Source organism: Vibrio scophthalmi, assembly GCF_040869025.1.
GTDB classification, from domain to species: domain Bacteria; phylum Pseudomonadota; class Gammaproteobacteria; order Enterobacterales; family Vibrionaceae; genus Vibrio; species Vibrio scophthalmi.
In genome coordinates this window covers 57,672-173,014 of record NZ_CP134272.1, presented here as the reverse complement: position 1 = coordinate 173,014, position 115,343 = coordinate 57,672, and the positions used below count along the sequence as shown (strand labels likewise).

The 115,343-nt window shown below is 44.2% G+C and carries 109 protein-coding genes and 1 pseudogene (2 of these 110 cut by a window edge); 62 read left to right on the top strand and 48 right to left on the bottom strand.

The genetic code is table 11. The features are described from left to right. The 3 genes from RJD38_RS15685 to RJD38_RS15675 form a co-directional block, all read left to right on the top strand. On the top strand, window positions 1–459 hold the 3' portion of the coding sequence (locus RJD38_RS15685; RefSeq protein WP_005599891.1) for an MFS transporter. Its footprint begins 873 nt before the window's first position; the window shows 459 of its 1,332 coding nt (coding positions 874–1,332); its start codon lies beyond the left edge, outside the window; the stop codon is at window positions 457–459. A gap of 336 nt (window positions 460–795) precedes the next feature. Further along, window positions 796–1,152 (top strand): hypothetical protein, encoded by a 357-nt coding sequence (locus tag RJD38_RS15680; protein WP_065546527.1) that lies wholly within the window; start codon window positions 796–798, stop codon window positions 1,150–1,152. 114 nt (window positions 1,153–1,266) lie between these two features. Then, window positions 1,267–2,073: a Cof-type HAD-IIB family hydrolase gene (locus RJD38_RS15675; protein ID WP_065546830.1), complete on the top strand. Its 807-nt coding sequence runs from the start codon at window positions 1,267–1,269 to the stop codon at window positions 2,071–2,073. A 64-nt stretch (window positions 2,074–2,137) separates the two neighbouring features. Here RJD38_RS15675 and RJD38_RS15670 read toward each other — a convergent pair whose 3' ends face one another. Next, on the bottom strand, window positions 2,138–2,428 hold the full coding sequence (locus RJD38_RS15670) for a putative quinol monooxygenase (RefSeq protein WP_065546526.1): 291 nt from the start codon (window positions 2,426–2,428) through the stop codon (window positions 2,138–2,140). 199 nt (window positions 2,429–2,627) lie between these two features. Continuing rightward, a complete protein-coding gene (locus RJD38_RS15665) occupies window positions 2,628–3,566 on the bottom strand; it encodes a helix-turn-helix domain-containing protein (RefSeq protein ID WP_065546525.1) in 939 nt (312 codons plus the stop codon). 148 nt (window positions 3,567–3,714) lie between these two features. Between RJD38_RS15665 and RJD38_RS15660 the strand changes: the two genes are divergently transcribed. The 5 genes from RJD38_RS15660 to RJD38_RS15640 all read left to right on the top strand — a co-directional run bounded on the left by RJD38_RS15660 (window position 3,715) and on the right by RJD38_RS15640 (window position 7,124). After that, window positions 3,715–4,110 (top strand): rhodanese-like domain-containing protein, encoded by a 396-nt coding sequence (locus tag RJD38_RS15660; protein WP_065546524.1) that lies wholly within the window; start codon window positions 3,715–3,717, stop codon window positions 4,108–4,110. Between the two features lie 171 nt (window positions 4,111–4,281). Then, window positions 4,282–4,461 (top strand): hypothetical protein, encoded by a 180-nt coding sequence (locus RJD38_RS15655; RefSeq protein ID WP_005599902.1) that lies wholly within the window; start codon window positions 4,282–4,284, stop codon window positions 4,459–4,461. Between the two features lie 60 nt (window positions 4,462–4,521). Next, the gene (locus RJD38_RS15650; protein WP_005599903.1) at window positions 4,522–5,730 is read left to right on the top strand and encodes an MFS transporter; all 1,209 of its coding nucleotides are present in this window, start codon (window positions 4,522–4,524) and stop codon (window positions 5,728–5,730) included. Between the two features lie 80 nt (window positions 5,731–5,810). Next, on the top strand, window positions 5,811–6,545 hold the full coding sequence (locus RJD38_RS15645) for a sulfite exporter TauE/SafE family protein (protein WP_009385488.1): 735 nt from the start codon (window positions 5,811–5,813) through the stop codon (window positions 6,543–6,545). A gap of 147 nt (window positions 6,546–6,692) precedes the next feature. Next, window positions 6,693–7,124, top strand: a complete 432-nt coding sequence (locus RJD38_RS15640; RefSeq protein ID WP_005599907.1) for a YccF domain-containing protein — start codon at window positions 6,693–6,695, stop codon at window positions 7,122–7,124. An 84-nt stretch (window positions 7,125–7,208) separates the two neighbouring features. On the opposite strand, the gene RJD38_RS15635 is transcribed toward RJD38_RS15640, so the two are convergent. From RJD38_RS15635 to glgX, 3 genes are all read right to left on the bottom strand, one after another. Beyond that, the gene (locus RJD38_RS15635) at window positions 7,209–8,078 is read right to left on the bottom strand and encodes a glycerol kinase (protein ID WP_065546523.1); all 870 of its coding nucleotides are present in this window, start codon (window positions 8,076–8,078) and stop codon (window positions 7,209–7,211) included. 131 nt (window positions 8,079–8,209) lie between these two features. After that, window positions 8,210–9,907: a sensor domain-containing diguanylate cyclase gene (locus tag RJD38_RS15630; protein ID WP_065546829.1), complete on the bottom strand. Its 1,698-nt coding sequence runs from the start codon at window positions 9,905–9,907 to the stop codon at window positions 8,210–8,212. 258 nt (window positions 9,908–10,165) lie between these two features. Beyond that, complete coding sequence (glgX, locus tag RJD38_RS15625) at window positions 10,166–12,124, bottom strand: glycogen debranching protein GlgX (protein WP_005599913.1); 1,959 nt, start codon at window positions 12,122–12,124, stop codon at window positions 10,166–10,168. 469 nt (window positions 12,125–12,593) lie between these two features. Here glgX and RJD38_RS15620 point away from each other — a divergent pair, with 469 nt between their 5' ends. Both RJD38_RS15620 and RJD38_RS15615 read left to right on the top strand, forming a co-directional pair. Continuing rightward, the gene (locus RJD38_RS15620) at window positions 12,594–14,009 is read left to right on the top strand and encodes a serine hydrolase domain-containing protein (protein ID WP_065546522.1); all 1,416 of its coding nucleotides are present in this window, start codon (window positions 12,594–12,596) and stop codon (window positions 14,007–14,009) included. Between the two features lie 214 nt (window positions 14,010–14,223). Next, the gene (locus RJD38_RS15615; RefSeq protein ID WP_038219333.1) at window positions 14,224–14,418 is read left to right on the top strand and encodes a hypothetical protein; all 195 of its coding nucleotides are present in this window, start codon (window positions 14,224–14,226) and stop codon (window positions 14,416–14,418) included. 109 nt (window positions 14,419–14,527) lie between these two features. Here the strand turns inward: RJD38_RS15615 and RJD38_RS15610 are convergent, their stop codons facing one another. The 3 genes from RJD38_RS15610 to RJD38_RS15600 are packed head-to-tail and all read right to left on the bottom strand — an operon-like array spanning window position 14,528 to window position 17,905. Further along, on the bottom strand, window positions 14,528–15,760 hold the full coding sequence (locus RJD38_RS15610; RefSeq protein WP_065546521.1) for an ABC transporter substrate-binding protein: 1,233 nt from the start codon (window positions 15,758–15,760) through the stop codon (window positions 14,528–14,530). A 2-nt stretch (window positions 15,761–15,762) separates the two neighbouring features. Next, complete coding sequence (locus RJD38_RS15605) at window positions 15,763–17,208, bottom strand: ATP-binding protein (protein ID WP_065546520.1); 1,446 nt, start codon at window positions 17,206–17,208, stop codon at window positions 15,763–15,765. After that, on the bottom strand, window positions 17,198–17,905 hold the full coding sequence (locus RJD38_RS15600; protein ID WP_009385477.1) for a response regulator transcription factor: 708 nt from the start codon (window positions 17,903–17,905) through the stop codon (window positions 17,198–17,200). The genes RJD38_RS15605 and RJD38_RS15600 overlap by 11 nt, the downstream gene beginning before the upstream one ends. Window positions 17,906–18,186: 281 nt before the next feature. On the opposite strand from RJD38_RS15600, the gene soxR reads away from it, so the two are divergent. Beyond that, on the top strand, window positions 18,187–18,630 hold the full coding sequence (gene soxR / locus RJD38_RS15595) for a redox-sensitive transcriptional activator SoxR (protein WP_065546519.1): 444 nt from the start codon (window positions 18,187–18,189) through the stop codon (window positions 18,628–18,630). Window positions 18,631–18,703: 73 nt separating this feature from the next. Here the strand turns inward: soxR and RJD38_RS15590 are convergent, their stop codons facing one another. Then, window positions 18,704–19,579, bottom strand: a complete 876-nt coding sequence (locus RJD38_RS15590; protein ID WP_065546518.1) for an AEC family transporter — start codon at window positions 19,577–19,579, stop codon at window positions 18,704–18,706. Between the two features lie 177 nt (window positions 19,580–19,756). Between RJD38_RS15590 and RJD38_RS15585 the strand changes: the two genes are divergently transcribed. Continuing rightward, window positions 19,757–20,641 carry a patatin-like phospholipase family protein gene (locus RJD38_RS15585; protein WP_406853369.1) on the top strand — a complete coding sequence of 295 codons (885 nt, stop codon included), beginning with the start codon at window positions 19,757–19,759 and terminating at the stop codon, window positions 20,639–20,641. A 15-nt stretch (window positions 20,642–20,656) separates the two neighbouring features. On the opposite strand, the gene RJD38_RS15580 is transcribed toward RJD38_RS15585, so the two are convergent. Continuing rightward, window positions 20,657–21,184: an AAA family ATPase gene (locus RJD38_RS15580; RefSeq protein ID WP_065431437.1), complete on the bottom strand. Its 528-nt coding sequence runs from the start codon at window positions 21,182–21,184 to the stop codon at window positions 20,657–20,659. 314 nt (window positions 21,185–21,498) lie between these two features. On the opposite strand from RJD38_RS15580, the gene RJD38_RS15575 reads away from it, so the two are divergent. Further along, complete coding sequence (locus tag RJD38_RS15575; RefSeq protein WP_065546516.1) at window positions 21,499–23,109, top strand: ATP-binding cassette domain-containing protein; 1,611 nt, start codon at window positions 21,499–21,501, stop codon at window positions 23,107–23,109. A gap of 114 nt (window positions 23,110–23,223) precedes the next feature. Next, on the top strand, window positions 23,224–23,739 hold the full coding sequence (locus RJD38_RS15570) for a hypothetical protein (RefSeq protein WP_065546515.1): 516 nt from the start codon (window positions 23,224–23,226) through the stop codon (window positions 23,737–23,739). Window positions 23,740–23,869: 130 nt separating this feature from the next. Here RJD38_RS15570 and yqfB read toward each other — a convergent pair whose 3' ends face one another. Next, complete coding sequence (gene yqfB / locus RJD38_RS15565) at window positions 23,870–24,187, bottom strand: N(4)-acetylcytidine aminohydrolase (RefSeq protein WP_005599929.1); 318 nt, start codon at window positions 24,185–24,187, stop codon at window positions 23,870–23,872. An 855-nt stretch (window positions 24,188–25,042) separates the two neighbouring features. Between yqfB and RJD38_RS15560 the strand changes: the two genes are divergently transcribed. Continuing rightward, window positions 25,043–26,137: an NADH:flavin oxidoreductase gene (locus RJD38_RS15560; RefSeq protein WP_065546514.1), complete on the top strand. Its 1,095-nt coding sequence runs from the start codon at window positions 25,043–25,045 to the stop codon at window positions 26,135–26,137. Window positions 26,138–26,200: 63 nt separating this feature from the next. Further along, window positions 26,201–26,776 (top strand): sugar O-acetyltransferase, encoded by a 576-nt coding sequence (locus RJD38_RS15555; protein ID WP_065546513.1) that lies wholly within the window; start codon window positions 26,201–26,203, stop codon window positions 26,774–26,776. A 94-nt stretch (window positions 26,777–26,870) separates the two neighbouring features. Here the strand turns inward: RJD38_RS15555 and RJD38_RS15550 are convergent, their stop codons facing one another. The 4 genes from RJD38_RS15550 to RJD38_RS15535 all read right to left on the bottom strand — a co-directional run bounded on the left by RJD38_RS15550 (window position 26,871) and on the right by RJD38_RS15535 (window position 31,546). After that, window positions 26,871–28,589, bottom strand: coding sequence for an RluA family pseudouridine synthase (locus RJD38_RS15550; protein WP_367971657.1), 1,719 nt, complete (start codon window positions 28,587–28,589; stop codon window positions 26,871–26,873). Window positions 28,590–28,727: 138 nt separating this feature from the next. After that, the gene (locus tag RJD38_RS15545; protein ID WP_009385467.1) at window positions 28,728–29,129 is read right to left on the bottom strand and encodes a hypothetical protein; all 402 of its coding nucleotides are present in this window, start codon (window positions 29,127–29,129) and stop codon (window positions 28,728–28,730) included. A gap of 239 nt (window positions 29,130–29,368) precedes the next feature. Continuing rightward, window positions 29,369–30,208: an S-formylglutathione hydrolase gene (fghA, locus tag RJD38_RS15540; protein ID WP_065546512.1), complete on the bottom strand. Its 840-nt coding sequence runs from the start codon at window positions 30,206–30,208 to the stop codon at window positions 29,369–29,371. A gap of 189 nt (window positions 30,209–30,397) precedes the next feature. Next, window positions 30,398–31,546, bottom strand: a complete 1,149-nt coding sequence (locus tag RJD38_RS15535) for an S-(hydroxymethyl)glutathione dehydrogenase/class III alcohol dehydrogenase (protein WP_005599938.1) — start codon at window positions 31,544–31,546, stop codon at window positions 30,398–30,400. Window positions 31,547–31,729: 183 nt separating this feature from the next. Between RJD38_RS15535 and RJD38_RS15530 the strand changes: the two genes are divergently transcribed. Next, window positions 31,730–32,602: a LysR family transcriptional regulator gene (locus RJD38_RS15530; RefSeq protein WP_065546511.1), complete on the top strand. Its 873-nt coding sequence runs from the start codon at window positions 31,730–31,732 to the stop codon at window positions 32,600–32,602. 153 nt (window positions 32,603–32,755) lie between these two features. Here RJD38_RS15530 and RJD38_RS15525 read toward each other — a convergent pair whose 3' ends face one another. Both RJD38_RS15525 and RJD38_RS15520 read right to left on the bottom strand, forming a co-directional pair. Next, window positions 32,756–33,538: a siderophore-interacting protein gene (locus RJD38_RS15525; RefSeq protein ID WP_065546510.1), complete on the bottom strand. Its 783-nt coding sequence runs from the start codon at window positions 33,536–33,538 to the stop codon at window positions 32,756–32,758. A gap of 192 nt (window positions 33,539–33,730) precedes the next feature. Then, window positions 33,731–34,318, bottom strand: coding sequence for a LysE family translocator (locus RJD38_RS15520; RefSeq protein WP_065546509.1), 588 nt, complete (start codon window positions 34,316–34,318; stop codon window positions 33,731–33,733). A 141-nt stretch (window positions 34,319–34,459) separates the two neighbouring features. Here RJD38_RS15520 and RJD38_RS15515 point away from each other — a divergent pair, with 141 nt between their 5' ends. From RJD38_RS15515 to rplT, 7 genes are all read left to right on the top strand, one after another. Beyond that, complete coding sequence (locus RJD38_RS15515; RefSeq protein ID WP_038219306.1) at window positions 34,460–34,900, top strand: Lrp/AsnC family transcriptional regulator; 441 nt, start codon at window positions 34,460–34,462, stop codon at window positions 34,898–34,900. Between the two features lie 186 nt (window positions 34,901–35,086). After that, window positions 35,087–36,082 carry a porin gene (locus RJD38_RS15510; RefSeq protein WP_065546508.1) on the top strand — a complete coding sequence of 332 codons (996 nt, stop codon included), beginning with the start codon at window positions 35,087–35,089 and terminating at the stop codon, window positions 36,080–36,082. Between the two features lie 253 nt (window positions 36,083–36,335). After that, window positions 36,336–37,964, top strand: a complete 1,629-nt coding sequence (locus RJD38_RS15505; protein WP_005599943.1) for a methyl-accepting chemotaxis protein — start codon at window positions 36,336–36,338, stop codon at window positions 37,962–37,964. A 401-nt stretch (window positions 37,965–38,365) separates the two neighbouring features. Further along, window positions 38,366–40,294, top strand: coding sequence for a threonine--tRNA ligase (thrS, locus tag RJD38_RS15500; RefSeq protein ID WP_005599944.1), 1,929 nt, complete (start codon window positions 38,366–38,368; stop codon window positions 40,292–40,294). A gap of 66 nt (window positions 40,295–40,360) precedes the next feature. Beyond that, on the top strand, window positions 40,361–40,849 hold the full coding sequence (gene infC / locus RJD38_RS15495) for a translation initiation factor IF-3 (protein WP_335720525.1): 489 nt from the start codon (window positions 40,361–40,363) through the stop codon (window positions 40,847–40,849). 119 nt (window positions 40,850–40,968) lie between these two features. Continuing rightward, window positions 40,969–41,163, top strand: coding sequence for a 50S ribosomal protein L35 (gene rpmI / locus RJD38_RS15490; RefSeq protein WP_005599947.1), 195 nt, complete (start codon window positions 40,969–40,971; stop codon window positions 41,161–41,163). Window positions 41,164–41,204: 41 nt separating this feature from the next. Beyond that, on the top strand, window positions 41,205–41,558 hold the full coding sequence (gene rplT / locus RJD38_RS15485; RefSeq protein WP_004401084.1) for a 50S ribosomal protein L20: 354 nt from the start codon (window positions 41,205–41,207) through the stop codon (window positions 41,556–41,558). 126 nt (window positions 41,559–41,684) lie between these two features. On the opposite strand, the gene RJD38_RS15480 is transcribed toward rplT, so the two are convergent. Continuing rightward, window positions 41,685–42,647, bottom strand: coding sequence for an integron integrase (locus tag RJD38_RS15480; RefSeq protein WP_065546507.1), 963 nt, complete (start codon window positions 42,645–42,647; stop codon window positions 41,685–41,687). A gap of 291 nt (window positions 42,648–42,938) precedes the next feature. On the opposite strand from RJD38_RS15480, the gene RJD38_RS15475 reads away from it, so the two are divergent. Then, on the top strand, window positions 42,939–43,556 hold the full coding sequence (locus RJD38_RS15475) for a LysE family translocator (RefSeq protein WP_065546506.1): 618 nt from the start codon (window positions 42,939–42,941) through the stop codon (window positions 43,554–43,556). A 73-nt stretch (window positions 43,557–43,629) separates the two neighbouring features. Here the strand turns inward: RJD38_RS15475 and RJD38_RS15470 are convergent, their stop codons facing one another. The 4 genes from RJD38_RS15470 to RJD38_RS15455 form a co-directional block, all read right to left on the bottom strand. Then, a complete protein-coding gene (locus RJD38_RS15470) occupies window positions 43,630–44,469 on the bottom strand; it encodes a GGDEF domain-containing protein (protein WP_005599951.1) in 840 nt (279 codons plus the stop codon). Between the two features lie 230 nt (window positions 44,470–44,699). Continuing rightward, window positions 44,700–45,221, bottom strand: a complete 522-nt coding sequence (locus RJD38_RS15465) for a DUF2058 domain-containing protein (RefSeq protein WP_040758060.1) — start codon at window positions 45,219–45,221, stop codon at window positions 44,700–44,702. Window positions 45,222–45,389: 168 nt separating this feature from the next. Continuing rightward, window positions 45,390–45,998, bottom strand: coding sequence for a TetR/AcrR family transcriptional regulator (locus RJD38_RS15460; protein WP_065546505.1), 609 nt, complete (start codon window positions 45,996–45,998; stop codon window positions 45,390–45,392). An 815-nt stretch (window positions 45,999–46,813) separates the two neighbouring features. After that, window positions 46,814–47,689, bottom strand: coding sequence for a WYL domain-containing protein (locus RJD38_RS15455; protein ID WP_045495757.1), 876 nt, complete (start codon window positions 47,687–47,689; stop codon window positions 46,814–46,816). 274 nt (window positions 47,690–47,963) lie between these two features. Here RJD38_RS15455 and RJD38_RS15450 point away from each other — a divergent pair, with 274 nt between their 5' ends. Together RJD38_RS15450 and RJD38_RS15445 are read left to right on the top strand one after the other, a co-directional pair. Further along, entirely contained in the window at window positions 47,964–51,731 is a 3,768-nt protein-coding gene (locus RJD38_RS15450) for an ATP-binding protein (RefSeq protein WP_083163738.1), read from the top strand. Then, entirely contained in the window at window positions 51,728–52,264 is a 537-nt protein-coding gene (locus tag RJD38_RS15445; protein WP_406853357.1) for a condensin complex protein MksE, read from the top strand. The genes RJD38_RS15450 and RJD38_RS15445 overlap by 4 nt, the downstream gene beginning before the upstream one ends. On the opposite strand, the gene RJD38_RS15440 is transcribed toward RJD38_RS15445, so the two are convergent. Beyond that, window positions 52,233–53,441 (bottom strand): IS4 family transposase, encoded by a 1,209-nt coding sequence (locus RJD38_RS15440; protein ID WP_032073033.1) that lies wholly within the window; start codon window positions 53,439–53,441, stop codon window positions 52,233–52,235. The genes RJD38_RS15445 and RJD38_RS15440 overlap by 32 nt on opposite strands. A 266-nt stretch (window positions 53,442–53,707) precedes the next feature. Here RJD38_RS15440 and RJD38_RS15435 point away from each other — a divergent pair, with 266 nt between their 5' ends. Both RJD38_RS15435 and RJD38_RS15430 read left to right on the top strand, forming a co-directional pair. Beyond that, window positions 53,708–54,949 carry a hypothetical protein gene (locus RJD38_RS15435; protein WP_065546502.1) on the top strand — a complete coding sequence of 414 codons (1,242 nt, stop codon included), beginning with the start codon at window positions 53,708–53,710 and terminating at the stop codon, window positions 54,947–54,949. Continuing rightward, window positions 54,946–55,806, top strand: a complete 861-nt coding sequence (locus tag RJD38_RS15430) for a DUF7281 domain-containing protein (RefSeq protein ID WP_065546501.1) — start codon at window positions 54,946–54,948, stop codon at window positions 55,804–55,806. The genes RJD38_RS15435 and RJD38_RS15430 overlap by 4 nt, the downstream gene beginning before the upstream one ends. Before the next feature lie 176 nt (window positions 55,807–55,982). On the opposite strand, the gene gcvP is transcribed toward RJD38_RS15430, so the two are convergent. Together gcvP and gcvH are read right to left on the bottom strand one after the other, a co-directional pair. Then, on the bottom strand, window positions 55,983–58,850 hold the full coding sequence (gene gcvP, locus RJD38_RS15425; RefSeq protein WP_065546500.1) for an aminomethyl-transferring glycine dehydrogenase: 2,868 nt from the start codon (window positions 58,848–58,850) through the stop codon (window positions 55,983–55,985). Window positions 58,851–58,974: 124 nt separating this feature from the next. Further along, window positions 58,975–59,355 (bottom strand): glycine cleavage system protein GcvH, encoded by a 381-nt coding sequence (gcvH, locus tag RJD38_RS15420; RefSeq protein WP_005595311.1) that lies wholly within the window; start codon window positions 59,353–59,355, stop codon window positions 58,975–58,977. 623 nt (window positions 59,356–59,978) lie between these two features. Between gcvH and RJD38_RS15415 the strand changes: the two genes are divergently transcribed. From RJD38_RS15415 to RJD38_RS15400, 4 genes are all read left to right on the top strand, one after another. Then, window positions 59,979–60,602 (top strand): helix-turn-helix domain-containing protein, encoded by a 624-nt coding sequence (locus tag RJD38_RS15415; protein ID WP_065546499.1) that lies wholly within the window; start codon window positions 59,979–59,981, stop codon window positions 60,600–60,602. A gap of 277 nt (window positions 60,603–60,879) precedes the next feature. Further along, entirely contained in the window at window positions 60,880–61,998 is a 1,119-nt protein-coding gene (gcvT, locus tag RJD38_RS15410; protein ID WP_065546498.1) for a glycine cleavage system aminomethyltransferase GcvT, read from the top strand. A gap of 177 nt (window positions 61,999–62,175) precedes the next feature. Continuing rightward, window positions 62,176–63,222: a S1 family peptidase gene (locus RJD38_RS15405; protein ID WP_065546497.1), complete on the top strand. Its 1,047-nt coding sequence runs from the start codon at window positions 62,176–62,178 to the stop codon at window positions 63,220–63,222. 139 nt (window positions 63,223–63,361) lie between these two features. Beyond that, window positions 63,362–64,033 carry a LuxR C-terminal-related transcriptional regulator gene (locus RJD38_RS15400; protein WP_065546496.1) on the top strand — a complete coding sequence of 224 codons (672 nt, stop codon included), beginning with the start codon at window positions 63,362–63,364 and terminating at the stop codon, window positions 64,031–64,033. Window positions 64,034–64,130: 97 nt separating this feature from the next. Here the strand turns inward: RJD38_RS15400 and nadE are convergent, their stop codons facing one another. Beyond that, a complete protein-coding gene (nadE, locus tag RJD38_RS15395) occupies window positions 64,131–64,958 on the bottom strand; it encodes an ammonia-dependent NAD(+) synthetase (RefSeq protein WP_005598299.1) in 828 nt (275 codons plus the stop codon). Window positions 64,959–65,060: 102 nt separating this feature from the next. Here nadE and RJD38_RS15390 point away from each other — a divergent pair, with 102 nt between their 5' ends. Together RJD38_RS15390 and RJD38_RS15385 are read left to right on the top strand one after the other, a co-directional pair. Beyond that, on the top strand, window positions 65,061–65,573 hold the full coding sequence (locus RJD38_RS15390) for a nicotinate-nicotinamide nucleotide adenylyltransferase (RefSeq protein WP_005598297.1): 513 nt from the start codon (window positions 65,061–65,063) through the stop codon (window positions 65,571–65,573). A 60-nt stretch (window positions 65,574–65,633) separates the two neighbouring features. Further along, window positions 65,634–66,122, top strand: a complete 489-nt coding sequence (locus RJD38_RS15385) for a hypothetical protein (RefSeq protein WP_065546495.1) — start codon at window positions 65,634–65,636, stop codon at window positions 66,120–66,122. A 36-nt stretch (window positions 66,123–66,158) separates the two neighbouring features. Here the strand turns inward: RJD38_RS15385 and RJD38_RS15380 are convergent, their stop codons facing one another. Together RJD38_RS15380 and RJD38_RS15375 are read right to left on the bottom strand one after the other, a co-directional pair. Beyond that, window positions 66,159–68,000, bottom strand: a complete 1,842-nt coding sequence (locus tag RJD38_RS15380) for a putative bifunctional diguanylate cyclase/phosphodiesterase (protein ID WP_065546494.1) — start codon at window positions 67,998–68,000, stop codon at window positions 66,159–66,161. Between the two features lie 102 nt (window positions 68,001–68,102). After that, complete coding sequence (locus RJD38_RS15375) at window positions 68,103–68,975, bottom strand: LysR family transcriptional regulator (RefSeq protein WP_065546493.1); 873 nt, start codon at window positions 68,973–68,975, stop codon at window positions 68,103–68,105. Between the two features lie 65 nt (window positions 68,976–69,040). On the opposite strand from RJD38_RS15375, the gene RJD38_RS15370 reads away from it, so the two are divergent. Continuing rightward, a complete protein-coding gene (locus RJD38_RS15370) occupies window positions 69,041–70,267 on the top strand; it encodes a multidrug effflux MFS transporter (RefSeq protein ID WP_005598291.1) in 1,227 nt (408 codons plus the stop codon). A 114-nt stretch (window positions 70,268–70,381) separates the two neighbouring features. Beyond that, entirely contained in the window at window positions 70,382–70,732 is a 351-nt protein-coding gene (locus tag RJD38_RS15365; protein ID WP_009385438.1) for a hypothetical protein, read from the top strand. Window positions 70,733–70,818: 86 nt separating this feature from the next. Here the strand turns inward: RJD38_RS15365 and RJD38_RS15360 are convergent, their stop codons facing one another. The 9 genes from RJD38_RS15360 to norR form a co-directional block, all read right to left on the bottom strand. Continuing rightward, the gene (locus tag RJD38_RS15360) at window positions 70,819–71,433 is read right to left on the bottom strand and encodes a glutaredoxin domain-containing protein (RefSeq protein WP_065546492.1); all 615 of its coding nucleotides are present in this window, start codon (window positions 71,431–71,433) and stop codon (window positions 70,819–70,821) included. A gap of 130 nt (window positions 71,434–71,563) precedes the next feature. Next, the gene (locus RJD38_RS15355) at window positions 71,564–72,451 is read right to left on the bottom strand and encodes a DMT family transporter (RefSeq protein WP_065546491.1); all 888 of its coding nucleotides are present in this window, start codon (window positions 72,449–72,451) and stop codon (window positions 71,564–71,566) included. Window positions 72,452–72,509: 58 nt separating this feature from the next. Continuing rightward, complete coding sequence (locus RJD38_RS15350; protein WP_065546490.1) at window positions 72,510–73,478, bottom strand: DMT family transporter; 969 nt, start codon at window positions 73,476–73,478, stop codon at window positions 72,510–72,512. 260 nt (window positions 73,479–73,738) lie between these two features. Continuing rightward, window positions 73,739–75,058 (bottom strand): MATE family efflux transporter, encoded by a 1,320-nt coding sequence (locus tag RJD38_RS15345; RefSeq protein WP_065546489.1) that lies wholly within the window; start codon window positions 75,056–75,058, stop codon window positions 73,739–73,741. A gap of 123 nt (window positions 75,059–75,181) precedes the next feature. Further along, window positions 75,182–77,104 carry a monovalent cation:proton antiporter-2 (CPA2) family protein gene (locus RJD38_RS15340; RefSeq protein ID WP_065546488.1) on the bottom strand — a complete coding sequence of 641 codons (1,923 nt, stop codon included), beginning with the start codon at window positions 77,102–77,104 and terminating at the stop codon, window positions 75,182–75,184. After that, the gene (locus RJD38_RS15335; RefSeq protein WP_009385432.1) at window positions 77,101–77,721 is read right to left on the bottom strand and encodes an NAD(P)H-dependent oxidoreductase; all 621 of its coding nucleotides are present in this window, start codon (window positions 77,719–77,721) and stop codon (window positions 77,101–77,103) included. The genes RJD38_RS15340 and RJD38_RS15335 overlap by 4 nt, the downstream gene beginning before the upstream one ends. 89 nt (window positions 77,722–77,810) lie before the next feature. Further along, window positions 77,811–78,425 carry an HAD family hydrolase gene (locus tag RJD38_RS15330; protein WP_065546487.1) on the bottom strand — a complete coding sequence of 205 codons (615 nt, stop codon included), beginning with the start codon at window positions 78,423–78,425 and terminating at the stop codon, window positions 77,811–77,813. A gap of 51 nt (window positions 78,426–78,476) precedes the next feature. Next, window positions 78,477–78,836, bottom strand: a complete 360-nt coding sequence (locus RJD38_RS15325) for a glutaredoxin family protein (protein WP_009385430.1) — start codon at window positions 78,834–78,836, stop codon at window positions 78,477–78,479. Between the two features lie 62 nt (window positions 78,837–78,898). Continuing rightward, complete coding sequence (gene norR, locus RJD38_RS15320; protein ID WP_065546486.1) at window positions 78,899–80,482, bottom strand: nitric oxide reductase transcriptional regulator NorR; 1,584 nt, start codon at window positions 80,480–80,482, stop codon at window positions 78,899–78,901. Window positions 80,483–80,678: 196 nt separating this feature from the next. Between norR and hmpA the strand changes: the two genes are divergently transcribed. Continuing rightward, window positions 80,679–81,839 (top strand): NO-inducible flavohemoprotein, encoded by a 1,161-nt coding sequence (gene hmpA, locus RJD38_RS15315; protein ID WP_065546485.1) that lies wholly within the window; start codon window positions 80,679–80,681, stop codon window positions 81,837–81,839. Between the two features lie 47 nt (window positions 81,840–81,886). On the opposite strand, the gene RJD38_RS15310 is transcribed toward hmpA, so the two are convergent. The 3 genes from RJD38_RS15310 to RJD38_RS15300 form a co-directional block, all read right to left on the bottom strand. Further along, window positions 81,887–82,426: a hypothetical protein gene (locus tag RJD38_RS15310; RefSeq protein ID WP_065546484.1), complete on the bottom strand. Its 540-nt coding sequence runs from the start codon at window positions 82,424–82,426 to the stop codon at window positions 81,887–81,889. Then, on the bottom strand, window positions 82,419–82,955 hold the full coding sequence (locus tag RJD38_RS15305) for a YaeQ family protein (RefSeq protein ID WP_065546483.1): 537 nt from the start codon (window positions 82,953–82,955) through the stop codon (window positions 82,419–82,421). Before RJD38_RS15305 ends, RJD38_RS15310 begins: the two co-directional genes overlap by 8 nt. Before the next feature lie 65 nt (window positions 82,956–83,020). Further along, window positions 83,021–83,230 carry a cold-shock protein gene (locus RJD38_RS15300; protein ID WP_005598267.1) on the bottom strand — a complete coding sequence of 70 codons (210 nt, stop codon included), beginning with the start codon at window positions 83,228–83,230 and terminating at the stop codon, window positions 83,021–83,023. Between the two features lie 720 nt (window positions 83,231–83,950). Here RJD38_RS15300 and RJD38_RS15295 point away from each other — a divergent pair. The 5 genes from RJD38_RS15295 (at window position 83,951) to RJD38_RS15275 (ending at window position 87,357) form a co-directional block, all read left to right on the top strand. Then, the gene (locus RJD38_RS15295) at window positions 83,951–84,307 is read left to right on the top strand and encodes a hypothetical protein (protein ID WP_005598265.1); all 357 of its coding nucleotides are present in this window, start codon (window positions 83,951–83,953) and stop codon (window positions 84,305–84,307) included. Window positions 84,308–84,482: 175 nt separating this feature from the next. Next, window positions 84,483–85,649: a D-alanyl-D-alanine carboxypeptidase family protein gene (locus RJD38_RS15290; protein WP_065546482.1), complete on the top strand. Its 1,167-nt coding sequence runs from the start codon at window positions 84,483–84,485 to the stop codon at window positions 85,647–85,649. Between the two features lie 234 nt (window positions 85,650–85,883). After that, a complete protein-coding gene (locus tag RJD38_RS15285) occupies window positions 85,884–86,234 on the top strand; it encodes a helix-turn-helix domain-containing protein (protein WP_065546481.1) in 351 nt (116 codons plus the stop codon). Between the two features lie 97 nt (window positions 86,235–86,331). Further along, window positions 86,332–87,003 (top strand): DUF3313 domain-containing protein, encoded by a 672-nt coding sequence (locus RJD38_RS15280; protein WP_065546480.1) that lies wholly within the window; start codon window positions 86,332–86,334, stop codon window positions 87,001–87,003. A 123-nt stretch (window positions 87,004–87,126) separates the two neighbouring features. Further along, window positions 87,127–87,357, top strand: coding sequence for a DUF3820 family protein (locus RJD38_RS15275; protein ID WP_005598258.1), 231 nt, complete (start codon window positions 87,127–87,129; stop codon window positions 87,355–87,357). Window positions 87,358–87,724: 367 nt separating this feature from the next. Here the strand turns inward: RJD38_RS15275 and RJD38_RS15270 are convergent, their stop codons facing one another. After that, entirely contained in the window at window positions 87,725–88,603 is an 879-nt protein-coding gene (locus RJD38_RS15270) for a transposase (RefSeq protein WP_065546479.1), read from the bottom strand. Between the two features lie 514 nt (window positions 88,604–89,117). Between RJD38_RS15270 and RJD38_RS15265 the strand changes: the two genes are divergently transcribed. From RJD38_RS15265 to RJD38_RS15225, 9 genes are all read left to right on the top strand, one after another. Next, window positions 89,118–90,326, top strand: a complete 1,209-nt coding sequence (locus RJD38_RS15265; protein ID WP_032073033.1) for an IS4 family transposase — start codon at window positions 89,118–89,120, stop codon at window positions 90,324–90,326. An 84-nt stretch (window positions 90,327–90,410) separates the two neighbouring features. Further along, on the top strand, window positions 90,411–91,253 hold the full coding sequence (locus tag RJD38_RS15260; RefSeq protein WP_065546478.1) for a hypothetical protein: 843 nt from the start codon (window positions 90,411–90,413) through the stop codon (window positions 91,251–91,253). Between the two features lie 343 nt (window positions 91,254–91,596). Continuing rightward, complete coding sequence (locus RJD38_RS15255) at window positions 91,597–92,694, top strand: methyl-accepting chemotaxis protein (RefSeq protein ID WP_005598253.1); 1,098 nt, start codon at window positions 91,597–91,599, stop codon at window positions 92,692–92,694. 310 nt (window positions 92,695–93,004) lie between these two features. Next, complete coding sequence (locus tag RJD38_RS15250) at window positions 93,005–94,951, top strand: GGDEF domain-containing protein (RefSeq protein WP_065546477.1); 1,947 nt, start codon at window positions 93,005–93,007, stop codon at window positions 94,949–94,951. A gap of 665 nt (window positions 94,952–95,616) precedes the next feature. Continuing rightward, window positions 95,617–96,339, top strand: a complete 723-nt coding sequence (locus tag RJD38_RS15245; RefSeq protein ID WP_065546476.1) for a DUF969 domain-containing protein — start codon at window positions 95,617–95,619, stop codon at window positions 96,337–96,339. 3 nt (window positions 96,340–96,342) lie between these two features. Next, on the top strand, window positions 96,343–97,248 hold the full coding sequence (locus RJD38_RS15240; RefSeq protein ID WP_065546475.1) for a DUF979 domain-containing protein: 906 nt from the start codon (window positions 96,343–96,345) through the stop codon (window positions 97,246–97,248). Window positions 97,249–97,256: 8 nt separating this feature from the next. Further along, on the top strand, window positions 97,257–97,895 hold the full coding sequence (gene pcp, locus RJD38_RS15235; RefSeq protein WP_065546474.1) for a pyroglutamyl-peptidase I: 639 nt from the start codon (window positions 97,257–97,259) through the stop codon (window positions 97,893–97,895). Between the two features lie 176 nt (window positions 97,896–98,071). Beyond that, window positions 98,072–98,941 (top strand): patatin-like phospholipase family protein, encoded by an 870-nt coding sequence (locus tag RJD38_RS15230; protein ID WP_005598243.1) that lies wholly within the window; start codon window positions 98,072–98,074, stop codon window positions 98,939–98,941. Window positions 98,942–98,968: 27 nt separating this feature from the next. After that, a complete protein-coding gene (locus RJD38_RS15225; protein WP_065546473.1) occupies window positions 98,969–99,604 on the top strand; it encodes a DsbA family protein in 636 nt (211 codons plus the stop codon). Between the two features lie 64 nt (window positions 99,605–99,668). Here RJD38_RS15225 and RJD38_RS15220 read toward each other — a convergent pair whose 3' ends face one another. Continuing rightward, window positions 99,669–99,881 (bottom strand): cold-shock protein, encoded by a 213-nt coding sequence (locus tag RJD38_RS15220; RefSeq protein WP_005598240.1) that lies wholly within the window; start codon window positions 99,879–99,881, stop codon window positions 99,669–99,671. Window positions 99,882–100,139: 258 nt separating this feature from the next. Continuing rightward, a complete protein-coding gene (locus tag RJD38_RS15215) occupies window positions 100,140–101,582 on the bottom strand; it encodes a PLP-dependent aminotransferase family protein (protein WP_065546472.1) in 1,443 nt (480 codons plus the stop codon). 111 nt (window positions 101,583–101,693) lie between these two features. On the opposite strand from RJD38_RS15215, the gene RJD38_RS15210 reads away from it, so the two are divergent. The 3 genes from RJD38_RS15210 to RJD38_RS15200 all read left to right on the top strand — a co-directional run bounded on the left by RJD38_RS15210 (window position 101,694) and on the right by RJD38_RS15200 (window position 104,673). Continuing rightward, window positions 101,694–102,353, top strand: coding sequence for a pyridoxamine 5'-phosphate oxidase family protein (locus RJD38_RS15210; protein WP_065546471.1), 660 nt, complete (start codon window positions 101,694–101,696; stop codon window positions 102,351–102,353). 485 nt (window positions 102,354–102,838) lie between these two features. Beyond that, on the top strand, window positions 102,839–103,891 hold the full coding sequence (locus tag RJD38_RS15205; RefSeq protein WP_367971655.1) for a porin: 1,053 nt from the start codon (window positions 102,839–102,841) through the stop codon (window positions 103,889–103,891). 167 nt (window positions 103,892–104,058) lie between these two features. Then, window positions 104,059–104,673 carry a fumarylacetoacetate hydrolase family protein gene (locus RJD38_RS15200; RefSeq protein ID WP_065546470.1) on the top strand — a complete coding sequence of 205 codons (615 nt, stop codon included), beginning with the start codon at window positions 104,059–104,061 and terminating at the stop codon, window positions 104,671–104,673. 98 nt (window positions 104,674–104,771) lie between these two features. Here the strand turns inward: RJD38_RS15200 and RJD38_RS15195 are convergent, their stop codons facing one another. The 3 genes and pseudogenes from RJD38_RS15195 to RJD38_RS15185 form a co-directional block, all read right to left on the bottom strand. Continuing rightward, complete coding sequence (locus tag RJD38_RS15195; RefSeq protein WP_065546469.1) at window positions 104,772–105,086, bottom strand: AzlD domain-containing protein; 315 nt, start codon at window positions 105,084–105,086, stop codon at window positions 104,772–104,774. Beyond that, window positions 105,083–105,880: an AzlC family ABC transporter permease gene (locus tag RJD38_RS15190; RefSeq protein WP_083163733.1), complete on the bottom strand. Its 798-nt coding sequence runs from the start codon at window positions 105,878–105,880 to the stop codon at window positions 105,083–105,085. The genes RJD38_RS15195 and RJD38_RS15190 overlap by 4 nt, the downstream gene beginning before the upstream one ends. Window positions 105,881–105,954: 74 nt before the next feature. Beyond that, window positions 105,955–106,781 (bottom strand): annotated as a pseudogene (locus RJD38_RS15185) (AraC family transcriptional regulator). A 275-nt stretch (window positions 106,782–107,056) separates the two neighbouring features. Between RJD38_RS15185 and RJD38_RS15180 the strand changes: the two are divergent. Continuing rightward, window positions 107,057–107,692 carry a LysE family translocator gene (locus RJD38_RS15180; protein ID WP_005598226.1) on the top strand — a complete coding sequence of 212 codons (636 nt, stop codon included), beginning with the start codon at window positions 107,057–107,059 and terminating at the stop codon, window positions 107,690–107,692. A 109-nt stretch (window positions 107,693–107,801) separates the two neighbouring features. Then, window positions 107,802–108,221: a GNAT family N-acetyltransferase gene (locus RJD38_RS15175; RefSeq protein WP_005598224.1), complete on the top strand. Its 420-nt coding sequence runs from the start codon at window positions 107,802–107,804 to the stop codon at window positions 108,219–108,221. Between the two features lie 87 nt (window positions 108,222–108,308). Here RJD38_RS15175 and RJD38_RS15170 read toward each other — a convergent pair whose 3' ends face one another. Further along, entirely contained in the window at window positions 108,309–110,012 is a 1,704-nt protein-coding gene (locus RJD38_RS15170; protein WP_367971654.1) for a phospho-sugar mutase, read from the bottom strand. 337 nt (window positions 110,013–110,349) lie between these two features. Between RJD38_RS15170 and coxB the strand changes: the two genes are divergently transcribed. The 4 genes from coxB to RJD38_RS15150 all read left to right on the top strand — a co-directional run bounded on the left by coxB (window position 110,350) and on the right by RJD38_RS15150 (window position 114,752). Continuing rightward, a complete protein-coding gene (gene coxB, locus RJD38_RS15165) occupies window positions 110,350–111,513 on the top strand; it encodes a cytochrome c oxidase subunit II (protein WP_081467388.1) in 1,164 nt (387 codons plus the stop codon). After that, a complete protein-coding gene (gene ctaD, locus RJD38_RS15160; RefSeq protein ID WP_005598216.1) occupies window positions 111,510–113,150 on the top strand; it encodes a cytochrome c oxidase subunit I in 1,641 nt (546 codons plus the stop codon). Before coxB ends, ctaD begins: the two co-directional genes overlap by 4 nt. 10 nt (window positions 113,151–113,160) lie before the next feature. Then, complete coding sequence (locus tag RJD38_RS15155; RefSeq protein ID WP_009386632.1) at window positions 113,161–113,802, top strand: cytochrome c oxidase assembly protein; 642 nt, start codon at window positions 113,161–113,163, stop codon at window positions 113,800–113,802. A gap of 65 nt (window positions 113,803–113,867) precedes the next feature. Then, window positions 113,868–114,752 (top strand): cytochrome c oxidase subunit 3, encoded by an 885-nt coding sequence (locus RJD38_RS15150; RefSeq protein WP_009386631.1) that lies wholly within the window; start codon window positions 113,868–113,870, stop codon window positions 114,750–114,752. A gap of 82 nt (window positions 114,753–114,834) precedes the next feature. On the opposite strand, the gene RJD38_RS15145 is transcribed toward RJD38_RS15150, so the two are convergent. Continuing rightward, window positions 114,835–115,071 carry a DUF2909 domain-containing protein gene (locus RJD38_RS15145; protein WP_065546468.1) on the bottom strand — a complete coding sequence of 79 codons (237 nt, stop codon included), beginning with the start codon at window positions 115,069–115,071 and terminating at the stop codon, window positions 114,835–114,837. Here RJD38_RS15145 and RJD38_RS15140 point away from each other — a divergent pair. Then, window positions 115,061–115,343, top strand: the 5' portion of a protein-coding gene (locus RJD38_RS15140; protein ID WP_065546467.1) for an SURF1 family protein. 485 nt of this gene lie beyond the right edge of the window; 283 of the gene's 768 nt are visible here — the first part of the coding sequence; the start codon lies at window positions 115,061–115,063; its stop codon lies beyond the right edge, outside the window. The two genes, RJD38_RS15145 and RJD38_RS15140, sit on opposite strands and share 11 nt — an antisense overlap.

The window sequence follows — 115,343 nt, the reverse complement described above, 5'->3', positions numbered from 1 at the left end:
AAGCCGACCGCAATGGCCGCTATCATGGTGTATGGATTCATTCACCTGTTGTTTGTGGCTAACTTTTACACCATTAACTCGGTGGAAGTCTACTTCGTGATCATCGCGATCAAAGGTATTGTCAACGCTTACACTTGGGCGATGGGTTGGGCAATGCTGCCAGACACAATTGAATACGGCGAATACAAAACCGGTATTCGTGCCGAGGGTTTGGTTTACTCAAGTTTTAGCTTCTGTCAAAAATTGGGTATGGCATTGTCAGGCATTGTCACTGGTTTAGTGTTGGGCTGGTTTGGTTATGCGCCAGAAGTAGGGATCACTCAAGAGGCCGTGACTGGCGTTGTGGTGCTTTTTGGCTACATTCCACTGGCATTCTGTATTGCTGCAGGCCTAATTTTAAAATTCTATAACTTGTCTGAAACAGAGCACATGCAGATGCGTGAAACGTTAAGTTGCTAGTGATTTAAACATGAATTGATGGCTTTGCGATTGTCGTCAGGCTTCAATTATGTACTCAACGTTTGATCTATAAGGCTAGGTTTTGTTCCTAGCCTTATTTTTTATCAGGTGTTTGTGTGCCGAGTTTTCTGACGGCTCGCCGATTCAGTCAGAGCCCCTTGCTGACCATGGTCTAATTTCTCTCCCATCAGCTCTCTTTTGATGTTCACGTTAAGCGTAATTATGTTGATTAACCCGGGCTATTTCGCAGAAACAACCGACAAGTTAGAGTTGTATCAATAATTTCCTTAACATTACGACGTTTTGTTTATCGTATGGATTGAAGGAGAGGGAGCGATGAGTAAAAGTGTGTCTGTAGTAACGCTGCTACTGTTGATTATCGGTTATTTTAGTTATCAGCATTGGGTGGTTAAACCACAGTATATCGAGCAGCGCGCCAAAGGAATGGTGTTGCAGATTGCGTATGGTGAGAATTGGTTCAATCCACTTAGTCATAGTGAAGATAATCCGGTTTATCACACGACATTAACCGTCAACAGCGCATTTGATGGTGTCGCGTATGCAGATGCGAGAATTGAATATGTTGATGATCAGAAGACCGTGTGTAAGCAGATCCGCTTTCAATTTTCAGTCGAGTCATTGAACGATTACCATTTGTTGTCACAAACCGATTGTGCAATGGGCGCTAGCTAAAAAGCGGATAAATTCAGAGGGGAACTTTGCCGTGTTTAGGGGTTTACAATTCTAGGTAGATATCGCAATCTCAATGCTTCGCTTTTACAAGAGTTTGCATCAATGTCTCCAGAATTGTCTTCACATAACATCAAATTTATTGCCTCTGATATGGATGGCACACTGCTTGATGAATCGTCTCAGCTCGATCCTCAGTTTTTTGATCTTTATCGCCAACTCACCGAGCAAGGTATCATCTTTGCCGCCGCGTCCGGTCGCCAATACGCGAGTTTGAAACAAACATTTTTACCCATTCAAGATGAGATGATATTCATCGCGGAAAATGGCACTTTTGTAATGCATAATGGGGTAGAGCTGTATAGTTGCCCATTAGATACCCGTACTGCGCGTGAAGTCGTGCTCGCGGCGCGTGAGATAAAAGGCGCTTATACGGTGTTGTGTGGAAAAAATTCTGCCTATATTGAAACCCAAGATCCGGCTGCGTTAGCAGAGTTGAGCAAGTACTACCATGCTTGTCAGTATGTGGAAGACTTGTTGGACGTTGACGATGAGTTTATTAAAGTCGCGATTTGTCATTTTGATAGTACTGAACAGTTTGTCTTCCCAGCGATGAATGCAAAATTTGGCGCAACCAACCAAGTGGTGGTCAGTGGCCGAATTTGGCTTGATATTATGCATGCTGAGGCTTCGAAAGGCGCAGCAATAGAACATCTGCAAAAGACGCTTGGTTTTACTTATGAACAAACCATGAGTTTTGGTGACTACTTCAACGACGTAGAGATGTTGAAGGCGAGTTACCACTCTTATGCCGTCGAAAATGCCCACCCAGAAGTGAAAAAACTAGCTCGTTTCCGAGCGCCGAGCAACATTGAAGCGGGTGTGATGCAAGTGCTCAAAAACACGGTGCTGAATCAGGCGTAGCCACGCTTTGTGATGTTGAAATCAATCCCTGCTTATTGGCAGGGATTGTTGTATTCGCAATAATCTAACCGATGTGGGTCATCTTGTTTAGCGTAAAGCTAACAATCGCATCTTGCGTCGCTTGGACGTATTGAGCGATATGTTCTGTGGCTAGGTGCGTTTGTAAATGTGCTTCTGACGTCCAGTTTTCGTAAAAGACAAAATGCGCAGGGTCTTGATTGTCCTGATGTAAATCGTAATTGATGCAGCCTGCTTCTTTGCGTGTCGGCTCAATCAATTTCAGTAATTCATTTTTTACTAATTCAATTTTATCTGCATGTGCGACGATATTGGCCACGATGGTTAATTTGGTCATCGACTACTCCTCAATTTATCTTTCTGCTCAAACTGTCAAAGCGATAACGGCTGGCCGACGCTCTGTTTTCGGTACTAAGCATAATCTTTGATGGGCCAATAGAAAACGTGCCTTCGCTTAAACCAGTTTCAAATAAAATTTGATAATCAGCCGGTGTTCCACTTGATGGTTCTCCTTGGGCCTGAGTGTCGGTGATCGTTTATGCTGAGCGATTGAACTGGGCGCGATATTGCTTGGGAGAGATGCCCACCACGCGGCGAAAATGATGGCGCATGCTCTCGGCATTATTGAAGCCCGATTGCACGGCAAGTTGTTCAATACTGCCGTTATCACTCTCCAGTAGCCCTTTGGCTAACTCAGTGCGCTGTATGATTAGCCACTCTTGCGGCGTCAAATCCATACTGGCGCGAAATTTTCGATCAAAGGTCCTGCGTGACATATTGGCTTTTTCTGCCATCAAATCAATGCTGATGAACTGGTCCAGATTGGTTCTCGCCCACTGTAGTGACTCTGAAAACTGGTTGGGCACTTGTAGCATTGGCGTATCGACAAATTGCGCTTGGCCACCATTTCGATGAGCTGAGACCACTAAACGTTTTGCTACTTGGTTGGCAATGGTATAGCCAAAGTCTTGTCTAACCACCGCAAGACCGAGATCTAACCCTGCCGCGCTGCCCGCTGAGCAGCCATATTGACCATCAAACACATACAGTACATTACTGGCGTAGTTAACTCGTGGAAATCGTTCACGAAATCGCGCTTCAAACGCCCAGTGCGTGGTCGCTTGTTTACCATCAAGAAGACCCAGTTCACCGAGTAAAAATGCCCCAGAACAAAATGAAATGATGCGTTTATTTTGCTGCGCAAACCGCAGTACTTCGGTTTTTGTTTTTGGATCAATGTCAGCGGTGTGGGTTGGCCAACTGGGAATCACTAACATATCGTAATCAGTAAGATCAGTCACATGCTTGGTTTTCATCACGATATCACCTGTCGTCGTGATGGCTTGGTCAATGAGATTGATGACCTCTGCCTCATACCAATGTTCAAATTCAGGTCGAGATAGCGCAAACATCTCAACCGCGCAACCCAGTTCGAAGAAGGAGATGTCGGGGTGTGAAAGTATCGCCACGCGCATGATTGTCGTCCTTAACATGTCATTAACTTGGCTTGATATTAACGAACCTTGACTTGAAAGCCAATGGTGATGATGTGTTCAAAGAGGAATAATGGTGGCAGGTAATTAAGCTAAACGATAATCGATAGACGAGACACAAGGAGAAGTTATGTCGAGTGCCGTATCAAGGGTTCCTGCCGCACAGAGCGAGAGAGCATTGCGTCATTTTAGTGCTCAATTAGAGTTCGAAACCGATTGTTGGGATGTGCATCATGCGCTCACCAATCAAAGACAAGACTTTATTTTGGTCGATGTACGGGGTAATGAATTATTCGCTCAAGGGCATATTGCTGGCGCGGTGAATATTCCTCATAGCCGTTTAAATGAGAAAGCACTTATTGAGTACCCTCTAGATTGCCTGTTCGTAGTCTATTGTGCTGGGCCGCACTGCAACGGTACGGAGAAAGCCGCGATTCGCTTAGCTAAGCTTGGGCGTCCGGTGAAGAAAATGATTGGTGGTGTGACGGGATGGCTCGATGAAGGGTTCGACTTAATAGGCTCATAATAAAGCCATTCTGCTGATAACTTGCATTGGTTGGTGGTTTTATATGCACTCTAGGTTTTAATTTTTAATAGTCTATGCAAATCATGCATAGACTAGCTGACGAAATATCATTAGTAACTTAGTGCCTTGGCCACTAAACTCCGCGCTCATTTTTTACCTCATGGACTTTGTATGTTCTCACAATCGCTGAAAGCTCAGTTAACCAGAATGGTGCTGTTGCTGGGTTTGACGCTCGTTGCAGTTCATCATAGCGAGCCGTTACTTGAGTTGCTTGCTCAGCAAGCCGTAGACATGGGATGCCATCAACAAAGTGGCACTCCTGAGTCAGATGCCCATTCGCATCACCATTAATTTACTGGCCAAATCGCGTACTGATGGCCAGATCATTTCGATAAGTTATTAAGACATATTATGAGTATTTTCCGCTTTCCATTATTGGTTTGGCTAGGGATCGGCATTTTGATCACTAGCCTTGGTATTCGTCAGTCATTTGGCATTTTTATGATGCCCATTTCTGAACACTTTCAAACGGGGCGAGAGTTTTTTAGTTTTGCTATCGCTTTGCAAAACTTACTGTTTGGTGCTTTTCAGCCATTTATTGGTATGGCAGCAGACAAATTTGGTTCAAAACGCATTATCTTTTTAGGTGCACTTTCTTATGCGTTGGGTCTTTATTTAACTTCAATTACCTCTGAAGCGAGCATGTTATATGTTTCTTTGGGAGCGTTAGTTGGCCTTGGTCTAAGCTGCACCAGTTATGTGATTGTTTTGGGGGCGGTGGCTAAAGTGGTACCCGCTGAACATGCGGCAAAAGCGTTTGGTTTAACCACTGCGGCGGGTTCATTTGGTATGTTTGCGGTCATACCTGGTGCCCAATGGTTACTGATGGATTTTGGCTGGCAGCAAGCGATGCAGGTGTTCGCGGTGCTATGTACTGTGATCATGGCGTTGAGCTTATTTATGAAAACAGCACAAAGTAATAATGTGGCGAACAATCAAAATGGCCAGGATGATCTTACGCTGAGTCAGGCAATCAAAGAAGCATTTCATCACCGTGGTTACTGGTTGATTCATGCGGGTTTCTTTGTGTGTGGTTTTCACGTGATGTTTATCGCCACTCATTTACCAAGTTACTTAGCCGATAAACACTTGCCAGCATCAAGTGCGGCAATGGCTTTGGCTTACGTCGGTATTTTCAATATCTTTGGTTCGTACTTCTGGGGTGTGATGGGTGATCGCTTTAATAAGCGCTATGTGATGTCTGCGCTGTATTTGATGCGAACTGTGGTGATCGCGGGTTTTGTTACTTTGCCGATCACAGAAAACACGGCGGCTATTTTTGGTGCCGCGATTGGTTTTTGTTGGTTAGGCACAGTGCCGCTGACCTCAGGGCTGGTGCGTCAGATCTTCGGTGCTCGTTATCTATCAACCCTGTATGGTTTGGTGTTCTTTACTCACCAAGTCGGTAGCTTCCTTGGTGCATGGGCGGGTGGCCGTATTTATGATTACTACGGTAGCTATGAGCCAATTTGGTGGTCGACAGTCGTATTAGCCTTCATCGCGGCACTACTTCATATTCCCATTAATGACAAGCCAGTCACGCGATTAGCAACGGCATAATCATTAAGCGTAATATTACCGATATTTTAGAGAGCTGGGTTATACTCAGCTCTCTTTCTATCTATCGTTTGTGGTTACCCATGTTCTCAGAATGGCTTACCTCTGAGGCCCTGATTGCGGCATTTTTGATCTTTGTTGGCTCATTTGTGCAAACCTCGATTGGCTTTGGTTTGGCTATCGTCGCATCACCGCTGTTATTTTTGGTTTCTCCTGACTATGTACCAGCGCCGATCTGCTTGGTGGCATTGTTCATCTCATTGTTAAATGCCTTGAAATACCGCTCAAGTATTGAAATTGGTGGCCTAAAAATGGCGCTGATTGGTCGCGTTCCTGGATCGATTGCTGGTGGTGCTTTACTCGTGATGGTTTCTGGTAATGCGCTGGCCTTATGGTTGGGTATCTTGGTGCTGTTCGCTGTATTAGTCAGCCTATTGCCTGTGCGAATTGAACCGACCCCAACACGTATGGGGATTGCCGGTTTTTTCTCAGGCTTTTTTGGTACCAGTAGCGCGATTGGCGGTCCACCAATGGCACTGTTGCTGCAACATCAAGAAGCGAATCAGTTGCGTGGTAATCTATCGGCGTTCTTTGTTTTCAGCTCGATTATTTCATTGTGTGTGCAAATACCGGTTGGCTTTTTAAATACGCATCATCTTTGGATCACTATTCCGTTGTTGCCTGCGGCTTATTTGGGCTATCGCTTAGCGCGAGCGACAACGGGCTCGCTACCAAAGGAAAAAATTCGAATTGGCGCGTTGGTGCTATGCTCCCTCAGTGGGGCAACGGCGGTGTGGCAAGGGATAATGGCGTTATAATTCATATTAGGTTCATGTAATTTATGAATACTAGTAGTGTCTGTTTGGTTGATCATCTTGGCGATAGACCATAAGCTACTGGGCATTAGATGAATCCCGTTCACTCTCTATGTTTTGTATTATCATTTTTTAAAAGAGGGTAAAAATATGCGAACACTCGGTAACATCATTTGGTTTTTATTCGGTGGTGTCTTTATGGGTCTAATGTGGTGGATGTTCGGTCTGCTTGCGTTCATCAGCATTATCGGTATTCCATGGGGTAGAGCCTGCTTTGTGATGGGGAACTTTTCATTTTTCCCATTCGGCAAAGAGGCGATCTCTCGTGATGAGTTAACCAATGAAATGGATATTGGTACCAGCCCGTTGGGTGTTGTTGGTAACGTGATTTGGTTCCTATTGGCTGGCGTGTGGTTGGCGATTGGTCATATTCTCTCAGCCGTCGCATGTTTTGTGACCATTATCGGTATTCCATTTGCTTTACAGCATTTGAAACTGGCGGTGATTTCACTCGCGCCGATTGGTAAAACCGTGGTATCGAAAGAAGAAGCGGCTGCAGCTCGTTACTCAATTCGTCGCTGAGTCTATTGTGACATTATTGATAGACAAGATCCGTAACAAACAGAACGCCGCTGAATAGCGGCGTTTTTATAGCTAAAAGTCTGCTTAGTAAGCTCTAATACCAAACGCACGTAACTGGTTGGGTAACACCTCATCGAGTCTATCGATCTCATCGACACAAACTTCAATTAAAGCGAACTGGTGCTGTTGGTAGAGCGTTTTGATTGTCTGTTTACTCACCTCGTCAGTCGGCCCTTGATCATCGCCCCAATATTGCAGATACACCTTCCCTGTCGGGAGATAAAAATCACACAACTGTTCTTGTTCAATCGGTAATGGGCGATCATAAGCGTGAACAATGCCATTCATATAGAGCCAGTTATCAATGATTAACTCACCGCGAGAGCGAACATAATGGCCATCTAAGGTGCGATGTTTGGCGGCAAATTTTTGCTGGAAATTAGAAAATGACTTATCGGTCGCATTGGCTTGCGCATCTTGGCCTAAAAATTCTATTACCGTCTGTTTTAAGCGCTGATTGTGTACGATGGTATCGTGCCACAGGGCATAGTGTTGCTCGCTTTGGCTATCAACACGTTGCTGACCGCCGTGCGTTAAGCCGGATGCGGTGACATGCCACCCACTGTCTGTTTTATTGATCCAACCCAACTCACTGAGTAGTTGATTAATTTTTTTAGCATTGAGTTGAAAGCGTTCACCGATCTGCGTTGCGGTGAGCTGTTTTCCATCCGTCAGTGCATCGTCGATCAACAGGTTCTCGGGCCAAATAATGTATTGACCAAACTTGGGGTGTTGGAGGTATTCTCCGCCGAATCTACGGCCCAGTTCGGTCAGCACCCAATTCTCTTCACTGCGATTAATATAACCGGCGTGTTTTAGGTCATGGAACAGTTGTTTAACATCAATATTGCGCTGTTTGGCCAGCTGAGAAGTGGATATTTTAGGTTGGGTCACGCATGGCTCCTTTGCGCTACGAGTTAGGTCTATTTTGGCAGCAATAGCGGTGATAATCTATGTTTGTGTCGCACTCTTAGGCCAAACTCACGTGATAAAAAAGGAGGCGAAGCCTCCTTAGTCAGTTCACACTAGAATGTGTTTAATACCACCTGATTTCGACCAAGCCCTTTGGCTTGAGAAATCGCCTTGTCGGCATTACCGACGGTGATATGTTGGCTGTCACGAACCCGAGTGACACCCATACTGATGGTGTAATGGATGTTCTCACCGTTATAGCAATAGGCGTGCTTTTCGATCAACAGCCTAAATAAATCACATTGGTCATAGGCGTCATTTTCATCATTGGCATGGAACAAGACGCAGAATTCATCCCCCCCATAACGCGCATGACTAATTGCTTTCGGCTTGGCAAAGCAGGTTTGCATCAATTCTGCAGTGGCGAGGATGATTTTGTCGCCACATTTGTGCCCGTGATTGTCGTTGATCAACTTGAAGCGGTCGATATCAATCAAAGCAAAAAAGACATGCTGGTTATCGATGTTGTGGTCAATCGCTTCACGCATGATGTGCTTGTTATCCAACTGCGTCATGACATCTTTACTAAGCAATTTCTTGTGCAGTAATAAGTTCGCTAAAGCCACTTCTGAGTAATCACAGATCATACGTACGATAGTGCGATACGTTGGCATCATTGCTTGTATGTATACCACCGCGATCAATTCATCTTTGCTAAACAGAGGTAAGCGATAGTGACGGGCTTGAATCATCAGTTTTTTGGCTAACGGATCAGTATGCGCTTTGCTTTGGTAGTCGATGACGCCCGGAGAAAAGTGTTGTGCCAGTGGGTTATCACACATGACCACACGGCTGTTACCGTGAAAGTCGACAGTACTAAATTGGTTGCTATCGCGATCATATAGACAAAATTGCACGCCTTGATGAGAGACGAAACGATCAAGAATATGGCGGAATTGCTGCTTGAATTGGACTAAATCTGTTTGGCGGTTAAGTGTTGACAAAGACTGATTAAGCTGGCGAATCAAATAGGCAATCGAACCTGAGATTAACAGTAACGAAGCGATAAAGATGGCCGTCAAACCAAACTGGTAAGAAGAGGCAAGAATATCAGATCGATCTGTTCCGGAGATGAAGACCCAGTTAAAGGCATTGTCGGTATCGAATACGGTGATTTTAAATTGGTCACGATAATAGTATTCGTAATGGCCAAATTGTTGCCCGGAATCAATCAAGGCGCTAATGCCGCCATGATAGCTCACAGAAGGGGAGCCAATACGGCTTGGATCCGGGTGAAAGATTAAGCGTTCAGTATGACGATCAATCACAAACACATAGCCATCGTTGAGCGTTCGTAAACCTCTTAGACTTTGAGTGGTATGCATAAGATCGAACTCAAGCCAGATTTGATTGTCACTATCCGGAGTGTATTTAACTGCAAATACCCAATAGCCGGGCTTTTTCTCATAAAGAGAAGAAACCGCTAATTTGGCGGACAATTTGACCAATGGTGTCCAAATAATGTCTGTGTTGCGCTCAGCATCGGTCGATTGCAGTGACACCGAACGATATTGGCCAGTTTCTTGGTTTACATGGATCACATCGGCATACAAAGGAGAGTGCTTGAGAATGCGTTTTGCCGTGTTGTTGAATTGCGTCAGAGATGTCGTGTTATCTAACAGGAACAGCTTGCTGGAGGCGGCTTCGATTTGAGTAGCAACTAAGCTAGAGGCGGTATTAAGGTTAGCAAGTGACTGCATATCAGCATCTTGTTCGGATGTTTTGAACTGCTGATAAGCCAAGTAAATCATACCGAGTGATAATAGTATAACGTACGGCCTGAGCGTGTGGATAACTAACTTAGGTAAAGCCATAACTGATTTTTGCCAACATGTTTAAAATTATTGTGATTTGTGTCGTATAATAAACGGATTTTGTATGCACATCAATGCACTTTTGACAACAACTCGTCGCTTTTATTAAGTAGAATTCGGGGGCGCGTCACTTTGCGCCCCTGTTGATGTGAAGATAAACAGTGTGTACAGAACTTTCTGATTGGTTCCGGAATTCTAACTAGGTGAGAAATGAAAAATTGCGATTGAAACCGGTTCAAGTAGGATTTGCTTACCATCAATCGTTTGATGCAAATCTAACCCACCAGTATTACAGATCATATTCCACTGCTGCTGATCTTCACTCGGCAAGCTGAACCGCGCCGGTGCGTTGGTTTGGTTGATGCAATAAAATAGTTCATCGCCATGTTCGTCGATTCCAAGGTGTAAGGCGACTGCTGTGAGCTGATTCCAATCATCATGGGAGAGATCTTTACCATCGAGACGGCGCCAAAAAATCCGATTGTGATTACGACTCTCGCCACTGAATGCGCGAATAAAGGGCAGCATGTAGCATTGTCGTGCTGCAACCATCTCTGCTAACCATTGTTTAAAGTCCTGCTGATGCTGATCTAATTGCCAATTTAGCCAACTGATTTCGTTGTCTTGGCAATACGCGTTGTTATTGCCTTTTTGTGTATGTGACAACACATCAGCGGTTAAAATGTGTGGAATACCAAATGAGAACAGCAGTGTGGCCATAAAATTGCGTTTTTGTTTTTCACGCAGACTGGTCACAGATTGACGATCTGATGGCCCCTCAATGCCATAGTTTGCCGAACGGTTGTCACCGTGTCCGTCACGGTTTTGCTCTCCGTTAGCTTCGTTATGTTTAGACTTATAGGAGACCAGATCTTGCAGGCAGAAGCCGTCATGGTAAGTAATGTAATTGACCGTGAGGCGATAAGGCCAGTTGGCGGCGCTATAGAGATCTCGTGATCCCATTAAGCGTGTCGCGAGCTCTTTTAGATAGCCATTGTCACCGCGCCAAAAGCTCCGGCTAATATCGCGTAAGCGATCATTACATTCATTCCAACCTTGCGGGAAATTACCGACTTGATAACCATTTGGTCCGATATCCCAAGGCTCTGCAATGAGTTTGGTTTGCTTGAGGACGGGATCTTGCGCAACAGCCTTGAAAAAACCGCTGTTTGGATTGAATTGATCACCTTCACGACCAAGAGTGGCTGCGAGATCGAAACGGAAACCATCAATATGGAATTCGTTAACCCAGTAACGAAGGGTATCCATAATTAAGTTAAGTGATGGTTGATACGCTAAGTTGACGGTGTTACCACAACCAGTGTAGTTGGCAAAATGGTGGCCATGAGTTAGGTAGTGATGCTTGTCGAGTGCTCTGAGGTTAAACGCTGGTCCATCGCTGCCCCCTTCTGCTGTGTGGTTGTAGACTACATCTAGAATGACTTCAATACCATGACGGTGCAGTTCTCGAATGGTGGTTTTGAGCTCAAAGACCGCATCGTATTCTGCGTAACGTGGATCAGGAACCATGAAGAGATAAGGATTGTATCCCCAATAGTTCACCTTGCGCATTGAGAGTAGGTGAGGTTCATGCATACAGGCTGTGATCGGCATTAGTTGAATCGTGTTGATGTTTTGTTCACGGTAGAAGGTCAACATCGCTTCACTGATCAAGCCAAGATAGCGACCTTGCTGGCTAGTTGAAACGTTAGGGTTGCACTTAGTGACGCCCTTTACGTGAGTTTCAAACAACACCATTTCATCGCGAGGTCGGTTGGGTTTGATTACGTCTTGCCAGTCAAATTTATCATTAGTCACGACACATTTAGCCAGCTTAAAACTTTTTTCAGCGTTAAACGGTAAGGTGTAACTCAGTTCACGCTCTAGAGCTTTGGCATAGGGATCAGCGAGGTAATGTAATTGGCCGTTGATTGTTGTGATGTATCCGTATTTTTGACCTGCTTGAATATCGGTAATGTAAGTGTGTTTCACGCCCGCATATTCATGCTCTAATGGATGAGTAGTATAACTGCCAGAATCGTCAAACAACGCCAGTTGAATGTCAGGGCAGTCCGGCGAATGAATCGCAAAGTTACACCCTTGTTGAGTTAGAGTGGCACCGAGCGGATATGGGCTTGAATTAGTCACTGTCATTGATTTTATTATGTGTCTTCTGTAAGTGGATTTATCACTTGGTTAAGTACTTAAAATACCATCCAATTTTAGAGCAGAGATGCTCGCTTGAATTAGCATACTGTTATCTCTTTTTCTAAATAGTGAACTATATTGCATTTTGTATTACAGAATGTTGTCTAACTTTGACTGTTTTTTATCGTCAAATGTGATCGATCTCCAGCCTCTAAGCTCTTAGAACCAATATTAACGCTCTTGTTTCCCAATCGGTTGCTAGAAACAATAAGTGGTTTGTGGAGATATGCCTCCACAATGGCTACAAATAGTGTGTTTATTGTTCGCGGTTGTCTAAATTAGACTCACTATTTTCTTGCTGCGAAATAGAAGGAAAGATAGTTGCAGTATTGACCGCATATTGATTAGGGGTATCTACGTCGAGGTAATGTTTTTAATACAATGGAGCAAATATCCAGTGAACGGGAAGACTAGGATGTCTCGCACTTTTTTCGCAGTATTGGTTGTTATTGTGACGAGCTTAATTGGCGGTTGCTTTGATCAGCAGGAGCAGGGAATTAAATACCATGGGGTCTACACAACCGATCAAGTCAATTTACCTCTGATACAAATTTATCACCAAAATGGGCAAGATTATCTGCGCTCAGCTTGGGGTGTCCTCGCTATTGATGTAAGCACTCAAGGAGCGATAAAAATCCACGACAGTCGAGTCTCAATCTCGGGGCAGTTTACCCATGCTCAGCAGGGAGAATATCAACAAGCGCAATTTTCTGAAAATGGCCAAAGCTATCAAGCGAAACGCCATCACGCCTTGCCTCAACATCAACTATTGGACAAATTGTATGACTCACCAGAGTGGTTTACATCGGTAGGTCAGCATCAAAGCTGTCAATTTTCGTCCTGGAGTGAAAATCCTGACGCAAAGTTTGATCGAGATTTGATTGATGAACTAACGCAACTTGGCGAAAAGGAGTCTGGGCCTTTTGCTAAAACGAATAGCTTTTTGATCGCTAAAAATGGCGAGATTGTCTATGAAAAGTATCTGAATGGCTGGCAATCTGCTTACCCGCATAGTGTTCAATCCATTACCAAAAGCTTAACGGCGATGATGGTTGGCGTCGCACAGCAACAAGGAAAATTGGGTGATACTCAACAAAAACTAAGCGAACTGATGCCGCAATATGAATCGCTGCTGCAAGGTGAAAAAGCCAGTTTAACCTTACATGATTTTCTCTCAATGGGCGCTGGGCTTGAGTGGGATGAATGGGGTACGCCTTATTCTGAACCCGGCAATATTCGTTATCAAGAAATGATTGAGAATGACCCAGCTCGCTTTGTACTCAGTCGTTCAATGGTCGATAAGCCAGGGGCACGATTTAACTACAATGGTGGTTTGGTGACGATTGTTGGTCAACTTTTGGCGGAGCAAACCCAGCATGACAATTTTGCGGAGTTCATGAAGAGCAGTCCTTTGCAAAGTTTGTGTTTAGAACATGCCTATATTAGTAAGCAAGCGGGAAACCACTCTAATACCGCTGGTGGGGCATTTTTGCGTTCGCGAGATATGCTCAAATTAGGGCTGTTACTCGATAATCAAGGAAAGTGGCAAGGTAACCAGATTATCTCACCGAGTTGGATAAACCAGATGACTACGCCTTATCTTGCGACGCCAATCTATAGCTCTGGCTATGGTTATTATTGGTGGATTGACCATATCTTTAGTGGTGGTAAAACCTATCAAGTTAATTATGCGCTTGGTTATGGTGGGCAAATGATTGCGGTTGTTGATGATCTCAATTTGGTGATTGTGCGCACAGCGAGTAATTTTGAATTGCTGTTACCTCATACAAGACTCATGAAAGAGTTTATTCTTCCTGCGTTTGGCCACTAGTGCTTATCGCTTGAGTCATACTTCTGGCATAAATGTTGTGAACTCACAAATGCTAACATTTATTTTACATTAATATTGGTTTCATAAGTGATTGAATTTTAGTTTTTTTATTCTTATTTTTTGACGGTGAGAAGGAATGAATTTCGCCCCTTACTTTGACAGTTTGCCGCAACTCTCTACGCTTAATAAAAACGTCAAAGAAAAGGAGAGCGAAATGGCGACATTCAAACAGGACATTCCTAATCGTGTCACTATCTACCATGATGACCTTGAGCAGGAAAAAGCAGTAAAAAATGCATTAGCACCAGAGAAACCGCGTTATTTCAATGGTTCACCGACCTATCAGGCGGAGAGCGTTGAATCGTTTAAGCAGAAATTAGCCGATGTGGGAATGTCTTTGGATCGCTAGATAATAGCGGACGAATGAATCGGTAACAGGCGACCAGTAACGGGTCGCCTGTTCTTTTTTGCGGAGTATGAATAACGTAAACATTAGCCGGATGACGGCGACCAAGTAACTAGGTGCTTTGTGCGATGGCGATAATACGGCGCAACACGGCTTCTTCGGTGACATTCGGGTTTCGATAGTAGTTGAAGATTTCTGAATTGATGGCTTGTTGGGCAATGGGATTGACCGCCATTGAGTCACTCATGCTAGGTATCGCCAGTCCGTTCTTGCTGGCTTGGATAAAGTCTTGGGCGGATTGTCTCTGGCAGGGATTGAAAGCAGAAAGGTCGATATCGGTTCGCACCGGAACTGATCCTTTAATTTGATTGAATCGTGCTTGAAACGTTTTGTCTGCCAGCGCATTGGCCACTTCAACGGCTTGTTGCTGACTAAAGTCTGGCGCGTCCATAAAGATAAAACTGTCCATGTTATATAAAAAAGCACTGTGTGATTGAGGTGCTGGATAGCAACCTATTTGCTGTGGAACTTTTACATCAGAAGCCAGCAGATCACCTAAGATCCAGTCGCCGCCTAATTGAAATAGCGCTTTATTGTCGATTAAGGATTGTGTTGCGGTATCCCAGTTTTGATTGGGCTGTAGCGGTTCAACAAAGCTAGCAATTTTGCGTAATTGGCGTAGCGCTAAGCGCATTTGCTCACTATCAATGTGATCGCGTTTAAGCTCAACTAAAGCTTTATGGTAAAAGTCGACTCCCCCAGAGGCGATCACTAAGCTTTCAAAGAGTGACGCGATTTGCCAACTTTGTTCACCAACGGCTAAGGGGAGTAAATTGGCTTGCTGGGCTTTTTCCATCGCCTGAAACATTTCTGGCCAAGTGGTCGGTACTTGCAGTTCAAGTTGGTCGAGTAAGCGATGGTTGACCCACATCCAATTTAGTCGATGTAGGGTGATTGGTAGCGCAACATAACCGTTAGCCGATTTATTGATACTGATGGTCAGCGGATGTAGGTTTTCATCCCATTGATGCTTGAGCGCGGTTTCGTTGATGGTATGCACAATCCCCACATCGTCCCATGCTTTGATACTTGGTCCTTCGATCTGTGCAACATCGGGTGTGTTACCTGCCAATGCACGAGCCTGTAATACCGTCATAGCACTGTCGCCGCCGCCACCCAGAATCGCTGAGTGCCGCAATTGGATATCATGGTGTTGTAACTGATTTTCGAGAGCTTCTAACGCTTTGATTTCGCCTTTTGAAGTCCACCAATGGAGAAACTCTACCTCAGCAAAACTGTTGGCGGAAAAGCTGGTGATGATCATAGTGAGTAGTGTTTTCTTCATGCTTAATCTCTTGGAAATGCGAGCGTCGCGCATAGGCCGCCACGTTCTGTCACACTGAGTGATAAATGACCGCCATGCGCTTTGGCTATGCTTTGCGAAATAGTGAGGCCAAGACCATTACCCTCTTTATCGGTGTGACCACGAAAATAGGGTTGAAAGAGTTTCTCGAGTTGATTGGCTTCGAGATATTGACTGTCTAACGAGGTGCCATGATCTTCGATCATTATGGTGATGGCATCGGCCGTTTCCGCAAGCGTAATTTCCGCCTTATGACCGTATTTGACGGCGTTATCAATCAAGTTTTGCATACAGCGCTTAATTGCTAAAGGCTTGCCTGCATAAGCTTGCACTGGTCCGCCATGGATGAAAATTCGTTCGCCATTGGGATCGATGATAGCCGCGATATGCATCACTAATTGGCGTAAATCGATCGGCTCAATATCCTCGTGGATGTCGGTTTCTTTAATGCATTGCAATGCGCCTTTAACCATCAAATCGAGATCGTTGGCTATGCGTGAAAAGCGTTCCCGTTCAATCTCATCATCAAGCATCTCGGCTCTAAGTTTTAGACAAGCAATGGGGGTTTTTAAATCGTGAGATATAGCGCCAAACAACATCTCACGATCTTTCATATGGCTGTCGATGCGACGATTCATTTTATTAAACGCATGCACTGCCGCTTTGAGCTCTGCGCTGCCTTCCTCTTTTAATTCGGGTACTTTCAAGCGGCTTGACATGAGTGTTGCGGCCTTGGCTAAACGACGGATGGGCCGGATTTCGCGCTGCACGACCACCCAAGTACAGATCAGCAACACCAACGCCGAAAGCAGCAGGGTAAACCACTCACGAATTTCGAAATAGTTGGTCTCTAAGTTGATATAAGGCGCAGGTAGTACCGCGGCTAAATAGAACCACGCGTGTTGATCGACTTTGACTTGAATCACTAAAATCGGTGGGTTGAGATCGCCATAAGAGAGTGAGTAATGCCCCCATAGCAAGGGCAACTCATCTATGGGCAGCTCTTTGTTAAATACTTTCAGTTTGTCGCGGCGAGTAAACTCGACCTGAATTGTCGGGGCATTGTGCAGTTCTTGGCGCAATACCGACTCCACTTCGTTGATCACCATGGTTTTGCGTTTGCTATCAGGCAGGGGAGCGACAGGTATTTGGTGGTTGTTGAGTGAAACAAAAAAGCGTGTACCACCCATGCTTCGCAGTTGGTTAAGGACCAGATGGCGATATTCCGGTGGCAATGTTTGGAAAAAAGAGATGGTTGAAGCAGCACTGAGCGCTAAGCTGTTGACCGTCGTCGTTAGCCCTTGCTGATCCTTTTCGCTGCTGTGTTGATACCAAATTAATCCGGCTAAAAACTGAGCTAAAATAATGACGCATAGCAAAAATAAGCTGGTGCGCATTGCCAAGGAGTTGCTCCACGCTTTAACTTTCATACTGTACGCCAGCTGTAAGCATGTAACCCTTGTTACGTACGGTCAGAATCAGTGAACGATCTTTGTCATCAAGGTGATGACGTAAGCGGCTAATTTGCACGTCGATACCCCGCTCAAATGGATCGCTGTCTCGCCCCCAGATTTCACGGGCAATGTCATCGCGTGACAGAATCGATTCGGCATGGGAGATAAACAACCCGAGTAACGAAAGGTCGGCGCCGCTAAGTTGCTTGATGGTTTGTGTTGGCAAGTGAGTCAACTGGCGAGTGACCGTATCGAGTAACCAATTTTCGAAACGTACTCGACGTGCTAACTTGGCGCTTTGGCTGGTGATGCTGCGACGGAGAATCGTTTTTATCCGGGCTAGCAGTTCACGAGGGCTAAAGGATTTGGTTATGTAATCATCCGCGCCCATTTCAAGCCCAGCGACGCGATCGGCTTCTTCAGTTACAGCGGTGAGCATAATAATCGGTACGTTCGAGGTTCGGCGAAGTTGTTGGCATAAGCAAAAACCATCATCACCGGGCATCATGATGTCAAGAATGATGAGATCAGGTTGATGCGTTTCTAGCACTCGCCACATGGCTTGGCCATTTTCAGCACCGATAACATCAAAGCCGGCTTTCCCAAGGTAATCGCTTAATGCTTCGCGTAGATCACGATTGTCATCGACGACTAAGATTTGTTTGCCGCTCATTCACTTTCTCATCTCTTTGAATAGAGCCACTATGATGCCATTACAGGTGATTATCTCAATTGAAGCGAGTTAATTTATTGCTATTTAAGAAGTTATTTTTGTAAGTGAACTCTTACATTCGCGGAGGTTGCGAGGGAAGTTAAGATATTTTGGCGAAAATTGTGGGCTTGAATCCTGATTTTGCGAACTCGTCGCTCACTCAGCAGGCTGGTCCTCGAACCTCAAGTTAACTTAAGTTAAGCTTTAGTGAGATAAACAGTAAACATTTGGTGGTAGCAAGTATGACGATGTCAGTAGGGCAAGTGGCAGAACGGGCAGGCGTTGCGGTGTCGGCGTTGCATTTTTATGAGCAGAAAGGGTTGATTAGCAGCTGGCGAAATTCGGGTAATCAGCGCCGCTATGAGCGCAGCGTGATTCGTCGTGTCGCGGTAATTAAAGCGGCGCAACAAGTGGGGATGTCTTTGGAAGAAATCGGCCAAGCGTTTGCGATTTTACCTAAACACAAAGCGCCAACTAAAGCACAGTGGGAAGCGATGGCAACACAATGGCACGCCGATCTTGAGCATCGTATTTTGCAGTTGAAAGCATTGCAACGCGATCTTAATGGGTGTATTGGCTGTGGTTGTTTATCCCTTGATAGCTGCAATCTACGTAATCCAGAAGATAGTCGTGCAACTGATCATAGTGGCGAGTCATTACTAACTAATCCAGAAGACCAGTTTTAATCACGGTATCTAGATATAGCGCGACAGCCTAATATCTAATCTCGCTGTAGACTCGCGGTTCTATAATGCGGGGCTATAGTGACAGAGCAAAAGTGAGCAAAATTGGCAAGGTTAATACGCTGAAAAAGTTGCCATATAGCACCATAGAAGCCACTTCTGACGGTGATATTTGAAAGCGTTCAGCAAAGAGAAAATTCATTACGGCGGGCGGCAGCATGGCAAATAACACCATCATTTGTAATTGCATCGTTGGCAGTGGAATCAACCAATAAATGATTGCAAAAGCGATCGCGCCAGTGGCCAGTGACTGGATGCTACATATCAGACCTATTTTCAATCCGCTTAAACGCATATTACACATCTGTGCACCCAGAGATAATAACATCACTGGCACGGCTGCTTGACCGAGGAGCTTAGTGGCTTCATACAAGGGCATCCAAATCGAAATGCCACAAAGGTTAAGAACAAGTGCGCTTGCTGCTGCAAGAAAGACGGGCATCTTGATCACTTGCTTAAATGGATTACCCCCACTGAGTACCGCTAAACCGATACTGACATGCGTGCAGGCGGACACAACAAATAACAGTACTGCTGAGGCGAGCGCCGATTCACCAAATGTGTAAGTAAAAAGGGGAATGGCTAAGTTACCGCTATTACGAAACATATGCGGAGGAGCCCATGCCTTAAAATCTAACTTCATGATCTTACAAATCGGGATCATCACCAATCCGGGAATGAGTACGGCGATTAATGCCGCACTAAGCAGTGGGATCTGCTCAGTATCTAAGGGCATCGCGACCAGAGAGGAAAAGACCAGAGCTGGAGTAAAGGCATCCATATTAATGCGGTTAATTGCAGCAAAATCGGGACGAATCCAACGCCCAACAGAGTAGCCAGTCAAAACTAACGCGAAGACAGGAAAGAGGATCCCGACAACTTGTTGAAACATTCCATTGTGCCAAAAGGTGATGAAGAATTAGACAATATCAGGCTTGTTGATGGGAGTCATTATTACCATGATGATTAATTGTGATAACCAATCGTGAATGGCCGAGGAAAATTCTGTTATTGTCTGTCATTATCGCAGTAGACATGTATTCAAATGTTCTCGGAAGGGCATCGCAGTATGAGTAAGGACGAATTGAAAGGGCATATTGAGCTGGTGGGAGAAAGAGCACTAATTGTAGAAGGTGGCGCGATGCGAGGTATATTCTCATGCGGCATTTTAGATCATTTTATGGCGCAAGAGTTTTCTCCTTTTGATAGTTTTTGGGGCGTATCAGCCGGTACCAGTAATTTAGCGGCGTATTTAGCGCAGATGCCGGGAAGAAATCATAAAATTTACCTTGATTACAGCCTTCGCCGCGAGTTCTTTAATCTTCCTCAGTTTCTACGCGGTGGAGACATGATGGATCTCGATTGGATGTGGGCGATAACCCTAAAAGAGCTCGGTATCGATACCGCCGTCCTACAAGCGGATAATCGCCCTTTTTTCATGGTCGTAACACGGCAAGATACCGGCCAGGTAGAGTATTTGACTCCTCATGTAGACAGCTTGGTTGAAACGATGAAAGCCTCAAGTGCTTTGCCGATTTTATATCGCCACGGGGTTGAACTGGAGGGGAGGCGCTACGTTGATGGCGGAGTTGCGGATGCCATTCCAGTTGCAGAAGCCATTCGTCGTGGAGCCAAGCAGATTATGGTGCTACGTAGTCGCCCGGAAAGCTACCGTAAAACTAAAGACCGATTTTCGCTGTTGATTAAACGCATGCTGCGTCAAACTCCAGCATTGGTTGAACCGATGTTGACTCGTTATCAGCGTTACAATCAAGCATTGGAACTGATTGCCAATCCACCGCAAGGCGTGGAGATTATTTCAATTTGTCCACCAGAAGAGTTCAAGTTGCAACGTTTGAGTCGAGAAACCGCCTCTTTAGAGCATGGCTACCAACTTGGAATAGAAGCAGGTAAAGAGGCGATGAAACGTTGGGGTGGGATTGCCTCGGTATAAATACCCTTAATGCGGTTACTGAGTGAGTTTAAGTTGATGAAAAAGCGCAGCAGAAGAGGCTTCAATCGATTGACCTGCGGTATCGATGCGGAGCACGTAGCTGGATTCTGCCGTGTTGCTCCATGACTCGTAATGACGCTCAACCACTTGTTGCCATGTGGGTAAAATGAGATTGGCGATTGGATTGAGGCGCGTTTCAATACGCTGTTGATGCTCTTCACGATGAGAGCAGGCGATTTCAATATTGATATAGTCTGCGCCAGCCCGATTCGCGACCGACTGCCACTCATCTCGAGTCAGTTGGATGGGATTACAACAGTCGGCAATAACGTTTAAACCTAGTTTTAGGTTATCGCTGGCAATACGGTAGCTCAGTCGATAACCCTCTCCCTCTACTTTCAATTGACACAAATCTCGCAGCGCTTGCTCAACGGTATCAATTCGTAAATAAATCGCGCCAGTCTGCTTGGCTAAAGCTTGGGCTAAGGTGGATTTACCACTGCCAGGTAGGCCAGAAAAAATATATAAAGTTGGCGTCGTCATGGTCGTTGTGTTTGGCTCTCATCACATTTAAGCGATTATTATCACGAATAGGTTGTCCAAAATATCATGTATGGATAAAATCTCGCCATCATTTCTGTAGGAGTTTACGCCACGATGGATTGCTAATACCTGTCATCCAAATCATCAGCCTATTTAGGCTCAATATATTCTTGGACTACAGGGTTAGTGGGCGTAGCTTCGTCTTTACCTTTTGAACTCTTTTGCTTGGTTCGACATCGCCTTTAGGCGGTGTGTTCGCGATGGCTTGGAGTTGCACCGCTGCGTCTATTTGCCCTCCAATATTAGGAGGCGATATGCCACATACATCTATTCACTCAAATGGTGAAAATCTAATTCAAGCAAATAACGTTGGTTATCAATTTTCTGATGGCGGCATTCTTTTCTCATCAATCAGTTGCTCTCTCAGTAATCGGCGAACGGGATTAGTCGGCCGTAATGGCTGCGGAAAATCCTTGCTGGCTGAATTATTGACTGGTCAGCGACAGCCAACGTCGGGGGCGGTCACGATTAATACCACGCTTAGTTACTATTCACAGTTGACGTCACAGTGGCTCGAATCCGATCAAACCATCGCTCAAATGCTGAAGGTGGATAAGGTGTTAGCCGCACTTGATCGTATAGAGCAGGGGGATTGTGCAGTACATTTGTTTGACGACGTTGCTGAGCGCTGGGATTTGAAACAGCAACTTGAAGAATTGCTTGGGCAATTGGGTTTACCGTTAGATTTTGATCTGGCGCTTCGTCATCTTTCAGGGGGACAACTGGCACGGTTACAGTTGTGGCAACTGTTTGAGAGTGATTCTGAATTACTGGTGCTAGATGAACCTTCTAACCATCTTGATTATCAGGCGAAGCAGTGGTTAGTGGAAAAAATGCGCTCGTGGCAAGGTGCGATCTTGTTGATCAGTCACGATCGTATTTTGTTGCGTGAAATGTCGACTATTTGGGCGTTAAACGGCGGGGAACTTCGGCAATATGGTGGTCATTACGATGATTATTTAATCCAGAAAACGGCCCACCAGCAGGCATTGGATCGTCAAATGAATGTGGTTAAAACGCAGTTACGGCGAACCAAGCTTGAGCAGCAAAAAAGTCAAGAAAAAGCGGATAAACGAGCCGCCCAAGGCAATAAAGTTCGCAAACAAGGTGGACAGCCTAAAATACTGCTCAATGCGATGAGAAATAGTGCGCAAGCCAGTGCGGCGAGTCGTGCTACCAGTCAGCGAGGGCAAAGTGATCGTTTGAATCAAAGGCTAGATGCGTTGCAAGCTCAGCAACAAGAACAGCAGGTGATCAAAATGCGATTAAAAGCGCCACTATTAACAGCTAAACCGCTGCTTAATATCATCAATTTTACCGTTCCATTTAGCCAATGTTATCCGCTTAATGCGCAGTTAAGCAGTGGTGATAAGGTCTGGTTAATGGGTCACAATGGTTGTGGAAAGTCGACATTGTTACAGCTTATCAATCGGCAGAGTACGCCCGAGTTGCGCTGTAACTGTGCGGTGTTCTATTTAGACCAACACTTTTCACTATTGCTGCCTGAGCATTCACTGCTCGAGAACCTTGTTCACTATTGCTCTCATCTCAATCAAAGTGAAGCAAGAACGTTATTAGCGGGCATTGGTTTTAGGCGTGATGAGGTTCATCGCTTGAGTGGAAGCCTGAGTGGTGGCGAGAAGATGAAGCTCGCAATGACCATTGTCGGGCACCAAGCAGATTCACCATTGTTATTATTAGATGAACCAGACAATCATCTTGACCTACACTCTAAGCGGGTGCTTAGTCAGGCGTTAAAGAACTATCCAGCGGCGTTGATCTTGGTTAGCCATGATCAGGAGTTTGTTGGTGAAATCGGGATAAACCGAACGGTAATGTTTCATTCTTTAGTTAATAATAAATAAAAACTGGGTCGTTCATTCTAACTTTAACGTAACAGGCTTGGATTGCGTTTTATTTTAAGGCTTAGTGCTAGAGATGAATTTAGTGAAGTCGAAGCAAACTAACTGAGGGATAGTATGTCTAACTTACTGGGTGGATTGGCATCTTTGGCGGTTGGCCTACTGATCTTTGCTGGCTACGTTACTCTGTTCTCAAATGAGTGGTACCTACGCTACTCTAGCGAAATGCTGATCATATTATTTGGTCAAGTCCCTAGTGTAGAATCTTGGATTTCTGATGCTGACTTTATTGATATTCAGTTGGTCTTTACCCTTATTCAAGCGCTGATTTTAAGTGGTGTGCTTGCGATGGTGTTTAGTTTATTACTCGCGATGTTTAATGGCCTAATTCGATATGTGCACTTTGCTATTTTGGGGGTGTTTATTGGCTTTATGTATTTTGTTAGCCCCGTCTTAGTCACGTTTGCTACCAGCGGAGTGCTGAGCAAAGGTGCAGTGCCTAATCCTGTTCTCACTCAACCATTGGTGGATGCGCTGGTGTGGTATTTGCCTTTTGTTATTGCGATTTTTATTAGCGCGAATATCAAACGTCGTCAACTTGCCCAAGCGGCTCAGCGGTCATGGTTTCATTAAACGGTATTAACGTTTTTTTAAAAAGTGTTGCTGGGCATTTAGAATAACGTAGTTCATGGATGCGCCAGACAACAAAAAAGAGGCTTTTAAGCCTCTTTTTTATCACCATTTAATGACTGATGGTTCAGTCTTAAACCAACTCGTAGCTGATCATATAAAGTTGGTCGAGATCAGGATAAATCTCTCCAATTAATCGCTTTAATTCATCTAACGGCAGGGCTTCTTGTTCCGCATGGAATTCATTGATGTCATCGAACAAGAGTGGCTCAACAGACAAAATCTTAATATCACACACTTTTTGATCAGTTTCTAAAGTAAATACTTCGACTTGTGTGCCCGGAACATAGTGGCTTTCAGCTTCATCACGAATGGTAATAGTCTTCATACCAGAGGTGATCAACGGGGTTAGAAATTCAAAGAATGTAATCTTAGTTGGCGCTTGGCTCATGAGGTATCCACCATAGTATTTTAAGTGGTGAGTATACGTCAAAAATCGCAGAATCAGTCAATGTTGATCACGGTAAAACCAAATAATTCGCTAAGGAGTGCCGTGTCAGGTTGGGATTGGCTATTTAGAAAGGGGCATTAAGGCAGCAAACTTAGAGGGCTGTCAGGGGCATATTGAACAAAACGCGCTGGTTAGGTGATAACCAGCGGATTTTACTATCGCTGATTACGCTGAAATAGAATGTTTGAGGCAAATATTGGTGTTAGTGAGTGATCCCACAAACGCCACAATCATCAGTGGTCCAAGTAGACATGACATGAGAGCGCACGCTGCTTGTTTTAAAGGGTTAGCTTTCGCTGGCGTAAAAAACTGAGTAGCAAAAAAGATAAGTAAACCTGCTATCGACCAAACAATCATAAAATCCTCTATTTTTTCTTAAGGCTTATTGCCTCTACAAACAAGATAAAGGGTTTCGAACTAAGGGTGTTATGCGGGCGGTCACACTTTGAGATAGTCACTAGATAAATAGTTTAGCGCCGTGATGACTAGGTCAGTATTACTGATAAAAGTCTTTTTAGCCAAAACAAGGTTTGGATAAGTAACTTTCCTTAGCTACAAGCTTGAAGCGTGAGATTCCTTAATCCAGATTAAGGTTTTTACCTGTCGAAGTCGTTACCATGCCGCTCATATTGGTGATAGTCACTAATGAAGAACAGCCCTGCAATTTGTAGGGCTGTTCTTTTTGGTTGTGTCGATGAAGCAACCAATTCCTTTATTTCTCACTATGCGCTTCGAGCTGAATCGGTATCGAGAGCAAGGGGAAGAAAGGAAATAGAATTTGATTGAGGAAAAGATTTGAGCATTTTGTTTTCACCATCCCGCATTGGCGGCATGACATTAAAAAACCGTTTTGTCCGTAGTGCAACATGGGAAAATTTGGCGACTGAAGATGGTCATATGACCGAAAAGTTGTACGACGTTTACCGAGAGTTAGCGGAAGGCGAAGTGGGCCTGATTGTGACCGGTTATGCCAACATTGTTGAAGAAGAGAAACCCAATGCAGGCATGATGGGGATGTACAATGACTCATTCATCGACGAGTACCAGAAGCTGACGTCACTTGTGCATCAATATGATGCCAAGATCGTGATGCAGTTGGCTTATGGTGGCACTAAAACCACCTTTAATGTTGGCGAACGAGTGATCTTTGCTCCGAGTGAGGTCGCTGAGCGAGGCACGCAAACGCTTGGTAAAGCGATGACGCAGCAAGAGATTGACTATATTGTTGAAGCGTTTGCTCTTGCCACAAAACGCGCTCAAGATTCTGGATTTGATGGTGTTGAGATCCATGCCGCACACACCTATTTGATCAACCAATTTTTAAGCCCTTACTATAACCGTCGTGATGATCAATATGGTGGTAGCTTAGAAAATCGTATGCGCTTTTTGATTGAAATCTATCAGGCTTGTCGTGAACTTGTCGGTAACGATTTCCCAATTTTGGTTAAGTTGACCGCGTCAGAGTTTTTCGCGGGTGGCGCAACGTTTGATGAGACTCGTGTAATCTGCAAAAAGCTCGAACAGATTGGTGTTGATGCGATTATTATCTCAGGCAACATTCACGGTAATGCGAGTAGCTTAGTGGGTGAGTCTTTTGATGGTTTTACCCTGCAGCAAGAAGGCTACTTCCACGAGTACGGACATGCCATTAGCCAAGATGTAAACGTACCTATCATTACCGTTGGCGGCTTGAGTGATATTCATGCCATTGAAGAGATGGCTGAAAATACCGGCATCGGGTACTTTGCACTTTCTCGCCCATTATTGGCTGAACCTGATTTGATCAAACGTTGGAAAGAGGGACAACGCGATGAGGTTGACTGTGAGCGCTGCTCTAAGTGTCGAACCAAACGCGGTAACTTCTGCGTGGTATATAACAAACGAAAATAGCCAGTCCTCTGCATGTTGCAAGGATGCTAAAGGCGCGAATACGTTGCCCTACAGAGAAGAACAATGAAAACTGAAAAACAGAAGATGTTAGCCGGTGAGCCTTACGACGCATGGGACAAAACCTTGTACAGCGAGCGTATTGAGTGTCGTAAAACACTACAGCAATTTAATAATGCGCTGCCAGATTCAGCCGAGTGGCGTGACGCGATTGATCGTCTGATCCCCAACTCACAGGGCGCGTATATTGAACCGCCATTTCGTTGCGATTACGGAACCAATATAGAGATTGGCAAAAACTTCTTTGCTAACTTCAATTGCGTGGTGCTTGATGTCGCGAAGGTCACGATTGGCGACAACGTTTTATTTGGCCCTAATATCCAACTTTATGCCGCTGGTCATCCTTTGGATGTTCAAGGGCGGGTAGAGCAAGGTATTGAGTTTGGCTTGCCAATTACGATTGGTGATAATGTTTGGTTAGGTGGTAGTGTGGTGGTTTGTCCGGGCATCACGATTGGCGATAACTCGGTGATTGGCGCAGGCAGTGTGGTAACAAAAGACATTCCAGCCAATGTGGTCGCTGCAGGTAATCCGTGCCGAGTGATTCGTCCGCTTCAAGAGACGGATCGCCCTTCTCGCTAATCGCTCTGTTTTCAGGACAATTAAAACGCCTAAGCCGAGCTTAGGCGTTTTTGTATTGATATCCGACAAGTCGATGTTTCGGCCGCGTGCCTATTTAAAAGTCACATTTGGCGTTGAAGACCATACGACGGTGATCGTAGGGGTGATCAAACGAAAGTTGCTCTGCATGCAGATGCAATCGTGAATCTTTCTCGCCATACAAACCATCACCGACCATCGCCATGTTTAGCCCCATATGGTGGGCACAATGGACACGAAGTTGGTGGGTACGGCCCGTTTTAGGATGCATATAGAGTTTACTGCGACCATCTTCAGTCGCTATTAATTGCCAATAGGTAGTGGCGGGCTTTCCGTGCTCAAAACAGACCAATTGGCGTGGACGATCATCCGGATCGCCGCGCATTGGCAGGTTAATTTCCCCTTCAGTCTGCTCAACGATCCCTTCTACCATCGCGATATAACGCTTCTCAACGCCGCGAGTAATAAACTGCTTTTGTAAGCTCTTATTCGCACGGCGCGTTAGGGCAAATACCAGTAAGCCGGAGGTCGCCATATCGAGGCGGTGCAACACAAATGGTCCCTCTGCGTTGTCGTTAAACATCGCTTGTACGCGAGTATAAGCGGAATCTTTGATGGTTTTGCCCGGAACGGAAAGTAGACCGGAGGGCTTGTTGACCACCACAATCGCTTCATCTTGATAGATGACTTCTAACGCTTTGTCCGCGGCCCAGTTATCTTCAAGTGGGTTTGGGTCGACTTCTAGCCCTTGTAACATGTGGCCAAGGATCGGGTTACATTTACCGTGGCAAGAAGGATAGAACTTGGCGTGTTGGCGTACTTCTGACTTTGGCGACACGCCCCACCAAAATTCCGCCATCGCCAATGGGGTAAAGCCATGCTTATAGGCGTAATGCAGCATTTTTGGCGCGGCACATTCGCCCGCACCCGCAGGCGGTACCGGGTTAGTATTTGGGGCAAAAATGGCTTTTAACGATTTTTCTTCACCGCGCGCATTAAGGAAGCGGTATTGTTCGAACAATTTGTTTTGCAGCGCATTGGAAAGGAGCTTTCGCTGCTGCTTTGCGTGAGTGATGGCATCAGTCAATGTTGAGAGTTGAGCCTCTACAAGGCTAATTTTCTCATCCCATTCTAATTTTAGGTACTTGAGTACGTTTTTTTCCGCCACACTTTGCTTGGCAAGATCATCAACAACGGCGGCTAATTCTTGGCCACCCAACGTCTGATCAGCTTGTTGGCGTTGCAGCTTACGAGCGGCTCTACCATCGATCATTGCTTGGCGCTGCTGTGCTTCTTGTGCTTGGTAGTCTGCTTTATATTGCGCTAACTGCTGGGTAAGTTCTGCGACCAATGGATTTGCCGTCAGTGCTTTAACTTGGCTATTTAATGCGGTGATTTCTTCCAGCTCTGTGCGGAAAAAGCACTCTTCAGCCAGCATATCAAACACTGGAGGGACAAAGTTTGGCAATAGGTTTTGTTCAGCAATTTTACCCGAGAAGGCACTGAGATAACCCAGTTCGCCTTGAGGCGAGCGCACTAATAACACGCCAAACATTTTACCGGTGCCATTTCCCGTCACCGTTGTTGGCTCATCAGTCGCAAGTTGCTGCTCGTCAGTTAGACCAAAATCATGTTGCCACGCTGTTTGAGTCGCGAGGTGTTGTTGTAACTCGTTGGCCGCAAGCACACAAAGCGGATGTGGCTGATAGTAAAACGGGAATGTGAACGCGCTTGGTAGATCGAATTGATCAACAGTGGCGTTAAAGCGGGTAAATAATTGCTCTGGTTGGTGCATGGTAAACTTCTATCAGCGACACGATGAGGCGCGATTTTACCTGTTTAGAGCAGGAATACCACCTTGCGTTACCTTAGGGGGAGGCAAGGTGGGTAATTGGATATTTGGTGTGGTGGTTCTGACGCTAGGTCGTGAGGATTATTTCACGTAGTCTGATTGCATGCTGGCCAACCAATGGTGTGCCGTGCCGTCGCTTTTTTCCACCCAGATATCATTACGATATTGCTCAATACGTCCTTTTACGCTGAGTTTAAACGTGTTGTCTTTAACCGCAACAACGCGCAGGAATTGATCGGATGTCGTCAATACAGGTTCGTTATCACCTAATTCTGACCCGTTGGCGATCAGAAAATATTGGTTCATTTTATTGAGTTTACGATCGGTAGACACGATTTTGTAACCGACCAAACTAAACTCTTCGCCAATCGGCGTTGAAGAAACTTGTGGGCCGAGAGAGGTGTGAGTTGGGATGAATACCCAAGCAGCCACGCCAGCGGCAATTAGCACCAGCGCAAGTAGTACGATTTTAATTTTTGACATTATCGACTCTGAATAAAACAAGCGAACATAGATAGCGGCTAGTTTAGCTTAGCCTGACGAGGGAGCAAAGCGACAAAAAGAGAGGCAAGAAAGGGACGTTCTGATAAGGGTAAGTTGGCGTGCATGATTTTCGCTAAGTAGAGAGTAAAAACCCCGCCAGTGAAATTTGAGAGGGCGGGGTTTTAGGCAGTGATATTATTTAGTGATGCTCACTAACATCATTCAATCGACACTGCGTTTTAAGCGAAAAGGTACTTAGCATGGAAGCGTAAGTGCTCTTCAATAAATGTCGACATGAAATAGTAGCTGTGGTCGTAACCTGCTTGCATACGCAAAGTAAGGTCGGAACCATGTAGATCCGCAGCCGCTTGCAATGCATTTGGCATCAATTGCTCATGTAAGAAGCCATCTGCATCACCTTGATCAACTAAGATTGGCAGCGCTGATTTATGACGTTTTAGCAATTCAGATGCATCATATTGTTTCCACGTTTCTACCGAAGAACCGAGATACGCAGTAAATGCTTTTTGTCCCCAAGGACATTGAATTGGGTTACTGATTGGGCTAAACGCTGAGATTGAACGATAATTCGCGCTATTTTTTAGACCAATTGTTAACGCACCATGGCCACCCATGCTGTGTCCAGAAATCGATTTTACATCGCTGACTGGGAAATTTGCTTCAATCAGTTTAGGCAATTCTGTCACGATATAATCGTACATTTGGTAGTGTTTTGCCCAAGGCTGCTGGGTTGCATTGAGATAGAAGCCTGCACCTTGGCCAAGATCATAGCCTTCATCATTGGTGACGTTTTCTCCACGAGGGCTGGTATCAGGAGCGACAATCGCGATACCTAACTCAGCCGCAATACGGAAAGCGCCAGCTTTTTGCATGAAGTTTTCATCAGTACAAGTTAAGCCTGATAGCCAATACATCACAGGAACAGGGTTACTTGGTGATGCATTAGGTGGAAGAAAAATAGCAAAACGCATCGAACAGGCTAAAACGTCAGATTGATGCGTGTATTGTTTGTGCCAACCGCCAAAGACTTTCGCTTGGCTAATGTTTTCGATGGTCATACTCATCCTCAATGAGATTGCTCTTTGCCTCGAGGGGATAATTAGCGGTTGCTAAACCACTTCGAGCCAAATGAAATTTGTCATTCATCAACCCTATAGATATGCATGCTGATGAAGAGTGTCGATGCCGCTGGTGGCGGCACCGACCTTTAAAAGGAATGATTTAATCATTCGCAATAGGTAAAGATGTTACTTATCCATATGTAGAACAGTACGGATAGACTCACCTTTGTGCATTAGTTCAAAGGCTTCGTTAACGTCTTGTAGACCCATGGTATGAGTGATGAACTCTTGTAGGCCAAATTCGCCAGCCATGTAACGTTCAACGATTTCTGGTAGCTCAGAGCGGCCTTTAACACCACCGAAAGCAGAACCACGCCATACACGGCCAGTCACAAGTTGGAATGGACGAGTAGAGATCTCTTGGCCTGCACCGGCAACACCAATGATCACTGATTCGCCCCAACCTTTGTGGCAGCACTCAAGAGCTTGACGCATCACGTTTACGTTACCGATACACTCGAATGAGTACTCAACACCACCATCAGTCATCTCAACGATCACTTCTTGGATTGGTTTGTCGAATTTCATTGGGTTGATGCAGTCAGTTGCGCCAAGTTGTTTTGCTAGCTCAAATTTGCTCTCGTTGATATCAACACCGATGATGCGGTTTGCACCCGCCATGCGAGCACCAATGATTGCAGATAAACCGATACCACCTAGGCCAAATACTGCTACGTTGTCGCCTTTTTCAACTTTTGCAGTGTTTAGAACCGCGCCCATACCTGTTGTTACACCACAACCTAGCAGACACACTTCTTCAAGTGGCGCTTCTTTGTTTACTTTCGCTAGTGAGATTTCTGGAAGTACTGTGTACTCAGAGAAAGTAGAACAACCCATGTAATGGAAAATGGTTTCACCATTGATAGAGAAGCGGCTAGTACCGTCTGGCATTAGACCTTTACCTTGCGTTTCACGAACGGCTTGGCATAGGTTGGTTTTACCAGATTTACAGAATTTACATTCGCCACATTCTGCGGTGTAAAGAGGGATAACGTGATCGCCAACTTCAACACTTGTTACGCCTTCGCCGATCATTTCAACGATGCCGCCGCCTTCGTGGCCTAGAATTGAAGGGAAGATACCTTCTGGATCGTCACCTGATAGTGTGAATGCATCAGTGTGACAAACACCAGTGGCAACGATGCGTACCAGCACTTCGCCTGCTTTTGGAAGTTGAACATCAACTTCTTCCATTTTTAGAGGTTCGCCAGCTGCCCAAGCAACCATTGCTTTAGATTTAATGTGAGTTTGACCCGGTTTGATATCAAGCGCCATTGGAGTTTCCTTATTAACGTACCAGTGCAAATTCACTGGTATCAATTCTGTGTTTAAGAATAGTTGAGGTTTTTATGTCACGCTTCCTCATCAGATGGTGCTTATTTTAGGTGTTTCACTTGAAATGATAATCCGGTTAAACTGTAAATGATTTTTACCAATACGTAATAATAGAGAGTGACGATGGCGATTTGGGAAGGGGTAAGTGAATTTGTTGCGGTTGCAGAAACCAATAGCTTTACTGGCGCAGCAAGAAAGCTCAATACCTCGGTAGCGCAGATAAGCCGCAGAGTGGCAGCATTGGAAGATCGACTGGCGGTAAAGTTATTACACAGAACGACTCGTAAGGTGACATTAACTGAAGCGGGACAGGTCTATTTTGAACAATGTAAATTGCTTGTGGAAGGATTAGAGCTGGCTGAATTAGCGGTAACGCAGTTGCAGACAGCGCCAAAAGGCAAACTAAAAATTACCGCCCCAGTCACTTACGGTGAAATGCATATCGCGCCATTACTGCACGAATTTTTATTGCTTTATCCGCAATTAGATTTGGAGCTGAACCTGACTAACCAAACGGTTGATCTGATTGAGAATGGGTATGATATTGCCATTCGTTTGGGGCGTTTACGCGATTCTACCATGATCGCTAAGCGGCTCTCTTCTCGCCAACTTTATGTGTGTGCGAGCCCGGACTATATTCAACGTTATGGTGCGCCGCATACGCTATCTGAATTATCACATCATCAGTGTTTAGTCGGGTCGGTGGAGTATTGGCACTTTCAAGATAAAAAATCTGAGAAATCATTGCGGGTGAGTGGGCGAATTCAATGCAATTCGGGTTTTTCTCTGCTTGATGCTGCGAAACGCGGATTGGGGTTAGTACAGTTACCTGATTATTACGTTCAAGCAGGGTTAGACAGCGGTGAATTGGTGGAAGTGTTAAAAGAGTATCGTGATGAACGTGAAGGAATTTGGGCTCTGTTTCCACAAAATCGTAACTTATCACCGAAAGTACGTCTATTGATCGATTTTTTGGCTGAGAAGATGGTGGATTAAGAGGCTTGGTCTTTGTGGATTCAGTGGTATTTTAACTAATAACGAGACTCCCTTCTTAAGGGAATCTCGTTATAGCCAGAGCAACGCTCTTATTACGAGGGCGTTACTGAGCAAATCACAAGCGAGAGATTTATGCTGTTGGTTTTAGCTAAATCAGTCGTTCTCCTGTGCATCCTGCTGTTTAATCACTTTATGGCCATCTTCTGATACGCCATTTTTCCAGTAGCTACTGATGTAAATAAAATCACGCTCGATGGCTTTGTCATTACGCAAGTATTGACGCAGTGCTCGCATAGCATCAAATTCACACGCGACCCATGCAGAAGCTTGACCTTCTAACCAGTTAAGTTGGCGCACTGCCTCGGCGAGGTCACTGGTAACCCAATGCACTTCCATACCCTTTGGCACCACAAGGTCTTGGATGTCTTTTTCGCTAAGCACTTCAACGACGACGTAACCTTTGGCCTCTGCAGGCAACTGACGCACCTTGGCTGATAACGCTGGCAGTGCTGTCATATCCGCGGCTAATACAAACCAGTCAGCAGAAAGATTTAGGCTAGAAATTGTGCCTGGCCCACGAATTTCAATCGTATCACCTAGTGTGGCATTCATCGCCCAACGTGATGCAAACCCACACTGGTTATCCGCTGTAATGTGGCGAACGAAGTCAACTTCGATGGCGTTTTCATCGGCCATAAAGCGACGAATAGTATAGGTGCGCATCATTGGACGTTCACCCTCAGCAAGCGAAGATAAGTCGGTACTACCGTTTTGATTAAACAGCAGTTTGATGTAGCCACCTTCACAATCGCTTGGGAAGTTTGCTAGCACGTCGCCTTGTAAGACAAGACGCTGCATGTTCGGAGTAATCATGTTATTACTCCGAACCGTTACGGCTTGAGAAGTGGAAGTTTGAGGTCTAGTCGCTTGCTGCATAGTCAACTCGATAGTGAATAATGATTTTTATTGAGAATAACACTCAATATCGTCCGCAAACAGCATCTTTAAACTAATTTACATTTGTGACGCCCTAGAGAGGAATGATAAATCTAGGTCTAGGGCGCGTTAACGTGGCGATCAAAGCGTGTATTTAATCATTGACTGTTTTGCTTATGCTGACATAACGATTTACAACATCGGTATCGTTGATGCCACCAGTAGCAACGCCATTGAATAGTTAAACGTTCGCACTCGAACTGGTGTGGTTAAAAAGTGCTGCAGTTTTTGCCCTGCTACGGTCCAAAATGAAACGGATGGGACATTTGCGAGAGCATAAACCAAGGCAATAATCGTTAATCCAAGCCAGCTATTATGTGGGTTATATACGCTCACTGCCGTTAGCGCCATAGACCAACCTTTTGGATTCACCCATTGAAAGCTAGCGGCTTGCCAAAAGCTAAGCGGTTGATAGTTAAGCGCAGTTCCGCTAGGAGGCTGGCTGCGCGCGATTTGCCAGGCGAGATAGGCTAAATAGGTTAAGCTGACGACTTTGAGACCTTGATGTACGATCGGGTATTGCTCAAATAATTCAACTAAGCCGAATCCCACTAGTATCACCATAACAGGGAAGCCAATGGTGATCCCTAGCATGTGGGGGATGGTTTTATTAAAGCCGACGTTCGCCCCAGAAGACATCAGCATTAAATTATTCGGTCCGGGTGTAAAGGTAGATACAAACGCAAACAGCGCCAGTGCGGTAAGTTGTTCCCATTGCATAATATTCTCTCGCTGTTTTGAAAGTGAAGTTCAATAGAGTGATGTATTGCTGACCGGTCTAAAAATAGTCTACGTAGTAATCGGCTCAATTTTGTGCTTTTATTGCTTAGTATTGAATTAAATAAGCAATGAAAGTTCGTTATGGATCGATTTGAAGAAAGAATATTGCAGGAGTTAAAAAGGGACGGTCGAATCTCGAATGTGGATTTGGCCAATATCATAGGCCTGTCACCTTCAGCCACACTGCGTCGAGTACAAGATTTAGAAAAGCGTGGTGTGATCACCGGTTATAAAGTAAAGCTCAATACCATCGAGCTAGGTATTGGTTTTATTGCTTATGTCTCGATTGGGCTTGCGAGTCATCGCAAGCAAGCACAGCTGGCTTTTGAAGAGCATGTTCGTGACGTAGATGAAGTGGTGGAGTGCCACAATATTACCGGTTCGACAGAGTATTTGTTGCGCGTTGAAACCAAGGATCTCATCAGCTATAAAAAATTTCATGCTGATGTCTTGGGGGAGTGCGAGCATGTCAATTCCATCACCACCATGGTTGTCATGGGCTCTCCGAAAGACGCGCGTTAGCTTTTCGTTATTGGGTTAATCTTGCTATTAAATAACCTTACAAACAGTAGGTTTGTAATAAAAAACAAATGGATATGAAATTTAACTTTCATTTTTATGCCATGTGATTTTCATATTTGATCGCTAATTTAGTCACCAGCAAAAGCAATTGAGCGCATAGCTCACGACTAACTTAGGGAAAAGAAAATGAAAAAAGCAGCAGTGGCACTTGCCGTCTTCGCCGGTCTAACTTCTGGTTCAGCACTAGCCGCAACAGTATATAGTGCGGATGGCACAGAGTTGAAAGTTGGCGGTCGTGTTGAATTTCGTGGTGACTTTATCGGTACATCAAAAGGCGCTGAAATCGATGGTACGATGAAAGACAGTACGCGTGCACGTCTTAACCTTAAAGGTAAATCTCAAATTACGGATGAGTTGACCGCTTTTGCCGTTTACGAAGGTGAGCAAGATACTGGTGATAACCTATTTGAAAACCGCTACATGTATGCAGGTCTTCAAGGTGAATTCGGCGCAGTCTCTTTTGGCCGTCAAGATATGGCATCAGTGATTGTTTCAGATCTGACCGATATCACCGAGTTTTCTGGTGTGCAGCAAGTTATTGAGTCTGCAAGCGATAAGCAAAACAGCGTGTTTAAGTACGCCGGCGATTTTGATGCATTGCAAGTTGAAGCAACTTATCAAGCGAACCAGGCGAAAGACACGGATGGCTATGGTATTTCTGGTCTTTATTCACTGCCAATGGGGTTAGATTTAGGTTTGGCCTTCTCTGGTGCTGATTTAGGTCAAGGGGCGGGTAGTGCTTCTGAAGCGTTATTTGGCTTAGGTTTTACAATAGAAAACCTTTACCTTGCAGGCACATATTCATTCGGCGACCTGAATGACAAAGCCAGCGGTACGGAAGATAAAGAATTTACTGCGATGGAATTTGTCGCTCAGTATCAATTCAATAAACAGTTTTCAGCGGCTGCGCTTTATACCAAGCAAGAAAATGAACAAGCGGATAGCGCAAAATATGACAAGACCGAAGGCGTAGAACTGGTCGGGTACTACAAGTTTAACGGTAATTTCCGTACTTACCTTTCATACTACCTAAATGGTTTGGATGAAGAAAAAAGTGCAGTAACGGGTCTAGTCACCCAAGGTGAAGATACCCTTCGTCTTGGTGTTCGTTACGATTTCTAACTGGCGTGAGCCCATCGTTTCTTCAAGCCAGAGCAATGCTCTGGCTTTTTTCTTTTAGTTCAGTGGCTTAAAAAACTTGTCGGCATATTGACTGTGGTGACGTTTTTTTGACGGGTTTTGTATATTAAGTTGTTATAATTTAATGACTTAATCGGGTGGACTTGTGGTGTGTAATTGTAATAGACTCGCCGCCTCGATGGGAGAATTCCCAAAGCATGGATGCGCACTTAGAACCTGATAATAAAGGCCAACCATGCAGTTTTCACTGAAAAACCTTTCTATTCGCACCCAAGTACTGTTGCCAGTGCTGTTCACTACTTTCGCTCTCTTTATTGCCCTTTGGATCACCAAAAACAATCTACAGCAAGAGCAAGCGGTGGTTTCTGATAACACCCAGTCTTTGGTTTACTATAAAGATTCGTTAGCCAAAATCGACGACCAAGTTTACCCACTACGTATTAGTGCGGTGTATGCCATTTACGATGCCGACCGCCGCGATGCTTTTCTTGCAGAACTAAAGCAAAGTATGCGCGAGATCCAACGCGACTTAGATGGCATGGCAAAACGAGGTACATTCCGCACTGAAGTCAATCAAGTGAACCGTTCGATTGAAGACTATGTACGTCAGTCAGAGCAAGCGGTAACGTTTTTCAACCGTCGTGACCAAGGTTTGGTATCACAACAAGAATATAATGACTTTATTGCCAAATATCGTACTGCAGGCAATGTGATGGTTAGTTCAATCAATGATTTATCTAAAAAGGTAAATACAATTGCAACGGCTGCAATGGCAGAGAGCGAGCGTGCTGCCGAAAGCGTACAGAGTTTAGCAATGTGGACCGTGCTCAGCGTATTGACGCTGTCATTGGTTGTAGCGTGGTTCCTGTCAGGTATGATTGTGACGCCAATTCAAACTCTGCAACAAGTGATGCGTAAGATTGCTCACGGTGATTTATCTGTCCGTGCGGAAACTGACGGTGACAATGAAGTGGCACAGCTTAGCCAAGATGTAAATCAAACTGTTGAGCAGCTGCATTCGACCGTAGATCACTTAACTCGTATTAGTGAAGAAGTCGCGTCGGCATCAACTGAACTTGCAGCGGTAATGACTCAAGCAGAAAATAATGCTCAACAAGAGCTAATGGAGATTGAACAAGTCGCTTCAGCGGTTAACGAGTTAGCATGTACGGCTGACAACGTTAGCGATAATGCACAATTGGCGGATACTACCGCTCGTGATGCAGAACAATTAGCACTCTCTGCCTTAGCAACCTTTGAAGAGAGTAATGCCGCCAGTGAACAAATGGGCCATGCACTTAACGATGCAGCACTGGTCGTGACTAAGCTGAAAGAACAATCTGAGCAAATCAACAATGTGATTGAAGTGATCAGTGGCATCTCGGAACAAACCAATTTATTGGCGTTAAACGCAGCAATTGAAGCGGCACGTGCCGGTGAATCGGGCCGTGGCTTTGCGGTTGTTGCTGATGAAGTGCGCATGCTGGCTGCACGTACACAAGCTTCAACGGTTGAAATTCAAAGTATTATTGAAGAGTTACAGAAGCAGTCGGGCCTTGCGAACGATGGTATGCAGATGAGCCTTGATATGCTGACCAAGAATAACGACCTAGCGCGTCACGCTAATGAAGCGTTAGTGGGTATTACCGAAGCCGTTACGCACATTAATGATGCCAATACACAAGTTGCAACGGCAGCTGAGCAGCAATCGCAAGTGACGCAAGACATTAACCGTAACGTGGTGAACATGTCTGAGTTGGTAAATCAGAATGTTACTGGTATTAGCCAAAGCGCGAGTGCGAGCAATGAACTGTCTCAGCTAGCTGAGAAGCAAAAAGCACAATTATCGTTCTTTACCCTGTAAGGCTTGTTGTGGTCAATGTTGTCTTTCTTGATGCGATAATACTAGAAATGGTATGACTAGAAATAGGGCAACAATGTTAGGGCTATCCCCCTAAGCCTTGAAGAACAAAGCTTACAGGCATACAGCAATATATCTAAACGCCGCCTGCGTCTTTCGCTTGGCGGCGTTTTTGTTGTATTGCTTATGAAATAATCACGAGTAAAGGTTATTCATCGAAATGTGTGACTTTGATTGTTATTTTGTCTGGTTCGGTTACAATGTGCGCCTATTCGTAGGAAGGGGCATCCGTATTTGTCTCTAAATGCGAACGAAAAACCAAATTCACTAATCGGTTTAAATGGCTTAAAGCGATTAAATAAGCAAGTGTTGCTTGGTATGCAACACCACTGTAAGGATTATACATGCCTATTATTACTCTTCCTGACGGCAGTCAGCGTCAATTTGACAACCCAGTTTCTACTCTTGAAGTTGCACAATCTATCGGCCCTGGTCTTGCAAAAGCAACCATCGCTGGTCGTGTTAACGGTCAACGCGTTGATGCATGCGATCTTATTGAACAAGACGCAAGCCTAGAAATCATCACAGTAAAAGATGAAGTGGACGGTCTAGAAATCGTTCGTCACTCTTGTGCTCACCTTCTAGGTCATGCAATCAAGCAGCTTTACCCACAAGCGAAAATGGCGATCGGTCCAACGATCGACAGCGGTTTCTACTACGATATCGATCTAGAAGAGTCGCTAACGCAAGACGATCTTGAAAAGATCGAAAAGCGTATGAAAGAGCTTGCGAAGACCAAGTACGAAGTTGTTAAAAAGAAAGTTAGCTGGCAGGAAGCGCGTGACGCATTCGAAGCGCGTGGCGAAACCTACAAAATGGAAATCTTGGATGAGAACGTTGCTCGTGACGACCGTCCAGGCCTATACCATCATGAAGAATACATCGACATGTGTCGTGGTCCTCACGTACCAAACATGGGCTTCTGCCAACACTTCACACTGCTGAATGTTGCAGGCGCTTACTGGCGTGGTAACAGCGACAATAAAATGCTACAACGTATTTACGGTACTGCTTTCCATGATAAGAAAGCACTTAAGGCGCACCTAACTCGCCTTGAAGAAGCGGCTAAACGCGACCACCGTAAACTCGGTAAGCAGCTTGACCTATTCCACATGCAGCAAGAAGCACCAGGTATGGTGTTCTGGCACCATAATGGCTGGTCAATCTTCCGTGATCTAGAAGTATTCGTACGCTCTAAGCTAGACGAGTACGGCTACCAAGAAGTAAAAGGTCCACTTATTATGGATCGCGTTCTTTGGGAGCGTTCTGGTCACTGGGACAAATACGCTGAGGCGATGTTCACGACTTCTTCTGAGAACCGTGATTACGCACTGAAGCCGATGAACTGTCCAGGTCACATTCAGATCTTTAACCAAGGCCTGAAATCTTACCGTGATCTACCATTACGTATGGCTGAGTTTGGCTCATGTCACCGTAATGAACCATCAGGTGCTCTACACGGTATCATGCGTGTACGTGGCTTTACTCAAGATGACGCTCATATTTTCTGTACTGAGAGTCAAATCCAAGAGGAAGTGACGAGCTGTATCAAGATGGTTTATGATACATACCAGACATTCGGTTTTGACAACATTGTTGTTAAACTATCAACACGTCCTGAAAACCGTGTTGGTTCTGATGAAATCTGGGATCAATCAGAAGAAGCGCTTAAACTATCTCTTGAATCGATGGACATCCCATACGAAATTCAAGAGGGCGAAGGTGCATTCTACGGTCCTAAGATTGAATTTACTCTACATGACTGCTTAGACCGTGCGTGGCAATGTGGTACAGTACAGCTAGACTTTAACCTACCAAATCGCCTTGGTGCGACTTACGTAGGCGAGAGCAATGAGCGCCTTGTACCAGTTATGATCCACCGCGCGATTTTAGGCTCTCTAGAGCGTTTCATCGGTATTCTAATTGAAGAATACGCGGGCTTCTTCCCAACGTGGTTGGCTCCTGAACAAGCAGTAATTATGAACATTACTGACAAACAGGCTGATTACGCACAAGAAGTAGCAAAAAAATTGCAAAAAAGTGGAATTAGAGCCAAAGCGGACTTGAGAAATGAGAAGATTGGCTTTAAAATCCGCGAACATACATTGAAGCGTGTACCGTTTATGCTAGTTTGTGGCGACCAAGAGATGGAAGCAGGCGAAATCGCAGTCCGTACACGTAGAGGCAAGGATCTTGGCAAATTTAAAGTGGATGATTTAATTACATACATCCAAGCCGAGATTACTAGCCGTAAGCTCAATCTGGAGGAATAAGCTATTAAAGGCGGAAGACGCGGCCAACAGCCGGTAAAACAAAACCCGCACCGTTTAAACGGTGAAATTCGTGGCGTACGTGAAGTTCGTTTAACTGGTGCTGACGGTGAGTCAGTTGGTGTTGTATCAATTCAAGAAGCTGTAGCTGCTGCTGAAGAAGCAGGTATGGACCTTGTAGAGATCAGCCCTAACGCGGAGCCACCAGTCTGTCGCGTGATGGATTACGGCAAATTCCTCTTTGAAAAGAGCAAGTCTGCTAAAGAGCAGAAGAAAAAGCAAAAACAGGTTCAGATCAAGGAAATTAAATTCCGACCTGGAACTGATATTGGAGACTATCAGGTAAAACTACGCAACCTGACTGGTTTCCTTGAAGACGGCAACAAAGTGAAAGTAACTATTCGCTTCCGTGGCCGCGAGATGGCTCACCAAGACATCGGTGTTGACGTTCTACATCGACTGAAAGCCGACACAGAAGAATTTGCTGTTGTTGAATCTTTCCCAACTCGAATAGAAGGTCGCCAGATGATCATGGTGTTGGCCCCTAAAAAGAAGTAATTAACGGCTTTTGCAAGTAAGAAAATCTAGTCGCTTTTCTTGAAAAAGATAAACGGCTAGGTTTTGTTCGCCCTAATTACTATTGTTATAAACAACTCAACAATGCGGAGTTATTCATCATGCCTAAGATGAAAACCAACAAAGGTGCTGCTAAGCGTTTTAAGAAAACTGCTGGTGGTATTAAGTTTAAGCACGCTACTAAACGTCACATCCTGACTAAGCGTACTACTAAGAACAAGCGTCAGCTACGTCCAAATGCAATCCTTCCTAAGTGTGAAGTGGCTGCAATTGCTCGTATGATGCCATACGCTTAATTCTTTTTAGTTTAATATTCGTTTAGTTTAGGAGAAGCATAATGCCTCGCGTAAAACGTGGTGTACAAGCTCGTGCACGTCATAAGAAAGTTCTAAAACAAGCTAAAGGTTACTACGGTGCACGTTCACGTGTTTACCGCGTAGCTTTCCAAGCAGTTACCAAAGCTGGTCAATACGCTTACCGTGACCGTCGCAACAAGAAACGTCAATTCCGTCAACTTTGGATTGCACGTATCAACGCGGCATCTCGTCAAAATGGTCTATCTTACAGCCGTTTCATCAACGGTCTTAAGAAAGCATCTATCGAGATCGACCGTAAGATCCTTGCTGACATCGCAGTATTCGACAAAGCAGCATTTGCTGTACTAGTTGAAAAAGCGAAAGCTGCTCTTTAATTAGCAGTTCAGGTTTAATAAAAGGAGAGCTTAGGCTCTCCTTTTTTCTTTTTCTAATCACCAATTTTCCCCTCCAACGTATAAATTCTGCTAACACGCTTTATTTCGCTTTACCCAGTTTTTGAACTATAAACTCGATAGTGGGCTTAATACACCGTTCGCTCCGCGGTCAATGACATGCGTGTATATTTGTGTCGTCCTAACGTCACTGTGGCCGAGTTGCTCTTGAACGGTGCGTATATCTGCGCCTCCTTCCAACAAGTGTGTAGCAAAACTGTGTCTTAACGTATGGCAAGTTACGTGTTTCTCTATTCCTGCATCAACAGCGGAGCGTTTTACCGAGCGTTGTAACACGGTTTCTGCCATATGATGACGGCGCATTAGGTCGGACTCTTTATCAACAGAGAGCCGAGTAGACGGAAAGAGGTAGTGCCAGCGAAATTCATATTGCGCTTGAGGGTACTTGGGAAGCCGAGCTTGCGGGATCCAAGCGCCACCATAGCCTTTAGTCTGCATATCTTTATCATAGAAACGTTGTGTTAACGCGATTTGCTCACGTAGCAAAGGATAGAGCTCTTTGGCTAAGGTGACGGTGCGATTCTTACCGCCTTTACCATGCCAGATGCGCAGAGCACCGTAGTCGAAATCAATATCTTGTATTCGCAGTCGCATGCACTCCATTAAACGCAGCCCTGAACCGTACAGCAACATACACTGGAGCTTATGCCTTGGATCAATATGTTCGACGAAGCGTCGCATCTCTTGTTTTGTAAGCACTACGGGTAGCTTGATGTCTTTAAGTGATTTGGCAAATTTCATATTAGGGTCAACAGAAATCAGCAGAAACTCTCGATAAAGAAACAATAAGGAATTGAGCGCGAGAGCTTGCGTTTTTGCTGCCACACGTTGTTTAACGGCTAAGTCAGATAAGAAGGCTTCGATATGTTCATCACCTAGTTTGCTTGGGTGTTCGAACTCATGAAAGCGAATATAACGCGCAACCCAAAATGCATACGCCTCGATTGTTTTCGTCGCGTAGTAACGAGAGCGCATATGTTCTTTAAAGCTGAGTAAAAACTGACTCTTCATATTCTCTAGTACTGTTTATTTACACATGTCATTAAGCATAGAGTGTTTTTTGCGTTAAGCGATTGACCAGTTGGTTAACTGAGGTGCAATTGGTGCTTGGTTAAACCTTGATTACATGACTTTCAGGCGGGTGTGTGAGTGAAGTAGTGATTCAAAAGGAGGAAAACAGCGGTGATTGAGGCAATATGATTTGTTTGACTTCAAGCGATTACTCGTGAGGGGAAGCTAATCGTTGTTGTGTGCGCAACGGTTAACGTTACGCTCAACTTAGTAACATCAAGAGAAACGATCATGGAATTATGGAAATTACTGTTGTTTATCCCTGCTTGCTTTGCTTTGAATATGACACCCGGCCCCAACAATTTGTTGTCGATGAATAATGCCCGTTGTTTTGGCTTTAAATCCGCTTTGTTTGCTGGTTTAGGGCGCATTGTCGCATTTTCATTCATGATCGCGCTTGCGGGATCTGGCTTGGCAGTTGTGCTCTACACCTCAGAAGCGATCTTTTTGGCAATCAAATTGTTTGGCGCGCTATATTTGGTTTGGATTGCATGGCATCTATGGCGTTCTCAAGCGAGTCCGTTAGCGGATGTTGAGACAACGAAAAGCTCTTTTGGCTTAGCAAAGCAAGAGTTTATTTTGGCAGCGGGCAACCCGAAAGCGATTCTGATCTTTACTGCATTTTTGCCTCAGTTTGTCGATGTTACGAGCTCCATCAATCAACAGTTTTTCATATTAGGCGTTACATTTTTACTATTAGAGCTGATGGCAATAAGTCTTTATGCGTTATTTGGGCTATATCTTCGCCATTGGTTTGCTCAACCGAAGATGGCAAAACGCTTTAATCGTACTTGTGCAGGGTTTCTTGCACTTTCAGGCATTAACTTATTAGTCAGTCGACAAACTTGATACTCTAGCGAACAGTGCGATCACTGTGTAGTGGCGCGGTACAACCCGATTAACTGAGTGACTAGTGATGGTCTTACTCATAACCTTCGAGTTCAAACTCTCTGTTATAGAGGGAGTTCTTGCAGCGTTTCATTTCGCGTAGGTTTTCTTCTGCTTCTGCTATGGATTCTTTGAAACGGTTATTTAGGCACGCGGCTGTGCCGGAACTGAAGCTGATCTCTTTTCTTTCATAGGCTTTGGTGACCGATTCAATATAATCTTCGGCTTGGTCTATATCGACGACAACGAGAAACTTGTCAGCTTCGATTCTAAACACATAGCCAAGATCTTGGCAGGAATACATTAGCTGTGTGGCGAAGGCATTCAGTACTTTGTTACCAATATCATGGCCTTTGGATTTGTTAACGTTACTGAAATTATCGATATCAAAGTAGAACACTTGATAGGCCCCTAAGGGGACAAGATCGAGGGTTGCTAGGGTGTAGCATTTGGTGAGGTTGTCAGTCAATGTGAGTTTATTTATACGAGTAAAGTGAAGATATAACCCTTTAATGATACAGCCATAACCAATGATGAGTAGTGCTTCATCCAATAATGCATCGGCGAATGGGAAGCGATTACTGATCATTAAATCTATGTAGACGATTTCGGTTATTGAGTCGTAAACGCCATTTGCGACTGCAATCATTAGCCCTAGTTTTATCAGCTTTGAGTTTACTAATTTACCTATCATCGAAGTCATTAAAATAACGCAGTACAGGCGCACCACCTCCAATAGGTAATCATAAATAGATTCTACAGGGATCTGAAATACGAACACTGGCACGATATAGACAATAGGAACAATCGAAAATTTGATCGCACTGGTAAAGATCCAGTGGGACAATTGATGATTATTGAATAGTGATCTCATGAACAACTCAACGACGACAAAAAGTTAAAATCGTCGCGATAATAGCAAAACGCATGGATTATTAATGCAATTCATTGCACATAAAGTAAAGATATTCAGTGTAACAGCGAATTAAGCAGATCAAAGATGTGTTGAAGAGGTTTTAACGTAGGGGGAAATATTAGCTAATAATGTAACTGGTTGATAAAAATAAAGAGAGCTGCCCATAAAATAGAGCAGCTCGATTGCTTTTACCACATTAGGTCATCAGGAACGACGAAATCTGCGTACGGATCATCTTCGGCGACCTCGGTTGATTCCGCTTCTTTCTGTTCAATGATGACTTGCTCGTCACGTTGAGCAATCTTATTGGCGACAACACTTGGGATCACAACGTAAGTTTCTTCATAACGTGCAATCGCTAAGATGCCACTGATCAACTGCTTACGGATCAATGTATCAACATAGAAGGATTTAACTAAGGTTCCATCGGTAAAGTTATACTTGATATCGCCATCGCCTAAATCAACTTTGTTCATTTCGATCAGTTGCTTAATTTGAGCGCGGATTTCGTTGCTTAAACGTTGCTCTTTTTGCTGGCTGCTCAATTCTTTGTCACGTTCTTGCTGCTGACGTTTGTTCTCTTCAACCGCAGCTTTTACTTCACGAGCTTGCACACGAGACTTTTTAGAGCCTTTTTTCGCTTTTTTTAGTTTCTTCTCGTTTACTAAGCCTGCTTTTAACATTTGCTCTTGCAGTGTTAACTTTGCCATGATCATTCCAATTCGTTTTTATCTTTGACGCATTTTATCGGGTCATCTGCAGCAAATAAAGATCGTAGGCAGACATTAGTGATTATTCTTCTGCTGTCGAGCTCAAATGACACAGAGTTAGCTTGTTCAGAATGATGATAAACATCAATCTGTAACGTTATCTACCTGCTATTTGCTCGCGTATGTCGCCACAAAACCGTTAACGGCTGCGTTTACTACTCGCTCTAATTCTTCGCAACTTGGTGGTGGTTGATGGGCTAGGAGTTGTGGCCAAAATACGACGGCTTTAATACTGCCAATGAATTGCTCAATTGCTAATTCAACATTGGTAACGTTGAGCGCTTTTGCTTCAATGCCTTGTCGGATCCATTCTTGAAGACCATAAGTATCTTCAATGGCTGAAAATCTTTGCATTAGCATCTGTGATGCTGTGGGACAACGGATGCATTCAGCTATCACCAACCTTGCAGTGGCTTGAAAATCTTCAGTATTGATATAACAAAGTTGTTTTAGTGTGAGTTGCGTCAATTGAGTCGCAATGGAAACTGAAGGACTAAATTCAGCCTGACACTGATCATCAAATCGACACATCAACGTGCTGACAATGACCTCAAATAACGCTTCTTTGTTTGGGTAGTACTTGTATAAAGTACGTTTGGATACGCCCGCTTCTTTCGCTATTCCTTCCATGCTGGCTTGCTTAAAGCCTTTTTGCGAAAAAACCGTAATAGCAGATTTAATGATATCGTCTTGCTTAATGTCGCTTCTTTTTATCATGAGTCAATTCTACATAACCTAAAAGCACACGAAAGTGAGTACTTTTATTAGATTGAAACAGAAGTATACACTAACGTTTACTTTTATTGATAGTAAACTATAGGTTGTAGTTAAGAAATTCCAGAGACGGATTATGTGAGAAGTATTGAGAGGATAAGGTGCTTATTCGTTCCGGTTACAAACCTAAACTAGATTCTTGTCTGCAAGCAAATAACCTTACTGTTAGAAGGGGGTGCAGCTAGGTGATTGTCTGCAGATGTAAAAACAAGTCTTGCCGCTAGGTGACAAGGCCTTTTAGAAAATGAAGGTTAGTGAATCTTAGCCTATACCTATTATGATTAGGTTGTTATCGAGAGTGGTTTACTTGTTTGGCATTCGCAGAATTTCAAACATGCCATCAAACTTATATAAGGTACTAGCAAGCTGTTCTAGTAGAGTCGCTAAGTTGATTGACGCCAGGTAGCTTAGCCCAATAACCAAAAAGCAAACCATTCGGTTCGCTTTTGAATTATTAAGAATTAACCAACTTAGTTAGTTATCCTGATCACAGATAACTAAGATGGAAACTTGCCAGCTTTCTAAATCAACGAGCTGGAATACTCTTTAACGATAACCGAGTTGGAAACTCCAGTGCTTTATGGCTAATGAAGGCAGCAAGTTTGGTTAACAAAGTTGGAAACTCTCTCTTTAGATTAATTACTCAGTTCGTAAAACCCGAACCGTACTTTGCGAACCGCTCTTTACGCACCTCGAATTTGTAATGAATCAGCCGCTTGTTTGTGTAAACAACTCAATATGCTCAGGGCTCACTTACCTCAAGCTTTATCATCTTTGTTCTGTATAAATCCAGGTACTAGGGCTCGAATAGAGTCAACATGCTCTAGCTCGTGTCTATTCATCAACTGCAAGTTAAAGGCATGCGGCGGCAAAGAAGCATTAGGCGTACAGTCTACGTGGAGGTCATTGAGCACGTAACCAGCTAACGCTTCGTTGGTTGTAATGTTTCGCACGTATTGACCCTCCATACCAAGATCAATAGCTAAGTCATTTCTATTTTCATGCTTAGAGTGCGGTGCAACACTTAGGACAACGTCACGGTTCCAAAGAGTATCGTCCTCTATAGTCTTGTCGTATGAGCAGTCAGTTTGTTCAGCCTTAAGAATTCTACTTATTCTAAAGCACAGGAATTTACGTCTTTTGCTGTCCCAAGCACGGATGTGCCAAGCCCCAAGTCCTTTGAATAGAGAATGAGGTGTCAGGGTTCTAGTCTCGGTGCTAGTTGAGGAACTATACAGGACAGAAATACAGTGCTTATTCAGAATCGACCTTGTGACTTGGGAGACGATATCAATAGATAGTGAATCCAACACTGTCGCAAAGCTGCTTACACCATAAGTTGTTACTGGAATGGAGTTAAGCTCCTGACCCCATGCTATTAACCTCAGAGCTGCTTCTGGGTCATGCTCAAAAGCTGGGCTAAACGATGCTGACCTCATGTATGCTCGCAGGCTTTCGTTGAAAACCGTGTTGTTGGGAAAACGTTCTTTGTAAGCATTAAAAGAGCGGCTTGCTGTTGCAACGGCAATATCACCGTGCTGAATAAGGTCGGAGCGATTCACTTTCCCAAAGAAGCAGAGATAGAAATCAATAAGCCTTAGTCGTTTGGTTTGTGGAGATTCGACACAACGCACAATGATTACCCTTATCAAAATGAACTGTACTAATTTACTCTAACGAATCATTTGATTCCAGTGTAATATGCTACTAGTTGATTCTTTGACCGCTAGTAGACACGAACACTTGGCTCTTTTGGGTGTTGAGGCATTTCTATCTTAAACGCAGCCTCTTAACTCTGGTGGAAGTTGGAAGCACAAATAATGGACTTACTTAGTGGCAGTCGAGTCAGTAAGTTTGTTGTAGGTCATTCACTAACCGAGGGGTTGAGAATATCTCTGCCGCACTGTGATGAAAGAAATGAATAAATCTGAAACAAAAAGCTCTAAACTACTAGGGATCGTACTTTTCCACTCATTTATCCCTGGGAAACTATTCAAGGTCAAGGCTATCGGGCATAGCAACAATACGGGTGATAACGGAGCTGGTAAATCCACTTTGTTAAGCTTACTTCCAGCGTTCTATGGAGCCGATCCGAGTAAGCTGGTGGATAGACAAGCGGATAAAGTTTCCTTTGTTGATTACTACTTGCCCACCCCAAAATCTGTCATCGTGTTCGAATATGAAAAGCTTGGTGAGAGAAAGTGTTCTGTAATGTATCGAAATGGCTCCAGTGTCGCTTATAGGTTTTTGACAGGAACCGCTGAACAATTGTTTTCTCAGCATTTGTACGACGAGCTAATTAAGCAAGGAAGTGAAACTCGAACATGGCTTAAAAACCTTGTGTCTCAGTCAATGTCAGTAAGTTCGCAAATTGAAACTAGTGTCGATTACCGCTCTGTAATTCTAAACAATAAAAAGCGTTTGGCCCAAAGACGTAGTACGGGTAAAAACTTAGTTGCAATCGCCCATGAGTACTCGTTGTGTTCTGCGAGCCATAACATGAATCATATCGACATTTTGACGGCGACAATGATGCGCCACAAGAAAATGTTGAGTCGTTTTAAGACGATGATTGTGGACTGTTTCTTGAACAATACATCGATGGACGATGTCCCATACAAGAAAGAGTATATCAACCTAGCAAATAGCCTAGATGTGTTTGTTCAACTAGACACTAAAAAGAGCAAGTTCGATGAAGCAGTTGCAAGTAAAGACAGCCTTGATGAGTACATAAAGCAACTAAACTCCTATCGAGCTCAAATCGCTTCTTATCTGCGTCAACTGGCACTAAATGACACTCAGTTGTCTGACAAAATTCGTTCGCAGAAGGAGTTGCACGGCTCCCTAGTCAGTGAGAGGAAAGATAGACTTCAAAAGCTTGATACTGAGTTAAGCATTCATCGGACTGAGTTTGAAAGGAAATCCAAAGTAGTTGATGCTATTTACAATAAGCGTGACAAGTACGAGAACGAGGATGATATTTTAGAAAAAATCACGCTTTACAATAGCTTGAGTGACTTGCTGAAGGAAGCAGAATCTGCAAGGAAACATTACGACAACTTACTGGAAGACGTAGAAACCGAAGAAAGTACGTTTAACAGTCAGGTACAAAAATTGGAACTCGAATGTGCTAATTTCCGCTCCAGTAAGCAAAAAGAGATCAATAATATACTTAACACTAAGGAAGAGATATTCGAGCAAAAAAACGACCGTTTAGAGGCGATGCAGAGTGACCTCAACCTTCAAAAGAAAAAGTTGCAAGATGAGTTCGATGAACAGTCTGACAAGATAAGACAAGAACAATTCCGACTTGCAATTCTAGAAGGGCAGTCTTTAGAGTTCACACCAGAACAAAAAGGCGAATTACGTAGTCTGGAAAGTGATCTTGAGAGTAAGCGTGAACAACTTAACGCTTCCCACAATGCAGTAATTCACTTGAATGAGCAACTACGTCAGGCAGAGAAAAATCATGAGAACAGTCTTTCTACTTACCACACATGTACTAGCGAATTAAAAGAAATTTCAGATGAAATAGTTTCTGTTAGTCGCGCATTATTGCCAGCAAAAGGGTCGCTCAACGAGTACCTAGATCAAAAAGTGCCTGATTGGCGCGGCAATATAGGCAAAGTAATCACTCCTAGTTTGTTAAATGCGAAAAACTTGAAACCATTTTTCGACCCAGAAGCTACTGAGTCGATTTTTGGTCTTTATTTGGATCTGGATTCAATCGCACTTCCTGATTTTTGTCTGAGTGACGAGAAGCTTTCAGAGCGATTAGAGACTCTAAAAATCAAGGAGTCAGAAGTAGAAGTTCGGCAAGGTAAAGCGAAGAGCAGGGCCAAAAGTGATGAGCAAGAAGCAGATAAGCTTCACAAAGAAATAAAAATTCAAAGTCAAAGAACAAAAGTCTTTGAGGAAGAACTGAGCAAGCTCAATCTCCTAAAAGAGCAAAAAACAGTCCAGTTTGAAAGTGATGCTGAAAGTCGTACATCTGAAGTTAAGAAAAAGAAAAGCGTACTAGAGTCTGAACTTTTTACCATCAAGTTTGAGCTGAAAGAAAAACTTGAAAACGAGGAACAGCGCCATCAACAAGAGCGTGTTCAGGTGAAAGCTAACTTCGATTATCGCTTGTCAGAAGAGGACGCGAAAAAAAGTGCTATTGATGAGCTGATTAAAAATAAAGAAAAGATAACTTCAGACAGAATTAGTGACTACAAGTTAGCGTTCAACCAAGCCTTGATGAGTAAAGGAGTAGATCCAGTCAGTATCGAAAGAGCCAAGTCGAAGTGGGAATCTCTCGAACGCCAATGTGAGGAGATAAAAACATTTCAAGCTTTAATTCACGACTATGACACTTGGCTAGAATCAGAATGGAAATATATTGATAGCTACAATTCTGAAATTTTGGTTTTAGATCGACAGATCACGGGAGGTGAAGCGAAGAGAGACGACTATGAGAAGTCGGTAAACAAAAGAATTGATGAAGTATCGTCTTCAATCAAGTTATATGAAGAAGATTTCATTACAGTCAAGGAGGCCATAGCGCAGCTTACTACTTGTACTAACAGCCTAGAAAAAGCGGTCGATGAATCAGATTTAGCTAACGTAGAGGATGTCTCTGTAGATTCGGAATTTCATTCTGTTGAGCATGCAGTGAGTTTAGTGACGGATAAAATCACTGCGATTAACACTCTTAAGAAAGAAATCGTTAGTAAAGTAAAAGACGTAAGTAACACAATCTTAGGGTTGGACGACAACAATGAAATAAAGATGATGTGGGAGCAGATGCGCTCTGCGACCATGACGAAGCTTTCAGAAAATTATGACTATGCTATCAACTACGATAGTCCTCAATTTTCCCTTGCTTGCTTGGGAGATCTTGAAGAGCTTGTCCTTAACGTGATACCAGATGTTAGGGACGTTAAAATTGAGACACTTCGTTCAATATCGACTCAGATTTCTAACTATCACCAAACCCTTAAACAGGTGAATAGTAAAGTAGATTCAGTTTCGAGCACTTTGGACAAGTCGATTGAAACGGGCAATCCTTTCCCTGCTATCGACACCATACACATCAAACTATCAAGCAAGATACATACTTTTGATCTTTGGAAAGACCTTAATCTATTTAGTGTCGAATTGGATAGATGGTCAGGCGAAACCTCAAGAGGTCTACCTTCCAAAGCGTTTCTTGCTTCCTTCAAGCAACTGTTGGCTTCATTTAAAGAGGCTCAGATATCTAAAAACCTAGAGTCTTTGGTCGAGATGGAGATAACGATTGTTGAGAATGGACGCCCAGCAGTGGTTCGAAATGATGAAGATTTAGAAAAGGTCGGCTCCGAAGGGATTTCCAAACTAGCTATTATCGTTGTTTTCTGTGGGATGACTCGATTCTTGTGTCAGGATGAAGACGTTGCCATTCACTGGCCGCTCGACGAATTAGGGAAAATTTCTATTTCTAACCTGGCTATTTTATTCGACATGATGGCTCAAAAAGGTATTTGCTTGTTCACTGCTCAGCCAGATCTGCATCCAGCTACTTATAAGTACTTCGCGACTAAAAATCACATCGTAAAGAATGTAGGTGTCAAATCATTTATTGGTGGACGTAGAAGCAGAGTCAATCCATTGCTTTCTGAGTCGAAACAAAATCAGTCTACGGAGGTGGTTGAATGAATAAGTTTGAATCGGTTTTCCGAATGCTCATGAGTAAAAAAGTGATATGTGAATATGCATCTCCTATTGAGTACACATACTTATCCGATACCAGAAATCGAAGTGACATGAACCAATACTTGTCTCGAATAAGCATGACAACAGTCGAAACACAAGACGGCCTAGGTTTTTACTGTGGATACGAGAGCATCGATAACACTCGAAAGAAAAACGAAGTTCTCAAAGACTTTGAAGTTTTTTCGCAGACGATGGAAGGAATAATCGCTTGGCTCAAACTAGCCCGAAATATTGATTCAGACTCCAGACCTATCATGGCTGGTGGCAAGCTTTCGGAGTCAGAGTTACTCGCAGCAATAGAGGAAAGTAACTCACTTCAAAATCAGCTTGATCATATTGCACACAAGCTTAAAAGAGCCCATAAAAGCAAAGAGAGTAAAACGAAGCTGAGGTCGATCTTAGATTATCTTGTCCAAGAAGGATACTTTGTACTGAGGGATCCCCTCATAATTTCCCCAAAGCACAACCATGTTTGAATAGATTTTGAGCAAGCAGGGTTGCAGCCGCGAGCAAGTCTTCCCTCGTTATTGTGTAGCCAGAATGCCGCAAAACTTCCATCCCTAAGCGCACTGTTGAGAGTACATTTCGATTTTTGACAGTGTTAGCTTGGAAGTGCTTATCCCAACCTTGTTTCTGACCATGAACTCCAGCAAGCCAAAATGTCAGTTGAAGCATTAGGGCGATTAGCAGCATGATATCAAAGCGCTCTGAGCTGCTAGTTCGGCTATGACGGAGGCCTAAACCGTAGGCTGGGCTTTTCAAGTCTCGGAAGGTTTCTTCAATTTGCATACGCTTCGAGTAGAGCCTAACAAGTTGCTTTGGTGTTCGGATTTCAACGGGCAAGTTAGTCGCTAAAACCCATGGTTCTTTTGTCGAAGCGGAGTAGATTTTAGGTGACGGATGATGACAATTAGTCCGTGTCGAACGCTGATTTTTTCGGCCTTTAGGACGTGATTTATACAGTGCAATTTGACATGAAATTGGGTTGCTCTTAGTCAACCTCTTATAGCCTAAAGTCTTTGAGCGACTTGAGGATATGCTATGTAAGTTGCTGATAGGTTGCCAGTTTTCCGCACCTAAATCTGCATATTGCACTTTCCCTCTGACTCGACTTAACCAGTACCAACCTAGCTTTTCAACGGATTTATACCATGGCACTTTAAAGCCAGCATCACTGACAATGAGCGGTGTAGTGTTACTCGGTAGAATGCTTGCAAGGTCGGCTAGAAATTGGTCATGAGCCTTCTTTGAACATTGCTCTGAAAGCGGAAAGGCTTTCTCATAAAGAGTAATAGAACGACCATGTAGTGCCACCGAAGCCCGCAATACCATAAGCCGTTTTTGCTCACGAATATCAGACCAGTCAACAAGAACAATGGGCATCGAATTACCTGAACAGATAAAGCTGGCATGCCAACGGTATACAGCGAGTCGCTCTTTGTGCAAGTGACGATTACCTAACAATCTGTCGATTCGTTTGATGTTATGTTTTGTTCTGGCTTTCGTTGGCAGGTTACGACCAAGTTCGGTAAGAGTGAGCGTTTTACATTCAAGTAATGCGTGGCAAGCCAGCGTTAAACTGTTGAGTCGTTTTAAGTGCAATTCAGGGCAGAATTGGTAAAGAGAGTCGTGTAAAATATCGAGTTCGCACATCTTGTTGTCTGGTTATTGATTTTTCTCAGAACCATTTGATCACATGACAAGATGTGCATCTACCTTAAATTTATGATTTTTATCAAAATCATTAGGGGATTCCTCAGTACTTTGTATCTCCATCATCAACTGGCTCTCTCTTTATCGCTACAGCAAAATGGTCATTGCTTTATGAGACTTTGGAGTTTATCGCTATTAATGAAGGGATGCTGGAAAGTGAAGCTGATGGTGGAAATGAATTAGATACTCAAATGGGGTTGATTTAGATGTCTCGACAAGTGGAGTCAAAAGAAGCTGTGCGAGCTTTAAGCACTCATACTGAGGTAGTAGACGAGGCTTGCTATGAGCAAGCTGGAGTACTTCATCATAGTGAAAGCAATAAAGCTGCAATTGCAGCACTTACAAAACATCAGTTGGCATATCACTTAGATGATGAGCATGGAGTCCAAGTTCATTCGTCTGTTAAACGTTTACTGGATAGGGTAACTAGTCGTTATAGATTCAGAGAACGTCATGGTGAGTTTTCTAATCAGATTGAAAACTTGGATTATGCCGTTGACAGTTACCGACGAGTTAAGGACTTCAATGACGATAAAAAACAACACTACTTAGATGAAATTCGAGAGATAACAGTCGAGATAAATGACGCCTTAGTTGAGACCGTATCTTCTTTTCATAGGATCGTTGCTGATGAATTTAGCATGGTCACTGATGTTGATGACAAAATTCGCCAAATCGGTCGATGCAAACGTGAGATCGGTAGAATCAATAGTATCTTCGAGCATTTAAGTGTGAAAAAGCTAAGAGAGTGGGTACAAACTGACATTCACCTTGAGCGAATTCTTTTGAAGCTACTTAAATCTAAAATCGATATAGCATTGAAGGACTTAAATGTATCAAACAAAAAAATGGTCGATATGTTGGCAAAGCTTCAGCGAGATAAGAAATCTTCCAAGCTTAATCGCATTATTGATGTTTTTGCAGCTAAGTTCCAAGATGACAAAACCTTTTCGCCATCTATAGATTCCATTGAATGTTTGCCTGACTGCTTGTCTCAGGTTTCGGAAACAGAAGTACGAGCCTACGGAAATACTAATAGTGACATTCAAGCTGATGACTTAATTGATTTGGCTGTAAGGGCTCTTGCTAGCTGTGAGAGGAAAAAAGGCAGAGCTTCAGATTTAGACAGTATCGAAGTTACGGATGTCCGTGAAGATGAAGAAGAGTTTGAACTAAACGAGGTAGATGAAGCGCTAGAGTTAATGTTTGAGGCAATAAAATCCAACCCTAACATTCTCCCTCTATCTGCTGCGCAAAGCTATACACTGTTTGATCTCGATATAGAACTGGAGGACTGGCTTTTACTGGTCGATGGTTACATTAGTGCGCAAAAAGTCGGTTTGAAGAGTATCGTTCAAGTTAAGGAAGAAAGAGAAGTCGTATTACCTTATGACGGTAATGTGATTATTAGTGATATTGTTTTTGAAACAATCGGAGGTGCTAAATGACGCTATCTCTATCGCTAATTAATGCTGCTAAGAGGGTTGTTGTTAATTCGAGGGAGAGGATTCCTGCCAACAAGTCCAATACTGAAGTTTGCAGGCTCGTAGAAGTCGGGGCTGTTAGTGGCAATTCAATTCTTTTATCCCGTTCAGAATTGAGGGAAATTGAAAAGTATTTTACTTCAACATTGGGACAAAATCTTCTGACCTTTCAACAGAGTAGCAACTCTCGGATGGATACTGCACGCCCTGGTATTAGCGAGAAGTCTGCAAAAGGTGGTGTGTTTCAGCAGCTCATTAGCTTAGCTGGTAATGTGAATATCCCTTTAAAGAATCAGCCAGATGTACCAAAAGAAGCTAGGTATGTAGCTTCTGTACAGTTGGATGATTTAGATTTCCCGCGTTTTAGCCGAGTACTTATTATCGAAAATGGCGAGCTAATGGTTCGATGGAAAGACGTTGTACTCTCTTTGCCAGATGAATGGCAATCCGCTGTGCTCGTTTACCGTGGTCACGGAAAAAACCAAAAAGACCTACCTACTCTGATTGAATGCTTTGACAACAATGCCGTTGAAGTAGGCTTTTTCTATGATTACGATCCAGCAGGCTTAGATATGATCGACCAACTAAGTAATGATAAACACTATTGGGTTGTCCCTGTCCTAAATCTGGAGTTATTTCGAGGTATCAATAAGCTCGATGAATTTTTGAAACAACTAGATCAGCTTGATAGGCTCAAGAGCAGAGATGTCAGCGCATCAGTGCGAGAGCATTTAACCTTCATTGAGAAGAATACACTGGCTATTACGCAAGAGCACTTGATTAGAAATCAGTGCCAGTTGGTGAGTTGTGAGCTCAGGTAGTTATTGTGTGTAAGTTCTATGGAACTAAAAAGGCGAACCAAACGGTTCGCCTTTTTAATTCAAGTTAGTTTCCAATTTAGTTATCGGTTTCCAACTTGGTTATCTGTGATCAGCTAAGTTGATTGACGCCAGATAGCTTAGCCCAATAACCAACTTAGTTAGCTATCCTCAGACTCCTACTGATAATGATCCACACTTGGGCATGAGCAGATCAAATTACGATCGCCATAAACATTATCGACGCGGTTTACAGTCGGCCAGTATTTCGATTGCTTGGTGGCGTAAGATGGGAAACACGCAACCTCACGCGAGTAAGGACGATCCCATTGGTCATCAGACAGATCCACTTGCGTATGTGGTGCATTCACCAGTGGGTTGTTGTCTAACGGCCATTCACCATTTTTCACTTTGTCCATCTCTAAACGAATCGCAACCATGGCTTCGCAGAAGCGGTCTAACTCTTCCAAGTCTTCCGATTCGGTTGGCTCAACCATCAACGTGCCCGCCACTGGGAAGGACATCGTTGGCGCGTGGAAGCCGTAATCCATTAAGCGTTTGGCAATGTCTTCTTCGCTAATGCCGGTGGCTTCTTTGAGTGGACGAATATCGATAATGCATTCGTGCGCGACACGGCCATTGGTGCCACGGTAAAGCACTGGGTAGTATGGGCGGAGCATTTCCATCACATAGTTGGCATTCAAAATCGCCACCTTGGTCGCTTCGGTTAAGCCTACTTCGCCCATCATGGCAATATAAGCCCATGAAATTGGCAGAATAGAGGCACTGCCGAGATCTGCAGCGGATACGGCAAACGCTTCGCCTTCGACCCCATTTTCAATATGACCGGGTAGGAAAGGTGCAAGGTGCGATTTCACCCCAATAGGTCCCATGCCTGGGCCACCACCACCATGCGGAATACAGAAGGTTTTGTGTAGGTTAAGGTGCGAAACGTCTGAGCCAATAAAGCCTGGTGTGGTTAAGCCCACCTGCGCGTTCATATTGGCACCATCAAGGTACACTTGGCCGCCCGCTTGGTGCACCATCTCGCACACAAGCTTCACTTGTTCTTCATACACGCCGTGGGTTGAAGGGTAGGTGATCATGATGCTGGAAAGGTTATCGCGGTGTTTTTCGATTTTATCTGCCAGATCGCTAATATCGATGTTACCTTCTTGGTCGCATTTCACGACCACGACCTTCATTGACACCATAGAGGCTGTAGCAGGGTTAGTGCCATGCGCGGAGCTTGGGATCAAACAGACATTACGATGTGCGTCGCCACGGCTTTCATGGTAACGCTGAATGGCGATAAGCCCAGCGTATTCGCCTGACGCTCCAGAGTTTGGTTGTAGCGAGAAGTCGTCGTAACCGGTTATCTCACACAGTTTCTCTTTCAGATCTTTTGCCAGCGCAGTGTAACCAGCGGCTTGCTCAAGCGGAACAAATGGATGTAGTGCGCCAAATTCTGGCCAAGTGACAGGAATCATTTCGGCAGCGGCATTGAGTTTCATGGTACAACTGCCCAGCGGGATCATGCCATGAGTGAGCGAGAAGTCTTTATTTTCTAGCTGTTTAAGGTAACGCATCATCTGCGTTTCACTGTGATGAGTGTTAAACACTGGGTGCGTTAAATATGAGCTGGTGCGACGACAAGATTCAGGAATCGCAGCAAACTCATTTTTCTCTATATCCGAAGCGAGTGCAGACACATTTTCTTTGATATCAAAAATGTTAAAGAGTGCGTCGATATCCGCGACAGTGGTGGTTTCATCTAAGCTCACGCCGAGTTGGTGTGAAGATTTTAGTAAGCGAAGGTTGATGTCGTTTGACTGAGCTTTTTGATAGAGCGCTTCGGTTTGATCACCACTGTTGATGGTAATGGTGTCAAAGAAGCTATTATGTGCCAGTTCGTAACCTGACTTAGTTAGCCCAGCGGCAAGGATTGCCGTCATATGGTGTGTGCGACGAGCGATAGTACGCAAGCCTTCTGCACCATGATATACCGCGTAGAACGAGGCCATATTGGCCAGTAGTGCCTGCGCAGTACAGATGTTTGAGGTCGCTTTCTCGCGGCGGATATGTTGCTCACGAGTTTGCATTGCCATGCGCAGTGCTTGGTTACCTTTAGCATCAATGGAAACACCGATAACGCGACCAGGCATGGTACGTTTGTGTTTGTCTTTGGTCGCCATGAAGGCGGCGTGTGGGCCACCATAACCCATTGGCACACCAAAACGCTGAGCAGAGCCTATCACTACATCGGCGCCCATTTCACCCGCAGGTTTTAAAAGTGTGCTGGCAAGCAGATCGGTGGCGACGGTCACTAGAGTTTTGTTGGCTTGCGCGGCGCTAATGATATCAGTGATATCGCGTACTTCACCCGTGGTCGATGGGTATTGAACTAAAGCTCCGAACACATCGTGGTTCGGCAGTGAGTCAACGTCGTCAACGATTACGTCAAAACCGATGTATTTTGCACGGGTTTTAACCACTTCAATAGTTTGTGGGTGCACATCCGTAGCGACGAAGAACTGGTTACTTTTGCTCTTGCCTGCTCGTTTGCATAGGGTCATCGCTTCCGCAGCCGCAGTGGCTTCATCCAACAAGGATGCATTGGCGATTTCCATGCCAGTTAAGTCCATCACCATTTGTTGGAAGTTGAGTAGTGCTTCAAGGCGGCCTTGTGAGATTTCCGGTTGGTAAGGCGTATAAGCGGTATACCAACCTGGATTTTCGAATACATTACGCAAAATAACATTTGGCGTGAAGGTGTTGTAGTACCCTTGGCCAATGTAAGTGCGCTTAATTTGATTAAGCTTGGCAAACTGTTTCATGGCGGCAAGCATATCGGCTTCACTCTTGGCTTCGGTGAGCATGAGTGGTTTTTCCAAGCGGATTTGTGCTGGCACGGTTTGAATGATCAACTCATCCAAGCTTTTTGCATCGATAGCATCGAGCATTGCTTGTTGGTCGGCTTTGTTTGGTCCGTTGTGGCGAGCAACGAACTCATGTCGAGTGCTGAGGCTTTGAAGTAGTGTTGTCATTATCCTTTACCTTCTGGCTCGGATGTCGGGGCTTTTGACTCTGTTGAGAAAAAGATACCGATATCCATTAATACGAGCCTTTAAAAAAAGCCGCCCACTTTCATGGGCAGCTTTTGCTGATTTATTATTCTTCTTCGATAGAGCTTAAATATTCGTCTGCGTCTTTGAGATCGTTTAACTCTTCCGGATCAGACAATTTCACTTTGACGATCCAACCGCCTTCGTATGGTTCTTCGTTGATAAGCTCAGGACTGTCCTCAAGCTCCTCGTTCACTTCGATGATTTCACCGGTGACAGGCGCGTAGATGTCTGATGCGGCTTTCACTGATTCAACTAATGAGAAGTTTTCACCTGCATCGATTTCTGCTTCGACTTCAGGTAAGTCTACGAAAACAACATCACCAAGCATTTCTTGTGCATGCTCAGAGATGCCGATGGTTACAGTACCATCACCGTTATCACGCACCCATTCGTGGCTGTCTGTAAACTTGAGGGTTTTGTCCATTGCTTGATCTCCACATTTCATTTTTAGGTAAAAAGAGAGTGCTGGCAGATGTTATCTCATCTTTCTTCTTTACGTGTTAGGAAGGCCCTAAACACTCTGCACTTGCTTGCTACCATTGCGTCTAAATTATTACGTCTAAATTACTGAGTCTAAATTGTGCTACGCCAAAGCCGCGGCTTGTCTGTTTTGCTGAGCAAGTCTCTTTCAAGACGCTAATCAGCAAAACATCGCCTGACCTCATTATCGATCACAAGTCCGCATTGATCAGTTTGCATTACTTTAATGCGGATTTTTGAGTGACCGATCACTGAATTACGCTCTGTTTAGTCATGGCTTCTACGCTATGTTTATTTCGAATAAGGTGAGTGACCTCTTGGTGAACATCGAGCCTCTGATTCTGCCTTATTGAACGGTTACAAGCGCCTTGATTAAACGATTTTCAGCTAACATCTCGGTAACATAGCGGTTGATGTAAAAACAATCAACCCCAAAATTTCCTATAGGAAACATAGTTTCAGAATTTGTTAGCGACCCCACGATTGGTGAACTTTTATCCTTTTTTATTCTGAGGGCTTATTGCACAATGCAACGTCATACAGGATGTTTAATTCGCTGGGGGATGCATGGCGGAAGAGATTTATGATGAGTATCCATCATTAACACTAGCTAAAGAGAGCCAAGAGCAGACTATTGCGCCATTGAAGCTGGGAGTACGCATCAAAGAGATCCGCGCCCGCTTAGGTATTACCTTGGAAGAGGCTAGTCAGCGCACCGGGTTGGCACGTTCAACGTTAAGCAAAATTGAAAACGAGCAAATATCGCCAACCTTCCAGGCGATGCAAAAATTGGCCAACGGTTTGCAAATAGATATGCCGCAACTCTTTGAAGCGCCTGAGAAAAAGGTGGCGACGGGGCGCAGGGATATTACATTGCAAGGGCAAGGAAAACCGCACCCGACACAAACTTACGAGCATGAATTACTGGCCACGCAATTGCTCAACAAGAAGATGATGCCATTTAAAAGCCGTGTTCGTGCCCGTTCATTTGATGAATATAGCGATTGGGTTAGGCATGAAGGAGAGGAGTTTTTATTGATTCTTGCAGGCTCTGTTACCTTCTATTCCGAGTTCTATGAACCGGTTGCTTTGGGTGAGGGTGACAGTGTTTATTATGATGCCAATATGGGGCATATGCTGGTTTCAATCAGTGATGAAGATGCTCATATTCTTTGGGTAACCGCAAAATAAGCAGGTTGTTTCCAATTGGAAATACACATTGTAATCATGGATATCTTGAGCTGGCCTAAGCCAGCTCTTATTATTTTATGCCTCTTTGCATGGCAATGAATATGGCAACGAATGTTCGTAAAATGTTAAATGTCACACTTTGCATCTATGGGTAAATTTTAACCGTGCAAACTCACCACTATCATGTTTATTATCGGAAACAAGATTTCTTATAGGTTCCTGCTTAACTCGATCGCAGGAATCAGAAGTAGAACCAAACGGACATTTGGAGAGCCCCATGACTGAAGTGCTACTGACCACACCATTGCATGATTTGCATCTTGAAGCGGGGGCGAAAATGGTCCCTTTCGCCGGTTACGATATGCCAGTTCAATACAAGTTAGGCGTAAAAAAAGAACATTTACACACTCGTGAACAGGCAGGTTTATTTGATGTGTCACACATGGGGCAATTGCGTTTAAAAGGCGTGGATGCGGCAGCATTTCTTGAAACTTTAGTGCCAGTCGACATTATCGATTTACCGGTAGGCAATCAGCGTTATGCGTTTTTTACCAACGCTCAAGGCGGCATTATGGATGACTTGATGGTGGCCAACTTAGGTGACCATTTGTTTGTTGTCGTTAATGCGGCATGTAAAACGCAAGATATTGCTCATCTACAACATCATCTTCCGCAAGGGGTTGAGCTTGAGGTGATTGAAGATCGTGCCCTACTTGCATTGCAAGGGCCTAAAGCGGTGAATGTTTTACAGCGTTTACAACCTGCAGTGGCAGAGATGATCTTTATGGATGTCGGTCAGTATTCTTTGCTCGGTGTGGATTGCCTCATTTCTCGCAGTGGTTACACCGGTGAAGATGGCTATGAAATATCGGTGCCAGCTGAACATGCGAAAGCATTAGCACAAGCATTACTTGCCGAAGAGGAAGTGGAGTGGATTGGGCTTGGTGCTCGTGACTCTTTACGTCTTGAGTGCGGTTTGTGCCTGTATGGCCATGATTTGGATGAAACCACTAGCCCTGTCGAAGCGAGTTTATTATGGGGTATTCAAAAGGTACGTCGCTCTGGTGAAGCGCGTGCTGGTGGTTTCCCGGGGGCAGACATTATTCTTACTCAGATTGAAACAAAGCAAGTTGCGCGCAAACGCGTGGGGTTAGTTGGAGAAACCAAAGCGCCAGTGCGCGAAGGTTGTGAGTTGTTTGATGCTGATGGCCAGCGAATTGGTAATGTGACTAGCGGAACGGCAGGCCCTTCAGCAGGTAAGCCAGTTTCGATGGGGTATGTGAGCGCCGATCTCGCCACTGTCGGCACACAAGTTTTCGCTGAAGTTCGCGGAAAGATGCTACCGATGACGATCGAAAAGATGCCATTTGTTCCACAAAGGTATTTCCGAGGCTAATTGAAGCAATCCAATCCAAAAGCGCAATATGTAACACAGAGTAATTGTTAAGTTATAGATTTAGATTTGTACCTCATGATCTATATTTTATGTAATACCTGTGCATTTAAATTAAGTGGAAGGTGTTAGGGTAGCAATGCTTTGGAAAGGTGTGAATTGGTAGGAAGGAAGTAACTAATGCGGAAGTTAATTTTAGTCACGGCGTTAGCTTTAAGTCATTACGCTCATAGCGTTGAAGTTTCACCTTATATCATTAATGGTTCTAGTGTTGATATCAATAACTATCCCAGCTTTGCAAGCTTGTTCTATGAAGACCTTGCTGGTGCTCATAGTACAAGCTTTTGTGGTGCAACTGTTCTTAACAGTGAGTATGTGTTGACAGCAGCACATTGTATTGTCGGTAATGCAAATCTCGACAAAGTCACGGTTGTGTCTCAATTAGTTGATGAAACAAATTATGTTGCGGGCGCACCGATAAGGGTGAGTGACTTTTTTGTATCTGAGACTTACATTGACTCTTCAAGCCAACTTTGGCCAGATGATATTGCGATTTTGAAGCTTGAAACGCCATTAGCGACAAGTGACTTTCTGGATAATCTCAACTTTAGTTATCAAGGAGATTTTCCTGCCGATGAAAGGTATGTCACGATTGGACACGGTTTAGTTTACAACAGTTTAGAAGGTGAGTATCAGAATGAAAATGAGCTGTTAGAAACAACGTTAAGGCCACTGACTGTCAATCAATGTCGAGCCATTTGGGGAAGTAACTTTACAGATAAGCAGATTTGTTTTGATGGCGTTTTGCCTGATGGAATTCTACAGAATGCCCCCTGTGATGGAGATTCAGGGGGCCCCGTCTATTGGTTTACGAATGGTAATTATGTGCAAGTGGGCATTACAAGCTTTGGCTTGGCAAAATGTGGTGATGGGGCTTTAAATAGCCAAGTAACCTCTGCATTTACAAATGTTGCGCGCTATGAAAACTGGATAAAAAGTGTATTGAGCGGAACTGTTTCGGCAAAGTACAGTGTTGTCACTACAAATGGACAGCGCATTTTGGTTGATCCATCTTCGCCAACAGCCATTTCGCCGACAAGTTCGGATAGCTCCGGAGGAAATGTTTCTGTCATTTCTTTGTTAGGACTTTTGTTTATATCGCTTATGCGACATTGCAGCCGCGTGCATATGAGTTGTTCAAGTAATCACCTACGTTCTCAAAATTAAGATGATCGTCGTAACCTAATGAAATTGTTGCTTAAATTATTCATATCTGAAGAAGTGTGAACTGGGTTAATGTTGACTATTTGTTTCTAAACGATAGTTTTACATTATAAAAGCCAGAGCACAGTGTGGAGAAACGAATATGAGCGCCAACAGTACCTATAACATTACCTTGTTATCTGACATCAGCATGCAGTCGAAGTTGTTTAAGGATTCATTAGAGCGTGGCATTGAGTTAGAGGTGCGTTTAGTTTCTCTTGACGACTTGAGCGTTGGATCTGAGAGCAATAATTCGTTGCTCGGTGACTATGTATTGATTGATTTTAATTATCTCAATGATTCTAATTTTGAAATCTATAATCAAGCTCGGCTGTCGGCCAATAGTAATGCGAAAGAGATCGTGATCAATTGTCCGAAAGAGGTCGCATCATCGCAATTGTTTAAATGGCGTAATCTTGTTGGTGTGTTTTATGTTGAAGATGACATTAGCCTGCTGCTCAAAGGTATGGAAAAAGTCATGCAAGATGAGATGTGGTTATCACGTAAGGTCGCACAAGATTATATCGAACATTTCCGTTGTGCGAATACGGTAACGACATCGCAAGTGTATGCCAACTTAACCAAACGTGAGAAAGAGATCATGCGTTTGTTAGGTCATGGGGCATCTAACCTCCAAATTGCCGATGAGCTGTTTGTCAGTGAGAACACCGTTAAAACACACTTGCACAATATCTTTAAGAAAATAAACGCTAAGAATCGACTACAGGCGTTGCTATGGGCAAACAACAATATCGCCTTGGAAGAGCGCGTGTAGAATGTTACTTGGGATGAAAGAAGGGAGCCAGCGGCTCCCTTTTTGTTTACCTGGCTAAAAATCGTCGCACTTGCTTTCGCTTAGCCTTAATTTAGCGTTAGTCGTAAATGGTCGGAATAGGCTGACGTTTATGTTGCGTCGTGCGATATATGTGTACGAGACGATCAGAGGCTTCCTGAGAAACGGTTTTGCCTTCCAAGAAGTCGTCAATCTGCTCATAAGTCAGGTTCAACGCATCTTCATCGGCTTTTTGTGGTGCGAGTTCTTCTAAATCGGCAGTCGGTACTTTCTTAACTAACTGCTCAGGAGCACCGAGTGTGGCGGCAACTTCACGGACTTGACGTTTATTCAAACCAAACAGAGGCGCGAGATCGCAAGCACCATCACCAAACTTGGTATAGAAACCGGTGATGTTCTCCGCTGAATGATCCGTACCAAGCACTAAGCCACCAACAAAACCGGCAATTTCGTACTGGGCAATCATGCGTGCACGCGCTTTTACATTGCCTTTGATGAAGTCTACTTTAGCAGGATCTTGTGGGATCAGCCCCGTATTTTCAAGACCAACCAGAGAGGCGGCATGCAGGCCATCTGCGCCTTCTTTAATGTTGACGGAAACGGAGTGGCTTGGTTGGATGAATTGTAGAGCAAGTTGCGCTTCGTCTTCATCCTTTTGCTCGCCATAAGGCAATCTCACTGCAACAAATTGATAGCCGCCACCGCTCTGGTCATTTAGCTCATCCACCGCAATTTGGGCAAGTCGGCCACAGGTCGTGGAGTCTACGCCGCCACTGATACCGAGAACCAGCGCTTTGCAGCCAGAATCTGTTAATTTACGTTTGATAAAATCGACGCGACGGGTGATTTCAAAATGAGGGTCAATCGATGGTAAGACGCGCATTTCATCGCGAATCAACTGTTCCATTAGTTTTCTTCCTGCAGCAAGGTTGTTTATCGTAGTATCATACCTAAAACCAATAAATAGAAAACCGAGAACACGGATTTCCGCCCATTCAAGGTAAAAATTATGAAAATCGCCGTATTTGGCAGCGCATTCAACCCACCCAGTTTAGGTCACAAGAGTGTTATAGAATCACTCTCGCATTTCGACCGTGTTTTACTGCTTCCAAGCATCGCGCATGCTTGGGGAAAAGAGATGCTGGATTATGCGTTACGAATTCAATTGGTCGATGCTTTTATCGTCGATTTGAATATGACGAATGTCGAGCGCTGCACGATTGAAGAAACATTATTGGATCGAGCACAATCATCGGTAACGACCTATGCCGTACTTGAGGCATTGCAAGTTGAAAACCCTACAGCTGAACTTACGTTCGTGATCGGGCCTGACAATTTTTTCAATTTTGCTAAGTTCTATAACGCTGAAGAAATCGTTCGTCGTTGGTCGGTCATGGCATGCCCAGAGAAGGTTGCGATTCGCAGTACCGACATTCGCACTTTGTTGGCAGATGGAAAGAAAATTAATCACTTAACAACCCCAAATGTTTGCGCTATGTTAGTTGAAAATAACTATTACTAACTTATCTATCAGTATTGTTCATCAGTTAATCAAAGACGAGGTGAATGTATTGAGGTGCTTATGGCTAAGAAAAGCGTTTTGCTTGTTTTTGGTCTGTTTTCAGCTTCTGCTTATGCTTGCATTGAAAATAACCAAGGAGTCAGTATTGGAGCTGACTCAACAACACACGATCTCGATCGTGAGCTGTGTTCTCCCATGCTTGGGGAGAGCGTTTATCCAGTAAATCAAATAACTCCCCCCCTATTGCTGGTGAAGGAAAAATATAACCAATCCAACTATTGGTCTGATTGGGTGTTGAAAACCGAATCCAATCCGGTGTTAACGCAAAACTTCGCAGATAACTATTTTGGTGTGGGATGGTGGTCCCCTGAAGATAATGTTCTTCAAGGTGATGAACAGACCACGGAAGAGTGGTTAATGAATCACGGTCTAATGTTTAGCGTTGGTTTTGGCGATAAAACCATTGGTCAGCCTCGGTTTAGACTCGACTATCTTTGGCACGACGAAGATCAAGATAATGTCATGATGCAAATTGAAGTGCCGTTTTAGTGGCACTTTATTTCTCTCCTATTGCAACATAGGCAGCTAATTAGAAATAGTCTTTGGTTGCATTAAACACAGATTTGAGTAGTAGCTGATAATATTGAGCGGGATCTCAGGTTTCGAGAAGTAATAACCTTGTATTTGTGTACACCCCATATCACTGAGCTTTTGTAGCGCGTCTTCACTTTCTACCCCTTCTGCCACTAAATTCACTTCAAGCTGTTGTGCAAGTTGTACTATTAAACAAACAACGTGTTCAGCTGTTTCGTTACACAGCATATTTTTAATGAAAGTCGCATCGATCTTAATCGTATCGATAGGGTAGCTATGGATGTAATTTAAGCTTGAGTAACCCGTACCGAAATCGTCAAGAGCAATAGTAAACCCCTGATTGCGAAGTTTATCTAATATGTATCGGACTTCATTGGTTTGCGATAGCAGCACTGTTTCAGTGAGCTCTATGGTGAATTCTCTCGGCTCGAAGTGAAAGCGTGAAATGGTGGTTGTAAGATGGCGCATATAGCGCGAGGAGTCACTCAGTTCGTGCGCTGAGCAATTCAGGCTAAGGCGAACTTTATAACCGAGGCCTTTCTCTAATTCCCATTTTGCATGACAAGCCAATTCAACGATACGCTCACCCAATTCAATGATCAAACCGGACTGTTCTGCAGCTTCAATAAACTCCATTGGTGAGACCACGCCAAGCGTTTCGCTGTTCCAGCGAGCCAGTACTTCAAAATAATCCCACGTCGGCGAATTTAATGAAACGATAGGTTGCACTGCGACATAAATTTCCCCCCCTTTACTAGAGGTTCGATCAAGTTCGTTGCGCAGAGCGTCAATCACCATGGTACGACGGTAATACTGAGCACTGAGGTGGGTATCGTAGCTTTGCACTTTGCTGTTGCGAGTTTGCTTGCAATCTTTTAAGGCCAGTGAGGCATTTAATATCAATTGGTCTGAAGTCAATCGTTGGTCAGAGGTGCGAGCAAGACCAATGCTGACACTAATTTTAATCGTATGTGATGGGTCAACATAGCCTTCATTTAAGCGTGAAATCAAGGTTTGGCAGATGGCCAATGGGTCGCTAGAGAAGGTGACAAATGCGAACTCGTCCCCTGCGATACGGTAGGCTTGATGGTCTTCTGGGACCGCAAATTCAACGGCTCTTGCGACAAATTTAATCACTTGGTCGCCAATGTAGTTGCCGTATAGGTCGTTGATCGATTTGAAATTGTCAATGTCGATATAGGCGAGTGTTAAAGGTTCAGCTCGTGTTTCGATGATATGTTCGAGCGAATTAGACAAGTAACTGCGATTGAGTAGGCCAGTGAGATTGTCGTGAGAGACTTCGTGGCTGAGTTGATGAACCAGCGTGTCGGAGCGAGCAGAAAGCCATTTTGATCTCAAGCTGTGAACGATAATATTGGCAAATAATAGATGGCAATCAATCAGATTTTGATTGTGAATGGTTTGCTTGGTGAAAGTAGAAAGCAGGATGCCCAAGATATCACCAGCACGATTACGTAACGGAACGCCTAGATAGGCCTCGACGCCATTATCAATCAGGTAAGTGTCTTGTGGAAACTGCTTTGAAACACCTTGTTCAAACAAATAAAAGAGTTTGTCTGATTTACTAACAACATCACAAGGTGTTCCCGCCAAAGAATAGCTAAATTGTTGTTGGATCTGTTTTTCGCAGGCAAAGGAGAGGGTATGCGCAGTAAAGTTCACCTTGTCTATTTCGATGACACAACAACATTGACTGTTAAATGCTTTATGCAATGTCAATGTGACCCGATGGAGTAGTTCTGGTCCATCAAGTGCCATAATTTGGTTGAGTTCATCAATGTTAATTACGTCGGGTTTGTTATCCTTAGCCATGACGAATGCTCCTTATTTGTGTGATTCTGGTCACTTATTGACAGAGTTCGCATCGTTAAATATGGTACATGGCGCATATGTTTGCAAATAAGGCGTATCAATTTAGGCTAGGCGTGATTTTAAGTAATCGAGAAACAATTGAGTTCGGGTATTTTTGTAATCTAACTTAGGATGATAAGCATAGACCGTTGCCTCATCGGCGGTGATGTCAGGTAGGATACGTTTTAACGTGCCGAGTTTGAGTTCTTCTTTGATCATGACATCGTTGGTTAGCAATATTCCCATCCCAGCTTTAGCTGCATAGAAGAGCGCCTCTGGGTTGGTGGTGGCAAAGTTGCCCGAGAGCAGAATTCGTTGCCCCTTTGAGAGCTTCACCTCACGCTGCGGGTTTTCCCCCCAATTGAGCATATTGTGTAAGCTCAAATCTTGCACCGTTTTTGGCTCACCATGGCGACCGAGATAGAGGGGTGAAGCGTAAAATCCGGCTTTGTGTTCAAAAAGACGGGTAGCGATAAAGCTCAGAGAATTTAATTGTTCAATTTCACGGCTAATGAACAGATCTAAGCTGAGTGCTGGTAGTTGCCCTGGAGTGGTGGTGGTTAGCTGGATTCGAATATCAGGGTAGAGAGAGAGAAAATCATCCAGATATTGGACAAGAAATTTCGAACCCACCGCAAGCGTCGCTCCAATCTTGAGAAGCCCTGCAGGAGATTGGTCAATGGAGCGCGTTTCATCAACAATCGATTGCCAACCGTCTAATTGTACTTTTGCGCGTTCGTAAAACAGCGCGCCTGCTTCAGTTTGTGAGACTGAGCGCGTGGTACGTTTTAGAAGTTGCACGCCAATACGCTCTTCAAGCCAATGAATGCGCTTACTCACAGCTGAGCTGGTGGTGTTTAAACGCCTCGCTGCGCCGTTGAAGCTGCCCTCATCTACGACCAAAATGTAGCTTTTTACGTTCTGTAGCCAGTCCATGGTATGACCTTATTATTAAATCTCTATAGGAACTAATTAGTTTCCTTTTTAGAGTATTATCATTTATGAGTTTACAATTTAAACTCAATCGCATGAAAAGCAAGCAAACTTCCCCTTTTAATAAAATTCCTCTATTGCTGGCGATGATGATCATCGCGACCGGCCAAGTAGGCGTGTCCATTTATTTACCTGCACTGCCTCACATCAGCCAATCGCTATCAGTCGATCAAGCTGATGTTCAGCTGTTAGTTACCCTATTCTTGGTTGGCTTTGGTGGTTCACAGCTCTTCTATGGCCCGCTCTCGGATGCGATTGGTCGACGGCCGGTTTTCATTTTTGGGCAGGGGATCTATTTGCTCGGTACGATCGTCTGCTTACTGTTTATCGACAATCTATACTGGCTGGCATTTGGCCGTCTGTTGCAAGGCTTAGGGTCGGGGAGTGCTTCGGTATTGGGACGGAGTGTACTGCGTGATAGCTACGATGGTGCTCATCTAACCAAAGCCTTTGCCTATATTTCGGTCACAGCTTCAGTGATCCCCATTTTTGCCCCAGTATTGGGTGGTTGGATTACCTATCAGTTTGGTTGGCAAGCGGTATTCATTTTTGTTTTCATTTATTTAGCTGCAATTTATTTACTCGGTATTTTTATCCTACCGGAAACTCTGCCCTATGAGGCGAGTCGTTTCAATTTGCTGGCTGTGATGAAAAACTATCGTCGCTTGATGACCAATCGACAAGTGATCTCCAGCGCCAGTTACAATTGGTTAAGCTATCTAGCCTCGCTCGTTTCGTTGTCTGTCTTACCGTTTATTTTGCAACAAAACTTAGGTTTATCTGCGGCGCAGTATGGTTCGATCATGATCGTGCCTTCTGTGGGGCTTATGTGTGGTAGTTTGGCGCTCAACGTGTTGAACCGTTTTTTGAGTCGTTCTCAGCTACTCGCTATTGCGATCACTATCATTGCGTTATCAGGGCTTTGGTTGCTCAGTTTTGAAATGACACTATTCCACTTAGTCTGGGCGTTTAGTTGGCTCAGCTTTGCGCAAGGGATGTCATTTCCAATCTCCATTAGTATGTTGCTTGAGCCACATAAGAAACAAGCTGGGGCGGTATCGGCGCTATCTGGATCGGTTCAGATGGGAATATCAGGTATATTTGGCGGCTACTTGGTGCAGTACTGGGTGCATACTCAAATTGGATTAGGGCTATTCTACCTATTGATAGCGGTGGTAATGGCGGCAGTATTAATGTCTCAAAAATCTATATTCTATACAGAACAACAGGCGTAGATCGTTTGTTGTCATTGCATAAGGTTATGGAATACGAGAACTGAATATCGCCAAAATGAGCGCATGAGGTTACAATGCCCGCCATTCGCGTTATCAACACCATTGGGTGACATTATGGAACATAAAGAGTTTGAAGAACTGGTCAAAGCAGCCAGTCAGCAAGAAGCTTTGCCACAAGCATTAGCAATTTTAAAAGCCAGTGAAGATCAAGAAGTTGCAGAAGCAGCTGCGTCACTTGCTGGTCAGTTCTCTTTGGCTGAAGTCGATGGTGAAAAGCGCATTTACCATGTAACGACTCACGAAGATGAGCAAGGCGAAGAACAAGAGTTCGTAGAGCATGTGATGAATGAAGGCGACGAAGTGATTCGCTTTGTTGCTTGGTTCTTCGATGCCATGTTTGAAGTAAAACGCAAAGATACCTATCAAGCAGCAGGTAAAACTTACCTACAGCCTAAACGTAGCTAATTCCGCGTATCATTGAATGTAAAAGCCCCAGCATGTGATGTGCTGGGGCTTTTTATTTTGAAGATTCAGATCTGTGAAAGTGAGGCTTAACCTTGGTTTGCTTCAAGATTGATGACATTGTCAGGCACTGTATTGAGTCCTTTTTCCTCAATCCACGCTTGTAGATTATCCGCACCACCAATGTAATGACCATTGAGCCAAATTTGCGGCACAGTGACAGGTGTTTTTAGCCCGATAATCGCTTTTACTTCCGGGATCATGCGGTACAGTGCTGCACTGTCTTTCACCACATCATAGTATTGATACTGGATGCCTGCTTCATCGAGTAGCTTTTTCGCTTTCACACAATATGGGCAAGTGGCTTTACCATAAACAATATTCCCTTTTAAGGTATCGCGCTTGGTCCATTGTTCAATTACGGATTGAATCAATACACCGCGGTTTAAGGCTTCACCTTGGCTGACGACCTTGCCTTCAACCACTAAAATTGGTGCATGCCATGAACCGAGTTTGAGTGGCTCCCACCAATGAGATAACCAATCTTTCACTTCTAGCTCAATCGGAATACCAGCCAATTCATTGTCAAAAGTATCTTGTAAGATATCTTTTGTCAGGGTGCATTCCCCACACGGAATGTTGACCTTAAAAGGTCCCCAGCTACCCGCCCAGCGATAGAGCGTTATTTTAATTGGTTGTGTCATTATCATCTCCCGAATTGAGCCAAGCGGTTGGGAAAGCGTCTTTGTTTCAGCGCCTTTGTTTAAGCGTAGAAGGAAACCCAAACCATTTCAGTTATTAAGAACGGTGAAAGGGAAGATTAATTTCAACAACTCAACGTTTTTTACGAAATTTCTTACTTTCCCATTGGGTAATAAAGGCAACAGAGGCGATGATGATAAACGCGCCTAGCCATAAACGACCTGGTGGTACCCAACCAAAAACAATCCAGCCAGCTAACACGTTCAGTGGTAGCTTAGCGTGGTCAAATGGTTGTACAAAAGAGGCATCAGCCACCGCGTACGCTTTTACAATTGCCCACTGCGCGAGTGCTGTGGCGATACCGGCAGCGATCAAAATCAGCCATACATTAAGACCACTTGGCATTTGCCAATCAGGCAGTGCGAGTAAGATGTTAAATGGCGTAATTAAAATCAGCAAATAGACCACCATTGTCGAGGGTGAATCGTTCGCAGAGAGTTTTTTCACCATCAAAGAGTAGCAAGCCCAAAAGAAGGCGGCACCAACAGGTAACAATGTTGCCCAGTTAAAGTCGTCGCCCCACGGCTCAAGGATGATCATTGCACCAATGAAACCTGTAATGGTGGCTCCCCAACGAGCAGCGCCAACGTTTTCTTTGAGCAAAAGACCTGAGCCAATAGTGGCGAACAGAGGCGAGGTCATCAATAACGCGATGCCTTGCCAAATAGGCACAGGGTAAGCAAGTGCCCACAGCCACAGTTGAATACCAATCACCGATAAAAACACGCGGAAAATATGTAAACCAAGCTTGTCTGTTTTAAGAGACTGACGAATACCTAACGTTTTTAAGTAAGGCAAAATCGCGACCAATGCGATGGCGTATTGGATCAAGGCAACGGTCGTTGACGATAAGCCAAAATTGATACTGGCGACTTGTGCAAGGCTATTGACGATCGCGAAGGATAGTCCCGCAGTAAGCATCCAACTTGCGCCTTGGATTGGGTGATGATTGTGACTCATAAAAATTAGGTACTCGAAAAAGGTGGCTGAATCATACGACTTTCTTTACAGGCTTACCTTACTTTTTTGTCCGATTTATCATGACAACAGAGAATATGACTAAGCCCATACCGATTGCGTGCCAAACGGTGAACAATTCCCCTAAAATCAGCACCGCACCAGCCGCGGTGATGGCGGGCCCAAGATTATTGGTTAAGCTCAATTCGGTCGGCGAGAGACGCGCCATCGCAGCGGCGACAAAGTAAGAAGGCAGCACTGTACAAAATAGTCCCAGAGCGACGCCAATACCAATTAGCTCCACTGACCAAGTACGAATATCGGCGCCATTGAAATAGAGATGAATTAGGATCGCTATACCCGCACAGCCCATACCGACACTGGTAAACAAGGAACTCCCTAAAGCTCCTATCAGCGGCTTGCTGGCAACCAGATAAATGGCAAATACAAACGCTGAGCTAACGGCAAGCAGCGCCCCTAAACCCACCGAGCTTCCAAGGTTTTGGAAGTCCTGCACTAAGATTAGCGCGGTTCCGGTGTAGCCAACGAAGGTTGCCGCAACGACGGTTCGTGTTGGTGGCTGCCCATAGAACACCCAACTGATAAGTACAACAAAAGAAGGGAATAGGAAGATAAGCAAGCGTTCTAGTTGGGCAGAAATATAAGATAATGCGGAAATATCAAGAAAGCTGGCCATGTAATAGCCCAACACGCCAATCATCGCCGCTTTAAAGCCATGAGAACGCAACTTCATACGCGTAGTCTGCTTACGGCATAGAAAAACCAAAGTCACAAGGTAGAAAGGCAACGAGCTAAAGGCCCGCAAAGCCATGATTGAAGTGGCATCGCCGCCCGCTTGATAAGCGAGTTTGACAAAAATCGGTTTGAGTGAAAAAAGGACACAACCGACTAAAGCAAACAGAAGTCCAGTCTGATATTGGGACGAAAACGCTGACAAATGGTGTGATGGCGTATTGGTCGCAACGGACCTTGCTTTTGATTCGCGAGTAGACTCACTGGTATCGCTCATGGGATCGTATCCTTACCGTTATAAAAAATTGATAAGTAATCAAAAATAACAAGGCTACGAGTGATGCGATCTGGCTGCAAAATTCGCAGCCAGACAGAGTATTACCTACCGGCTACGGGCATTCAGGAGGAGGAGCCATTGTTGTGTTAACAATGGGCTGCTTATCTGACGAAAAGTAGAGTAAGTAAGACTAAGTTGCATTTAATACTATTCCTATCGGGTGAAAATTTAGACTAACGAGTGTGCAACCATAATGCAACTTATTTGATACTTAGTTTGCAAGAGACTTGTTTAAACGCTTTTTGATACATCAACCAAGCGCTGAATCCCGCACCAATATTGCCAATGAAGGCGCCCCAAAAAATGCCTTCAATACCACCGAGTATTGAGCCGATCCATAAGCAAGGTAGGAAAAACACAAATAACCTCAGTGCTGAAATCGTCAGGGCGGTGTAGGATTTTCCAAGTGCATTATTGATAGATACCATCAACATGCAGATCCCTAAAGGACCTAAACTAAAAGGGACAATCATTAAATGCCACATGAGGATTTGCTTCACCTGATGATCGCTGGTCATCACAGTCGTAAGAAAATCAGCGCTGAACCACGTGATTGCGGCGACAATAACCTGAAAGCCGAGAACGTATTTGCAGGCCAGAACCACCAATTGACGAATTTCTTCTAGTTTGTTAGCACCTAATAGGCGGCCGACCATTGGCGGCATCGACATGGTTAAGGCCAGTACTGAGACAATAGCAAAAAACTCAAAACGAGATCCTAGCGCCCAAGCTGCGACCGCTGCTGTACCGAAGCTTGCGAGCAATTTGGTTGCGAGCATGGAAGAGAGAGGTGGCAATAGTTGACTGACCATCGCAGGCCCCATGATATTACCAATAGATGCAAGACTCTTAGCCACATTTAGATCGTGCCAATCGAAACTCATCCATTGCTTTTTCACTACCTTAGGAGCGACGAACAAAATGCCTAAGCCGAATGCAATTATGGTTGCCAACGCAGCGCCATTAATGCCCATGTCGAAAGTGAAAATAAACAGCGGGTCGAGAGCGAGGTTAAGTAAGCTCGTGACTACCATCATGCTCCCAGGCAGCATGGTATTGCCGTTGGCTCGGCAAACACTGTAGAAAAAGTAGAGCAACGCGCCAGTCCATGAGCTGACTAACCAATAAAGCCAGTAGCTATCGATAATGGTAAAGACGCTTTGCGGCGCGCTGAGCATTAATAAGATAGGTTCGCGGATCAAATAGAGAAGTACACAGAAAATAGCAACACCGACGGAGCCAAGCGCCACAACCAACCCGCCGAGCTGTTGTGCATAGCGCTGTTGATTTGCGCCAATGGCTCTGGCAATCACGGCCGTGGTTGCGATACCTAACCCCACTTGAAGGCCGATGATGATCATTTGGATCGGTAGGGTAAAGCCTTGCGCTGCCAGAGGTAAAATACCTAGCTGGCCGATAAACGCACTGTCAACCAGTTGGAAACTCATTAAAGAGAGTACGCCAAATAACATTGGCCAAGTCATAGAAAACAGTTGTTTGCCAAGATCGTGAGAATGCATGGTGTAACCACTACTGGATTGGAAATAAAAAATAAAGCTGAGACAGGCTCAGCTTTATTAAGTTAGTAAAGACTAGTTTACTTGATTGAACGATGAAATCGAGCGGCGCTTGCTTGAAACTCTTTAAACATTTTCTTTAAAGTCGTCATCGTAGCCTTTTGGTGGAGGCGTCCAGCCTCGCTCATCATTGTTGTGTTTATCTGCTCGGTCAGTGGTAATCGCGAGTTTGATCTGCTCTTCCAAGTGCATGAACAGTTGTCGATAGTTGTTGTCGAAGCGCTCATTATCCGAATCATCCAACCAAGCTTGGTACAAGGCATCCGATTTTTTATCTTCTACTCGCTTGTAGCTGGCTTTTTGCTGCTCAACTAAGAACGGGTGTTGGCCTAGTTCACGCAAAGCATGCGCACCCAACTCTAAGGCTGAATGGTAAGTTTCAGATTCAATTACGTCCGCACCGGCTTGACGAAGCAGGTAGCCGTCACCGCGGTCAAAAGCACGAGCGAGAATCGTCACATTAGGGTAGGTGTGCTTAATGTATTTCACTAACGCAAGGGAGGCATCACGATTGTCAATGGCGACAACAATCATAGCCGCTTCCTCTATGCCCGCTGTGTGCAATAAATCGGGGCGTGTCGCGTCGCCAAAGAACGCTTTAGTATTAATCTGACGAACCACATCCACTTGATCTGCTTGGTGATCCAACACCACGGTTTTAACGCCATTGGCGACCAGCAGGCGGTTGACGATTTGACCAAATCGGCCAATGCCCGCGATGATTACGGTGCCTTTTTCATCAATTTCGTCAGCTTCTCCCTGATTAGAAGCCTGCTCGTAGCGCGGCAGAATAACCTTATCAAATAGGATAAACAGGCCCGGGGTTAAGAACATCGAGAGCGCGACAACCAAAGAAAGTGTTTGCGCTAACTCGACCGGAATAACATGGTTTTGCGTGGTGAAGCTGAGTAGTACAAAGCCAAATTCACCGGCTTGAGCCAAACTTAATGTAAATAACCAGCGATTGCTTTGGCGGATCCTAAAACAAAAGGCCAGCAAAAACAGTACAACGGCTTTGAGTAACATTACGCCAAGCGTAAGACCGACGATGAGGAAGAAGTCATCAAATAAGATCGCGAAATTGATCCCCGCGCCAACAGTGATGAAAAACAACCCAAGTAGTAACCCTTTAAACGGATCAATATTGGACTCTAGCTCGTGGCGAAACTCACTGTTGGCCAAAACGACCCCAGCAAGGAAAGCGCCAAGTGCGGGAGATAAACCAATTAAACTCATTAATGCCGCAATACCGACCACCAGCATTAGGGCGGTAGCGGTAAATATTTCGCGCAGACCTGAGCTGGCAACAAAACGAAATAGCGGCCGACTCAGATAATGCCCGCCGACGACTAATCCGCTAATTGAAGCGACGATCACTAAGGCGTATGCCCAGCCAGGTAGGCCTGCGACAAGGCTTAATTCTTCATGATGCTCTGCAGCCGTTGATGCCATCGCCTGAGCCTGCTGAACCAGTTCTGGTAGTGCCAGTAATGGAATAAACGCCAGCATTGGGATCACGGCAATATCTTGGAACAACAAAACAGAAAACGCATTCTGGCCGCCTTCTGTACGGCTTAGCCCTTTTTCGTTAAAGGTTTGTAAGACAATCGCGGTTGAAGAGAGCGCAAAGATCAAGCCGATGGCAAGAGCAACCGTCCATGCTTGGTTGAAGTACATGGCAATTCCCATCACCAGAGCGGTGGTGACTCCAACCTGCAATCCTCCCAAACCTAATAGTCGATTGCGCATCCCCCAAAGCATTTTCGGCTCAAGTTCAAGGCCGACGAGGAATAGCATCATCACGACGCCAAATTCGGCAAAGTGCTGAATGGTGGTTGTTTCTTCACCCACTAAACCAATGATTGGGCCGATAACCACACCAGCGATCAAATAACCCAGCACTGAGCCTAAGCCGAGACGTTTTGCAATTGGCACGGCAATGACGGCTGCGACGAGATAGATGAAAGCTTGCAGAAAATATCCGGTCATGCGTTATCTCCTAAAATGAGCTCGTCTAAGTGGTGATTCAATTTTTCCACTTCGTAAGCTCGTTTGTAGTCGAATCGGTCGTTGACTAACGCTGTTAGCAGCCGTTTCCAACGCTGTTCGTGCTGGGTAATTCGTCCCTCTTCTTTGGCTGTGCGCGCACCAAATAAAGCAAGCGGGGCCATATATTTCATGCCAGTTAGTGCGGCCATTTGCTCCATCGGATAGAGGAGTTCTCGAATGGTAAAGTGATTATAGCCTTTGGTTTGATAAGCGTCGGCTTTGCCTCCGGCTGAGAGTGCGCACATGAAATGCTTACCGTTAAGCGCAGTGCCTTGGCTGCCATAAGCGAAACCATATTCAAGCACTAAATCTTGCCACTCTTTGAGCATCGCAGGGGTGGAATACCAATAGAGAGGGAATTGGAAAATGATCACATCGTGATCCATCAAACGCTGCTGTTCACGATCAATATTGATGTTGTAACTTGGATATTCGTAATAAAGGTCGACACAGGTGACCCCTTCGGTATTTTGAGCAGCATTGAATAGAGGTTGGTTGACCTCAGAGCGGTGTTGAGATGGATGAGCGTACAGGACAAGCACTTTATTTTTTGGCATGTTGGCATCCTATTGGCGGTAGTCGTTTATTATTCTAATGAGTTAATTTTGAACATCTTTTTAAATGTTTTGAACACTATTGTTGCGCTTTAGCGCCGCTCAAGCAACCGCACGAGGTCATTTAACTGTTCAACGACCACGGAGGCACTATCCGAAAATGCTGAGGATTGGCCGTGGGTGACCAAACATGATGGCATTTGAGCATTTGCCGCCGCTTCTAAATCATAAAGATGATCACCTACATACAACAGTTCATCAGCTGTAATCTGCCAATCGTCCGCAAGGGCAAGTAATGACAGTGGTGAAGGCTTAGGCGGATAATGTTCACGGCTAATAATTCGAGTGATATTCAGTTTATTATGGCTGACTTTGAGTTGAGCGGCTTGCAGGCAATTGCGAGTAATAATCGCAGTATGCAGCGCTTGATGTTCGATAAAGGTGAGTAAGTCACGACAGCCTGGCATGGTGTGTGAGCGTTGGGCGTCGTTGATTTCATGGTTGAGAATTTGTTGCTGAGCGATGGCGCGTTGGTTAGGGCAATCAATACTGTTGGTATAGCTAAGTAGGTCAAGATGTTGTGGGCAGCCAACTTGGTTTCGCAGCCATGTAAAATCCATATTGGAGCTAACAAGGGTGTTGTCTAAGTCAAACACGATGGCGCGTAGATGTTTGGCGTTAAAGGGCACAACGTTAACTTTATCCATAATTATGACTCCAAAAACAAAACACCCCTCAACCAGTGAGGGGTGCTGCAATTAGGCGAATTCTTTTTCTAGGTACGTAACGATATCGGATGATTCATATAACCATTGTACGCCTTGCTGATCTTCAATTCTCAAGCAGGGCACTTTCACTTTACCACCGCCAGTTTCTAATTCTTGACGATGTTGAGCGTTGCTTTTGGCATCGCGCAGCTCAATGTTGACCGATTGACGCTTCATGGCACGACGAACTTTAACGCAGAAAGGGCATGCTTCGAATTGGTATAAAGCAAGCTTCGCTGCTTTTTCATCGATTTGCTGTTGTTGCTCTGCGGTGCGCTTGATTCCGCGCGGTGAAAATACAAAATTGCCCAGCAAAATAAGCCGACCTAACAACCAACGAATAACTTTCATGATAACCCTTGATGAACTAAATTACCCTTTTATTGTAACAACTTGCCAACACTCAACAAGCGTTAATAATCAATTTTGTGCTGCTTGGTGACGTTGATACCGAGTCGCTTGGCTAAGCGGACTAAATTGGCTCGGTCAAGCTGCAGTTGACGCGCCGCATTTGCCCAGTTGAAATTGCTTTGCGTGAGCGCTTGAATAATCAGTTGTGTCTGGTATTGGTCAGTGGCTTGGCGTAGTCCTTGCGTAGCATCAATAGAGATTGAGTGCTGATGTGGTTGCTTTTGTTTGATCTCGGGCATATCAGGGATATCGGTCAGGTTTAGGTCACTGGCAGATACACTAACGGTATTGTCTGATAAACCCTTGGCTCGAGCTTTTAACGCGGCGCGATTGATCACATGTTCTAATTCACGAACGTTGCCAGGCCAGTCATAGCGAGAAAGTTGAAATAGGGCTTCGCTGGTCAGTTTTAGTTGCACGATGCTAAGTTTTTTACGCGCATGCTCAAGAAAATAGCCGGCGAGCAGTTCAACGTCTCTTTCACGCTCGCGAAGAGGAGGAACGGTGATTGGGTACACCGTGAGTCGGTGATACAAATCGGCGCGAAATCGACCTTGCTCTACTTCTCGCTTCAATTCACGATTGGTCGCTGCCAGTACGCGCACATCAATACTTTGGACTTGGTCTTGCCCAACGGGTTGAATTTCTTGGTTTTGCAATGCACGTAGTAGTTTACTTTGAGCGCTAAGGCTAAGTTCACCGATTTCATCGAGAAATAGTGTGCCGCCGTCTGCAAGCGCAAATTTACCTAAGCGTGTTTTATCTGCACCGGTAAATGCCCCTTTCACATGACCAAAGAGCTCACTCTCTAACAAGCTTTCAGGGATGGCTGCACAGTTCACGTAGATTAAGGGCTGTTGGCGGCGATTTGATTGATGATGCAAACTGCGTGCGACCAACTCTTTACCTACGCCGGTTTCACCGTGAATTAAAATAGTGAAGTCGGAAGGCGCCACAACCGAGATGTCTGTTTTAAGAGCGTTAATCAGTGGACTTTCCCCAATGATTTCCCCTCCTTCTCGTTCCCATGCTTCAAGGTTCAACTCTTCTAATTTCTGCTGGGTTCGTTTTGCCTGCTGTTCTAACTGAGAAACAGTGAGGGCAACTTTGAGATGCGATGCCACAATCGCTGATAGCGCTTCGAGGCTGCGACGTGGAATGGTGTCGAAGATATTGGGAGTCAAACTATCAAAGGTCAAAATTCCGAGCAATTGATCAGAATAATGCAAAGGTAAGCCCATGCAGGCATGCATTGGTAAATCGCCATCATAATCGATAAGTAGGCCATCAAAAGGATCGGGTAGGGGCGAGTCTGCATCAAATATTACTACACCTTGCGCCTGACAGATCTGATCAAAGCGAGGGTGATCACTCACTTTAAATCGGCGGCCTAAAGTATCTCGAGTCACACCTTGAATAGCCAACGGGGTCAAAGTATCACCGTGTAAACCGAGTAACGCGACACAATCACATTGGATGACACGACGTATCGCATCGAGCAGGCGGTTGAATCTATCTTGTGCATTGTGTGCGCTTGCGAGCCCTGCTGTCATATCGAGCAAGGTGGAAACAGATATTTCTTGCATAACATCAGCTCTAAAAAAGTTATTTCACTATTGTAGTGTCTAAATGACATATTTCAAGCGTGTCTTATTGACTTGTTTTTATGTTGTAAATTCAATTAAATCAGGTAATTACAAGTTATTGTATCTTGGCATGGTTCGTGCTCTCTATGTGGTGCATCTTGAATGCACTAAAAATAATAATTAGGAGAAAGCTCTTATGCTCAATGATCATCATATAGCGGTTGTTAAAAGCACCATCCCTTTATTAGAAACCGCGGGCCCAGCCCTGACGCAGCATTTCTATCAACGCATGTTTCTCCATAACCCGGAGCTAAAAGACATATTTAATATGACGCATCAGCAAACGGGCCGTCAAAGCGTCGCTTTGTTTGAGGCCGTCGCGGCGTATGCGAAAAATATCGACAACCTAGCTGCACTCTCTCAAGCTGTGGAGCGTATTGCTCATAAGCACACCAGCTTTAATATTCAGCCGCAGCATTATCAGATTGTTGGCCATCATTTGATTGAGACGCTACGTGAGTTAGCGTCAGATGCGTTTACCACTGAGGTAGAAGAAGCGTGGACACAGGCGTATCTCTTCCTCGCCAATATATTTATTGAGCGTGAGGAGCAAATCTACCAACTGAATGCGCAAGGTGCGGGCGGTTGGCGTGAAGGGCGTGAGTTTATCATCGATCGTAAAACGCCTGAGTCACAGCGAGTCACCAGTTTTGAACTGCGACCAGCAGATGATAAACCGGTGCTCAATTACCTTGCCGGTCAATACTTGGGTATTGAAGTGAAGCCAAGCAGTAGCGAGAATACTGAGATTCGTCAGTACTCACTATCACAAGCGCCAAACGGAATCAGTTACCGTATTTCAGTAAAGCGCGAAGGCGATGAACACAAAGGGCTGGTTTCCCATTATCTCCATGATGAGTTAGAAGTGGGTGATTCCGTGACCTTGTATCCACCCGCAGGTGACTTCTTTTACCAACCCACAGAGAAACCTGTGGTGTTGATTGCAGCAGGAGTTGGTGCGACGCCGATTCAAGCAATGGCGCATACATTATCACAAGAGAAAAAGGTCAATGTAAGCTATTTCTATGCCTGTGAAGACGCCACACAACATACATTTCGCGTGGAAAGTGCACAGCTTATTGAGGCCAACCAGTGGCAACAAAAGGTGTGGTATCGCGATCAGGATGGCATGATGGATTTGGCATCAATTGCCGAGAAAATTCCGATGAGTGATGGTGAATTTTATCTGTGTGGACCACTAGCGTTTATGGAGCATGCTGTACAACAGCTTGAGGCATTGCAGGTGCCGAGAGAACAGATCCACTATGAGGTCTTTGGCCCTCATCGTTATTTGTAATTCGCGTTCGTCTGATAAAATAAAAAGCTCCCAAGGGAGCTTTTTGCTTATTTGAATAGGCTTTTTAACCATTGAATGATGGAGCCGCTTTGCTGCTGGTTAGTCGCGGTATGCGCTTTACCTTGATAAAAGCTGGCCATCAACTGGCTGCGAAGCGCTTGGCTATCGCCCCCCTGCATTGTTATCAGGGCTTGCACGCTACTTTGCGCATGGTCATTAGCAAGGCTAAAGTCCATCCCCAGATAGCCCTGTACATAAAGCCACAGATGCGTAATGACTAGCAGCTGCTCGCCTTCTTGATATCGAAAGCGGCTATGGTGTTCGGCGCCCACATTCTTTTCTATGGCTTGATTCATCGCCTCGACAGAATCACGCTGCTGCTCGACACGACTTAAAGCTTCAATATGAGCTTTCGTCAAAATACCCAACAAGTGATGAGTGAATGCTTGCTCGGGTTTAGCAAGTTGAACTCGATTAAATAATGATTCATTGTGCTGGCAAAAGGCTTGCCATTCCACAGAGTCACTGCTGACGTGTTCAAGTTGATCTGCACCAATATTGATCAGTGCTTGAGCCAGATTACTCATGGCTTTGTAGTGTTTCCCAAGTCACTTCGTGTGAGGTTTTGCCATCGACAAATAAGCTGTTACCGGTGATCATCACTGACAGCTCCATGCCTCGCTCTACATCGGCAGCTAGTGCTTCAATTGCAGCGCCATCAAAACAATGAATGGTCGCTGGTAGCGCATTCAGCTTACTTTTAGATTGATTCCACCATACGTCCGCTTTGCTGTTGAATGCGTAGACTTGTACACGCTTTGCTAAGCGGGTTGATTTTTTTACCCGATCGACGGCTGGCTCACCCACTTCGATCCACTCTTCAATAGTTCCATCTAACGCTTTTAACCACAGGTCAGGCTCTTCGATTGAAGAGAGACCTTTGGTAAATTGCAATTCAGGTTTGGCATTCAAACAGTAAGCCAATACGCGAGCCATCATGCGACTAGTGGTTTCTGACGGATGAAGTGCGATAGTGCAAGAAAGTGAATCGTAATAATCACGATTGGTATCTGAAAGGGAAATACGAAACTTGTAGATTGTTGGTTTTAGAGCCATGTATGAGTCGCCAATAAAAAAGCCAGCTAAATGAGCTGGCTATTACAATCTATTTTGGCAACAAGTTAAAGAACTTTGATGTTCTCAGCTTGTGGGCCTTTTTGACCTTGCGAGATAGTAAATTCTACTGGCTGGCCTTCAGCTAGGGTACGGAAACCGTCACCAGTAATTGCACTGAAGTGTGCAAAAACGTCTGGGCCGTTTTCTTGTTTAATGAAACCGAAACCTTTAGTTTCGTTGAACCACTTAACTGTACCAGTCACTGTATCTGACATGTGTCTTTCCTTCGTATATCTTAAATAAGCCTAAGGGCACGGATAGCGTGGAAAAGGAGACTGCTATTGCGCACGACGTAACGATAGAAGTCCATGAATTCCAACGAAACGCGTCTAGCCAAGAACCGTTTTCTAGCTAATAAGTAGTCTAAGGTTTAACCGATTGAAGTCAACTACATTTCCAGTGACTTCGGCCAATGTTTTGAACTAAATATCGTATTTTCAATTCCGTATTAAAATAACGGATTTTACGCCTTGTCATTGTTGCAACATGATGTTTTTAAAATTAATTATTGGTTTCGTGATTCTCCTTTAGTTGAGATAAATAAGCATGGCCTAAGTAAGCTCGGATAACATTTATTGACGGGATTTTATTTTGATGACTGGCTAAAAAGCGATCAGTGGTTGCGGGTTATTTGGACATGATGTGTCAGTGGGGGATATCACAAAGATGACAAGAAATTAAAATTATTTTTATGTTGTGAAAATGTTAACGCAACCTCTCTTTTCCCTTGTCTAATGGCTAAGATGCTTTAATCAAACAAAATAAAAGAGTTTATTTTTTAACCATTGATTTACATCTGCTATGGATTAGATTTTTACTGAGAAAAGTGCTCAAAAAGTCACTTGAAATTAAAATTCTACCTGAGAAAATACCCGCAAAATGAGTTTGCATTTATGGAAGGATGCTTTTAACCACTTATCTATGGGGTAAATTCTATGAAACTGGTTCTAATTATCATGGCATCGTTATCTGCAGGTGTTGCATCTGCTGATCATCTTCATTCATTCATGCTTGGTCTATCAATTGCCGCTTTAGCTGTGGGTAGCTGTTACTGGTTTGCTTTTCGCTCGACACGTTTTCCTCAATTAGGATTACTGCTACTGATGTGTGGCATGCTGGCCAAATTAACGGTCACAATCGTTGGGGTGAGCTGGGGGATGTCAGCTGAGCTGATTACTTCTCCGTTTATCTTTGCATTGTCTTACTTATTCTTCTCCTTAGTGGTGACTTATTTGTGGTTTAGTTACCGTGATGCCATCACTTCGAAGGCAAAATCGTTGCAAGTTGCGTAACGCATTTATTATTTGTATGGAAAGCCAGCTTGAATGCTGGCTTTTTTATACCCTTCAACCGATATCACATTAATTTGCCTCAAACCTTGTATAACCGTAACTAAGCGTAACAGTAGTGCTGCAAGTAGCTACGCTTTGAATATACTGAGTGAAGTCTCCTAATTGGTAGAGTGCCATGAACAAAAAACGTTTCATCAAGACGGTTTGTATTACAGCAACTTTAGGTTCAACTGCTGCGATTGCCGCACCGTCGATCACGCCTGATGCTCCAGCACTAGGTGCGAAGGGTTATATTTTGATGGATTACAATACCGGACAAGTATTGGTAGAGAAAAACGCCCATCAGACTTTAAACCCAGCGAGTTTAACTAAGTTGATGACGGCTTATGTTGCGGGACAGGAGGTTAATTTTGGTAATGTCAGCTTAGACGACCAAGTTACGATCAGTAAAAAAGCGTGGGCTAAGAACTTTCCCGATTCTTCGAAGATGTTCATTGAAGTGGGTACTGAAGTCTCGCTAATGGATCTGTATCGTGGATTAGTTGTGCAATCTGGCAATGACGCCAGTGTGGCGATTGCCGAGCATGTTGCGGGCAGTGAAGATGCTTTCGTTGGCTTGATGAACAATTGGGCAGAAAAGCTAAACCTGGACAATACCGCTTTTACTAACCCACATGGTTTAGACAGTGATGGGCTGTATTCTACGCCGTATGATATCGCGTTGCTGAGCCAAGCAATCATTCGCGATCTGCCAACCATTTATTCGCTATACAGTGAAACGGAGTTTGCTTATAACGGCATAACGCAATACAACCGAAATGGCTTACTTCGTGACCGAAGCTTAAATGTGGATGGCATGAAAACAGGCTACACTAGTGGCGCGGGTTATAGCTTAGCGACGTCTGCGACGAACGGTGATATGCGTTTAATTTCGGTTGTGATGGGCTCGTCTAGCACCAAAAGTCGTGAATCGGAAAGTAAGCAACTGTTGAGCTACGGCTTCCGTTTTTTTGATACGGTCTCTGCGGGTGATGCAGGGCAAGAGATTGCTAAAGCGCGAGTTTGGATGGGGGACAGTGATGAGCTCAGCGTTGGTGTCGCCAATGATGTGTTTATTACCCTACCAAAATCCCAAGCGAGCAAGGTTAAGGCTGAACTGCTTTATGATGGTGATTTGATTGCGCCAATTCAGAGCGAGCAAGTGATTGGTAAAGTGATTTACAGTGTCGATGGTGATGAAGTGGCTAGCGCTGAATTAGTGGCATTAGATCCCGTTGAAGAGGGCGGCTTCGTTAAACGCATTATTGATTGGTTTAAACGCTTAGTGGCGAGTTGGTTATAATTTGCCCTCATCTCTATTACCCTGAATGATCATTCGAGCGGGCAAGAGCCCGCTATTTTCGAGACTTGTTTCACTTAGTTACATTATATCCTCGCAGCTTATTCAATAAGCCGCAATTTGCTTGAATCCTTAAACTTCGCTTACCTTACACTGACATTATACCCGTTGAAAACGCCACAATAACGTCAAAATGAATGCGCCCGAATCGAGGCGAAAGCAGTGTAGGAACTCATCATGGAATTTACCGTAAAAGACAACGAAGCGTTATACCAAGTTTGGATGTCACAGAAATCTAAAATGCGCCTAACCCAGATGGAGTTCGCCAAGAAACTGGGTATGAATCAATTAGAGTTTTCGAGTATTTTGAGAGGTGAACGACCACTTTCGATGGCGTTCGTATCACGATTTTGTAATTTGCTTAACTTGGAATCTCACCGAGTTGTCCCATCACTGCGCACGCAGCCGAACGTGAAAGAAGTGTACTTAGAAAGCCGCATGACAGTGGATGGGGAAATCAAGCGTGCCTATATTGACGGAAATCAGGTCGTGGTGGAGTATTTACATACGGTATTTCAACCCGCATAACGGGCTCGTCCAATGAGCGAATAAACGGTTAAATAATCAGCATGGACAATTCATTTAAGGTATGATGTACCAATAAATAAATTGGAGACCAGTGCTGATGAGAACAAAACGAGTTTGGTGGCTATTCGCAACATTGTTATTACTGGCTGGTTGCGCTTCGGGCCCGTTAACTAAAGCCACCTCGTTTACATCGTATCAAGATTTTAGTCCCGGCCCTGAAGGCGGTGTCGATCTTGTGTGGGTTAAAATGGGGCTACGTGATGCTTCGCGGTTGCAACGTAAGTTGGCCGAATATGATTCGGTAGTGATCGATGAGGTGATCGTGATTGTCGAAGATGAGTCGCTTAGCCAAGCGGAGATTGATGAGTTAAGTCATTATTTAGTCGAAAAAATCAAGCATAAGATTTCGCCTTACAAGTCAGTGGTTGATCAACCCACCAAGCACTCTTTACGACTCAGTATCGCACTGAGTAATGTCGAAACCCCTAATCCAATCTTAGCGGTCACAAGTAGTGTGCTGCCATTTGGCTTAGCGATCTCAACCATTTCAAAAGTCACAACCGGTGAACACACCAACGTCGGTAGTGCGAGTATTGAGTTGTTGGTCAGTGACGCTATGTCCGGTAAACCCTTATTCGCCGCCATTGACCGACAAGCGGGAAATAAAGATATTTCGACCATGATTGATTCCCTTGATGATGCCAAAGACGCGATCGATTACTGGGTAGATCGATTAGGTATCACTATGCAAGGTTGGCAGCAGCCGTAACCGCTATGTTTATGAGCGAGAGAGAAAATACCTCTTTGCGTTATTTGAGCTAGAATACCTCTGCCGAAAGAGTTCTTTGTCTGTTAATCTTAACTCAAGATAACACCACAGTTAGAAGATCTAATGCTCGAAAAACAAAACCTCATCAAGTTAGCGCGTATGCAGATGCCTTTTGGTAAATATGCAGGGCGAGTGTTGATTGATTTACCAGAAGAATATTTGCTTTGGTTCGATAAGAAGGGTTTTCCTGAAGGGGAGTTGGGGCGTCTGATGCAACTGTGTTTAGCCCTTAAGGTTGAAGGTCTAGATAGTGTGGTACAACCTTTGAAATATGACGATCATCCACGGTATTGATCACCATAAGAAATTGAATTGATTGTTCGTAACAGCTCAATTCATTTCTTCTATCGAGTAGCCCACTAACGCCTAAAATTCCCCCATCAATGGTGCTTTTTAATGGTCTTCTATACAAAGGACAGACACGGGTACAAAGGACAGACACGGGTACAAACAGGACAGACACTATATAGAGAAATCATAGTGCCGAGATATCGTGCAGTATCAAGGTAATCATACTCTTTAAATTGCTGCTCATTTAGCGTTTATCTGGTGGAAAAATACGGTATTGGTTAAATGGAGTTGGGTTGGCGCGAACGGAGGTAAACGAAGATGGTCATTCGTTGGCTGTGGTCGTTTTATGAAGAGAGTAAATCGGCGATATTCAACCATCTAAGCGAAACAGATGTATCCGTTTTTTGTTTAAGTGACTTCTGGCTGGCTCGACAGTGCAGAGACAACCGATGGCGGTACTACGATGACGCTCTAGTTCAGTGCAGGCTTTGAGCCAAGTGCGCTGGTTTAGGTTGAGCCGTTGCAGTATCGGCGGCACATTGGCCTCTAAACAAGCTTTGTCCTCTCGAAATTGGCGCGCACTCCAATCCACCAGTTCAATATAATCCATTAGCCGAAAGGGAATGCCATCGAGTTTTTCATTGGTTGGATTACCGATAAACGGGTGCAGGTAAGGAGCGGTTTCTTGTTGATTATTTAACGCTTTCAATCTGACTTGTATCGAAGTGAATTCTGAGGTTTCTGGCGTTTTGGCAATGCCCGCTCTCAATGGGTTTAAATCGACATAAGCCATCGCCGCAGCGAGTGCTTGTTCATCGAGCAGAGCCTGACTTTTAAAGCGGCTTTCCCAAAAATGCCCCTTACAATCTTCTTCTCTATTGGCTTGGCAAGCAATATCAAAATTGAGCTCTTTCATAAACCAGCTAAGGCTCCATAAACGAGCGCGCCAAGCGTCAATGATTAACAGACAAGCTTCTGTTTCCGCCTCACTGGTTAGTTGCCCCAATAACCAACGTGACAAAAGGCTTGGGAGTTTGTGCTCTTGCTGCCAGCGCTCGACTACTTCATGGTAAGAAAGAGCTGCAGCCTTGTCTCGATTGATATGTACGACCAGATGATAGTGGTTGCTCATAATCGCATAAGCACAAATATCGATGCAGTAGACTTGCGAGAGTGCATATATTTTGTTTTTGATCCACTCGCGTCGATGCTCAAAGTTTTGCTTTGTTAGCGGGTCAATACCACACAATAAACTACGTCTGACGCAGCGAGAAACGCAGTGATAATAGGGTGTCGCATCGATGGATATCTGTTGTCTTCTGGCTGTCGTCATCGTTGGCCTCGAGTGGTGTTTAACCTCTCAAGAGTAAAAGACTTAAATAAAGCGGCAAGACTCAATGTCCGAACTTACCACGAGGTTATCAGCAAACCATACTTTGGTTACTTTATGATGTGTGTCCTTCTTATTCACTATCGGACAATTGGCTCAACATCCTATGTGTTTCAGTTTGAATGCCTCTAAAAGATAGGGGCATTTCTACTATTGCTCAGTAAAACATGAATGAGCGGTTTTCTGAGGTCTGTTTGACTAAATCAGAATTTCTTTTAAATCAATAGCTTTCATTGTAAAAAGTTAGTTTGAGCATATGCTATATACTGAGGAATCCCCTAATGATTTTGATAAAAATCATAAATTTAAGGTAGATGCACATCTTGTCATGTGATCAAATGGTTCTGAGAAAAATCAATAACCAGACAACAAGATGTGCGAACTCGATATTTTACACGACTCTCTTTACCAATTCTGCCCTGAATTGCACTTAAAACGACTCAACAGTTTAACGCTGGCTTGCCACGCATTACTTGAATGTAAAACGCTCACTCTTACCGAACTTGGTCGTAACCTGCCAACGAAAGCCAGAACAAAACATAACATCAAACGAATCGACAGATTGTTAGGTAATCGTCACTTGCACAAAGAGCGACTCGCTGTATACCGTTGGCATGCCAGCTTTATCTGTTCAGGTAATTCGATGCCCATTGTTCTTGTTGACTGGTCTGATATTCGTGAGCAAAAACGGCTTATGGTATTGCGGGCTTCGGTGGCACTACATGGTCGTTCTATTACTCTTTATGAGAAAGCCTTTCCGCTTTCAGAGCAATGTTCAAAGAAGGCTCATGACCAATTTCTAGCCGACCTTGCAAGCATTCTACCGAGTAACACTACACCGCTCATTGTCAGTGATGCTGGCTTTAAAGTGCCATGGTATAAATCCGTTGAAAAGCTAGGTTGGTACTGGTTAAGTCGAGTCAGAGGGAAAGTGCAATATGCAGATTTAGGTGCGGAAAACTGGCAACCTATCAGCAACTTACATAGCATATCCTCAAGTCGCTCAAAGACTTTAGGCTATAAGAGGTTGACTAAGAGCAACCCAATTTCATGTCAAATTGCACTGTATAAATCACGTCCTAAAGGCCGAAAAAATCAGCGTTCGACACGGACTAATTGTCATCATCCGTCACCTAAAATCTACTCCGCTTCGACAAAAGAACCATGGGTTTTAGCGACTAACTTGCCCGTTGAAATCCGAACACCAAAGCAACTTGTTAGGCTCTACTCGAAGCGTATGCAAATTGAAGAAACCTTCCGAGACTTGAAAAGCCCAGCCTACGGTTTAGGCCTCCGTCATAGCCGAACTAGCAGCTCAGAGCGCTTTGATATCATGCTGCTAATCGCCCTAATGCTTCAACTGACATTTTGGCTTGCTGGAGTTCATGGTCAGAAACAAGGTTGGGATAAGCACTTCCAAGCTAACACTGTCAAAAATCGAAATGTACTCTCAACAGTGCGCTTAGGGATGGAAGTTTTGCGGCATTCTGGCTACACAATAACGAGGGAAGACTTGCTCGCGGCTGCAACCCTGCTTGCTCAAAATCTATTCAAACATGGTTGTGCTTTGGGGAAATTATGAGGGGATCCCTCAGTGCTATATAGTAATTATCTGACTTACTTACTATCTTGTTAGTGTTCCGCATAACAAGAAAGGAATTAAGTGATGAAAAAAGTAACGCTGATTATGGGGTTGATGGCGGGACTCGCGTCAAGCCAAATTTATGCGACACAAATTCCGAGTGGTGAGATTGATTTAATGGGGAGTGACCTGCAATCCGCAACGATTAACAATCTAAGCTTTAAGATTGCGGATTTTTCTCAAGCCTCTAAAGCCGGAGAGTTAACTCAAGACGGATTTGTTTTTGAGCGTGGCTATGATGATGGTTACGTCGGGCCTGCTGGGTACTTTCAGTCTCAAAGCATTGTGACGTGTTCAGAACCGGCGACTCGGATTACTTCTCTAGCGGATTTTTCGGCTTTTCCTCAAAGTGAAAACCCTTTTCCTACCTTTGGTTTAGTTTCTTACAATAAAGCCGACTCTGCAGATAAAGATGGTATTCAACGTATTGGTTTTCGTCTATATAAAGACCAGTCTGTGATGAACTTTTCTGGATTGGAGCCTTTAAAACAGGGTGATAAACGCAAAACACTGGATGCGATTACTCAGCAATTTGGCTCGCCATCGATGGTGTTAAAAGAGAAAGATGGCTTACGAGTATTGTATGTCGATAAAGGCGTGGATTCCGCAGCGCTTCAATTAGCCTACGAGAATGCGTTAAACCCCCAGAAAAAAGATAACCTACTTAATATGACACCATCGACAGTACTTTATGGTGTGCTGCTAGATGCGTCATTAAATAGTGACTTACCTCTAAACATCAAGGGCAACGCTTTAGAGTTCTATATCGGTGATGAGTATATGGTTTTCACCAAATATGCTGAAACAGGCAAGTTTATCGATCGAATTAACACTGAACTCGAGAAGTGTGATTCGACGGCGTTGTAAATTAGCATGTGTAAATAGACAGTAATATGCAAAAGCTCAGACAGTGTCTGGGCTTTTTTGTAGCCATAAATTAGCATCGCGCGAGGTTATTTTACTGCACGCTATTTTGATAAATAAAATGGTGTGGGATAACTCATATCTAATGAGAGCGTTACTTACTGTTAGAGTAAAGACACCAATGTGATGTGTAAAATATCACTGACCACTCAGATTTATACCATGTCGAAATGATATTCTCGCTAGGCGAGAAAAGTTGTTGATCATTTTTTGATATAAATCAATACAAATTGTAACTTATTAGTGACAGCCTTCTGTCTATTCATAAATAAGGAGTTACATTTAAGTGTGGTTCTATAAAAAATTAAAACAAGAAAATCACCAGCTGAGACAAGAAATCGAACAGTTAAAGAAACAGTATAAAGAAGAAGTAGAAGATTTAACTGCTCAGCTAGATCAAACCAATTGCTTGCTCAAGGAAACCAACAGTACCCAGAGTTTAGATGCCAATATCATGTCCAATGTGCTTTCAGGAGGACAGTTACTGGATGTAATACGCAATAGTATGGCCGAAAGTGCCGAAATTTTGGTCAGTGAAAATCAAACGCTCAGTATAATGAGTGAAATGTTTAGTCAAACCAACCAAGCGCTTGAACGCTTGATTCAGCGTACTGAACGTATTAATCAACAAACACAGACAAGCCAATCTTCATCTGTCATTTTGGATGAAACAGCCCTTTCAATTGGTAAATTAGTCGGCTCGATTAAAGACATTTCTGAGCAAACTAATTTATTGGCACTCAATGCGGCGATCGAAGCGGCGAGAGCAGGAGAAGCGGGCAGAGGTTTTGCGGTGGTTGCCGATGAAGTGCGTAAACTGGCCAGCAAGGCGCAAGATGCTAGTGGCCAGATCGAAAACCTTGTAAAACAGATACTCTCTCAGGTTGAAGCGATTAAAGAATCGATTCAAGTTAGCCAAGATTGTGCGATTGATGTGTCCAGTTCAACCGAACAAATCAGCAGTGTGGTGAATGATGTATTGGGCAAATCTAAGCACATGCAAGAGATTATCCGTTCAGCATCGTCACATGCTTTCTTAAACACGGTTAAGCTGGATCATGTCGTGTGGAAAAATAACGTTTATCAGTTGGTGAACAAGCGTGAGTACGCTTGTGCGGTGAATAACCATAAAGAATGTCGCTTAGGTAAATGGTATTTTGAAGGTGCTGGAGCGCAGTACTTTAGCCAATTGCCAAGCTTCAATAGTATTAATTCACCTCATGAAGCGGTGCATAATTCTGGTCGAGATGCTTTGCTATCTGGTCAACGTGAAGATCTTGAATCCATGATGCAACACCTTCAAAGCATGGAAATAGCAAGTGAAGGGGTGGTGTATAATATTGACCGATTGTTAGATGAATCAATTAAGCGCCAAATCGGATAAGCAGAGATAAAGGGTGGAACATCACCCTTTATTTACTATTTTGCTTAGGAGGATCTTGATTATCGGTGTCGATTGAGCTTGTTCGAGCAACTAACGTTTTAAAGTGTTAACTCAAAGTAAGACAAACTTGAAGTTGGTCGATATGTGCAAATCGATTATCTACTTAGCCTAAATGTGATTATTACGATGAAAATCGTTACAATAAATACGATGCAACTATTAAATTTACGCCCGTGTCATTGTATTAAATAGAGCAGAATACGATATGATTTATCGGTAGCCATTTTTCGACGATAGGTATTTGCTTTTCATGCTCAAGAAGCTCACTTTTGTGTTGTTAACGATCGTGCTGTCCATTTTATTTATGGTAACGATTGAGTCTTTCCTATTTCAAACTAGTGGCCAGAGCGAGAAAGCCCCCACAAAGCCTTTGCTTTCACCTGAATCGCAATTATTGCTAATTGCCCCTCAACATCCGTTGATTAATTTTTTGCATCAAGCGGAAGCGAAGCCCTCCACCGCTAAACAACAATTACTCGAGTGGCAAACGTCACAAACGCAAGATTCAGCCATCATCGAGCAAATTTATATACTTTGGATTGAGCAAGAAATTGCCAAACAACAAAACCTTGGTCAAAAAGTGCGGGACTACCAACAAGAGCTGGCCGAACTGGCGCAAGAGGAAGGTATTTATTGGTTGCAAGCTCAGCTAGCCTTAGAGCAAGCTGTTGCTTCATTAAAGAGTGATCGCTACAGCGATGGTCTAGAGAAAATAGAGCTAGCGATAAAGTTGGCTGAAACTCATCAAGCGGAGTTTTTGTTGCTTGAATCGTATAATACTGCTGGTATTTTATATAATGCCTCCAATCAGTTAAAACAATCGCAACGTTATTTTCTCCAAGGTGTTGAGCTTGGCAAGAAATATCCACAAAGTGATTTCAATGGCCGTTTTTACAATAATCTTGGTTTGCTTTATGTCCATTTGGAGCTTTGGGATAAGGCACTCGAGCATTTAACGAGTGCAGAGCAGTTCTATCTAAATTTTGAACAAACAACAGATAATGTTTTGATTATCATCTATCTAAATAAATCTTACGTTTATAATCAGTTACAAGATCCTCACTTATCGCGCCAATCTTATCTTAAGGCGATGAGTTACTTCTCCAATGAAACACCTAACTATTACTCTATTTTGGCCTTAAAGGCGAAGGCGAGAATGGAGCTATTACTCGGCAACGCATCAGCTGCAGAACAAGACGCATTGCAGTGCCTGGCATATGAAGGAGTTGATAAGCGGCCAAAACAGGCGGCTATCTGCCAATACATACAAGCTAAAGCGCTACATGCTCAAGGGCTAAACTCTGAATCGATCAAGGTGATGACCGCTAGTATTGATAAATTTCAACATATTGCTCACCACAGATGGTTGATTCGCAGCAACTTGGTTTTGGCTAGTGTGTATGAAGCTGATGGCCAGTATGAAAAAGCCTTACAGCTATATAAACACTATCACGGCAAAGAACGCAGACAGATCATCGATGAGTTCCACGTTTTAGAAACGGCATTCGAAGTGAGGGAAGTTGAAAAAGAGCGTGATTTACTTAGTGTCCAGAATGAATTGATCGATCTTGAGAATCAACTAAACGACAACCGGATGAGAATTTTGGCCTTCTGGTTTGCGGTTATTTTATTGGTTACATTATGGTTTATCTCACGTTCGGTCATGGATCGTCGTCAAAATAGATATTTGCAGGATCTTTCTTATCGCGACCCTCTAACAGGGGGTGGCAATCGACGTCTCTATTATCAGGAATTGAAAACGCCTTATGCTCTTAATACCAAGCATTCGTATCGCGTTGTACTGGTGGATTTGGATTGGTTCAAGAGTATCAATGATGGTTATGGTCATGAAGTTGGGGATGAAGTGTTAGCAGAGGTCGCTAAGATTCTGCGTAGTCAACTTAAAGAACATGAATTGTTTATTCGTTGGGGTGGGGAAGAGTTTCTCTTATTGATACAAGATCAGCCGGATTTTCGTATGCGAGCACAATCATTGGTAAACTCAATCAGTAAATCCCCTCTGGCTCTTTCGCAACATCAGCTACCCGTCTCAATCTCAGTCGGAGTGAGTGCAGCGTGTTCCATCGATGATTTACGCCAAGACAGTGAAATGTTCATTGTCGCCGATAAGTGCCTCTATCGAGCTAAGCATCAAGGTCGCAACCAGTTTGTGACAGTGGAAGACCTCTCGGATTAAACTCTCCCTAGCATCAGTGAACAAAGTATATGGTTGTGATATTTGTATGCTTTGTTCACTATGCGTCAATCCATTTAGTGTTCGCTTACCTTGTCTGTTAATAACATCATAGCGTAATCATCTCATCGGCATCCGTTCCACTTACTCGTTTACTGGTATCGGTGTCATTCATAAGTCTGGATGTATTCAGATTGCGTTGAAATAGAAATAATCATAGTGTCGGCAGCATAAGATCCGCCAACTTAGTGCTAATTGTATGAAATTAATTCGCGAAACTTTAGCGTTGCGGAGACTGAGTGCAAATGTTTTTCAGCGACCGATTATAATCGAGATGAAATAATGAACAAAAACTAACCACTGAACTTTGATTTTGTACAAACTTACTCCGTTTATGAATAAGAGCTCCGATCTCTACCTATTTACTAGAAAAAATTGTGATGGATAGCACAATAAACATCGATTGAAGCACGTCTTTTTTGCTGCATATACTCGGGTATCAACAGTATTCCTAAGTAGCCTAATTTTAGTGTCAAAGACTTGGAAAGAGATGACGCTTCATATTCTTATCTGAAATGGGTGATACAACTCAGATGCCTAAATCATAAAGTCACTTGGGATATTTTTCTGTTGATAGAATAATTATTACAGGAAGAAAAGAGAATTTTATGATCGATTTATGGCCATTGATTGGCATAGTAATAATAACCGTGGGATTGGCGTTAAAACAAAACACGCTATTGGTTATTTTGGTTGCTGGTGTCACTACGGGTTTAGTGGCAGATCTTGCGGTGAAGGACATTTTATCGACCTTGGGTCAATCTTTTACACAAAACCGCTATATGTCACTGTTTATTCTTGTACTACCAATGATTGGTGTGCTTGAGCGCTATGGCTTGCGTCAACGTGCAGAAGCGCTGATTGGTTCGATGAAAAAAGCCTCGGTAGGTAAAATCTTAATGACTTACCTAGCATTACGTAAGATTACCAACGGTATGGGTTTGAACATTGGTGGTCACCCTTCAATGATTCGTCCTCTTATTGCGCCAATGTCAGAAGCGGCGGCTGAAAAATCGACGCCAGAATTCAGTGATGAAAAACGTCAGACGATTCGTGCTCTATCTGCCGCAAGCGAGAACTTTGGTAATTTCTTTAGTCAAAACCTCTTTATTGGTACCGGAAGTTTGTTGCTGATTAAAGGTGTGATGGGCGATAACCAATTAGATGTAAAACTCGAAACCATGGCTCTTTGGGCTCTGCCAACCGCGATTATGTCTTTTGTTGTGTTCGCTATTTACACCAAGTTTATTAGCGCTCGTATGAATAAACACACCACCACGAACGAGGCGCAAATCTCGACGGAATCTCAACCAGAAAAAGAAGGGCACTAAGTCATGCTTGAGTATGTATACCAAGCCACCGGTCTTTTGCTGTTGGCATTCTCACTACAGAGCTTTTTAGATAAGCAAAACCCAAAACGTGTCGGCAGCGGTCTATTTTGGTTGATTTATGGCGTTACCTTTATTTTTGGTGCGATGATCCCCCATTGGATTACGGGTGTGATGGTATTGATGCTTACCGCATTGGCTGCGGGCGGCTTCATGGGCATTGGTAATTACGGTACAACCTCGGATGAAGAACGTCGAGACAGTGCTTCAGTACTGAAAAACAGACTGTTTTACCCTGCGATTGTGGTGCCCGTTGGGACAGTCGCAATTAGCCAACTGACCTCTTTAGGCGCTTTAGTTGGCTTGGGTGTGAGCTCTATTGCGGCGATTATTGTTGCGCTTATTGTGACTAAAAGCCGCCCAATGCACAGCCTTAACGAGGGCCGACGTCTAATTGATTCAATCGGTTGGGCGGCAATTTTATCGCAATTTTTGGCCGCGTTAGGTTATCTATTCAATCAAGCTGGTGTTGGCGAAACCGTCGCGGGCTTGGTTAAGATGATGATCCCTGAAAACATGCTATTGGTGAAAGTGATTGCTTACTGTGTGGGGATGATGCTGTTTACCGTGGTTATGGGCAATGCATTTGCGGCATTTGCTGTGATTACAACTGGTATTGGTATTCCACTGTTAATTCTTGAAAACGGTGGTAATGCGGCGATCATTGGTGTGCTTGGTATGTTGTCAGGCTACTGCGGTACCTTGATGACTCCAATGGCAGCAAACTTTAACATCGTGCCTGCAGCCTTGTTAGAGTTAAAAAACAAACACCACGTGATCCTTATTCAGATTGTCCCAGGCTTGGCTATCTTGGCCTTTAACATCTTTGTTATGTATACCTTCGCCTTTTGAGAGCATTTATGAAAAAAGTACTGATTACCGGTTTTGAACCTTTTGGTGGCGCAGCGATTAACCCTGCATTAGAAGCGGTAAAAAAACTGCAAAACGCAACCTTAAACGGTGGCGAAATTGTTATTTGTGATGTGCCGGTGACACGCTATGAAGCGGTTGATACCGTGATTGCTGCGATTGAAAAGTATCAGCCTGATTACGTAATCACTGTCGGTCAAGCTGGTGGTCGTGCAGCGATTACGCCGGAACGTGTTGCGATCAACGTCGATGACTTCCGTATTCCTGACAACGCTGGCAATCAACCGATCGATGAGCCAGTTGTTGTGGATGGTCCTGATGCTTACTTTACCACTCTGCCAATCAAAGCGATTACACGTACGCTACAAGAGAATGGTATTCCTTGCCAAGTCTCTAACACGGCAGGCACGTTTGTGTGTAACCACTTGTTTTACGGTGTTCAGCACTACCTACGTGACAAAGAGATTGGTCATGGTTTTGTGCATATCCCACTATTACCAGAGCAAGATACGCTAGGAAATCAAGCGACCATGTCGTTGGATGTGATTGCTGAAGGTTTGAGATTAGTTGCACAAGCGACGATCGATAACCCGCACGATGTGGCGATTGGCGCTGGTCAAATCTGCTAAACCGCTCATTTATTGAAAACATAATACCCGCTTAGTGCGGGTATTTTTTATCCTTCATTTTGCTTATGCTAATCTTATTGATAGGTTTGACACATTAAACTAATACCAAGAAACAATTAGAGCAGTAGTACGTCATTAAGTAAGCTATTGCCAGAATGAAATAATTGAGAAAAGAGATGAGCAAAACAGCGTTGGTAGTGGAAGGCGGAGCGATGCGTGGCATTTTCGCCTGTGGTGTTTTAGATTCATTTATGGCGCAGAATTATAAACCTTATGATTTTGCGATTGGTGTTTCCGCAGGCGCGTCAAATTTATTGGGTTACCTTTCTCATGCGCCTGGTCGAAGCCACCATGTAATTACTCAACTCGCCACCAACAAACATTTTTTCAATCGTGCCCGCTTTGCTCGAGGCGGCGATTTAGTTGATGTAAAATGGTTGATTAAGGAATCTAATCGTCGTTATCCATTGGATAATGATGCACTGTTCAAAACGCCAATGATAGCCGCGGCTACTAACATTGAAACAGGACATGCAGACTACTTCCAATTGACACCGTCTAATCTGGAAATGGTTATCGAAGCCACCACCGCATTGCCAATTGCCTATCGCACACCTCCTTGCTTTTCTGGTGGCTGCTATACCGATGGTGGCGTGGCAGATTCAATTCCGGTTAAAGAGGCGTATCGACGTGGTGCGCGAGATATTACCGTTGTATTATCACATCCACTCAGTTATCACATGAAGCCGATGCGCGCAGCATGGTTGATGAAGCGATTACTTGCTCAATACCCACGTATTGCGGAGTCTATGCTTGTCCGTGCGGAAAATTACAATCAATCGTTAGAATTTATCCATTCTCCACCTGAAGATGCGATCATTCGTGTCATTGCCCCACCAGAAGAGTTTTCAGTTAAACGTTTAACTATGAACCAAGCGGTACTTGAAGACGGATACCAAATGGGAATCAATGCAGGACAAATGCATATTGCTCGTGGTGAGGGGATTTTCTATTTTACTCACGAGAAGCATCTTTTTAGTGAATAGAAGTGGTAAGCGCGAAGGGATCAGGGAATGGAGCAAAGCAAGCTATATTATGTGCACGATCCAATGTGTGCATGGTGCTGGGGTTATAAACCTACATGGAACAGAATCGAACAAGCATTGATCCACAATGAAGCTCATCGACTTGAGGTCGTCTATTTAGTTGGGGGATTGGCGGAAGATAACGACCAAGCGATGCCGATGGAAATGCAGCAGCAAATCACTTCCTATTGGCAGAAAATTGAGCGCTATTTAGGCACCCAATTCAACTATGATTTTTGGCGTGATAACACGCCTCGACGCTCAACTTATCCGGCTTGTCGTGCCGTCTTGGCTGCTCGCCATTTAGGGGCAGAAAAGGCGATGATCACCGCTATTCAACAAGGCTATTACCTTCGTGCGCTTAACCCGAGTGACAATGCGGTATTAATTCAACTCGCAGAAGAGTTGCAGCTCGATGTCTTTCAGTTTCGACAATTATTGGCATCAAAGGCGCTTAATCAGCAGCTCCATAGTGAAATCGCTTTGGCTCGTTCGATAGGGGGATGCAGCTTCCCTTCCTTGTTTTTTCAACACAAGGGCGTAGTGAAAGAGTTGGCGGTTGAATACCAAGATGCAGAGCAAACGCTTAGAGAGATCCGTTTGCTATTAGATAAGAGAGAATAACCGTTTGAATTTGGACGAGTGGCGTGATGAAGTATCACGCCACTATGATGATTCGGACAACCGATTAGATCGGAGTGACTTGAGTCGCTTGAGGGCCTTTAGGACCTTGCTCGACGTTGAAAGACACTTTCTGTCCTTCTGTCAGCGTTTTAAAACCATCTGAAACAATTTCGCGGAAGTGAACGAAGACGTCTGCGCCACCATCATCTTGTGAGATGAAACCAAAGCCTTTAGTTTCATTAAACCATTTTACAGAACCTGTCATTTTACCAGACATACATACCTCAAATATCGTATTAGATTGCTAAACATTAGCGGTTAACAAAAGCTATTAGATGGTTTTGTAAGGTAAAGTTGTCGCAGTGCTTAAACGAAGAAGTTCGAAAGGTTTCTGTGAAAAAACTGTACATTTTACATTAATAGCTTTGTGTCTAGTTCGCGTAACCGTCACGCACTATCTATGCGTCATCACGAGAACTATTTAATAAGTCTAGTAAATCCACTTGATAAAGCAAAAAACCATCGCCGATAAATGCTAATTATTTTTAAAGAATTCATTAGCCAATTGTTCGACTAAGACGGGAATTTGCTCGAGCGGGGTGTTACCAAAGCCAAGCACCACTCCATGCCAGTCACGGCCTGATTTAGCGTGTGGTTGATAGTAGCTCAATGTACGCAGAATGAGGTTAATGTTCAGCGCGCGTTGGCGTAAAGTCTCTTCATCGATCTTCCCTTGCCAACGTAATGTAATATGCAGCCCGGCCGCTTGGCTGATGACTTCAACATGGTGACCAAAATACAGCGTGATAGCGCTTAGCATTGCTTGGTGTTTAGCTTTATATAACCGACGCATTTTCCGAATGTGGCGCAGCAATTCTCCTTCAGTAATGAAATCGGCGAGGGCGTATTGAGTATGGACAGGTGAGTCTCCGCTTAATGCATCTTTCATTACAAGGCACTGTTCAACTAAAGAATCGGGTACCACCATATAACCTAGCCGTAAGCCATTGAACATTACTTTGCTGAATGAGCCAATGTAGATAACACAGTTATCTAGGCCAATTTGTGCAGCGAGCCCTTGTAAGCTGGTGTGTGGCCGGTGTGCAAACTGAAACTCGCTATCGTAGTCATCCTCGATAATCCAACGCTTTCCTTGGCTTGCCCAATCAATCAGTTTTAATCGTTGTTCACTGTTGATTGTGGTGCCCATCGGGTATTGATTGCTGGGGGTGATGTAAAGCGCCTTAGCTTCGCTGGTAATGACTTGCTCAATATTCACGCCTTTAAACGGGGAGACATCAACATAGCGTTTCTGTGCATCAACCAAACTCATCACTTTGTCGGCTTGGACATAGCCGGGCTGCTCAAGCAAAATTTGTTCGTCTCGATGGAGAATGGCTAATGCAGCAATGGCAAGCCCCTGCTGCGCGCCAGAAGTGATAATGATCTGTTCTGGACGGCAGACCACTGAACGGCTAGAGGCTAAATAACTTGATAAAGCACTGCGCAATTCAAGTACGCCTTGTAAATCACTATTACCTAAAATATGCGTGCGAGAGCTGTGACGTTGCAGATAACGTTGCCATTTCTTCAATGGGAATTGGGTGAGATCTGGAATGCCAGGCGCAAACGATCGATTGATATCTTGTTTCAGTTTGCTATGTGATGCAGGAGTATCGGCGGTATTCTTGGTGTTCAAATAGTGCTCTGGTAGTTCGAGTGAAACGTAAAATCCACTACCTCGCTGGCTCTCAATGTACCCTTCACACAGCAATTGTTCGTAGGTGGCAATAACGGTATTGCGGCTAAGATTAAGCTCTAAAGCCAGTTTTCGGGTTGAAGGGAGTTTTCCTGCTAGTGGCCACAATCCGTGCACGATCTTATCGCGAATCGCATGAAATAAGCGCGCTTGTAATGTGGCATTACTCTCTGGTAAGCAAAGATCGCCAATATCAATATGAGGTGAAATTCGAGACATAAATTGGATCCACAAATTGCTTTAAACTGGCTCTAAAATTCAAACCAGTTTGGCAATATAGTAGCGATAAAGCAATGTTAGTTGACCACACAAATGTGAATAGGGAAGTTTATGTTATCTGCTACCTCTCGAAGTACGATAAAAAAAGGCGCACATAAAGCACGTACTCAATTAGAACTACTGCACAGTATTATTGATGAGTCATTGATTGCACATATTGCCATCAGCGAAGAGACGGGGCCTGTAGTGATCCCGATGTTGGCTTGGCGGGTTGATGATTACGTTTATATTCATGGGGCCAACAATAGTCGTTTGATGCGTAATCTCAAAAAAGGCAACTCAACTTGCTTAACCTTTACTTTGTTCGACGGATGGGTATTGGCACGTTCTGCCTTTCATCACAGTGCGCATTATCGTTCCGCGGTGGTGTTTGGTCAGTTTACCGCGATTGAAGAACGAGCTGAGAAAGATAGGCTATTGAATCACTTTATTGAGCAAATCGCCCCTAGTCGGTGTGAAGAGATTCGCTTGAGTAGCGATAAAGAATTGGATGCGACTATGTTACTGGCGATACCGTTAACCGAAGCTTCTGTCAAAGTCAGTGAGAATGACGTTGCCGATGATGAACAAGATCTGTCGATACCTGTTTGGGCCGGTTTCATACCTTATAAAACAGTGGTTGGCCCTCTAGTGGCTAGTGAAACCATGACTGACACGCCCAAAGCACCTGATTATTCCATGGCGTATGGCGATCGATGGCAAAATGCATAATGTCATTTAATCGGGAGACTTAGGAGACTGAGGTTGACGATCAGCCTCAGTGAACCGGGTGTGAAAATAGACTGCGTTATCGGTGCGTTTCAAGACCAATACCAAGATAGCCGCTGATTGGATCTTTATTCTTCACCGTGTAAAAAACATTCACGTTTTATTCTTGGCAAAAACCGTCTCCAGGCCAATTACCATAGGCACTTGGTATTAGTGTGCTCAGCATCACACAACTTAAATAACTTAGTTGAATTGTGATCATTGTCACTAAATGCCGTACTTCATCCATCCCTAAGAATATTGTCTTTAAATTTATGCGTTTAAAAAATGAACATTGACACTAGTGGTGGTTTTTTGGTGCTACAAGTGAAAATAAGCAACGTTTCGCATTTGAAAGTTACAGTTTCATTACTAAATTTGAATGGATAGCGCGTGTTGTATTCAGCACGTTTATAAAAAAAAACTATCACATAGATAGGGATATAATGATGAAATTAAATAGCTTAGCCATTGCAGTGGCATCAACTTTACTCGCTTCAACCAGTGCGTTTGCTGCACAAGTTTACAGTGGCGACGGAACGACACTTTCCGTCGGCGGCTACGTTGATGTGGGGATTGGTAAATATGGTTCTTATGGTGAGGATGTGGATGTCGAGGTGCATCAGGTATCGCCACGTATCAATATTGAAGGTAAAAAAGAGATCGGTAATGGTATTACGGTTGATGCGAAAGGTGAGTGGGCGCTCAATTATTTAGAAGGCGGCGATACCTCATTTACCACTCGACTTGGTTATATAGGAGCTAGTCACGACAAAGCCGGACGTGCAGTAGTCGGTACACAATGGTCTCCTTACTATGATGTGGCAGGCGTTGCCGACTTGCCGATCGCCTTTGCCAATGATTTCTTATACTCAAATCACAACAACCTCGGTTCTGCTCGTGCTGAAAAAATGGTCAGTTACCGCAATACTCTTGCAGTGAGCAGTGATATCGCGCTGAGTTTTGGTCTCGGTTGGCAAGGTAAAAAAACGGCTACTTCAACGAAAGAGAGTCAACCTGTTAATCCTGGCCCTATCGTTGTGACAACCACAAATGCTGACTATGATAACCGCGGTCAAATAGCCATTAGTGGTGATTTTGCCGGTTTTGGGGTGGGTTATACCTATAGTGCGGGTGATATCGATACCGAGAATGCGAAATCCCATATAGTCTCAGCCAATTATGGTTCGTACGGAAAAGGGATTTATGCCGCTTTAGTATGGGGTAAAAATGAGAACTTTTATAAGGGACTTGAAGAAACCTACCAATACGAAGCGCTAGCAGCATTTGGTCTCGATAATGGTGTGAATATCAGCGTTAACTACGAAGCAGTCGAAGACGACAAAACGGATAAAACACAATACAGCCAAAGTGCGATTCAAGTGGAATACACGATTGTATCGGGCTTTGTAACATTTGCTGGTTACCAGTTTGATTTGGGTAATGATATCGGCATTAAAGAAGAAGACTTTTATACCGCGGGTGCTCGCTACTACTTCTAATATGGATTTACGCTGTTAATACCTTAGGCAAGTCGATTAAAAACAACTCAGAGTTTGTCCTATAATGGGCGCAAGCTCTGAGTTTTTTGTTTTTAAACGTAAATTTTGTTTTCCGCAGATTTAGTTTGGCTAAAATGTGCCCTCACGATTTCCTCAGGGACGAAGGCATGCACTCGATTATTGTTGACGGAAAAGCACTCTCACCAACCAAAGTTCTTTGTGTTGGCCGTAATTACTTAGATCACATTAAAGAACTGAATAATGTGATTCCGCAACAAATGGTCGTGTTTAATAAGCCTTCAACCGCGATTACTACACAACTTAATGCTTACCATCAAGAGACTCTGCACTATGAAGGTGAGATTTGCTTTGTGGTCACCCAAGGACAATTGTCAGCCGTGGGCATTGGTCTGGATCTAACGAAGCGTCAACTTCAATCGGAGCTAAAACAGAAAGGTCTACCTTGGGAGCGAGCCAAAGCATTCGATGGTTCTGCTGTGTTTAGTCGATTTATTCCTTTAGCTGGTCTAACGATTGACGAGCTTGAGATTGAACTATTCATCAACTGCGTTCGAGTACAGCGTGGGGGAGTAAAACAGATGATTTATTCACCACAAACAATCGTCGCTGAGCTAAAAAGTTACACGACCTTGTGCGATGGTGATGTCATCATGAGTGGCACCCCGCAAGGCGTGGGTGAAGTACAGCAAGGGGATGTATTTCTCGGCCGCTTGATCCACGCAGGAAAAACGTTAATTGAAATAGAGTGGCTAGCAAACTAGGCCACTAAGATTAAAAACAACGCCAGCAATGATTGCTGGCGTTGTTGCCTTGGCCCTATGCCGCTTGTTGAATGACTACGGATGTGGATTGGCATTGCTTACAACAGCAAATTATTAATCAGTAAAAACACCACCATACTGACTACTGTTGTTAACAGCACATTGGCAGTCTTATAGATCAATATGGCCGCTAATATCGCGCAAAGTAAGTAAGGGTTAGTCGGGGCTAGCCATAATTCCCCCTCGGGTAGAAAAACGATCGGCGCTAGAATGGCAGTCAGTACTGCAGGGCCTGAATAGCTCAGAATGCGCTGTACTTGAGGCGCGAGTCGTAAAGGCAACTTTGGCTCGAGAAAGACATAGCGGCTGAAAAATACTAACCCAGCCATGGCGAAAATAGAAAGTATGGTCATGCTTGCTCTCCGCGCAAAGTTTCAACCAAATAACCTGTTAACATGCCGCCTAGGCTGGCGATCATTAATGCTCCTTCGACGTGAAAAAGGTTAAGTGCTACCGAAAGGATCAAAGCCACGATAACAGCTGCCAAAGTCGGGGAGTTCTTTACATTAGGGATGACTAAGGCGATAAATGTGGCTGCGACGGCAAATTCAAGTCCCAGCTCGTTCATCGCGGGTATATAGCTGCCAGCGACAATGCCCACAAAGGTAGCTAAATTCCAACATAGATAGAAGCTTAGCCCAGCCCCGAGAGCGTACCAAGGCTCAAAACGTTGAGTGGTTTGGTTGCCACAAATAGCAAATAGCTCGTCGGTGAGCAAAAAACCTAACGCTAGCCGCCAGCGTAGTGGAAGTTTACCAATCGTACTGCGCATCGATACGCTATAAAGAAAGTGTCTCGAGGTGATGAATAAGGTCGTCAGTAATAGCGTTGCGATGCCAGCGCCAGCTTTCATCATCCCTGTTGCGACAAGCTGGGCTGATCCCGCAAACAAAATTGCTGACAATGCTTGGCTTTCGATGGGGTTCAAGCCTGAATCAATCGCATAGGAGCCTGCTAATAATCCCCATGGAACAACCGCGATGCTAAGCGGCACCATGGCGATGCAGCCCCGTAAAAAGAGTTGTCGATTGCTTTGGGCTGGTTGGTCAGTTGTTCTATTGTCGATTGAGACATTTTCTATCGAAGTTCGCTCTGACGAATTACTCTGGGTTGAATCATGCTTTTGGCTGCGGTGCGGCTTGCCCATACATACTTCCTTATTGATTTTGTTTATCCACATTACGCCATGTTGAGATAAACAAACCTTGTACAAAATTGCCGTTAAAGTGATTGTTTATATTGCTTTGGAGTGACGCCCATTGCGCGTTTAAAATGTCGATGCAGATGGCTTTGATCATGGAAGCCTGACTCTTGTGCCACATCACTTAGGCGGTGTCCTTGTTTCATTAACGTCATGGCATAGCGCAAACGAGCTTGGATTTGATAGCTGTGCGGTGAAAAGCAGAACTCTTTTTGGAAAGAACGCGCGAAGTGGTAAGGACTGAGGTTGGCCAGTTTCGCCAACTCCGCCAAAGAGACATCCGCTTGAGGGAAGTCATCAATGAACTCTTTCGCTAGCATTAACTGACGTTGATTGCGGCTTTTTTCTTCATTGACGGTGTATTTCTTTGCATGGCGAGCCATCAGCTTGACTAACGTCCCATAGACTAAGGTTTCCCTTAGTAGGCGGTTATCCGAGTTTTCTAAGGTATCGAAAACCAAACGTAGCTGTTGTGCCATTTCAGGGTCGTAAACAACCGGTTCAGGGAAATAGGGAACCATGGCCTCATGGCTGATGCCGTCCGTGAGCGATGAAAACTGCTTAGGCAGGGGATACATTGCCTTATATTCCCAACCATGTTCACTGGCACTTTGGCCATTATGCACTTGCTCGGCATTGACCAATATAATGCTATCTTCTGGTGCAATATGATTACCACCATTACGGAAAAAGCGTTGCGCGCCTTTTTGAATTACCCCAACGGTATAGCCCTCGTGGCTATGGCGAGAAAATTTTGGTGCTTATATTTAGCGTCGATTAACTCTAAGCCACCGAGCTCTTGCGCTAGTTGAAACTTCGCACTCTCTTTAAAATGATTGTCGGCCATAGTGAACAGCGCTCCTTGCCAAATGGGTTACTGACAGGATAGATGATCCCCAACAGAAGTTTTTGTACAAACTTGCTCTTTGCTCACTATATGATCGGCACGAATTTTAGTCACTCAAACTCTAGGCTATTGATAAATAGCATTTTCGACATTAGTTCAAACTCTGTGTTGATAGCTAATGCCTAAAATGTTTGTTATGTCAGCGATAAAATCTAGATATTAAAGTTAGGGCAATATAAAATCCCCGTCCTTTCGCTAAGCTGCAAATAATAATTATGATTGATATCTCTATTTTGCCTGTCTATTTAACGGCAGTGGTGGCACTTTTGCTTCTTCCTGGGCCAGATATGTTACTGATAGCTAGTTCAAGTATTAGCTATGGTCGTCGCGTGGGTATTTTTGCCAGTTTAGGTAATGCTACATCGGGCATTATTCTTACTTTGCTTGCCGCTTTAGGCGTGTCAGCTCTGATCGCGATGAGCCCAATGGCATTAAAAGCATTGCACTTACTTGGTGGGGCATATCTGCTAAAAATGGGCTGGGATTGTATTCGCACTCAAGGCATCGATGCGCCTGAACTCGAAGGTCAGAGTAAGATGGCGACCAAATTTTACCAGCGAGCATTGGTGAGTAACCTACTCAACCCGAAAGCATTGGTGTTCTTTGTGATGTTTTTACCACAATTTGTTTCCACTAAAGTTGCCGCGACCTCGGGTGAGCAAATGTTAGCACTCGGACTGGTGCTCAATGTTTTGGGGCTGATCTTCAATCTCTTATTAGTCGCTCTCGTTGGAACTATGGGGAAAGGTTTGCTTGAAAATGCTAAATTTAGAACCTATCAACACAAGTTTATGGGCGCGATCTTTTTAGTACTTGCTTTGTGGATGCTGAATAGCTTTTTTCAAGCCTAGTTAACACAATTATTGTATCGGCCAGCATCATTGCTGGCCTTTTTTATGCCTGGCATTTATGGTGACGACCGCATAATAGAGCAGTGGTACTCTGAATTGAGGATAGAATATGCAGATAGACTTTTTGATCGATCCTGAAGAAAGCATTAAACAAGAAATTCATGCAGGCCTTCATGCCTTCAATATGAAAGTATTCCCTCATGAAGATAGCCTCGATGTGGCGTGTATTGCGACCAATGATAATGGTGAGTTTTGTGGCGGCCTGTTTGGCGAAATCTATACGAATACCCTATTTGTAAAATATTTTTGGTTAGATGAGAATAAACGTAAGTCAGGCCTGGGCAGAGAAGTATTCAGTTTAGCCGAGAGCAAAGTTCAACAAATGGGTATCACGGATATCTATTTGGATACGTTTTCATTTCAAGCGCGAGACTTCTACCTCAAACTCGGTTTTGAAGAAGTCGGTCGCTATAGTGGTTATCCGATGGCGGGTGTCGATAAAATCTTTTTGCAAAAGCGAATTGGTTAGAGAGAAAACTTCTAAGTCTGTTTGATAATATAAAAAAGCATGGTTTTACCATGCTTTTTTTGCTTTTTCGACGATATTAGCGTCAACTTAAATCATATGTTGATGCTCTGCAATGAGCATATCCATCGATAATTGAGCTTTTTCAAGTGATGCAGAATAGTCATCATCGCTCGAAATGGGTTCAACCACTTCATAGTAGCACTTCAATTTTGGCTCCGTACCGGATGGTCGCACGATAACGCGAGCACCTCCAGAAAGGTGATAAATGAGTACATCACTACTCGGTAAATCAATCGTTTCAATACGGCCATCAGCATAGTGGCGACGCTGGTGTTTAAGATCTTCGGTGAGCTCTACGTTACGTCCGGCAATCGCAACTGGCGGCTCCGTGCGCAGTTTATCGCCGACGGGTGGCGTATTTGGTGCTAGGGCGATACTTCTTTGAGCATTAACAAATATACCATGCTGGCGATAGAGGCTTTCTAACTGATCCCAAATCGTTTTTCCTTGGCTGTAAAGTTCTGCACTCAACTGAGCGAAAGCGACGAGTGCCGATAAGCCATCTTTATCCCACACCTTGCTTCCGACGGTATAACCAAGCGCTTCCTCATAAGCGAATAAGAATTGATGTTCTGCAGATTGCTTTTGCATCGCGACGTTGGTGAGCCATTTAAATCCAGTTAAGGTTTGGAAATACTCAGCTCCATGAGCTGCGGCAACTTTACTGAGTAGGCTAGATGAAACGATGGTGTTGCCCACCAGTTGCTTGGACGATTCTGTTTTGCTGAGTAAGTAATGACCAAATAGTGCACCAACTTGATCGCCGGTTAACATTTGGTAGTCGCCGTCGGGTTTTTGAACCGCTACGGCAAAACGATCAGCGTCGGGATCATTGGCGCAGGCTAATTGCGCGTTGTGTTGTTTGGCAAGAGCGATCACCATATCCATAGCGCCGGCTTCTTCGGGATTAGGGAAGTTAACCGTCGGGAAGGAACCATCAGGTTCGCGTTGCTCTTTTACACTGTAAACTTTACTAAAGCCGGCATCCGCAAGTAGGGTTTCTGCCATTCTTGCGCCAACACCGTGCATTGCTGTGTAAGCAATACCAATCGCATCTGGCTGGCTATGATTAGTTAGCAGAGTATTGCTATTCATGGTTTGGCGATAGGTTTGGTAGTAATCATCATTAAGCCACTCGAGTTTACCTTGCTGTTGAGCCTCTTCAAGTGACAGTAATGAAATTGGCTGATTAGCGACGGCGTCGATACAAGCCGCGATGCCGGAATCGTGTGGTGGAATGATCTGCGCACCATTTTGCCAGTAAACCTTAAAACCGTTATATTCCGGAGGGTTATGGCTAGCGGTTACAACGACAGCAGCGACGGTATTGAGGTAATTAACCCCAAAAGCAACGATAGGCGTTGCCGCGACATCGTGAGTTAAGTAGACCTTGATACCCAACTGTGCCAGCACGGCGGCTGTATCATGAGCAAATTGCTTTGAATCGGTGCGGCCATCATAACCAATCACAACTCCTCGTTGATTAGCATCGCTAAATTGGCTTTGTAAGTAGTGACCAAGTCCACACGCAGTTTGCTGAATAACCAATCTATTCATTCGGTTAGGACCACAACCCACTTTGCCACGTAACCCCGCGGTACCAAACTCTAAGCGGCTACGAAATCGGTCCGTTAATTCGTGTTGTTGATTCTCAGCAATCAAACGTTGCAATTCTTCACGTGTTTTTGGGTCTGGATCGAGTGCCAGCCATTGTGTCATTTGTTCTGTCATCGTGATTACCTATATGAGACGTTTCATTTATCTTAGGTGATATTGCTTATCATTTGCGAGAGCGCAATCGCTAAACCATTTTGTCACTGCACTTTCTTGCACATTTTAAAATCGATAACTAGCATTAATTAACATAAATATAACAAATTGCGTCAGTTTTAGGCGAACTCAAATGAATTAATTTTCCAATTTCATTTGAGATGTAATCTAAGTATTACGCATGGAAAGCACGAATAAAGCGCAAATGGACGTTGAGCAGAGTTTCTGATGTTCTACGTAAAAGTGATTGAACCTTTCGTTTTCGCGCTCGACTGGGCAGAAGCAGAGGAGAGCTCTTTTGAAGAGAATACCAGCATGGCTATGGCTAACATTGAAAGTCGGGGCTGCAATATCGGCATTTTCAGCAAGCGCTGAAGAGCCAGTACTAAACATGACACAAGGCGTGACACAAATCAGTGGGCAGGTTTATGAGCTGCATATGCTGATTTTTTACATATGCTGCGCAATCGCCTTGATTGTTTTTGGCGCGATGTTTTATTCCATTTTTAAACATCGCAAGTCGAAGGGAGCGGTGGCTGCACATTTTCATGAAAGCACCAAAGTTGAAATTATTTGGACTGTCATCCCCATCATTATCTTGATCGCCATGGCGATACCAGCCACTAAAACCCTAGTGGCAATGGAAGATACCACCCAATCAGATCTTACCGTCAAAATCACCGGCTCTCAGTGGAAGTGGCATTACAGTTACTTTGGTGAAGAGGTGGAGTTCTTTAGTTTGTTGGCGACTAGTCAGAAGCAAATCGATGGTATTGAAGCAAAAGGAGCGCACTACCTACTGGAAGTCGATAACCCGTTGGTGTTGCCTATCAATCGTAAAATTCGCTTTTTAATGACCTCTGATGATGTGATTCACTCTTGGTGGGTGCCGGATTTTGCGGTGAAAAAAGACACTATCCCTGGTTTTATCAACGAAGCTTGGACACGTATTGATAAACCTGGGGTGTATCGCGGTCAATGTGCCGAGTTGTGCGGACGAGCCCATGGTTTTATGCCCATCGTGGTACACGCAATGGAAGAGGATGATTACGATGCATGGCTTGCCGATCAGAAAGTTCAGTTAGCGTTAGCCAAAGAGCAGGCGGCACAAGCGCTAGGCAGTGTATTAACTCTCGAAGCGTTAATGCTGGAAGGCGAACAGATTTATGTTGAGCGCTGTGCGGTTTGTCACCAAGCCAATGGCGAGGGGATTCCAGGTGCATTCCCTGCGATTAAAGGCAGTGCAGTGGCTACGGGCGATTTGGATGCACACATCAGTACTATCGTAAATGGGGTGGCGGGTACCGCGATGCAATCATTTAGTAACCAACTGACCGAACAAGAGATCGCCGCCGTAATCACTTATCAACGTAATGGATTTGAGAATAATACCGGCGATGTGGTTCAAGCCGCGGACATCAATGCCTTTAAGATGCAAAGCCAAGGCAAGGAGGCACAATGAAAACCCAGACTCCTCACCCAACCAAGTCATCGCCAGTCGCCGATGCTGATTTGAGTCGCGCGAATTCAACTGCGGCACTCGATCATGAAGAGCACCACGCACCTAAAGGGTTGGCTCGCTGGATTTACTCTACTAACCACAAAGACATCGGTACGCTCTATTTATGGTTTAGTTTGATCATGTTTTTCACCGGCGGCGCAATGGCAATGATCATTCGTGCAGAGCTCTTTCAGCCGGGGTTACAACTTGTTGATCCACAATTTTTTAATCAGATGACCACGGTGCATGGCTTAGTGATGGTGTTTGGTGCTGTGATGCCTGCTTTCACGGGGCTGGCAAACTGGATGATTCCGTTAATGATCGGTGCGCCAGATATGGCATTGCCCCGTATGAATAACCTCAGTTTTTGGATCTTGCCTTTCGCGTTTGCAATTTTAATTGGTTCACTGTTCACAGCGGGTGGTGGGCCTGATTTTGGCTGGACATTTTATGCGCCACTGTCGACAACCTACGGGCCAGATAGCACCGCGTTGTTCGTTTTTTCGGTGCACATTATGGGGATCAGTTCGATCATGGGGGCGATAAACGTCATCGTAACGATCGTTAATATGCGTGCGCCAGGAATGACATGGTTCAAAATGCCGTTGTTTGTCTGGACATGGTTGATCACCGCGTTTTTATTGATTGCCGTTATGCCTGTGCTGGCGGGGGCCGTCACCATGGTATTGACGGATAAGTACTTTGGTACTTCGTTCTTTGATGCGGCGGGTGGCGGTGACCCAGTGATGTTCCAACATATCTTCTGGTTCTTCGGTCATCCAGAAGTGTACATCATGATTTTGCCTTCATTTGGCATTATTTCGGCGATTATCCCAGCATTTAGCGGCAAAAAGCTTTTTGGTTATCACTCTATGGTGTACGCCACTTGTAGTATTGCGTTGTTGTCGTTCCTTGTTTGGGCGCACCACATGTTTACCACCGGGATGCCAGTATTTGCCGAGCTGTTCTTTATGTATTGCACCATGTTGATCGCCGTACCAACAGGGGTGAAGGTCTTTAACTGGGTGGCGACCATGTGGCGAGGAGCAATGACATTTGAAACGCCAATGCTGTTCGCGATCGCCTTTATTGTATTGTTCACAATCGGTGGTTTTTCAGGCTTGATGTTGGCGATAGTGCCTGCCGACTTCCAATATCACGATACCTATTTTGTGGTGGCGCATTTTCATTATGTGCTGGTGTCTGGTGCGGTCTTCTCGATCATGGCGGCGGCCTATTATTGGCTGCCTAAGTGGACTGGGCATATGTACGACCAAAAATTAAGTTTATGGCATTTTTGGACTTCGATTATCTCGGTCAATGTGTTGTTCTTCCCGATGCACTTTCTGGGGTTGGCGGGGATGCCAAGACGGATCCCAGATTATGCGATTCAGTTTGCCGATGTGAACCAAATTGTCTCCATTGGCGGTTTTGCATTTGGTTTATCACAGTTGTTGTTCTTGTGGGTTGTCATTAAATGCATTCGTGGTGGAGAAAAAGCCCCTGCGAAGCCATGGGAACGGGCGGAAGGATTGGAATGGACCGTTCCAAGTCCTGCACCTCACCATACCTTTTCGACACCACCTAAAATAGATTGAGGTGATGATCATGGATGAACAAGAGCATATTCAACGCAAAGCGAACAAAACCTTAACGGCTAAGTTGTTGGTCGCCACGATAGCGATGTTTGGCTTTGGTTTCGCATTAGTGCCGTTGTACGACATTATGTGCGATGCACTTGGCATCAATGGCAAAACGAATCGTGAGGCTGTGGAGCAACCCGCTGCGTTAACACCTGATACGTCGCGCACGATTCGAGTTGAGTTTATTGCTCACCCTAATCCGACTATGCCGTGGGAGTTTAAACCTCAAGTTATGAGCATGGATGTACATCCTGGGGAGGTAATTCAAACCTCTTACTATGCATTTAATCGTTCCGATCAAACGGTGATTGGCCAAGCCGTACCCTCGGTTTCTCCCGGAATGGGGGCAAGCTACTTTAACAAAGTGGAGTGTTTTTGTTTTAACAAACAGCCACTTGATGGCCGAAGTGGCGTGGATATGCCGCTAATTTTTTACATAGAACGAGATATACCTCAATCGATTCATACCTTAACGCTCTCCTACACGCTGTATGACATCACGGCAGCGCAAAATAAGAAGAGTAAGCAAGTGGCGAAAATTGAGGCTCCGGCATCACGCGATATGACTAAACAAACAATGCGCGACAATAATTTGCAGGGCAACTGAACCACAACTGCTTGGTCAGAAGCATGCCACAACCACGAAACTCGTGGCTTACAAGGAGAAACAGCATGAGCTCTAAACCTCAATCGTATTATGTACCGGCACAAAGTACCTGGCCGATCGTTGCGGCCATCGCCTTGTTCTTGATTGCGCTAGGGGCAGGGTTGACGGTGCAAACCATGGCTGAGGGTGGCAGTGCGAGTCTCTTTTCAAAAATCATATTGGGTTTTGGCTTTCTTTTTCTGCTCTACGTCTTAGCAAGGTGGTTCAGTAACGTGATTACTGAGTCGATGACGGGCCTCTATTCTGCGCAAATATCACGCTCGTTTCGTCAGGGAATGAGCTGGTTTATATTCTCGGAAATCATGTTTTTTGGTGCATTTTTCGGGGCACTGTTTTATGCACGTTTGATCTCGGTTCCTTGGCTTGCTGGAGCAAGTAATAATGCGATGACTCATGAAGTGCTGTGGCCGGCGTTTGAGGCAATATGGCCGTTGACCACGACACCTGATGGTACGACAACCATGGCAATGGGCTGGGCAGGCATTCCGCTAAAAAATACGCTGATCCTGCTGCTATCTTCCGTCACTTTGCATATGGCGCACGTCAGTTTAGAGCGTAACAAGCGCATGGCGTTGATTGTGTGGCTCGAAATTACCATCGTATTGGCATTCTTCTTTCTTTATTTTCAGGCGGCGGAATACATTCATGCGTATGAAGAGCTGGGCTTGACGTTAGATGCAGGTATTTATGGTAATACCTTTTTCTTATTAACCGGTTTTCATGGTTTGCATGTCTGTTTAGGCACCATCTTCTTGATCATCTTGTTGGCTCGGGTTGCGAAAGATCACTTTACTCCGAAAGATCATTTCGCGTTTCAAGCTGGTAGTTGGTATTGGCACTTTGTTGATGTGGTGTGGTTGTGTTTGTTCATCTTTGTCTACGTGCTTTAGCGAGAACCCATCGTTCTCAAATATCAAAACGATGGGTGAATAGAGCTGGATTGAGAGTGTGTTTAATCAATGATTGGCATTGCTAATAAGGGCGGACATTGGCTTCGATGATGCCGGTAAGTAAAGCCACAATGAGTAACACCACCGCGAGGGCGGAGAGAACGAGACGTTGACCTAGATAGTGACTCATAGGAGGCTGATCAGATTCGTTTGCTTCGTCTTCATCGGGCGATTTAACCATCTCAATTAAGGCTTTGGCGAGGTTGGCGATGATAAAAAGCAGTAGTACCACAAGCAGTAATTTGAAGATGAAAACCATAGCGTTGTCCTTAAGTGAGTTAATAAAACAACCGTCGTTTTGGTTGGCGCTTATCTTAACTGTGGTTGCGATATCGATATTGGTCAACTTGGGATTATGGCAATTAAATCGGGCTGAGCAGAAACAGGTGATACAGCAAGAGCTTGATAGCAAGCAGTGGCAAACTCTTCTGCCATTAGACGATGTACAGCCTAGCCAAGAGAGCTATTTGACCGGGCAACGAGTGGACGTTCTTGCAACACCACTACATGGAAAATACTTATTGCTAGATA

What these genes read in the sequence shown, in the direction of transcription:
- RJD38_RS15680 (WP_065546527.1), top strand. Translation starts at nt 796, where the DNA reads ATGAGTAAAAGTGTGTCTGTAGTAACGCTGCTACTGTTGATTATCGGT.
- RJD38_RS15670 (WP_065546526.1), bottom strand. Translation starts at nt 2,428, where the DNA reads ATGACCAAATTAACCATCGTGGCCAATATCGTCGCACATGCAGATAAA.
- RJD38_RS15665 (WP_065546525.1), bottom strand. Translation starts at nt 3,566, where the DNA reads ATGCGCGTGGCGATACTTTCACACCCCGACATCTCCTTCTTCGAACTG.
- RJD38_RS15660 (WP_065546524.1), top strand. Translation starts at nt 3,715, where the DNA reads ATGTCGAGTGCCGTATCAAGGGTTCCTGCCGCACAGAGCGAGAGAGCA.
- RJD38_RS15655 (WP_005599902.1), top strand. Translation starts at nt 4,282, where the DNA reads ATGTTCTCACAATCGCTGAAAGCTCAGTTAACCAGAATGGTGCTGTTG.
- RJD38_RS15650 (WP_005599903.1), top strand. Translation starts at nt 4,522, where the DNA reads ATGAGTATTTTCCGCTTTCCATTATTGGTTTGGCTAGGGATCGGCATT.
- RJD38_RS15645 (WP_009385488.1), top strand. Translation starts at nt 5,811, where the DNA reads ATGTTCTCAGAATGGCTTACCTCTGAGGCCCTGATTGCGGCATTTTTG.
- RJD38_RS15640 (WP_005599907.1), top strand. Translation starts at nt 6,693, where the DNA reads ATGCGAACACTCGGTAACATCATTTGGTTTTTATTCGGTGGTGTCTTT.
- RJD38_RS15630 (WP_065546829.1), bottom strand. Translation starts at nt 9,907, where the DNA reads ATGATTTACTTGGCTTATCAGCAGTTCAAAACATCCGAACAAGATGCT.
- glgX (WP_005599913.1), bottom strand. Translation starts at nt 12,124, where the DNA reads ATGACAGTGACTAATTCAAGCCCATATCCGCTCGGTGCCACTCTAACT.
- RJD38_RS15620 (WP_065546522.1), top strand. Translation starts at nt 12,594, where the DNA reads ATGTCTCGCACTTTTTTCGCAGTATTGGTTGTTATTGTGACGAGCTTA.
- RJD38_RS15615 (WP_038219333.1), top strand. Translation starts at nt 14,224, where the DNA reads ATGGCGACATTCAAACAGGACATTCCTAATCGTGTCACTATCTACCAT.
- RJD38_RS15610 (WP_065546521.1), bottom strand. Translation starts at nt 15,760, where the DNA reads ATGAAGAAAACACTACTCACTATGATCATCACCAGCTTTTCCGCCAAC.
- RJD38_RS15605 (WP_065546520.1), bottom strand. Translation starts at nt 17,208, where the DNA reads ATGAAAGTTAAAGCGTGGAGCAACTCCTTGGCAATGCGCACCAGCTTA.
- RJD38_RS15600 (WP_009385477.1), bottom strand. Translation starts at nt 17,905, where the DNA reads ATGAGCGGCAAACAAATCTTAGTCGTCGATGACAATCGTGATCTACGC.
- soxR (WP_065546519.1), top strand. Translation starts at nt 18,187, where the DNA reads ATGACGATGTCAGTAGGGCAAGTGGCAGAACGGGCAGGCGTTGCGGTG.
- RJD38_RS15590 (WP_065546518.1), bottom strand. Translation starts at nt 19,579, where the DNA reads ATGTTTCAACAAGTTGTCGGGATCCTCTTTCCTGTCTTCGCGTTAGTT.
- RJD38_RS15585 (WP_406853369.1), top strand. Translation starts at nt 19,757, where the DNA reads ATGAGTAAGGACGAATTGAAAGGGCATATTGAGCTGGTGGGAGAAAGA.
- RJD38_RS15580 (WP_065431437.1), bottom strand. Translation starts at nt 21,184, where the DNA reads ATGACGACGCCAACTTTATATATTTTTTCTGGCCTACCTGGCAGTGGT.
- RJD38_RS15575 (WP_065546516.1), top strand. Translation starts at nt 21,499, where the DNA reads ATGCCACATACATCTATTCACTCAAATGGTGAAAATCTAATTCAAGCA.
- RJD38_RS15570 (WP_065546515.1), top strand. Translation starts at nt 23,224, where the DNA reads ATGTCTAACTTACTGGGTGGATTGGCATCTTTGGCGGTTGGCCTACTG.
- yqfB (WP_005599929.1), bottom strand. Translation starts at nt 24,187, where the DNA reads ATGAGCCAAGCGCCAACTAAGATTACATTCTTTGAATTTCTAACCCCG.
- RJD38_RS15555 (WP_065546513.1), top strand. Translation starts at nt 26,201, where the DNA reads ATGAAAACTGAAAAACAGAAGATGTTAGCCGGTGAGCCTTACGACGCA.
- RJD38_RS15550 (WP_367971657.1), bottom strand. Translation starts at nt 28,589, where the DNA reads ATGCACCAACCAGAGCAATTATTTACCCGCTTTAACGCCACTGTTGAT.
- RJD38_RS15545 (WP_009385467.1), bottom strand. Translation starts at nt 29,129, where the DNA reads ATGTCAAAAATTAAAATCGTACTACTTGCGCTGGTGCTAATTGCCGCT.
- fghA (WP_065546512.1), bottom strand. Translation starts at nt 30,208, where the DNA reads ATGACCATCGAAAACATTAGCCAAGCGAAAGTCTTTGGCGGTTGGCAC.
- RJD38_RS15535 (WP_005599938.1), bottom strand. Translation starts at nt 31,546, where the DNA reads ATGGCGCTTGATATCAAACCGGGTCAAACTCACATTAAATCTAAAGCA.
- RJD38_RS15530 (WP_065546511.1), top strand. Translation starts at nt 31,730, where the DNA reads ATGGCGATTTGGGAAGGGGTAAGTGAATTTGTTGCGGTTGCAGAAACC.
- RJD38_RS15525 (WP_065546510.1), bottom strand. Translation starts at nt 33,538, where the DNA reads ATGCAGCAAGCGACTAGACCTCAAACTTCCACTTCTCAAGCCGTAACG.
- RJD38_RS15520 (WP_065546509.1), bottom strand. Translation starts at nt 34,318, where the DNA reads ATGCAATGGGAACAACTTACCGCACTGGCGCTGTTTGCGTTTGTATCT.
- RJD38_RS15515 (WP_038219306.1), top strand. Translation starts at nt 34,460, where the DNA reads ATGGATCGATTTGAAGAAAGAATATTGCAGGAGTTAAAAAGGGACGGT.
- RJD38_RS15510 (WP_065546508.1), top strand. Translation starts at nt 35,087, where the DNA reads ATGAAAAAAGCAGCAGTGGCACTTGCCGTCTTCGCCGGTCTAACTTCT.
- RJD38_RS15505 (WP_005599943.1), top strand. Translation starts at nt 36,336, where the DNA reads ATGCAGTTTTCACTGAAAAACCTTTCTATTCGCACCCAAGTACTGTTG.
- thrS (WP_005599944.1), top strand. Translation starts at nt 38,366, where the DNA reads ATGCCTATTATTACTCTTCCTGACGGCAGTCAGCGTCAATTTGACAAC.
- rpmI (WP_005599947.1), top strand. Translation starts at nt 40,969, where the DNA reads ATGCCTAAGATGAAAACCAACAAAGGTGCTGCTAAGCGTTTTAAGAAA.
- rplT (WP_004401084.1), top strand. Translation starts at nt 41,205, where the DNA reads ATGCCTCGCGTAAAACGTGGTGTACAAGCTCGTGCACGTCATAAGAAA.
- RJD38_RS15480 (WP_065546507.1), bottom strand. Translation starts at nt 42,647, where the DNA reads ATGAAGAGTCAGTTTTTACTCAGCTTTAAAGAACATATGCGCTCTCGT.
- RJD38_RS15475 (WP_065546506.1), top strand. Translation starts at nt 42,939, where the DNA reads ATGGAATTATGGAAATTACTGTTGTTTATCCCTGCTTGCTTTGCTTTG.
- RJD38_RS15470 (WP_005599951.1), bottom strand. Translation starts at nt 44,469, where the DNA reads ATGAGATCACTATTCAATAATCATCAATTGTCCCACTGGATCTTTACC.
- RJD38_RS15465 (WP_040758060.1), bottom strand. Translation starts at nt 45,221, where the DNA reads ATGGCAAAGTTAACACTGCAAGAGCAAATGTTAAAAGCAGGCTTAGTA.
- RJD38_RS15460 (WP_065546505.1), bottom strand. Translation starts at nt 45,998, where the DNA reads ATGATAAAAAGAAGCGACATTAAGCAAGACGATATCATTAAATCTGCT.
- RJD38_RS15450 (WP_083163738.1), top strand. Translation starts at nt 47,964, where the DNA reads ATGAAAGAAATGAATAAATCTGAAACAAAAAGCTCTAAACTACTAGGG.
- RJD38_RS15445 (WP_406853357.1), top strand. Translation starts at nt 51,728, where the DNA reads ATGAATAAGTTTGAATCGGTTTTCCGAATGCTCATGAGTAAAAAAGTG.
- RJD38_RS15440 (WP_032073033.1), bottom strand. Translation starts at nt 53,441, where the DNA reads ATGTGCGAACTCGATATTTTACACGACTCTCTTTACCAATTCTGCCCT.
- RJD38_RS15435 (WP_065546502.1), top strand. Translation starts at nt 53,708, where the DNA reads ATGTCTCGACAAGTGGAGTCAAAAGAAGCTGTGCGAGCTTTAAGCACT.
- RJD38_RS15430 (WP_065546501.1), top strand. Translation starts at nt 54,946, where the DNA reads ATGACGCTATCTCTATCGCTAATTAATGCTGCTAAGAGGGTTGTTGTT.
- gcvP (WP_065546500.1), bottom strand. Translation starts at nt 58,850, where the DNA reads ATGACAACACTACTTCAAAGCCTCAGCACTCGACATGAGTTCGTTGCT.
- gcvH (WP_005595311.1), bottom strand. Translation starts at nt 59,355, where the DNA reads ATGGACAAAACCCTCAAGTTTACAGACAGCCACGAATGGGTGCGTGAT.
- RJD38_RS15415 (WP_065546499.1), top strand. Translation starts at nt 59,979, where the DNA reads ATGGCGGAAGAGATTTATGATGAGTATCCATCATTAACACTAGCTAAA.
- gcvT (WP_065546498.1), top strand. Translation starts at nt 60,880, where the DNA reads ATGACTGAAGTGCTACTGACCACACCATTGCATGATTTGCATCTTGAA.
- RJD38_RS15405 (WP_065546497.1), top strand. Translation starts at nt 62,176, where the DNA reads ATGCGGAAGTTAATTTTAGTCACGGCGTTAGCTTTAAGTCATTACGCT.
- RJD38_RS15400 (WP_065546496.1), top strand. Translation starts at nt 63,362, where the DNA reads ATGAGCGCCAACAGTACCTATAACATTACCTTGTTATCTGACATCAGC.
- nadE (WP_005598299.1), bottom strand. Translation starts at nt 64,958, where the DNA reads ATGGAACAGTTGATTCGCGATGAAATGCGCGTCTTACCATCGATTGAC.
- RJD38_RS15390 (WP_005598297.1), top strand. Translation starts at nt 65,061, where the DNA reads ATGAAAATCGCCGTATTTGGCAGCGCATTCAACCCACCCAGTTTAGGT.
- RJD38_RS15385 (WP_065546495.1), top strand. Translation starts at nt 65,634, where the DNA reads ATGGCTAAGAAAAGCGTTTTGCTTGTTTTTGGTCTGTTTTCAGCTTCT.
- RJD38_RS15380 (WP_065546494.1), bottom strand. Translation starts at nt 68,000, where the DNA reads ATGGCTAAGGATAACAAACCCGACGTAATTAACATTGATGAACTCAAC.
- RJD38_RS15375 (WP_065546493.1), bottom strand. Translation starts at nt 68,975, where the DNA reads ATGGACTGGCTACAGAACGTAAAAAGCTACATTTTGGTCGTAGATGAG.
- RJD38_RS15370 (WP_005598291.1), top strand. Translation starts at nt 69,041, where the DNA reads ATGAGTTTACAATTTAAACTCAATCGCATGAAAAGCAAGCAAACTTCC.
- RJD38_RS15365 (WP_009385438.1), top strand. Translation starts at nt 70,382, where the DNA reads ATGGAACATAAAGAGTTTGAAGAACTGGTCAAAGCAGCCAGTCAGCAA.
- RJD38_RS15360 (WP_065546492.1), bottom strand. Translation starts at nt 71,433, where the DNA reads ATGACACAACCAATTAAAATAACGCTCTATCGCTGGGCGGGTAGCTGG.
- RJD38_RS15355 (WP_065546491.1), bottom strand. Translation starts at nt 72,451, where the DNA reads ATGAGTCACAATCATCACCCAATCCAAGGCGCAAGTTGGATGCTTACT.
- RJD38_RS15350 (WP_065546490.1), bottom strand. Translation starts at nt 73,478, where the DNA reads ATGAGCGATACCAGTGAGTCTACTCGCGAATCAAAAGCAAGGTCCGTT.
- RJD38_RS15345 (WP_065546489.1), bottom strand. Translation starts at nt 75,058, where the DNA reads ATGCATTCTCACGATCTTGGCAAACAACTGTTTTCTATGACTTGGCCA.
- RJD38_RS15340 (WP_065546488.1), bottom strand. Translation starts at nt 77,104, where the DNA reads ATGACCGGATATTTTCTGCAAGCTTTCATCTATCTCGTCGCAGCCGTC.
- RJD38_RS15335 (WP_009385432.1), bottom strand. Translation starts at nt 77,721, where the DNA reads ATGCCAAAAAATAAAGTGCTTGTCCTGTACGCTCATCCATCTCAACAC.
- RJD38_RS15330 (WP_065546487.1), bottom strand. Translation starts at nt 78,425, where the DNA reads ATGGATAAAGTTAACGTTGTGCCCTTTAACGCCAAACATCTACGCGCC.
- RJD38_RS15325 (WP_009385430.1), bottom strand. Translation starts at nt 78,836, where the DNA reads ATGAAAGTTATTCGTTGGTTGTTAGGTCGGCTTATTTTGCTGGGCAAT.
- norR (WP_065546486.1), bottom strand. Translation starts at nt 80,482, where the DNA reads ATGCAAGAAATATCTGTTTCCACCTTGCTCGATATGACAGCAGGGCTC.
- hmpA (WP_065546485.1), top strand. Translation starts at nt 80,679, where the DNA reads ATGCTCAATGATCATCATATAGCGGTTGTTAAAAGCACCATCCCTTTA.
- RJD38_RS15310 (WP_065546484.1), bottom strand. Translation starts at nt 82,426, where the DNA reads ATGAGTAATCTGGCTCAAGCACTGATCAATATTGGTGCAGATCAACTT.
- RJD38_RS15305 (WP_065546483.1), bottom strand. Translation starts at nt 82,955, where the DNA reads ATGGCTCTAAAACCAACAATCTACAAGTTTCGTATTTCCCTTTCAGAT.
- RJD38_RS15300 (WP_005598267.1), bottom strand. Translation starts at nt 83,230, where the DNA reads ATGTCAGATACAGTGACTGGTACAGTTAAGTGGTTCAACGAAACTAAA.
- RJD38_RS15295 (WP_005598265.1), top strand. Translation starts at nt 83,951, where the DNA reads ATGAAACTGGTTCTAATTATCATGGCATCGTTATCTGCAGGTGTTGCA.
- RJD38_RS15290 (WP_065546482.1), top strand. Translation starts at nt 84,483, where the DNA reads ATGAACAAAAAACGTTTCATCAAGACGGTTTGTATTACAGCAACTTTA.
- RJD38_RS15285 (WP_065546481.1), top strand. Translation starts at nt 85,884, where the DNA reads ATGGAATTTACCGTAAAAGACAACGAAGCGTTATACCAAGTTTGGATG.
- RJD38_RS15280 (WP_065546480.1), top strand. Translation starts at nt 86,332, where the DNA reads ATGAGAACAAAACGAGTTTGGTGGCTATTCGCAACATTGTTATTACTG.
- RJD38_RS15275 (WP_005598258.1), top strand. Translation starts at nt 87,127, where the DNA reads ATGCTCGAAAAACAAAACCTCATCAAGTTAGCGCGTATGCAGATGCCT.
- RJD38_RS15265 (WP_032073033.1), top strand. Translation starts at nt 89,118, where the DNA reads ATGTGCGAACTCGATATTTTACACGACTCTCTTTACCAATTCTGCCCT.
- RJD38_RS15260 (WP_065546478.1), top strand. Translation starts at nt 90,411, where the DNA reads ATGAAAAAAGTAACGCTGATTATGGGGTTGATGGCGGGACTCGCGTCA.
- RJD38_RS15250 (WP_065546477.1), top strand. Translation starts at nt 93,005, where the DNA reads ATGCTCAAGAAGCTCACTTTTGTGTTGTTAACGATCGTGCTGTCCATT.
- RJD38_RS15245 (WP_065546476.1), top strand. Translation starts at nt 95,617, where the DNA reads ATGATCGATTTATGGCCATTGATTGGCATAGTAATAATAACCGTGGGA.
- RJD38_RS15240 (WP_065546475.1), top strand. Translation starts at nt 96,343, where the DNA reads ATGCTTGAGTATGTATACCAAGCCACCGGTCTTTTGCTGTTGGCATTC.
- pcp (WP_065546474.1), top strand. Translation starts at nt 97,257, where the DNA reads ATGAAAAAAGTACTGATTACCGGTTTTGAACCTTTTGGTGGCGCAGCG.
- RJD38_RS15230 (WP_005598243.1), top strand. Translation starts at nt 98,072, where the DNA reads ATGAGCAAAACAGCGTTGGTAGTGGAAGGCGGAGCGATGCGTGGCATT.
- RJD38_RS15225 (WP_065546473.1), top strand. Translation starts at nt 98,969, where the DNA reads ATGGAGCAAAGCAAGCTATATTATGTGCACGATCCAATGTGTGCATGG.
- RJD38_RS15220 (WP_005598240.1), bottom strand. Translation starts at nt 99,881, where the DNA reads ATGTCTGGTAAAATGACAGGTTCTGTAAAATGGTTTAATGAAACTAAA.
- RJD38_RS15215 (WP_065546472.1), bottom strand. Translation starts at nt 101,582, where the DNA reads ATGTCTCGAATTTCACCTCATATTGATATTGGCGATCTTTGCTTACCA.
- RJD38_RS15210 (WP_065546471.1), top strand. Translation starts at nt 101,694, where the DNA reads ATGTTATCTGCTACCTCTCGAAGTACGATAAAAAAAGGCGCACATAAA.
- RJD38_RS15205 (WP_367971655.1), top strand. Translation starts at nt 102,839, where the DNA reads ATGAAATTAAATAGCTTAGCCATTGCAGTGGCATCAACTTTACTCGCT.
- RJD38_RS15200 (WP_065546470.1), top strand. Translation starts at nt 104,059, where the DNA reads ATGCACTCGATTATTGTTGACGGAAAAGCACTCTCACCAACCAAAGTT.
- RJD38_RS15195 (WP_065546469.1), bottom strand. Translation starts at nt 105,086, where the DNA reads ATGACCATACTTTCTATTTTCGCCATGGCTGGGTTAGTATTTTTCAGC.
- RJD38_RS15190 (WP_083163733.1), bottom strand. Translation starts at nt 105,880, where the DNA reads ATGGGCAAGCCGCACCGCAGCCAAAAGCATGATTCAACCCAGAGTAAT.
- RJD38_RS15180 (WP_005598226.1), top strand. Translation starts at nt 107,057, where the DNA reads ATGATTGATATCTCTATTTTGCCTGTCTATTTAACGGCAGTGGTGGCA.
- RJD38_RS15175 (WP_005598224.1), top strand. Translation starts at nt 107,802, where the DNA reads ATGCAGATAGACTTTTTGATCGATCCTGAAGAAAGCATTAAACAAGAA.
- RJD38_RS15170 (WP_367971654.1), bottom strand. Translation starts at nt 110,012, where the DNA reads ATGACAGAACAAATGACACAATGGCTGGCACTCGATCCAGACCCAAAA.
- ctaD (WP_005598216.1), top strand. Translation starts at nt 111,510, where the DNA reads ATGAAAACCCAGACTCCTCACCCAACCAAGTCATCGCCAGTCGCCGAT.
- RJD38_RS15155 (WP_009386632.1), top strand. Translation starts at nt 113,161, where the DNA reads ATGGATGAACAAGAGCATATTCAACGCAAAGCGAACAAAACCTTAACG.
- RJD38_RS15150 (WP_009386631.1), top strand. Translation starts at nt 113,868, where the DNA reads ATGAGCTCTAAACCTCAATCGTATTATGTACCGGCACAAAGTACCTGG.
- RJD38_RS15145 (WP_065546468.1), bottom strand. Translation starts at nt 115,071, where the DNA reads ATGGTTTTCATCTTCAAATTACTGCTTGTGGTACTACTGCTTTTTATC.